This window comes from Pseudomonas sp. GD04058 (genome assembly GCF_029836855.1).
Taxonomy (GTDB): Bacteria; Pseudomonadota; Gammaproteobacteria; order Pseudomonadales; family Pseudomonadaceae; genus Aquipseudomonas; species Aquipseudomonas bharatica.
This window is the reverse complement of sequence record NZ_JAOECN010000011.1, coordinates 1-115343: the sequence shown is the minus strand read 5'-3', so window position 1 is coordinate 115343 and position 115343 is coordinate 1. Positions and strand designations below refer to the sequence as shown.

Here is a 115343-nt window from a genome sequence, read left to right as displayed (position 1 = left end):
GCAGGAACAGCCCGTTCCGCGAGCGCAGCGTCGAAGAGAACCTCGACCTGTTCGCGCGCATGAAGGCCGGCGAGTTCAAGGACGGCGAGCGCGTCCTGCGGGCGAAGATCGACATGGCTTCGCCGAACATGAACCTGCGCGACCCGATCCTCTACCGCATCCGCCATGCCCATCACCACCAGACCGGTGACAAGTGGTGCATCTACCCGAACTACGACTTCACCCACGGCCAGTCGGATGCCATCGAGGGCATCACCCACTCCATCTGCACCCTGGAGTTCGAAGGCCATCGCCCGCTGTACGAGTGGTTCCTGGACCACCTGCCGGTGCCGTGCAAGCCGCGCCAGTACGAATTCAGCCGCCTCAACCTGAACTACACCATCACCAGCAAGCGCAAGCTCAAGCAACTGGTGGACGAGCAGCATGTGAATGGCTGGGACGACCCGCGCATGTCGACCCTGTCCGGTTTCCGTCGCCGTGGCTACACCCCGGCGTCGATCCGCAATTTCTGCGAAATGATCGGCACCAACCGTTCCGACGGTGTGGTCGACATGTCCATGCTCGAGTTCAGCATCCGTGACGACCTCGACCGCAATGCGCCGCGTGCCATGTGCGTGTTGCGTCCGCTGAAGGTGGTGATCACCAACTACCCGGAAGGCCAGGTCGAGCAGCTCGAACTGCCGCGCCATCCGAAGGAAGACATGGGCGTGCGCGTCCTGCCGTTCGCCCGCGAGCTGTACATCGACCGCGACGACTTCATGGAAGAGCCGCCCAAGGGCTACAAGCGCCTGGAGCCTGCCGGTGAAGTGCGCCTGCGCGGCAGCTACGTGATCCGCGCCGACGAGGCGATCAAGGATGCCGAGGGCACTATCGTCGAACTGCGCTGCTCCTACGATCCGGACACCCTGGGCAAGAACCCGGAAGGCCGCAAGGTCAAGGGCGTGATCCATTGGGTCCCGGCCGAAGGCAGCGTCGAGTGCGAAGTGCGTCTGTACGATCGCCTGTTCCGTGCTGCGAACCCGGAGAAGGCCGAAGAGGGCGGCAGCTTCCTCGACAACATCAACCCGGATTCGCTGCAGGTGCTGCGTGGTTGTCGTGCCGAGCCATCGCTGGGTAACGCCCAGCCAGAGGACCGCTTCCAGTTCGAACGCGAAGGCTACTTCTGCGCCGACCTGAAAGATTCCCGTCCAGGCCAACCGGTATTCAACCGCACCGTGTCCCTGCGTGACTCCTGGGGCAGCTGAGGAAATTTCGTGCTTACCATCTACAACACCCTGAGCAAGACCAAGGAAGTATTCAAACCGCTGGAAGGCAACAAGGTGCGGATGTACGTCTGCGGCATGACCGTGTACGACTTCTGCCACCTGGGCCACGGCCGCAGCATGGTCGCCTTCGACCTGGTCACCCGCTGGCTGCGCTATAGCGGCTACGACCTGACCTACGTGCGCAACATCACCGACATCGACGACAAGATCATCAACCGCGCCAACGAGAACGGCGAGTCGTTCGACGCCCTGACCGCGCGCATGATCGATGCGATGCACGAGGACGAGCGCCGCCTGAACATCCTCAAGCCGGACCTGGAACCCCGTGCCACCGACCATATCCCGGGCATGCACGCGATGATCCAGACCCTGATCGACAAGGGTTACGCCTACGCCCCGGGCAACGGCGACGTGTACTACCGGGTCGGCAAGTTCGTCGGCTACGGCAAGCTGTCGCGCAAGAAGATCGAAGACCTGCGCATCGGCGCGCGGATCGAGGTGGACGAGGCCAAGCAGGACCCGCTGGACTTCGTCCTGTGGAAAGGCGTCAAGCCGGGCGAGCCGAGCTGGGAATCGCCGTGGGGCCCGGGACGTCCGGGCTGGCACATCGAGTGCTCGGTGATGTCCACCTGCTGCCTGGGCGAGAGCTTCGACATCCATGGTGGCGGCAGCGACCTGGAGTTCCCGCACCACGAGAACGAGATCGCCCAGAGCGAAGCGGCCACCGGCAAGCCTTACGCTGCGTCGTGGATGCACTGCGGGATGATCCGGATCAATGGCGAGAAGATGTCGAAGTCGCTGAACAACTTCTTCACCATCCGCGATGTGCTCGACAAGTATCACCCGGAGGTGGTCCGCTACCTGCTGGTGTCCAGCCACTACCGCAGCGCGATCAACTACTCCGAGGACAGCCTGCGCGACGCCAAGGGTGCCCTGGAACGCTTCTACCACGCGCTGCGCGGCCTGCCGCTGGTGGCGCCGCAGGGTGGCGAGGAATTCGTCGAGCGTTTCGCCGCGGCGATGAACGACGACTTCGGCACCCCCGAAGCCTGTGCCGTGCTGTTCGACCTGGTGCGCGAGATCAACCGTCTGCGCGACAGCGACGCACAGGCTGCGGCTGGCCTGGCAGGGCGTCTGCGCGAGCTGGGTGGTTTGCTGGGCGTGCTGCAGCTGGATGCCGACGAGTTCCTGCGTGCGGGGGCCGAGGGCAAGGTCGATGCAGCTGAAGTCGAGGCGCTGATCCAGGCCCGCCTGCAGGCCCGTGCCGACAAGAACTGGGCCGAGTCCGACCGCATCCGCGACCAGATCACTGCAATGGGCGTGGTGCTGGAAGACGGCAAGGGCGGGACCACCTGGCGTCTGGCTGACTGAAGCCTTGTGTTGCCAGCGATGGCCCCATCGCTGGCAAGCCAGCTCCCACAGGTATCAATCGCGTAAACCGCCGACCTTGTGGGAGCCGGCGTTGCCGGCGATGAGGCCATCAGCCTTTCACACCTGCCCCCGGCAGTGCATCACCAGCCGGGCCCCGCCGAGGTCGCTTTCCCCTACCTCCAGCCCGAACCCATGCAGATCGACGATCGCCGCGACGATCGACAGCCCCAGCCCGAACCCCGCATGCTTGTGGCCTTCCTCGCTGCGATAGAAGCGCTTCAGCACCGTCTCCCGCTCCTCCGCCGGAATCCCCGGCCCGCTGTCTTCCACCGCGATATGCACGCCGTCGTCATCGCTGCTGGCGCTGATTCGCACCTGGCCGCCGGCGGGGGTGAACTTCATCGCGTTACCCACCAGGTTGGCCAGGGCCTCGAACAGCAATTCGTGGTCGCCGAACAGCGGCGGCAGCGCCTCCGGCATCTTCAGCGCAAGGGCAATTTCGCCGTCTTCGGCAAGCGGCAGATAGAAGTCATGCAGTTCTGCCAGTAACGCCCCGGTCTCCAGTTCGACGAAGCCTGCGCGGCGCTGGCGGTCTTCCAGCTCGCTGATGCGCAGCAAGCCGCGGAAGCGCGCCATCAGGGTGTCGGTCTCGGCGATCGCCTGCTCCATCGCTTCGGCCTGGGGCGCATCATCCCCGGCCTGCTGGCGGATGCGGTACAACTGGGCGCGCAGGCGGGTCAGCGGCGTGCGCAGGTCGTGGGCGATGTTGTCGCAGACCCCCTTGACCTCATGCATCAGGCGCTCGATGCGGTCGAGCATGGCGTTGACGATGGCTGCCAGCATGTCCAGCTCGTCACGCCGCTGCGACAGCGGCAGGCGCCGGGTCAGGTCGCCGGCGACGATCTGCTCGGCGGTGGCCTGGATCGCGCGGATGCGCTTGAGTGGCCGACGCCGCAGCCAGTACCAGCCGGCGATGCCGGGAATGATGGTCAGTGAAAGTCCCCAGAGCAGGGCATGCAGGATGATCCGGGTGACCACGAACAGCGATCCGTTGTCGCGCACCAGTACCAGCCAGCGCCCGTCCGGTACCTTCAGCGCCACGCCGTCGCAACTGTCGGCCGGCAGGCGCGGGTCGTCGGCGTCGAGACAGCGCTTGAGCTCATGGATCCGCCCGTCGAGGCCGAGCCCTGCGGGCATCTGGCGGATCTGGCCGCCAAGCGGGTTGAATTGCGCGTCGAACAGGCCGTAGGCGTCGAAACTGCGTTCCTCGAAGGCCTGGCTGGCGATCAGCGCATCGTCCAGTTGCTTGCCGCTCATATGGGCGAACAGGTGCTGGCGCTGGGTCAGGGAATGCCGGGTCAGCTTGTTCAGGTAGCTGGACACTTCGAAGTACAGCACCCCCATGAGGATGCTGCTCCAGGCCACGAACAGGAAGCTGTACAGCGCCAGCAAACGGCTGGTGGACGAACTCCAGCCCTTATGCGGGTTCGGCAATGGCATAGCCGGAGCCTCGCACGGTGCGAATCAGCGGCGTCTGGCCGGGCGCATCGATCTTCTTGCGCAGGCGGCCGATATGCACATCGATCAGGTTGGTCCCGGGGTCGAAGTGATACCCCCAGACTTCCTCGAAGATCATCATCCGGGTAATCACCTGCCCGGCATGACGCATGAGGAATTCCAGCAGCTTGTACTCGGTGGGCAGCAGGTTCAGGGCCTGCTCGCCGCGTCGGGCCTCATGGCTGATAAGGTCCAGCTCCAGGTCAGCGACCTGCAGGCGGGTCTGGGTCATGGGCACGCTGTTGCGCCGCAGCAGTACCTCGACCCGGGCGGCCATTTCGTCGGAGGCGAAGGGCTTGGTCAGGTAGTCGTCACCCCCTGCGCGCAGGCCGCGCACCCGTTCGTCCACATCGGAGAGGGCACTGATCATCAGGATCGGCGTGGTGATCTTGAGGTTGCGCAGGGTGGTGACGATGGTCAGGCCATCGACTTCCGGCAGCATGCGGTCGACCGTGATCAGGTCGTAGCCGCCGGCGATGGCGCGGGCCAGGCCTTCGCGGCCGTTGTCGACCCACTCGACCTCGAGGCCATGGCTGGAAAGTTCGGCGACGATCTCCTGGCCGGTGACGGCATCGTCTTCGATAGTCAGTACGCGGGGCATGCTTTTACCTGGGCGGCGGTTGGAAACTGGATTGTGCCAAAGAATAGGCAAGGCCCGGGTTAAAGGAAATTTATGTTTGGAAGGGATTCAAGCTCCAAGCTGTAAGAGAAAAGCGGACGCGGGGCACCGGTTTTTCTTGCAGCTTGGAGCTTGTGGCTTGCAGCTTTAGAGAGCGACCTTGACGATCCAGCCAGCCGGGCCTTCCACGTCACCGCTCTGGATGCCGGTCAGTTCGGCATAGAGCTTCTTGGTGATCGGGCCGACTTCGGTCTCGCTGTGGAACACATGCAGCTTGCCGTTGTACTGGATGCCGCCGATCGGGGTGATCACGGCAGCGGTACCGCAGGCGCCGGCTTCCTTGAACTTGCCGATCTCGTCGATCAGCACGTCGCCTTCGATCACTTTCAGGCCCAGGCGCGAGGCGGCCAGCTCCATCAGCGACAGGCGGGTGATACCCGGCAGCACGGAGGCGGATTTAGGGGTGATGAATTCGTTGTCGGCAGTGATGCCGAAGAAGTTGGCCGAACCCACTTCCTCGATCTTGCTGTGGGTCAGCGGGTCGAGGTAGATGGCGTCGGCGAAGCCTTGTTTCTTGGCTTCGGCGCCCGGCATCAGGCTGGCCGCGTAGTTGCCGCCGACCTTGGCCGCGCCGGTGCCTTGCGGGGCGGCACGGTCGTAGCCGGAGATGATGAAGTTGTGCGGGGTCATGCCGCCCTTGAAGTAGGAACCGACCGGGATGGCGAACACCGAGAAGATGAACTCCGGCGCGGTGCGCACGCCAACGTTGTCACCCACGCCGATCACGAACGGACGCAGGTACAGGGCACCCTTGCCATATGGCGGGACAAAGCGTTCGTTGGCCTTGACCACCTGCTTGCAGGCCTCGATGAAAACGTCGGTCGGCACTTGCGGCATCAGCAGGCGGGCGCAGCTGCGGGCCATGCGCGCGGCGTTCTGGTCTGGGCGGAACAGGTTGATCGAACCGTCCTGGCAACGGTAGGCCTTGAGGCCTTCGAAGCATTGCTGGCCGTAGTGCAGGGCAGTGGAGCCTTCGCTGATGTGCAGGACGTTGTCTTCGGTCAGGGTGCCCGCGTCCCACGCGCCGTCGCGCCATACGGAGAGGTAGCGCTTGTCGGTCTTGATGTAGTCGAAGCCCAGCTTGTCCCAGTTAATGCTTTCGTTGCTCATGGCACCCTCGATCTGTTGGCAAAGGCCTGTACGTCAGGCCGCGCTTCGCGCGCAAGGCGGTCACGATAATACATCCCGTGCAGATCGGAAACGCCTGTCGGCAGATTCGCCGGGACAATTCGTCGTCCATCCGGATCAGCCGACCTGCGGTCGGATTTTCCCGCCGGGGTGGTAGATAGGCGTTTTTCAGGTTCGAAGTTCTGATCGGAGTCGCGTCTGTCCCATAAGTAATTTGCCGTTTTTAAAAGCCCGGCCCGCCTTTAGCCTGAACGCCCCATTCAAGGACGAGAGGGCTCGACATGAGCGAGAAACCCGAACCCGATATTCACTACCGGACCGTCAGCCAGCGTGTCGCCCCCGATCTGCTCGCGCGCAGCACGCAGGAGCGCCAGGCCCTGCGTGCCCGTCCGCCGCAGCCCATGCCGTGGCTGGCAGCGGCCGGCGCGACCCGCCCCGACCTCCTGGACGCCTTGCGCAGGGAATACCCCCGGCATCGGCAGTTGGCCGAAGCGGTCGACGGCTGGCTCAAGCCGCTTCCAGACGCTCAAACCTTCGCCGAACCGCTGTTGCGCGACGCGCTGCAAAAGACCTTCGGCATGGACCTGGACGTGCGTCATACCTTTCTGTTCAACGCAGCCAGGGCGCGGGTCGCCGAAGCGCATCTGAAAGGCAGCGATCCTGTGGTCAAGGCATTCCAGGTGGTCAAGGCCGCGACCCGGACCCTGCTGCAGGCGGCGCTGCAGAATTTCGAAGCCTACGAGGCCGAGGCAGGCGGCATGCAGGACGAGCGTCGCCCGTCGATGATATTCACCAGCGAAACCGGGCAACCCCTGGAGCCGGGCCGCCAGCTCGATCTGGTGCCCGAGCGCTTTGCCGCCCTGTGTCGCACCCTGGACCTGGGTGGACGCTACCAGCGCCTGATCGCCGCCACCTTCGAGCCCTCCGCGCAACCCTGGGAGACTGCCGAAGTGGCGAAGATCCGGCGTCGGTCCGGGTTCAAGGCCCTCGAACAATCGGCTTTCCGCCTTAACCTGCACCTGGCGTACCTGCAGGGCTGGATCGGCCAGGGTCTGTATGACGACCTGCTGGAAGTGGCGAAGAACGGCAAGGCCGGGTCGACCCTGGGCCGCGCGATGCTGCGGCTGTGGGAGGTGGAGCTCAATGGCATCGTGGTGTTCTTCCGGCCGCGGCCACCCGAGGAATCGATACGGGAGTTGCTGGTGTACCTGCCCGACGAGCCGAACCAGCCGCTGCGGGAGTTCCGGTCCATCCCCGCGTTCAACCGCTGGCTGGGCGGGCAGTTGCGCGATACGCAATGGCGCAAATACTTCCTGCGCTTCATCCCGGCCCGACAGCGTGAATCGCTGCAGCAACGGATCCACCGTACCCTGAACCCGAAGGTCTGGAACCCGGGCGGCTGGTACGAAGAGCGCGCGGACCCCAAGGCCGTGCTCCACCTGGGCAAGCGCGACTTTTCCGCACCGCTGTTCAATGCTTTGTTGCAGCGCAAGATCGCCGTGCTCAAGGATGACGGGTTGTTCCATGCCGTGCCCACCGCCGTCGAAAATCACAAGTCGGCGCAGGCGAAGATCGATTACTGGCTGGGCCTGGGCTTCGATGCGCTGAACCTGGCGGCCTTCGTCGTTCCCGGGCTGGGGGAGGTGATGCTTGCGGTCAACGTGGCCATGCTCGGCTATGAGGTCTATGAAGGCTTCGACAGCCTGACCAAGGGCGAGCGCGAGCAGGCCTGGAACTACTTTCTGGATGTTGCGGAAAACCTCGCGGTGATGGCTGCACTGGGAGCGGCCGGAGCGGCGGCGCATCGCTTCACCGGCAACCTGCCGCTGGCGGTGCGCAGCATGCGCCCGGTTCGTCTGGCCGACGGCAGCGTGCGCCTGTGGAAGCCGGACCTGGCGCCGTTCGCCTACGATATCGAGTTGCCCGCAGGACTCGAGCCTGACGAAAACGGACTGTATGCCTACCAGGGCCGCGAATGGCTGGCGCTGGACGGACGCTACTATTCGGTCCGCACGCTGCTGGGCACGGAGCAGGGTTTTCGCCTGGAGCACCCGGACCGGCCCTGGGCCTACGAGCCGACGCTGCGCCACAACGGCAATGGCGGTTGGTTGCACGAGTTGGATACACCGGAACAATGGCGGGGCATGGAGCTGTTCGGTCGCCAGGGACACCGTGAAGCCCGGGTCAGCGAGGCCATGGCGCAGCGCGCGATGCGCATCAGCAGCATCTCCGAGGCGCAGTTGCGCCATACCCTGGTGAACAGCCACCGCCCTCCGGCCCTGTTGACCGACACCCTGCGTCGCCTGTCCCTGGCCGAGACCCTGGAGCAGGCAGGCAACCTGGACGCCAACGCCTTCAAGGCCGGCTACATAGCGCAGTTGCCGCGCCTGTCCGTGCAAGGGCAGGTGTTGCAGCGCCAGTTCCCCGGGCTGCCCAATGGCCTGGTCGAGGAAATTCTCGCTTCGGCGAATGAACACGAGCTCAGCGAAATGGCCGCAGGCGGCCGCGTGTCCCTGCGCGTTGCCGAGGAAGCGCGGCGTTATCTGGAGCAGGTGCGCATTGCCCGGGCCTGTGAAGGGCTGTATCTCGATTACCCGGTCAGTGTCGATGCTGCCCGCCTGATGTTCCATGGCCTGGAAGGCTTGCCGAACTGGCCCAAGGGGGGGCGCATGGCCCTGGTCGAGGCTTCGCCTGGTAGCGAGCCGATCGCCACGATCGGTAGCGGCGACGAAGGAGTTGTCACGGTGGTCTTGCGCAGAGGTTCACCCTTGGCGTTTTGCCAGGCCCTGTTCGATGCCATCCCGCCCGTGCAGCGCACCGGCCTGGCACTCGACGACGCCGCCGCGCTGCGGCGCATGTTTCAGGAGCAACCGCTCGCGCCTCGCCAGCGACTACGTCAATGGCTCGGCATGCAGGTGCTGCGGCCAGGCTTCCGCTCGCCCCTGCGCCTGGCAGACGGACGTCTCGGTTATCCGCTCAGTGGCCGCGGCCAGGGCTTCTTCACCGAGGATGAGCTGCTCGACAAACTGCGCCTGCTGGAGCTGGACGACCTCTATCCGGAGGACGCGCTGTGGGCTCTGTATCGCAGCGGTCTCGACCGCAATGCGATCGACCTGCGCCTGAATCGCGCACTCGATGAGATGCAGGCCTTGCGTCAGCACCTGGATCGCTGGGTAATGGATTCGGCCCGCGAAGTCCTCAGCCACACCCGTCAGCGCAGCCGTGAGCGGATCGGCAACGGTTTATGGGACCATTGGCGGCGCAACACCCTGCCCGAACTCGGTCGTCCCGCCGCGCCGCTGGTGTTTTGGCAGGTCCAGCTGGCGGACCTGCCGGTGGGATTGCCGTCGTTCTTCCGCGAGCGGGTCGGCGCGGTGCTTCTGGACGAAGTGATCCTGCGCGAGGGCGAGGGCTTCCAGCAGGTCATCGGCGCGGACGCCTTGCTGGCGTTCGCCGAAGAGTTTCCCCGGCTGCGTTCTCTCGATATCCGTGCCGGGGCCTGGGAGCCGGGGTTGGCACAAACGGTGGCCCGCGCCTGGCCGGAGCTCGGCGCGCTGGCCCTGCGGGAGATCAGCCATTTACTCAGTCACCCGGACATCCGCGCCCTGGCCGGCCTGCCGCGCCTGCGCTGGCTGGAGCTGCGTGGCAGTCGTCTACTGGACCTGCCGGTCTCGGCGCTCAATGGCATGCAGCTCGATTACCTCGGCCTCGACTGGCTCGACCTGGGGACCTGGCCGCATTGGCTGGATACCCTGGCGCTGGAACGGATCGGCTCGCTGTCGCTGGTCGGTAACCGCCTGACCGAGGTGCCGCGGCTGATCCTCGAGGACCCCGAGCCGGCCGTGCGTACCCTGCGTATTGCCGCCCGGGGCAACCAGTTCGGCTACCAGGCCTGCTTCGACATGGTCATGGCCGAGCGTTTCCACGGCCGCTACAGCTTCGACCTAGGCCTGTCCCCGGCGATGGCCGACGAGCTTAACCGTCGAGTCCAGGAGCGCGCCCAGTTGCAGGACCTGCTGGAGGCCTGGGTCAATGCGGACCAGGCCGATGTGCCGCTGACCCCGGAGCACCGGGCTTATCGCCACCGCATCGCCGGCGTTCTGCTCGAATACTGGCGCGACACCTTGCGTGGCCTGGGGGCGGCGCGCCTGAATCTGGTGGACGTGGTGCTGACGGACTTCCCGGAGGCGCTTCCAGCATTTCTGACCGCGCGCATCGATCGACTCGACCTGACCCGCTTCGATGCCGAGCCGGCGGTACTGGAGCGCTTCGTCATGCAGTTCCCGCAGTTGGCCGAACTGTCCTTGGTGGGCGGTTCGCCGGCGATGGTGGCGGTGCCCGGGTTTCTGACCCGGCTGCCCCAACTGCGCGAGCTGGCACTGGTACGGGTGGGCATGACCATCGACCAGGCGGCCATGGAGGTGTTCGCCCGCATGCCGGTGCTGTCATCGCTGCAGCTGGATGGCAACCGCCTCGGCCAGATCAATGATGTGTCGATGTTCGACCAGCGCTTCTTCGGCTATCTCGGGTTGGCCCAGATGGACATCGCGGTCTGGCCCGCCTGGCTCAATTCCCTTCTGCCCCATGGCATCGAACTGCTGGGGCTGGATGACAACCTGCTGACCGAGCTGCCCGAGCAACTGCTGGAGAACCGTCGCACCGAGGCCGGGGTGGTGGAAATCTCGCTGCATAACAACCCGCTGACCCGCGCCACCTTGATCCGCGCCCACACATCGCAACATTTCAGCCGCCCATACACCTTCACCCTGGACCTGCCCGAAGACATCGCGGCGATGCCGCGGGAGGTACATGAGTCCGATTCCGACGATTCGGGTTCTCCGGGCACCGAGGACACCTGGATGTCGGACGACGACCCTGCCGCCACCTGGGAGACCGGTGATGTCGCCGACGACGCCCGGCATGAACTGCTCTGGGCCGGTTTGTCCGCCCGGGGCGATGCCGGCGCGCTGCTGGCCCTGGTGTCGCGTTTGCGCCATAGCGCCGACTACCGGACCGCCAGCACGCGCATGGAACTGGTGGAGCGCGTCTGGACCGTGCTCGAGGCTGCCAACGACGATGCCGAATTGCGCCTGACCCTCAATGGCATGGCCGAGGAACCGGTGGCGCAGGTGCACAACCATGACACTTGCCCCGATGGCATTCGCATGGAGTTCAACCAGATGGAACTGTTGGTGCATACCCGCCAGGCACTGCGCCAGATCCCTGCGCAGAACCGGGGGCCGGCGCTGTTTCGCCTGATGCGCGGGAATTTCCGTGCGCAGCGGCTGGACAGCATCGCCCGCGAGCGCGCCAACGGCCGCGACGAAGCCGAGGTGCGCCTGGCCTATCGCCTGCGCTGGGCCGAGCAGCTCGAACTGCCGCTGCCGCCCCGCGGCATGCTGTATCGACGGGTGGCCGATATTGCCCCGGGCGAGCTTGACCAGGCACTGATCCAGTTGCAACTGGAAGAAGCCGGAGCCGGATTGCAGCGCTTCGCGGCGCAGTGCGATTTCTGGGTGGCCTATCTGCGAGAGGCTTTCGCCGAACGCTTCAAGGCGCTCAAGGACGCCTACGAGGCGGCGGTGCTCGGTACCATCGACGTCTACCCCAATGACACCGCGGAACAGTCGGCCGAGCGCATCAGGGCGCTGGAGGACAAGTTCAAGCGTGATGAGCGGGAGTTGTTGGAGCGGCTGACCCTGGAGCAGTCGCTTTCCACGAGCTAAGGCTCGTTTCCGGGCGGGCCCCTGCCGGTCTTTCCGCGGACAGGAGCCTGCCTGGCAACCGACCCGGTCGCCCACCGGGAACCCCGACCCTTTTCAAATTCTCTCGCCCCCTCTTTAGCCTGAACGCCCCATTCAAGGACGAGAGGGCCTGACCATGGCCGCTGTACCCGAAACCGAAACACCCGATGCTCACTACCGGATCGTCAGCCAGCGCATCCCCAAGCGCCTGCTAGACACTCCCGCCGACGTACGCCAGGCCCTGCGCACCAGCGTGCCGCCGCCCATGCCCTGGCTGCAGGACGCCAGTGCCAACCAGCCCGAAGTCACCGCCGCCCTGGTCGAGGAGTATGCGCGGTTCCCGGTGCACGCCAAGGCGGTGCAGGCATTGCTTGCGCAAGTCCCGAGCGCCGAGGCTTTCGCCGAACCGCTGCTGCGCGATGCGCTGAAGACGACCTTCGGGCTGGACCTCGACGTGCACCATACGTTCCTGTTCAACGCCGTGCGGGCGCGCACCGCCGAGACCCACCTGGCCACTGCCGATCCGGTGGTCAGGGCCTTCCAGTCGGTGAAGGCGGCAACCCAGTCGCTACTGGCGTCTGCCCTGCAGAACTTCGAAGCGTTCGAGGCAGAGGAGGGCGGTATGCAGGTCGATCGGCGGCCCGCCCGTGTGTTCATCAGCGACAGTGGCCAGGTCGCCGAACCGAGCCGCGATGTAGACCTGGTCCCCGAACGCTTCGCCGCCCTGTGCCGCACCCTGGACCTGGGGGCCCGCTACCAGCGTCTGCTGGAGAAGCTGTTCGCCCCTGATCCGGTCCAGGATGAAAGCGCCGAAGCGGCCGCCAGCAATCGCCAGGCCCGCTTCAAGCTGTTCGAACAGTCGGCGTTGCGCCTCAACCTTCATCTGGCCCGCCTGCAGGGGCACATCGACCAGTCCAGCCATGACGCGCTGCTGGAGGTGGCAGGCAACGGCAAGGCCGACAACGGAATCGAGCGCAGCGTGCTGCGCCTCTGGGATGTGGAACTGAGCGGCATCGTGCTGTTCTACCGGCCGGGCTGCCTGGTGGTGTACATGCCGGACGAGCCCCGGCAACCCGTCCAGGCCTTCGTCAACCTCCAGGCTTTCCATGCCTCGCTTCGCGAGCGTTTGAAAGAGCCCGCCTGGCGCAACTACTTCCTGCGTTTCGTCCCGGCCAGGCAACGCGACGCGTTGATGCAGCGCATTCAACGCACCCTGTATCCGAAGGTGTGGAACCCTGGTGGCTGGTACGAACAGCGGTTCGACGGCGAGGCCAAGCTTCACCTCGAACAGCAGGTCTTCAGCGCGCCGCTGCTCAACGTCCTGCTCCAGCGCAAGATGGCGGCCCTCAAGGACGATGGCCTGTTCCACGCGGTCCCCACCGCCGTCGAGGATCATAAGTCGACCCAGGCCAAGATCGATTACTTCCTTTCGGTCGGCTTCAACGTGCTCAACGTCGCGGCTTTCGTGGTGCCGGGGCTGGGCGAGGTGATGTTGGGTGTCAATGCGGCGCTGCTCGGCTACGAGGTCTACGAAGGCTTCGACAGCCTGGCCAAGGGCGAGCGGGAAGAGGCCTGGGGCTACTTCATGGATGTCGGGGAAAACCTGGCACTGATCGCCGCGCTGGGGGCCGCAGGTGCCGTGGCCCATCGATTCAACGGCAGCCTGCCGCTGGCAGTACGCAGCATGCGTCCGGTCACCCTGGCAGATGGCAGCGTGCGCCTGTGGAAGCCCGACCTGGCGCCCTTCGCCTATGAGATCCGCTTGCCGGACGGGCTGCAGCCCGACGCCAATGGCCTGTACAGCTTCCAGGGCCGCCAGTGGCTGACCCTGGAGGGCCGGCATTACTCGGTGCGCACCTTGCTCGGCGAGGAGGGTTACCGGCTGGAACACCCGACCCGCAGTGGCGCCTATGCACCCTCCCTGGACCACAACGGCAACGGCGGCTGGCTGCATGAGCTGGACACACCCGAACAATGGCGTGGCAGCCAGCTGTTCCATCGTCAGGGGCCGCTGGAGGCAAGCGTCTCCGAGGAGATGGGGCGCAATGCCCTGCGCATCAGCGGGGTCAGCGAATCCCAATTGCGCCAGACCCTTGTCGAGCGCCAGCGCCCACCGGCGCTGCTGACCGACACCCTGCGCCGCCTGGTGCTGGCGCAAACCGCCGATGCCGCGACCTTCGCAGCCGATTACCAGGCCTCGCAAGCGCCTCTTTCACTGGCCGGACAAGCCTTGCAGCGCCAGTTCCGCAGCCTGCCGCATCGGGTCATCGAGGAGATCGTCGGGGCCGCGACGGAAACCGAGACCGGCGAAATGACCCGCTCCGGTCGTATTCCCCTGCGCGTCGCCGACGAAGCGCGGATTTTCCAGCAGCAGGTACGTATTGCCCGTGCCTGCGAGGGCCTGTACCTGGACCGGGAAATCAGCCTGGATAGCGCCCGGCTGATGCTGCACAGCCTGGAAACCCTGGCGGGCTGGCCGGAAAAACTGCGCATGGGCCTGTACGACGGCTGGATAGAGGGCCCGCGCCTGACCGGCATCGGCAGTGGCGACGAGCGGGAACTGGCGGTGGTCTGGGACCGGCAGTTGCCCGGGGAATTCTGCCAGGCCCTGTTCGACGCCATTCCTGGTGCCTACCGCGAGCGCCTGGAACTGACCGACGCCGGGTCGCTGTGGCGCCGATTGCAGGCCCAGCGACCGGCGTCGCGCCAACGCCTTCGCCAGTGGCTGGGGCTGCCGGAGGTCAAGCCGGCATTCCGCTCGCCCATGCGTCTGGCGGACGGCCGCGTCGGCCACCCGCTCAGTGGTAATGGCCAGGCGTTCTTCACCGAGGATGAGTTGCTCGACAAGCTGCGCTTGCTGGAACTGGATTACATTCATGCCGAGGATGCCTTGCAGGCCCTGTACCGCAGCGGGCTGGACCGGGCCGCGATCAATACCCGCCTCAACCGCTTGCTGGGCGAGTTGCTGGAACTGCGTCATGCCCTGGACCGCTGGGCCCAGGAGACAGCCCAGGAAAACCTGACCCTGCGGCGTCAACGCAGTCGCGAACGTATCGGCCTGGCCCTATGGGAACACTGGCGCCGCAGCATCCTTCCGGAGTTGGGGCAACCGGCCTCGCGGCTGATCCTGTTCCAGGTGCAACTGGCGGACTTCCCAAGGGAATTGCCTGGGTTCTTCCGTGAGCGGGTGCGTTCGATCCTGCTGGATGAAACGATCTGGCAGGAGGGCGCCAGCTACGCGCGGATCATCAGCGAGCACCAGTTGCAGGGCCTCGCCCGGCACTTTCCCGAACTCACTACCCTTGACATCCGCCGCGGCGAATGGAGTGTCGGCCTGCCGCAAATGCTGGGGCGTGCCTGGCCGCGCCTGGCCTCCCTGGGCCTGCGCGAGACGGGCGTACCCATCGGCCACCAGGATCTCCAGGCAATGGCCGCGCTGCCGCAGTTGCGCTGGCTGGACCTGCGCGGCATGAGCCTGCTGGATATGCCCGATACCGCGCTGGACGGCCTGACCCTGGATTACCTGGGGCTCGACTGGATGAGTCTGCAACGCTGGCCGAACTGGCTGAACAACGCTGCGCTCAGGCGGATCGGCGACCTGTCGCTGCTCGGCAACCGCCTGACCGAACTGCCGTCGGAAATCCTGCGCAATACCGAGACGGTGGAGCGACCGCTGCGCATTGTCCTGCTTGGTAATCGCTTCGGTTTCCAGGCCCTGCTCGACCTGCGCCTGGCCCAGCGCTTCCTTGGTCGCTTCACCTTCGACCTGGGGCTGTCCATGAGCACGGAGTATGAGCTCAACTGGCGTATCCAGGAACGCACCCAACTGTGCGATGCCTTGGAAAGCTGGGCCAACGCCGCCGTCGAGGACAGCGGATCGCGCGCCTCCGCGCAGGCCACCTACCGTCACCGCATCGCCACGGAGCTGCTTAACTATTGGCGCGACAGCCTGAGGACGGACGGCGTGGCCTTGCTGGACCTTGAAGACCTGGACCTCGACGAATTCCCCGAACAGTTGCCCGGCTTCTTCCCGGAGCGTGTCAGGCGCCTGGACCTGACGCGCTTCAGGGGCGAGGCCGCGAGCCTGGAGCGTTTCGTCAGGCGCTTTCCCCAACTGACCGAGCTGTCGCTGATCGATGGCCACACGGCGCTAGGTAGCGTGCCCGAGTTTCTCACCGGCCTCATCCACCTGCGCGAACTGGCCCTGGTGCGCATGGGGCTGGTGGTCGACCAGGCGGCCATGGCAGTGCTGGCGCGCATGCAGGTACTGTCATCGCTGCAGCTCGATGGCAACCTTCTGGGCCCCATCACCGACGTTTCGATGTTCGACCTGCGCTACCTGAACTTCCTTGGGCTGGGCCAGATGGGCATCAGCCAATGGCCCGAATGGCTGACCAGCCTGCTGCCCCATTGCGTGGAACATGTCAACCTGGATGACAACCTGCTTACCGAATTGCCGGACGTGCTGCTGGATAACCACCGCATTAACGACGGAGCAGTGGAAATCACGCTGCACAACAATCCCTTGAGCCGGGAAACCATGATTCGTGCCCATACTTCGCAGCGCTACAACCGGCCGTACTCCTTCACCATGGACCTGCCCGAGGACATCGCCGCGATGCCTACCGATTCCCATTCCTCCGATTCCGAGGATTCTTTCTCGCCGGACGATTCCAGTCATTCAGAGGAAAGCCCCGCCACCATCTGGCAGACCGGTGATGAGGAGCAGGATGGGCGTAACCAAGCGATCTGGGCAGGATTGCAGGCCGAAGGCGATGCCGGCTCGCTGCTGGGGCTGATCTCGCGGCTGCGCCACAGCGCCGATTATCGAACCCTCGCCACCCGTGGCGAACTGGTGGAGCGGGTGTGGAGGGTGCTGGCCGCGGCGCAGGCCGACAGCGAATTGCGCTTGACCCTCAATGGCATGGCCGAAGAGCCGCTGGTGCAATTGCACCAGCATGACACCTGTCCCGATGGCATCCGCCTGGAGTTCAACCAGATGGAGTTCCAGGTCCATACCCGCCAGGCCCTGCGCGACATACCCGAGAACAACCGGGGGCCGGCCCTGTTCCGCCTGATGCTCAGCATTTTCCGCATGCAGACCCTCGACCGCCTGGCCCGCGAGTGGGCAGGGACGCGGGATGAGGCGGAAGTGCGCCTGGCCTATCGTCTGCGCTGGGCAACGCAACTGGACCTGCCCCTGCCGCCCCGGGGCATGCTTTACCGCAGCGCGGCGGAGATTGCACCCGGGGAGCTCAACCAGGTGTATACCCGGGTAATTCTGGGGGAAATGGGCCCTGAGTTGCTCCGCTTCGCAGCCCAGTGCGACTTCTGGGTGGCGTACCTGCGCGAAGCCTTCGCCGATCGCTTCACGGCACTCAAGGAAGCCTACGAGGCGTCGGTGCTGGAGGTGACCGACGCCTATCCCGATGAACCCGCCGAGCAGTCGGCGTTACGGATCAAGGCCCTGGAAGACAAGTACAAGGCCGATGAAAAGGCGCTGCTGGAAACCCTGACCTTCGAGCGCTCGTTCCCCCGCACCTGAGTCCAAGCCCAGGGCTGCGGCCCTCACGCCAGCACAAAGCAGTGCCGGCGTGAGGGCCCGCGGCAACGCCACGTCACCGGGAACACCGACCCTTTTCCACGCCATTCGCCCCGCCCTTAGCCTGAACGCCCGATTTCACGGACGAAAAGGCCCGCCATGACCGAACTGACCGCCGCTGCATCCCCCGAAGTCCCCGATATTCATTACCAGACCGTCAGCCAGCGGGTGCCTGGATGGCTGCTGGACAGCACCACGCCACAGCGCGAGGCCCTGCGCGCTGCGCTACCCCGGCCAATGCCCTGGCTGCAGACGGCCAGACGCGAACAACCGCAGGTGATCGCGGCCCTGCACGAGGAGTACCAACGCCATCGATCCCTCGCCACGAAGGTTGAGGGCTTTCTTGCCCAGTTGCCTACGGCCGAGGCATTCGCCGAACCGCTGCTGCGCGAGGCGCTAGGGAAAACCTTCGGCCTCGACCTGGATGTGCATCGCACCTTCCTGTTCAACGCCGTCCGTGCACGGGTCGATGCGCAGCGCCTGAGCAGCGGAGATCCTGTGGCCAATGCGTTTCAGATCGTCAAGGTCGCGACCCAGCCCCTGCTTCTGGCGGCGCTGCAGAATTTCGAAGCCTTCGAGGCCGAGACCGACGGCATGCGCGACGAGCGTCGCCGTTCGGCGATCTTCGCCAGCGAGACCGGCAAGGTGCTGGAGCCGACCCGCGACATCGACCTGCTGCCCGAGCGTTTCGCCGCGATGTGCCGCACCCTGGACCTGGGGGGGCGATACCAGCAATTGATCGACTCGATTTTCCGCCCTGTGCCCAGGGCTGGCGAGACCGTGGAAAGCGCAGCGACGGATCGCCAGCTGTGTTTCCGGCAGTTCGAGCAATCGAGCCTGCGCCTGACCCTGCACCTGGCGCGCTTGCGCGCATGGATCGACCAGGCACTCTACGAGGACCTGCTCAAGGTCGCCGACAACGCTCCGGCCAAGGGCGCCAGCGCCCTGTATATCTGGGAGGTGCAGCTCAACGGTATCGTTCTGTTCTCCCGGCCCCAGGGCCTGGTGGTGTACATGCCGGACGAGCCGCGCCAGCCCTTGCAACTGTTCGAGTCGCTGGAGGCATTCCAGGCCTCGCTGCGCGAGCGCTTGAAGGAGCCCGCCTGGCGCCGCTACTTCCTGCGTTTCGTGCCGGCCCGGCAGCGCGGGCACCTGCTGCGGCGAGTCCAGGAGCACCTGTTCCCGAAAGTGTGGAATGCCGGAGGCTGGTACGAGGAGCGCTACGACAGCAGCGCCTCCCTGGGCTTGAGCACGCTGCAGATCACTGCTCCGCTGTTCGATTTCGTCCTGCGCGGCAAGGTCGCCATGCTCAAGGACGACGGTCTGTATCACGCGGTGCCCAGCGCCGCCGAAGACCACAAGTCGCTGGAGGACAAGGTCGCCTACTACCTCGGGCTTGGCCTGGATGTGCTCAATGTCGCCGCGTTCGTGGTCCCTGGCCTGGGCCTGGTGATGCTGGGCGTGAATGCGGCTCTGCTGGCCTACGAGGTGTACGAAGGCTTCGACAGCCTGGCCAAGGGCGATCGCGAGGCGGCCTGGGGGTACTTCATGGATGTCGGTGAGAACCTGGCGATCATGGCCGCGCTCGGGGCCGCCGGCGCTGCGGCGCAACGCTTCACCGGCAATCTGCCGCTGGCGGTACGCAGCATGCGTCCGGTGACCCTTGCCGACGGCAGCCTGCGCTTATGGAAACCGGACCTGGCGCCCTTCGCCTACGACGTCGAGTTGCCCGCCGGCCTGAAGCCCGGGGAGAACGGCCTGTACAACTGGGAAGGGCGGCAATGGCTGAAGCTGGACGGGCGCTATTATTCGGTACGGACCCTGCTGGATAGCGAGACCGGGTTCGTCCTCGAACACCCCGAGCACGCCGATGCCTACCAGCCGCCCGTGCGGCATAACGGCAATGGCGGCTGGCTGCACGAGCTGGACACCCCGGAACAGTGGCGGGGCGAGGAACTGTTCCGTCGAGCCGGGGCGCTCGAGGCCCAGGTATCGACTGAAATGGCCCAGCGCGCCCTGCGCATCAGCGGCGTCAGCGAGGCGCAACTGCGCCAGGCGCTGGTGGAGTGCCGACGCCCCCCGGCGCTGCTCAGCGACACCCTGTATCGCCTGGCCATGGCTGACGCGGTGGGGCGCTTTTCCCTGGGGGATGTCCCCGGCCTGCCCGGGACGATCGAGTCCGAGGTCTTCGTCCAGGGCTATGCCCGCCGGCAAGCCGACCTGTCGCCGGCGGGCAAGGTGCTCGGGCAGCAGTTCGACAGCCTGCCCAAGCGCATCGTCGAGGAAATCGTCGGTGCCGCGACGGCGCAGGAAACCGCACAGATGACCGAGCAGGCCAAGGTGCCCCTGCGCCTTGCCGAAGAGGCACGTCTCTACCAGCAGCAGGTGCGCATCGCCCGGGCCTGCGAGGCGTTCTACCTTGACGTGGAGGCCAATCCCGACGGTGCCAGTTTGCTGCTCCACGGACTCGCCGGGCTGCCGGGATGGCCGGCAGCGCTGCGCATAGAACTGTACGAAGGTAGCCTGGACGGCCCGCTGCTGGCCTCAATCGGCACGGGAGAAACGCCGCCGATCAAGGTGGTCTGGCAGCGGCAACTGCCCCGCGAGTTCTGCGCAGTGTTGTACGAGGCCCTGCCGGAAACGGCCCGTAGCGGGCTCGACCTGGCCGATGCCGCCGCTCTGCGCAGCAAGCTCCAGGCCCAGCCCCTGGCGCCACGCCAGCGCCTGCGTGAATGGCTTGGCATGCAGCCGATCAAGCCGGGCTTCCGCTCGCCGCTGCGCCTGGCGGACGGGCGCCTCGGCTACCCCCTCAGCGGCCGCGGCACGCCGTTCTTCACCGAGGACGAGCTGCTGGACAAGCTGCGCCTGCTGGAGCTGGACGACCTTTATCCGGAGGACGCGCTCCAGGCCCTGTACCGGGCCGGTCTCGACCGCAGCGCCGTGGCCCGGCGCCTGGACACCTTGCTGGACGAGATGCAGGCATTGCGCGAACACCTGGACCATTGGGTCATGGAGTCTGCCGCGCAAGTCATGAGCGAGGCGCGCCAGCGCAGCCGCGAGCGTATCGGCAATGCCCTGTGGGACCATTGGCGGCGCAACATCCTGCCCGAGCTCGGCCGGCCCGCCACTGCGCTGACGCTGTACCAGGTGCAACTGGCGGACCTTCCGGCGCAACTGCCGGCCTTCATGCGTGAACGGGTCACGGCCTTGCTCCTGAGCGAGGTGGTGCAGGGCGAAGGCAGCCCCCAGGCGCCGCTGATCGGCGAGCCGATGCTGCGGAGCCTGGCCCGGCGCTTGCCCAACCTGACCACCCTGGATATTCGCGGAGGCGCATGGCGCGATGGCATGGTGCGAAGCGTGGTTCGCGCCTGGCCACGCCTGCGCGCCCTGGGCTTGCGTGACCAATTGACGATGCTTGGCTACAACGACCTACGCACCCTGGCCAGCCTGCCACAACTGCGCTGGCTTGAACTACGTGGCAGCCGCCTGATCCATACCTCTGTGCCGCTGTTCGAAGGGTTGACACTCGACTACCTGGGGCTGGGCTGGTTGGAGTTGCATGAGTGGCCGCGCTGGCTGAACCGCGAGATGCTGGCCCGTATCGGCGAGGTGTCGCTGGCGGGCAACCACTTGATCGAGGTGCCAGCGGAGATCCTGGAGGAGGTCGGTGCGGCAGGCAGGCCGACGCGAATCCAGTTGCGCGATAACTCACTTGGTTGCCAGGCCCTGCTTGACCTGCGGGTTGCCGAATACTTCCGCGGCCGCTTCACCTTCGATCTGGGGATCTCCCCGGCCCTGACCGAAGAACTGAACCGACGCATCGTCGAGCGCGTGCAGTTGCAGACGGTACTGCAGGCCTGGAGCAACGATCCGGCCCGGACTTCGGCGGCGGATTACCGGCCACGCATCACCCGCCTACTGCTCGGCTACTGGCGCGAAAACCTTTATTCACCCAATGCTGCGTTGCTTTACCTGGAGGACGTGGCGCTGGGTGATTTTCCCGACAACCTGCCCCCCTTCATCACCGAACGGGTGCGCCGCCTCGAACTGACCCGCTTCGATGCCAGCGGGCGCAGCCTCGAACAGTTTCTCGGGCAGTTCCCGCAACTGACCGAGCTTTCGCTGGTGGATGGGCGGCCGGCTTTGGCCAGCGTGCCGGAGTTCCTTGCCACCTTGCCCCGGCTGCGCGAGCTGGCGTTGGTGCGCATGGGCCTGACCATCGACCAGACGGCCATCGACACCTTTGCCCGCATGCCTCATCTGTCCTCGCTGCAGCTCGACGGCAACCGCCTCGGTGCGATCCACGATGTCTCGCCGTTCACCGAGCGCTTCTTCGACTACCTCGGCCTGGCAAATATGGGCATCGAGACCTGGCCAGCCTGGCTAAGCGAACTGCTGCCGCGCAATATCGAATTGCTCGGCCTGGATGACAACCAGCTCACCGAACTGCCCCGTCAGATCCTGGAAAACCGCTACGTTGCCGATGGTTCCGTGGATATCTCGCTGCGCAACAACCCCCTGACCCGGGAAACCCTGATCCAGGCCTACACCTCGCAGCATGCCAACCGTCCCTACGCCCTGACCCTGGACCTGCCGGAGGATATTGCGGCACTGGATGCACGCCTGCACTCCTCGGATTCGGAGGGGGGCGGCGTGGAATCGGACGAGCCAATGTCGTCGGAAGACGACCCCGGCATCACCTGGCAGACCGGCGATGCCGAAGCGGACTCGCGCAACCAGTCGACCTGGGCTCGGCTCGCCAGCCAGGGCGATGCCGATGCCTTGCTGCAGTTTGTTGCGCGCCTGCGTCACAGTGCCGATTACCGGGCAGCCATCACCCGTGGCGAGATGATCGCGCGGGTTTGGACGGTACTGGCGGCGGCCGGCGAGGATACCGAGTTGCGCCAGGCCCTCAATGGCATGGCCGAGGAGCCCCTGCGCCAGTTGCATAACCATGACACCTGCCCGGACGGCATCCGCCTGGAGTTCAACCAGATGGAGTTGATGGTCCATGTCCGCCAGGCCGTGCGCGAGGTGCCCGAGGCCAATCGTGGCATGGCGCTGTTTCGCCTGATGCGCGGGATCTTCCGCGCCCAGTCCCTGGATCGCATCGCTCGGGAGCGAGCTGGAACGCGGGACGAAGCAGAGGTACGGCTGGCCTATCGACTGCGTTGGGGCGAGGTGCTCGAGCTACCGCTGCCGCCGCGGGCGATGCTCTACCGCAGTGAAGCCGAGCTGGTCCCCGGTGAGCTGGAACAGGCCTTGAACCAGGTACTCCAGGAGGAGCGCGGCGCGCAATTGTCGGGTTTCGCGGCGGACTGCGAGTTCTGGACAACCTACTTGCGCGAGACCTATGCCGATCGTTTCAAGGCGCTCAAGACGGCCTACGAGCAGGCGGTGCTGGACGCCACCGACCTCTATCCCGATGACAGCCCCGAGCAATCGGCGGCACGGATTCGTGCCCTGGAGGACAAGTTCAAGCGCGATGAGCGGTCGCTGCTGGAGCGCCTGACCGTCGAGCAGGCCGTGGCCGCCGCATCACAGGGGCAAGCCCTCCCATCCGATCAAGGCGCAAGGTGATCACCATGTCTACAACCGAACGATCCCGGAATCGGCAAGGCTATGCCGCGATAGAAAAACACAGTCAGCAATGGCTGCTCGATGCTGGCACCAAGGCCCGCCACACCGCCCGTCAGCAAGGGGCAGCGGCCCTCGACTGGTTTGCCAGCGCCGCTGCCGAAATGCCCGGGCGGGTCGCCAGCCTGCAGGACGACTACCGCGAGCACCTGGCCTTGAGCCGGCAGGTGGACGCCTGGCTCGATACCCTTGCCAACCCTGAAGCTTATGTCGAACCGCTGCTCAAGGCCGCCCTGCAAGGCGCCTTCGGACTCGACCTGGATGTACGCAATACCTGGCTGTTCCAACCTCGCCGGATACAACACGCCGATTCCTTCCTGACCGCATCCAGGGATTGGGCGGTGGAAAATTTCAAATCCTTCCGCCTGGCCTGCCAACCCCTGCTCAGTGTGGCGCTGCAAAACTTTGAAGCCTGGGAGTGCGAACCCGGTGGCATGGACTTGCCGGTAGCCAAGGCGCGCATCTTCACCGTCACCCCCGGACAGGCGCTGTGGGACGGCAAGACCCTTGACATCGTCCCGGAACGCTTCGCTGCACTCTGTCGCAACCTTGATTTCGGCAAGCTGTTCCAGCAACGCATCACCCGGACCTTCGAACCCCATGCCGCCGACGATCCGACCGTCCGGGTCCGGCGCCAGGAAGCCTTCAAGCGCCACGAGCAGTCCGGCCTGCTGTTGCAACTGCACTTGGCGCAGATGGCCGGCCGCATCGACCTGCCGCTGTACCAGGCCATATCGCGGGTACTGCACAACCGCGACGCGCACATCGAGGGGGTGGCACTGACCTGCTCCTGCCTGACCCTATGGAACGTCGAGCTCAACGGCATCCTGCTGTTCGGCGCGGACCGCGCCCTGCGTCACGGGCCGGACCGGATCGTCGTGCATATCCCCGATGATCCCGACGAGCCTTTGCGCCAGTACCCCTCGTTTCTCGACTTCACTCGCCACTTGCGCGACCGCCTGGTACAGCCGCAATACCTGAAGTTTTTCCAGCGCTTCATTCCCCTTCGCCAGCGCGGCCATTTGCTCGGGCAACTGCACCAGGCCTTCCATCCCAAGGTATGGAATCCGGGGGGCTGGTACGAAGATGGCCTGGACCCCAAGGCCAGCCTGCCGTTTCGCGAGCGCACCCTGGAGGGCCTGCTGATGCCGACCCTGCTGCGCCGGCGCATTGCCGCGCTCAGGGATGACGGACTGTTCCTGGTAGTGCCCACGGCCAGCGAGGATCACAAGAGCCTGGCCGGCAAACTCGAGTATTTTGCCCAGGCGGCGCTGGTGGGCCTCAATACCCTGGCTTTTGCCGTGCCGGTGGTGGGTGCCGCGATGATGGTGTTCGGCGCCGCGCAACTGGCACATGAAGTGTATGAAGGCATCGGTGAATGGAGCCGGGACGATCGCCAGCAGGCCTGGAGCTATCTGTTCGACGTACTCGAGAACCTGGCCCTGTTCGCCGCCCTTGGTGCCGCCGCCGGTTCCCGGCCCGGAACTGCCGCGCGCGAATTGCCGAACCTGCCCGATACCCTGCATCCGGTGGAGCTGGCTGACGGCAGCACGCGTCTGTGGAACCGCGACCTGCAGCCGTTCGCCCACGACATCGTGCTTCCGCCCGGGCTGGCCCCTAACGCCAGGGGGCTCTATGAATACCAGGGCAAACAATGGCTGGCTCGCGACGGACGTCATTATTCGGTGGTGCATCGCGAGGACGGCAGTGCGTTTCTTGAGCATCCCCGAAGGGCCGACGCTTATCAGCCGCGCCTGTGGTCGCACCCGGGAGGCGCGTGGCTGCATGAGCTGGACCGGCCACAGGAATGGTCCGGAGCAAGCCTGTTCCAGGGGCTGGGTGCCGTGGCTGCGGGGCTCGATGCCGAGCAGACCGGGCAGTCGCTGTTGATCAGTGGTTGTCACGAGTCCGAACTGCGCCAGGCGCTGGTAGAAGGGCAACGACTACCTGCACTGCTGGAGGAAACCCTCCTGCGCCAACGGCTTTACGTCGAGGTGGCGCAGGGCGAGGGCAACCTCGACCCGGCGCGGCACGCACTGCAGTTCGATTCGCGCTACCAGGCCGCCTTCGCTGCACCGACGGCGGCCCAGCAGCTTGTACTGCGTGACTTCGGCGGGCTGCCGCGTCGAGTGGTGGACGAGTTGCTCGAGCACGCCAGCGCCGAGGAACTGGAGCAGTTGGAGCGCCAGCGCAAGGTACCTTCGCGCCTTGCCGAAGAAGCCCGGGTGTACCTGCAGAAGGTGCGCCTGATGCGTGCCTACGAAGGGCTCTGCCTGCAGGCCCTTGGCAATGACGACAGCGCCCGGCTGGCGCTCCACAGCCTGACGGGATTGCCCGGCTGGCCAGAACAGCTCGCCTTGGAGGTCCGAGCCCTGCGCGGGGACGGCCCTCTGCTCGACCGCGTCGGTCCGTCGTCGGCCGCGGACCCACGGGTGCTGGTAAAGAGTGCCGACGGCTATCGCCTCGCCGGGACGCCGAAAGGGCAGGCTGGCGACCTGTTCAAGGTGCTTCTGGAAGCGTTCACCGCGGAACAGCGCCAGGCGCTTGGCCTGAGCGTGAGCGACCTCGGCCAGGCCCTGCGCCTCCAGGTCCTGCAGCGTCCGCTGCCACGGCCGGCGTTGCGCAAGGTTCTGCACATGCAGCCGATCCGTCCGGCCATGCGTTCTCCCATGCGCCTGGCCAGTGGCCGGCCAGGCTATCCCTTGAGCGGGCACGGGCAATTGCCGCCGGAAGTGTCCGAGAACACCTTGCTCGACCGTATCCGCCTGCTGGAGTTGCCAGACCTCTTCGCCGCCGATCTGCTCCAGCAACTGCGTGCCGGTGGTCTGGACGACGCGGTCATCGACGCGCGACTGGTCGCCCTGCTCGAAGAGCGTGGGCACATGCAACGCCTGCTGCCGATGGGTGAGGTGCCGCAGCAGATGGGCGACAGCGAAGCGATCATCAGCGACCGGCAACAGATCGAACTGGCCCTATGGCAACACTGGCGTGACAACCTGCTACCGGAGATCGGCCGCAGCAACGTACCGCTGCGCCTGTTCGCGGTATCGCTGGAGGCGTTTCCGGAAGAGTTGCCGGCCTTCTTCCGTACCCGAGTCCAGGCCCTGGAGCTTTCCGGGGTCGCCGTGCCGCCGCCGGTGATGACCCCTGATGCAGCGGGCATCCTGCGCTTCGAGGACCGTTTGCAACGACTGTTGCGCGATTTGCCACGGGTCACCCGGCTGGAGATCGACGGGATCCATGGCCGCGGCATACACGACCTGCCGCGCACGGTGGTTGGCGCCTACCCCCAACTGGCCGAGCTGCGCCTGGTCAATCTGCAACTGCCACTCGGTCAGGAGATGCTGGATGAACTCTGCCGTCTCGGCGAACTGCGCCACCTCGACCTTAGCGGAAACCGGCCCAGCCACTTGCCGGTACGCCTGGGCAGCAGCCTGCAACTGGAGTTCCTCGGCCTTGATCGCCTGGGGCTGGAGGAGTGGCCGGACTGGCTGGACAGCGAGGCGCTTGATGGCATAGAGCGCTTGTCCCTGCGCGATAACCGGCTTACCAGCCTGCCGCCCTACCTGCGCGACAATCCTGCCCAGGCCGAACGATCTACCTGGATCTCGCTGCGCGGCAATTTGTTTTCCCACCAGAGCCTGATCGGAATCCGCACCAGTGCCTGGAACGGGCGGCGCTTTCGCTTCGATCTCGTCATCCCGCAGAGCGTGGAGAACATCGTCGCCAACCTGATGCGCGAGCGTGAGCAACTGGCCACAGCCATCGACCAATGGGTACAGGCCTCGCAGCGCGACCTTGCATTGGACGGCTCGCGCATCATTGCGCGGCGCTCCCTCGGCGCAGCGCTGCTGGCCGAGTGGTCGCTACAGGCCCAGGGCTCGACCCTGCGCTCGCTGGTGCTGGAAGATATACGGCTGGACGATTTTCCAGTCCCGCTGCCGGCTTTCTTCCTCGACCGCATCAGTCGCCTGGAACTGATCCGCCCGGTCGGCAGCGCGCAGCAACTCGATGGGCTATTGCGCCGCTTGCGCAATCTCCAGCATCTGATCATCAGCGCTACCGTGCTGGAACGCCTGCCTGCCGTTCTTGGCGAACTCGGGCAACTGCACCACCTGGCTTTGATCGACGCCGGGCTGCAGGTCGACCAGGCCCTGCTCGATGAGCTGGTCCGCCTGCCCGGGCTGACCTCGCTGGAGTTGGGCGGCAACCGTCTCGGCGAGATCAGCGATACCTCGCGAATCAGCCAGCGGTCCTTCAATCTACTGGCGCTGGATCGTATGGACATCAGCCAATGGCCGGCCTGGCTGGACAGCTTGCTGCCCGAACGCGTCCAGTGGCTGAATCTCAACCACAACCGCCTGGAGGCGCTGCCGTCCTACCTGCTGGAAAATCAGGAGCGTGCCAGTGGCAGCACGGAAATCTCCTTGGAAGGCAACCCGCTGAGCGAGGAGATCATGTATTCCGCGCACCTCTCCGAGGGCCTTGCCAGGCCCTACACCTTCCATCTGGACCTGCCCGATTCCATCCGCCGCCTGGGCAGCAGCTGGCGTGGATCCAGCTCGGGCGGTGGCAGTTCCAGCGGGACCTCGCAGATGGACGTGATCAGCGTGGATGCCTGGCTGGACCGGGCCGACGCGGTCAGCGATGCCCGCCGCCAGTTGTGGCAGCAGCTGGAAACCGGCGATGACGCCGACGACCTGCTGCGCCTGATCAACCGCCTGCGCTATACCGCCGAGTACCGCAACGCCGCGACCCGGCCCGACCTGCTGGAGCGGGTGTGGCAGGTGCTGACCATCAGTGCCCACGATGCCGAGGTGCGCCTGATCCTCAATGGTATGGCCGAAGAGCCCGTGCGTCAGTTGCGAGACTACGACACTTGCCCGGACGGTATTCGCCTGGAGTTCAACCAGATGGAAGTGCTGGTCTACACCGGACAGGCGTTGCGCTCGGCCAGCGCCGGGCAGCGCGGGCCGGTGCTTTATCGGCTGATGCGTCGCCTGTATCGCCTGCACGAGCTGGACAATATCGCTCGCCAGGAGGCCGGGGCCCGGGACGAGGCCGAGGTGCGCCTGGCCTATCGTTTGAACCTGGCCGGCCAGCTGGATTTGCCGCTGGCGCCGGAGCAGATGCTCTATGCCGCCTCCGCAAGCCTGCGGCCCGATGAGCTCGAACGCGTGGCGACGCGGGTGCGCCAGGGTGAGAACGGCCAGGGCATGCTCGACTATGCGGCGCAGCGGGATTTCTGGCTGAGCTACCTGCAGGAGACGTACGCCTCGCGCTTCACCGCCATCCGTGAAGCTTTCGAGGCCCAGGTGCTGGGCCTGGACGATCTGTATCCGGATGACACCCCGGTGCAGAGCAGTGCCCGTATCCAGTCGCTGATCGACCAGCGCAAGGCGGATGAAGCCGCCCTGGTCGGAGAGCTGACCCACCGCGAAGGGTTGCAGTCGGAGCGGTAGGTAACGGATCCGGCATTCAGTTTTTCGCCAGGTACGCCCGGACCTTGTCCTGCTGCGCCTGTGGCAGCCACGGCTGCCACACCTGCGGATATTCCTTGAGGAAGGCCCGTGCCGCTACGGCCGGGTCCTGGCGTTGTTCGCTCATCTGCGCCAGCAGCGTGTTGAGGGTCTCGATGGGCAGGTCGACCTTGTTGAAAAACTCCACCAGGTCCGGATATTGCTCATGGAAGGCCTTCGATACGCCGATGGACAGTCTGGCCGGTAGCGACCGGCTGCCCTTGGGCGCAGGGTTGGCCGGGTTGGTCAGGGTGGCCCAGGCTTGCTCGTCGAACGGTGGTTCTTCAAGACGTACGAGCTTGAAGCGCCCCATCAGCGGGGTGGGCGACCAGTAGTAGAACAGCACCGGCTTGCCGCGGCGGATCGATGAGGTGACCTCCGCATCCAGCGCGGCACCTGAGCCGCTGCGGAAATTGTTGTACAGGCTGTCCAGGCCATAGGCCTTGAGCTTCTGGCTGTTGACGATTTCCGAGGTCCAGCCGCTGGGACTGTTGAGGAAGCGGCCTTTTCCCGGGGCCTCCGGATCGGCGAAGACCTTGGCGTAGCGTTGCAGGTCGGTGACCGCGCGTAACTCCGGCGCCAGGGCTTCGATACCCTTGGCCGGGTCGCCCTTGATCACGAATTCCGGTACATACCAGCCTTCATCGGCGTGCTTGACCGTATCGCCCAGGGCGAACACCTGGCCGGCCTGCTCGGCCTTGACCCAGGCCGGGCTACGGCCAGCCCACTCCTCGGCGATCACCTGGATATCGTTGCGCGCCAACGCCACCTCCATGCTCACTGTGCTACCGGGCAATGTGTCGGTGGGGTAGCCGTAGCCGTGCTCGACGATCAGGCGCAGCACCTCGGTGGTGAAGCTGCCGCTTTCCCAGGTGATCTCGCCGAAGTGGATCGGCGTCTTCGGCGCGGCCAGCGCGCCAAGGGAGAGCAGGGCGGAGCAGAACAGCAGGGCCAGGCGTTTCATAGGCATGGGGCTCGAATGACGGTGGGCTGAGTGTAGACAGCGGCGCGGGCGCGGCGACTCACTTGGAACCACGGGACCGGCAGCGGGCCCCAATCGGCTCGCTGCGGAGCCTCTTCCCGAGTGTCGGCGGGCAGGCTGCCGACTGACCGAAGGCTGTGCGGCTGGTGCAATGGCGGAACCTACAATCCTCCAGGATTCACGACATGCACAAATTATGGGCCAGCGTCAGCCCCCACGGGATTCTCGACAACACCTACGCCACCTCGGCGCTCACCGACGGCTCGTGCCGGATGGTCAGCCATCAGGGCACCCTGTATTGCGTTTATGTCGATGGGCCGGGCAGTTCGGGGCCCATTAAGTGCATCACCCGCACGTCTATCGCGGACTGGGGCGAACCGAAGACCATCGGCGAGGTACATAGCAAGTTCACGCCGTCCCTCTTCGTATTCAACGAGCGTGTCCACCTGCTGATTACTGGAGTGCTCGGCAAATCCTTGCTGATGACCCTGAACCCGGGCAGCGGGCAATTCGAGCTGGACCACTGGACCGATATGAACATCTCCGAGACCGCTTCGGCGGCGGTGCTTGCCGGACGCCTGCATCTGTTCTACCAGACCCCGGACGGCAGCAACCTCCTGCACCGCTCGACCACCGACCTCAAGGAGTGGACCAAGCCTGCCTATGTGAAAACCGACGGCCAGAACACCGCGCGCAGCTGGCTCAGCCCCCTGGCGATCACGTATCAGGGACTGATCCATCTGATCTACAAGGAAGTCGATGGTGACTTCCGCCTGATCAGGTTCGATGGCGATACGCACTGGACCCGCAGTCGTCTCCTGCTTGCCGATAACTTCCACCATTCACCGGCGGGGGTCGTGCACAACGGACTGCTCAAGCTGCTGTTCAGCGACAAGGTGGGCTACCCCGCCTACGACATCCACCAGTACGCCTACGACGGCAACGTTCTTGGCCCGGCGACCGTCAGCACCGAGCTGGGGGCGGCGAAAAGCCCCGGCGCGGCTGTGCTCGACGGTGTCCTCCACGTGCTGTATCGCGGCCAGCCCTGACTGCGGAGGTTCGTTTCATGTCAGTTGATAATCCGATCCGCCGTTATATCGACAGCCACCTGATCGTCGGTCTAGCCGACGACCTGTTCTTCAACGAGCTGGAGGTCATCCTCGGCGATATCGTCGAACTGCTGCCCACGGCGCCGGCCAATGCCCGGGACAGCGCGTCCTACCTGGCCTACGTGATTTCCCGGCAGTACATGCGCAGCGGCAATCATGACCAGCAGAGCCGTTTCGCCCAGCGCATGGGCGAGCTGTTGCGTCGCCTGTACCACGAGCCGGCGTTTATCGCGCCACTGGGCCGGGCTTCGGCGCAGGACGGTTTTGCCCTGTTGCTGGTGGTGTACCGGGTGCACTACGTGCTGACCATGAACGGCCTGCTGGCGGAGGGCGCGCCGTTGCTGCTGGATGCTGGCGAGCCGTTGCGCGTTCTGCAGATCATCGTCGGTTCGGTCTATGGCCCTTGGCATGCGCATATCCGCCTGCAGGGCGGCCTGCGTGACTATTACCACTGCCGGATTCGCGATCATGCCGGCTCGCCGCAGATTGAGATCGGCCGCTTGCGCGGGGCGGCGGCAGGCCTGGAATTGCGCCTGGCCACCTGGAACATGCAAGGTACCTCGGCCACAGCCGAAAGCAAGTGGCGCACGCGCCTGCTGCAACTGGCCCGGGTCAATGACCTGGTGGCGGTACAGGAGGCGGGCACGCCGCCAGCCTCGGCGCAACTGGTGACGCGCCTGGATGTGCCGGACCAGTTCGGCACTGTGCAGGTGGTAGAGCAATACCTGTGGCAGGCCGGCACCCTGGCGCGGCCGGAGGCATACCAGGTGTATTTCCTCGATGTGCAGCGCCTGCGGGTCAACCTGGCGCTGGTGCTGCGTGCCGATGTGCGCGTGGACGTGCGTGAAGTGCTGCTGATCGCCGATGGCGTGGTCGAGTCCGGCAGCCTGCCGGTGGCCCGCCCGGCCCTGGGCGTGCGCTTGCGCCGGCGCGCAGCGGGGGCGACGGCGTTCAGCGAGGAGGTCACGGTGTACAACTTCCACGCCCTGTCCGGCGGCGGCTCGAATGCCCCGCGGATGCTGCGCGAAGTCAGCTGGCACACCGACACGCCCTATGTACTGCTGGGAGACTTCAATCGCGACCCGACGCAGGGCAACTGGGTCTCGCCGCAGGACCTGGCGCGGATCGAGCCGGCCAGCGACAACACCCACCCGAGCACCGGGGCGGTGACCATGCTCGATTATGCGGTGGTCAATGGCAGTACCGAGCCGATCGAGCCCGGGGTGGTGGATGTGCCGGGGCCTTCGGATCATTTGCCGGTGAGTTATGTGATCCGCTTCAGTTAAGAGTCTCTGTGTTGCTACCGGCCGCACCGCAGCGATGAGGCCAGTAGCAACCACATCAATCCCCGAGCAATCCGCCTGCGGTTGCCATAACCCACCCGCCGTCGCATAGTCGAACCCATTTCCCCCTGCAAGGAACCCCACATATGCTGATCGACGCTTCCCGCGCCACGCTGCTGGTCATCGATGTCCAGGAAAAACTCATCGGCGCGGTGAGCGATCCCGCCGGAACCCTGGCGCGGACCCGCTGGCTGCTCGCTGCCACCGCCGAACTGGGTCTGCCCACGGTGATCTCCGAGCAGTATCCGAAGGGCCTTGGCCCGACCGTGGCCAGCCTGCTGGAAGCGGCACCGCAGGCGCAGGTGGTGGAAAAGCTGCACTTCTCCTGCGTCGCCGGCGAGTGCCTGCCGGCCTCGCTGCTGGCCCGCGAGCAGGTGATCGTCTGTGGCATGGAGACCCATGTCTGCGTGCTGCAGACCGTATTCGAGCTGCTGGAAAGCGGCAAGCAGGTGTTCGTCGTCGCCGATGCCTGCGACAGCCGTACCGTTGAAAGCAAGGTCGCAGGCCTGGAACGCATGCGCGGGGCCGGGGCGCAGATCGTCACCCGCGAGATGGTGCTGTTCGAACTGATGCGCAGCTCCAGCCACGAGAAATTCCGCATCCTCAGCAAGACCTTCCTGGTCGGGGAGCAACCCTGAAAGGCCCGGCGCGCTGGCTGCCGTTTGCACTCCTGGCACTGCTGGCCGGTTGCGTCGGTACGCGCACCAGCCAGGAGCCCAGGCTGTCGGACGCACAGGTTCGCGACAAGGTCGCCGCGCTCCTGCCGGCCAATGTCAGTGACCGCCAGGGCTGGGCGCGGGATATCCAGGTCGCCCTGACCAGCCAGAAGCTCGATCCCAGCCAGTCGAATATCTGTGCCGTTCTGGCCGTGACCGAGCAGGAATCCACCTTCAGCGCCGACCCGCAGGTGCCCAACCTCGGCCGTATCGCCCGCGAGGAAATCGATCGTCGTGCGGCCAAGGCATTCGTTCCAAAAGCATTGGTCAATGCCGCCCTGGATACCCGCTCGCCCAACGGCAAGACCTGGAACCAGCGGCTTGCCGCCGTGCGCAGCGAGCGTGAACTGAGCGGCCTGTACGACGAACTGACCGGGTCGCTACCCCTGGGCCGCACCCTGCTTGGCGGTTTCAACCCGGTGCGTACCGGCGGGCCGATGCAGGTCAGCATCGACTTCGCCGAGCGCCATGCCCGCGACTACCCCTACGACCATGACGGCAGCGTGCGCCAGGAAGTCTTTACCCGGCGCGGCGGCATGTACTTCGGTACCGCCCATTTGCTTGGCTATCCGGCCAATTACCCGCGACCGTTGTACCGCTTCGCCGATTTCAACGCGGGCTGGTATGCGAGCCGCAACGCGGCGTTCCAGGCGGCGCTGAGCCGGGTGACCGGGGTGAAGCTGGCGCTGGATGGCGACCTCATCGCCCACGGCTCGCTGCTGCCGGGGAGCACCGAGAAGGCGGCGCGCATGCTGGGCGAGCGCTTCGGCATGCGCAACCCGACCATTCGCGCGCAACTGGAAAAGGCTGATAGCCAGGACTTCGAGGCGACCCGCCTGTACCAGCAGGTGTTCGCCCTGGCGGACAAGGCGGCGGGCAAGCGGGTAGCCCGGGAAGTGTTGCCGGGGATCAGGCTGGAAAGTCCGAAGATCACCCGGCAACTGACCACGGCATGGTTCGCCAATCGGGTGGATGAGCGATATCAGCGCTGCATGAAGCGGTGATCTTTCGGGCCTCATCGCTGGCAAGCCAGCTCCCACAGGGTCAGAGTACTGTGGGAGCTGGCTTGCCAGCGATGAGGCACTCAAGGTCCTACTCAGGATTTGCCTGCAGCCAAGGCCCCCACCACCTGCTCCACCCCGGCCTTCAACCCGGACACGCTGTCGGGCGCATCGGTATCCACCACCACCAGCCTCGCCCCCGACGCGGCAATTACCTCCACCACCGCCTGCACCGGCTGCTTGTGATGCAGCACCAGTGCCACATCCTGCCCTTTCAACTCGTCACCCAGTTGCTTGAGCTGCTCCGCCGTCCATTGGTCATCGGCCACTTGCGGGTGATCGATCAGGTCAAGGTTCAAGCCACCCACCAGATACCCCAGTCGATCCGACAGGTTGACCACGCTCAGGTTGTCCGCCTCGGCCAGCTTCGCCTCGCTGGCGGCAGAGAGGTCGAGCAGCTGGCGCTTGAGCCCGGCCAGGTTGGCCTGGATCTTCTCGTGGTCGGCCGGCGACAGGCGCCCGAGATCGTTGGCCAGCACATCGGCCATGCGCCCCAGGTTGGTCGGGTTCAGCCAGGGGTAGCCGGCAAACACGTTGTCGCCCTGTACCGCGATGCCTGGCAGGGCGCCGTCCACCGGGTGCGCGGCGTCGATCTCGACGATGCGGATATTGCTGCGGCGTGCCACCGGGTACAGCGGATCGTCACTCCATATCGAGCGCAGGCCGATCACGGCATCGGCCTTGGTCGCTGCCTTTTGCAGGCTGGTCGCGCCACGACCACTGAAGTACGACGGCTGGCGCGTGGCCGGGAGGTTTTCCGGCGCGGCGCGCACCAGCTTCACCGAGGTGCCATCGAGCAGCAGGCTGCCGAGGCCGTAGGTCACCGGCAGCGAGGCCAGCACGGTGACGGCGGCCTGTTGCTGCACGGCAGGTTTCGCCGTGTCCCGGGCCTGGACGTCGAGGGGAAGGGCGGCGAAGGGCAGGCCGGCCAGCAGCACGGCCAGGCTCAGGTGCTTGAGGTTTGCAGTCATGCCGGGTTTCCTTGCAGGCGTGGAACCAGGCCGCGCGCCAGCGCGGCGAGGGCGAAGAAGCTGCCGGCGACCAGGATGATCGCTGCGCCCGAAGGTACCGGCAGGTCGAAGACGATAGGCAGGAGAATGCCGATCAGGGTGCTGAAGGTGGCGATCAGTACCGAGGCGAAGAAGAAGCCTTTTAGCGACTGGCTGACCAGCCGCGCCGCTGCCGCCGGAATCACCAGCAGGGCACCGACCAGGATGGCGCCGATGACTTTCACCGCCGCCACCGTGACCAGGGTCACCAGCACCACGAACAGGTAGTCCAGGCGCTTCACCGCCACTCCGCGTACTGCCGCCAGTTGCGGGTTGAAGCTGGCCAGCATGATGCGGTTGTACAGCGGCAGGGCCAGGGCCAGCACCAGGCCGGCGACGATGCCGAGCACCACCAGGTCCTGCCCGCTGACCGTCAGCACCGAGCCGAACAGCACGTTCTCCAGGATGTGCACGTTGATCTTGCCCGCCAGCATCAGCAGCAGGCTCGCCCCCAGGGCCAGGGATACCGAGAGGAATACGCCGATCAGGGTGTCCGGCGACAGTCCGGTGCGGTTGCGCAGGTAGTTGAGCAGGATGCCGAACAGCAGGCAGTAGCCGAACAGGCTGCCATAGGGGCCGGTGTAGGGCTCGCCGAGCAGGATGCCGATGGCCACGCCGGTCAGCGCCGCATGGCCAACGGCCTCGGAGAAGAAGGCGAAGCGCTTGACCACCACCAGGGTGCCGAGGCCGCCCAGCACCGGGCCGATCATCAGCCCGGCGAGCAGAGCATTGACCACGAAGCCATAGGCCAGGGCTTCGGGCAGGTAGCCGGCGCTGGCCCAGCCCTGGATCAGCAGGCGGAATTCTTCGTAGTTCATCAGGTGGTGCTCTCGCTGCGCGGGTGGATGGAGAACAGGCCGAGCAGGCGCTCGGGGGTCAGGGCTTCCCTGGGCGGTGCGTCGAACAGCACCCGGCGGCTCAGGCCGGTGACGCGGTCGGCCAGGCGGGACACGGCTTGCAGGTCGTGCTCGATCCATAGCACCGTGGTCCCGGCCTGGCGCCATTCGCCGAGCAGGCGCTCGAACACCTGGATACCGGCTTCGTCCAGCGCCGACATGGGTTCATCCAGTACCAGCAATTGCGGCGCCGGGATCAGACCCTGGGCCAGCAGCACGCGCTGGCGCTCGCCGCCGGACAGGGCGCCCATGCGCCGCTTGCGCTTGTCCTGCATGCCGACCCGGGCCAGAGCCGCGTCGATGGCCGGCGACACGCGTCTGGACAGGCCGAGGAACGCCGGGGTGCGCTGGCACATCGCGGCCATGAAGTCATCCACGGTCATCGGCAGGCCACGGTCGAATTCCAGGGCCTGGGGCACATAGCCGATCACCCGGGCTGCGTCCGGCCAGGTCAGGGCCAGGCGGCCCTGGTGCGGCATCTGCCCGAGCAGGGTCTTGATCAGCGAGCTCTTGCCGCCTCCGTTGGGGCCGACGATAGCGTGCACGCTGCCGGCCGCGACCTGGAATCGCACCTGGTCGAGGATCCGCGTGCGGCCAAGGGTCAGGTCGATGCCGTCGAACTCGATGGACGGCCCGCAGGGCGCGGCGAGGACGGGTTCGGCCACGGTCATGCCTGGTTCTCCTTGATCGCGCGGACCACGGTGTCGAGGTTGCGCTTCATTTCCACTTCGTATTTCTCCTTGGTGTATTCGCCGTAGGAGATATGGGTCAACGGGTAGAGCTTGACCCCTGCTTCGCGCTGGATGGTCTCGACATAGGCGGACGGGAAATCCATCTCGGAGAAGATCACCTTGACGTCCAGGGCATGCAACTGGTCGATGGTCTTCTTCAGTTGCGCCGGGCTCGGTTCGATACCGTGGGCAGGTTCCACCACCGCAGTGACTTCCAGGCCGAACTCGCGCACCAGGTAGTCGTAGGCGGCATGGATGGTGGCGACGCGGAACGACGGGTTCGGCGCTTCGGTCAGTTGCGCCAGGGCATCGGCGCGCAGCTTGCGCAGGCGCTTGGCGTAGTCGCGGGCGTTCTGGGTGTAGAACCTGGCGTTGTCCGGGTCCAGCTTGCCCAGCTCGCGGGCGATATTGTTGACCTGGGCGATGCTGGCGCTGATCGACAGGAAGGTGTGCGGGTTGACCACCTTGCCGGCGCCACGGGCAGCGATGCCGGTGGCGGCCAGCAGTGGCACGTTGGCGTTGGATTCGATGGTCGCGATGCCGGGCCTTTCGCTGGCGGCGATCATGCGGTCGGCGAAATCGTCGTGGCCGACACCGTTGAGCACGATCACATCAAGCGTGCCGATGCGCTTGATATCGTCGGCCCGCGGTTCGTAGGCATGGGGATTGAAACCGGCCGGAATCAGCGGCACTACTTCAGCGCGGTCGCCAACGATATTGCTGACGTAGCTGTAGTAGGGATGCAGGGTGATGCCGATGCGCAGCGGCTTGCCGTTTTCGGCGAAGGCCAGGGTGGGCAGGGCCACGGCGACGAACAGGCTGAGGACTCGGAGGACAACGGAACGGAGCATGGGCATTCCTTGCGGGTCAGTGCTGATGCTGGCGGGTGACACCGGCGTCGTAATGGGTGGCGATCTGTTTCCAGCCGGCGGCCTGCAGGGCGCTGGCGGTCAGTTCGGCGGGCAGGGTGGGCGCGGCCTCGCGGCTCAGCCAGACATCGGCTGCGCCGTCGTGGGCCTCGGGCACCAGCAGGACGAAGCTGCCGGCGGTGTCCGGTTTCGCGGTCAGGCCGACATAAGCGGCGTTGAGCTGGCGCCACTGGTGGGCACCGCGGGTAACACTGCTGGCATCGGCGACGAAGGGCGCGAAGCCTTCCTCGGCCAGCAGTTCGACGCTGGCCAGGCCGGGCTCTTCATCGCGGCGCGCCTGGATCTCGTCGAAGGCCACCCGCAAATCGGTGTAGATGCCTTGCTCGGCAGCATTGAGATCAAGCCGGGCATCCAGTTGGTGGGCCTCGACCCGGGTCTCGTCCTCGCGCTCGCCGCGCAGGCCGACCACGGCGGCGGCCAGCGCCAGGATCAACAGGGCGACCAGCGCCACATAGAGGGTTTCATGTCCGGCACCGGCCGGTCGTACCACCTGGACCTGGCTCATGGTTCACCAATGTCGGCATGGTCGATTTCCACCACATGGCCGGGGCCGGCATCGAACAGCACGTAGAACTCACCGTCCGGGCGCTTGAAAGTCAGGGTCGAGTCGTCGCCGAGCTTGCCGGGTACCAGCACCGTCTCGTCGTAGCCGATCACATCCAGGGTCACCCCCGGCGCGCCGCTGCCGTCGGAGAAGCCGCCGGTGCATTTGATCCGTTCGCCATCGACCGGCTCGCACTGGCACATCGGGTTGTGCGCCAGGGCAGGGCCGGCGCAGGCCAGCAGCAACAGGGGCAGGACGCGCCTGCCGGCTTTGAAGATCATGGTTTGCCTCCTTGTTTGTTCAGCCAGGCGAGGGTGGCAGGTGATGCCTTGGCCAGGGGGACCGAGGTCTGGTGCAGGCTGCCGTCCCAGCCTTCGAGGGTGATCCACAGTTCGGCGTCGGCGCGGGTGCGCGCGGGTACCGGCAGGCTGGTGCTCATGCGGTGCGGGTTGCCGAAGAAGATGGTGCCGGCGGCGCGCAGGCTGCGCGGCTTGCCGATGCGCAGGTAGGCGGCCTTGACCTCGCTGCCGCAGGAGCTGCACAGCGAGGCGTTGAAGGCCTTGAAGTAACCGGCCGGGCCGTCCTGGCGCGGGGCTTCGGCGAGCAGTTCGGAAAGGCTGATGCTCCATGGGCCGACGGCGATGTTTTCGATCGGGTTAGCGCCGAGGCCGCTTTCGCCGCGGAACATTTTCGCGTCGGCGAAGTACTTGGGCATGAAGCCGAGGGGAATCAGCAACAGCAGGATGTTCAGGTGGAAGCGCCATTTCAGCCACCACCGTTTCAGCGGGCTCGGTGTGGCGACAGCGTCGCGGGCCTGGCTCATGGCTGCATCTCCGTGGCGGCTTCGCCGGTGACCTTGGTTGCCCTCGGCGTCCTGTCGGCACGCTTGAGGGCGGCGGCGGTGGCCTGGGCGGTGCGCTTGGTCCAGATCAGCAGGCCGCTGAGCACCATCATCGACAGCAGCAGGCCGAAGAAGGCCCAGATCAGCTTGATGGCGAGCCCGCCGAAGTCACCGGTATGCAGCGGGCGCATGGATTCGGTGACGAACTCCAGGGCCGAGCGGTCGCCGACCAGGAACGAGGCGTCGACCTTGCGTGTGTAGGGGTTGACGCTGGCGGTCTGGAACATCAGCGGATACCAGCCGCGGCCGCCCAGGTAGATGTGGCCGTAGGCATTGGACGGCAGTTGGGCGAAGGTCACGTCCAGGCCGGGGACCTGCGTGGTGGCGATGCGCGTGGCTTCGTCGAGGTCGATGCGCGGTACCGGGGCCTTGCTGTCCGACAGCGGCACGTCTTCGCGAGCGATCACCGGAGTGATCGGCTCGGTGGAAAGGGTGATGTGGTTGTCGGCGAGGAGTGCCTGGATCAGGAACCAGGTGCCGGTGATGGAAATCACCGCGATGAACCAGATCGACCAGATGCCGCTCAAGCGATGGAAGTCGCCCCAGAAGATCCGCGCGCCGTGGTTGAAACGCAGGGTCGGTTTGAAAAAGCCCTTCCAGAAACGCTTGTAGACCACCAGCCCGGTGACCAGCGACGCCAGCATCGGCAGGCCGAGCAGCGACACCAGGTACCAGCCCCAGCTGTAGCCATTGGTGAAGGGCACCAGCCACCAGCCGTGCAGGGCACGGGTAAAGCCTTCGAAGTTGAAGTCCGGGCTCTTGCCCTGGATCGCCCCGGTATAGGGGTTCACATAGAGGATCGGCGCGGTGCCGTCGGGGAAGGTCACGGCGGCGTTCAGGGCGAAGTGCGAACCGTCCGGCTGGCTGATGTAGCGCACGGCCATGTCCGGCTCGGCCTGCTTCAAGGCATCGAGGACCTGCTGGAAGCTCAGGCGCTCGGCATCGTCGTTCGGTTTGCTGGCGCGCACATCGGGGTTGGCCAGCCAGACGATTTCCTGGCTGACCACGGCCAGGGTGCCGGTGACGCAGACGATCAGCACGAAGAACCAGATGGGCAGGGCAAGCCAGCTGTGGACCAGGAACCACAACCTGGATTTGGACTTTTTCGATTGTTGGGCCATTGCATCAGTCTTGTTCGTAAAAAGTGGGGTCGAGCCGATGCTCAACCGAGGGCTGCACTTGTAAGGACGAATGAGAATCGAAAACCTGCGCAGGAATATGTAAGTAAATAATTCATGGGCAGGTTTCGGGCAGCTCCCGATGGACTGATGTGCTGACTGTGGACCTCCCGATAGTGGTGGGACAACACAGACCCTGTGGGAGCTGGCTTGTCGGACCGCCGCACCGCAGCGATAGGGCCCGATCAGACAGCTTCATTGCCCGAACTGGCCTCATCGCTGGCAAGCCAGCTCCCACAGGGGACGGTGCAGACCTTAGAGCTCGCGGATCACCCGGAACCCGAGCCAGTCCCCACGGGTAGTGATGTACACGTTATTGCGGTTCCCCGAGCGCGAGAAGATCGGCGCTTCGCCCCAGTCATTGCCGCGGATCTGCACCACCTTGCAGCCCGGCTCCTTCCACGCGCTGCCATCGCTCGGCGCGCCGACGTAGCTGTCGTGATGGCAGTCGGCAACGAACTCATAGACATTGCCGTGCATGTCGTACACGCCGAAATCGTTGGGCGGATAGCTGCCTGCCGGCGATGTGTAGCTGTAGCCGTCCTTCGGCCCGTACACGTTGGCGTGCTGGCTGATCTCGTACTCGGCGTCCGGGTCCAGCGGGAACGGGAAGGGCCCGGTGCTGCCGCCGCGCGCGGCATATTCGCGCTCGGCTTCGCTGACCATGCGGTAGTGCTTGCCGGTCTTCTTCGACAGCCAGGCCACATAGGCTTCGATATCGTGATAGTCCATGCACACCGCCGGCTGTTTCGGGCCTTGCTTGTAGCGCGGCTTGCTGGCCTTGCACTCGCGACCCGGGCGGGTGTCGCCATCGGCGATCTTCACCCCGGACTCACGGATATACGCATCCCATTCCCCGGCCGTGACCTGGAAACGGCTAATGGCGAAGGGCCTGGCGAAGGTCACCTGGTGCAGCGGGCCTTCATCCGGCTGGCGTCCCAGCTCGTCGTCCGGGGTGCCCATCATGTAGCTGCCGGCGGGCAGCACGACCATTTCCGGGCAAGCGGTCTTGCAGTCGCGAAACACCGTACCGGGCTGGTCGCCGGCCGCCAGGGCGGGCAGGCTGGCGGAGCCGAGCAGGGCGGTCAGGGTGAGGCGGAACAGGACAGGAGTCATCGCAAGGCTTTCCTTCAGAGTTTCTTGATCAGCAGGGCCATGGCCCGGTCGATTTCCTGCTCGTCGTTGAGCAGGCCCGGGGCCAGGCGGATCACCGGGCCGACATCGCGGTTCACCGCGTCGGACATCACCTTGTTGTCCGCCAGGTACGCGGCGATGGCGTCCGGGTCGCGGTCCTTGATACGGAAGAAGGTGAAACCGGCGGAAAACTCGCTGCTGCGCGGAGTTACCAGCTGGATCTGCCGGTGCTCCAGCAAACGTGCCTTGAGGCGGTCGTTGAGCTGGTGGATGCGCGCCTGGACCTCGGCCTTGCCCAGTTGCAGGTGCAGTTCGAAGGCCTTGCCCATGGCCCAGCGATGTTCGAAGGCGTGGTAGCCGCCCGGGGTCATGGTGGTGGCGAAGTCCTCGTCCTGGGAGAAGGTGGCGAAGGTCGGCACCAACGGCCCCATCTGTTCCGAGGCGGCGCAGATCAGCCCGGTGCCGCGCGGGCCGAACATCCATTTATGCACGCCGGAGATGAAGTAGTCGCAATTGAAGTCGGCGAAGCGCTGGTTGTCCACGCCGAAGCCGTGCACACCGTCCACCACGTAGATGATCCGGTTGTGCTCGTCACGGTCGCGGTTGTGCCGGCGGACGATCTCGCCGATTTCGCCCACCGGCAGCTTCACGCCGCTGCCGGAATGCACCCAGGTCATGCCGAGGACGCGGGTTTGCGGGCGGATGGCCTGGTCGATGGTGGTGAGCACCTGGTCCTTGGAAATCTCCCACGGGTTCCTGAACAGGCGCAGCTTGCGTACCTGGGTGCCCTGGCGGCGGGCGCGAAAGGCCAGGGTCCTGTGGGTGGAATAATGCTCGTGCTCGGTGGTGAGGATTTCCTGGTCGGCGCCCACCTGCAGGCCGCCGTAGATCATGCCCAGGCCCTCGGTGGTGCTGCCGGTCAGGGCGATCTGCCGCGGCCGCACTTCCAGGTAGCGCGCGGCCCAGTCACGGACCTCGCCCTCGCGCTGCCATTCGTACTGGCTCTCCCAGTCCATCAGCGCCGCCGGGTTGCGGTCGATCTCGCGGCGGTAATGGTCGATGGCCTCCTGCACCGGGCGCGGATGGGCGGTGATCAGGAAGTTGGCGAAGTGTGCGGTGTCCGGGTCCAGGGGAAACAGCTCGCGCAGGCGCCGCCATTTGTCCGGCCCCTGCAACAGCGGCATGCCGGCAGGTTTTTCGGCAGCCTTGGCCAGCGAACTGGCCAGCGGCAGGCCGGCACCCAGGATGGCGGCCTGCTTGAGAAAGGTGCGGCGATCGTTCATGTCGGGGGCGGTCCGGTTCAAGGGGTAACGGCAGCCACGGGGCGGGCGCTTTTCTGCACCTGTTCCCAGACCCGCAGGAAGTTGCCGCCCCATAGCTTGGCGATGTCCGCCTCGCTGTAGCCGCGGGTCAGCAGCTCGGCGGTGATGTTGCGGATCTCGCTGACGTCCTTCCAGCCGTCCAGGCCGCCGCCGTCGTTGAAGTCGGAGGCGATGCCGACATGGTCGATGCCGATCTTCTTCACCGCATAGTCGATGGCGTCGCCGAACTCTTTCAGCCCGGCCTTGGGTTCCTTGTCGACGATGCCGTAAAGATTGCTGGCGTAGTCGCCGAAGCGCGCTTCGGGCCAGATGGCGATCACCGCGTCGCCGGGCATCAGCGCGTTGGCCAGGCCGTCGAGCGGCTGCAGGTCGAAGCGCGCGCGCAATGCCTCGAGCTTGTCCAGGGTCGGCTTGCTCAGGGGCTTGAGGTAGGTCGGGAAGCCGACGATCTGCACTACGCCGCCGCTGTCCTTGATCAGTTGCAGTTCCTTGTCGCTGAGGTTGCGCGGGATATCCACCAGCGCCCGCGGTGCCGAGTGCGAGGCCACCAGCGGCGCGCGGCTGAGGCGGGCGACCTGTTCCAGGGCGAGGGTGGACATCTGCGACACGTCGATGATGACCCCGAGGTCGTTGAGCCGGGTCACCGCCTGCTTGCCGATAGGCGCCAGGCCGCCGAGGGCGTCGGCGGTGTCGTTGAAGAACGGCAGTGGCCGCGACGAGTCGGACCAGTCGTTGTTGCCCACGTAGTTGAAGCCGAACATGCGCATGCCGCGGGCGGTCCACAGGTCCAGCTGGTCCAGGTCATCGCCCAGCGGGTAGGCGTTGAGCATGCTGATGAAAATGGCGAACTTGCCTTCGCCGTGCAGGCGGCGGAAGTCGTCGGGGGTATAGGCGATGCCGACCTGGTTGGGGAAATCGCGGACCATGCCGGTGATGATCCTGTAGCGCACTTCCTGCTGGTGCCGGGCCTCGTCGACGAAGCCCGGGGTCGGTCGGTGCGGAGCATTGGGGCCGTTCCACAGTTCCGGCCAGCCGAAGATGGTCAGCGCCGCGCCGGACAGCCGGCCGCGCCCGGCCTTGACCAGGTCGAACTGGCCCGGTCCGTCCTTGTCCGCCTCGCGCCCGGCGCTGCCGAAGTCCAGGGGCACGGTGATATGGCTGTCGAAGGAAATCATGTGCTCGTGCAGGGCGTTGGCCTGCTCGACGATCTTGCGCGGGTAGCCGGCGTCGTTCTTCCAGTACAGCCAGCCGGCGGCAGCGGCGCCGAGGCCGAGCGCCAGGACCAGCGGCAGGCCGATGAACAGGGCTTTGCGGGAGCGGGGTTTGGTCATTGCCATCTCGGTCGCGATTGAGGTGTCAGGGGAAGAACGAAGAAGCGGCGAGGAAATTTACGCAGGGAGAACGGGTTAAAGGTTTATGTGCAACGGCCGATGCCCTGTTCGGATCTCTTATTTCAGGACGTTAATTTTCATGGCCGATTACCTCAAAGCCCTGGCATCGAACCTGTCGATCAACGGCAACCTCAGCAGCGTGACCAACAAGACCAACGTCGCTTCCGATCCATCGGCGGTGCCGGAGGGCAGTGTGCGAGGCGATCTGTCGGCAGTACGCAGCGGCGGCGCGGCAGCGCCCACGGCGTCGGAAAAGACGGCGCAGACCACCAGCGAGTCAAATGAAGTCAAGCTGCTGCGCGAACGGGTGAAGGAATTGCAGAAGCAACTGGCCCAGCAGCAGAAAGAACTGCAGGAAGCCATGGCCAGCGATCAGGAAGACACCATCAAGCAGACCCGCATCGCCTCAGCCCAGGCGGCGGTGGCGGCGACTACCGGCCAGTTGTTGCAGGCCAATGCCGCACTGCTGGCGGCGCTGACCGAGTCGGGGAGCAGTACTTCGGGGAATAGCGTCGATACCACTGCCTGAAGCCAGCAGTCAGGGCTGACACAAAACCCTGTGGGAGCTGGCTTGCCAGCGATGAGGCGGCTTGGGCAATGATGGTGTCAGGTCGGGCCAAATCGCTGGCAAGCCAGCTCCCACAGGGGCCAAGGTGTTCTTAAGGTTAGAAACTCAATCCACCTGCGGCCGATTCTGGCTGCGCTCTGCCTTGTAGCGCACCGCTACCGCCGGTGCCGGCTTGGTCGCGCCGGTTTCCAGCCATTGGCGCATGCGGCTGGCATCGGCGAAGTGGGTGTACTTGCCGAAGGCATCGAGGATCACCATCGCCACCGGACGGTTGTCCATCTTCGTCAGCAGCACCAGGCAGTGGCCGGCATCGTTGGTGAAACCGGTCTTGGTCAGCTTGATATCCCAGTTCGGCTTGTTCACCAGATGATCGGTATTGCGGAATCCCAGGGTGTAGTTGGGCTTGCGGAAGGCCACGGTTTTCTCGCGGGTGGTGCTCAGTTCGCTCAGCAGCGGGTAGTTGCGCGCGGCCATGAGCAGCTTGGTCAGGTCGCGGGCAGTGGAGACGTTGCTCGGCGACAGGCCGGTCGGCTCGACATAACGGGTACTGGTCATGCCCAGGGCCTTGGCCTTGGCGTTCATCGCCTTGATGAAGGCGCCATAGCCGCCCGGGTAATGGTGGGCCAGGGTCGCGGCAGCGCGGTTTTCCGAAGACATCAAGGTGATCAGCAGGGTCTCGCGGCGGCTCAGTTCGCTACCCAGGCGAACCCGCGAGTAGACACCCTTCATTTCCTTGGTCTGGGCGATGGTCATGGTCAGCATCTCGTCCATCGGCTGCTTGGCATCGAGTACGACCATGGCGGTCATCAGCTTGGTCACCGAAGCGATCGGGCGCACCATGTCGGGATGGCTGGAATACAGCACCTTGTTGGTCTGCAGATCGACCAGCATGGCGCTGCCGGAAGCCAGGTGCAGCTTGGACGGGTCGCGCTGTTCGAGGGCGGAAGCGGGTTGGGCGACGGCGTTGGCGGTGACGCCGACGGTACCAGTGAGCATTAGCAGCAGACTGAAGATCGAGAGAGAGGTTTTCACGTAGGTGCTCACTAAAAGAAGGTATGTCGTTGGCAAGGCAAGGTTTTTTATTTTTCTAAGCGTGACATTGTGGAGTATGGCTTGGAGCCTGTCGATTGCCGCCCGTTGCTTAGTCCGAATATGAATAAACTTTAATCAGCTGGTACCAACTGGCAGCTAAAAGCCCCGTGCAACTCATCCTGCCCTGGCGCAAAGAATCTGAACTAGTCAGCGCCCGGGATCCTCCCTTGCATAGATAGCCAACAGAGTTTGCGCAGGGGATTCAATCATGGGACGCATGCCCGAGCTGGACGACGTGAAGGCCAGCCCCGCGGTGCACGGGGGTGGTGTTGAAAACCTGTATCTTGAGCTGTTGCGCGGTGGCGTGACGGGCAGTGAGGAATGGCTGGCGGCCCAACTGCGCCGTGCCGATGCCCTGGGCGACGATCTGCCGGCGTCTGCTGGGCAGCTGGGCGCCTGGATCGAGCAGCGCAATGCGCAGGTCGCCCAGCGCTATGCCGATTACCTTGAGCAGCGCCGCGCTGGAGCACCGCGCCGCATGTTCAGCAACCGGGCCCACGCCTTGTATTTCCTTCAGCAGGTCACCCCGACCAAGGCTGTCGATGGTGCCTGGTTGCATGGGGTGCTGGCCCATTGGGACGACCCGCGTTACCACGGGCTCATTCGCATCTACCTTGAGGAACTGGGCGATGGCGACCCGGCCTGCAACCATGTGGTGATCTGGCGCCGCCTGCTCACCGAGCAAGGCTGCCACGAGCCGGTGCCGCTGGCCGATGAGCGTTATCTGCAAGGCGCGCTGCAACTGGCCCTGGGCTGCAACAGCGAAGCATTCTTCCCGGAGGTGCTTGGCTACAACCTGGGCTACGAGCAACTGCCGTTGCACCTGCTGATCAGCAGTCATGAACTGGACGAACTGGGCATCGACCCGCATTACTTCCGCCTGCACGTGACCATCGACAATGCCAGCACCGGCCACGCCAACAAGGCCCTGGAGGCGGTGCGGCAGTTCTGGCCGGAGCAGGGCGGCGATGAGTTCTATAGGCGCCTGGCCCGGGGCTATCGCCTGAACGACCTGGGCGCAGGCTCGATGGACGTGGCTGCGGGCTTCGACCTGGAAAGCGAGCTGTTGGCCGCCCTTGAGCGCAAACGGGTTTTCGCCCAGCACCTGCATTCGGACCGCTGCCGGTTCGACGGGCGCACGGTCAACGAATGGCTCTCCGCGCCCGGCAGCTTTCCGGCCTTTCTCGATGCGTTGCAGCGCCAGCGCTGGATCCTGCGTGATCGCGATCCCGCCGAGAGCCGTTTCTGGCAATTGGTGGAAGGCCCGCAGGCAGCGATGTTCGGGGTGTTCAGCCCTTATGAAAAGCAGTTGCTGCATGACTGGATCGCCGGTGACTGGCAGGCGCCGAAGACCCGTTCGGTGCCGGTGCTGTTCCCGGAGGTCGAGCGGCCTCGGCCGGAACGGGAGCTGTCGATTGCCGAACTGATCGAGCAGATGGCCGGTGACCGCCATGCCACGCCGCTGGGCCTGGCCGCCACCCGTCGCTACATTCAACTGACCGGCCTCAAGGGAGGGCATTGCCATGCAATTGACCGATGAGCAACGCCTGAGCGACGAGGCCCTGTTGCACCTGGGGCGGCGCCTGCATGCCGATGGCTACCGCTTCACCTGCGTTACCCCGCTGACCCAGCAGCGCTACCAGCAGCAGAACGCGTCGCGACCGGCGCTGACCTTGCGCGATGTATTCGGCTGGAACCTGGGGTTCGATGAGTCGTTGTTGTCGCCGGACGAATTGCAGCACATGCGCCAGGCCGGCATCGTCCGGCCACACGACGGGCTGCTGCGTAGCCAGGTGCGCTGGTCCAGCGTGCATGACCTGTTGCTGGTGCATTCGGGCTTCCCCACCGACACGGCGGATGCGGTGTTCTTCGGGCCGGACAGTTATCGCTTCGCACGGGTGATCGAGGCGCACTTGCAACATGCAACGGCGCCGATCGAGCATGCTGTCGAGATCGGCTGCGGCACCGGGATCGGCGCGCTGCTGATCGCCCGGGCGCGGCCCCATGCCCAGGTCAGCGCGCTGGATATCAATCCCCTGGCGCTGCGCTATTCGGCGGTGAACGTGGCGCTGGCCGAACTGGCCAATGTCACGGTGGAGTACAGCGATGTGCTCGAAGGCATCACGGGCCGGTTCGACCTGATCGTCGCCAATCCGCCGTACATGCTCGATGCCCGGCAGCGCACCTACCGGCACGGCGGCGGCCGGCTTGGTGAAGGGCTGTCGCTGCGCATGGTCCGTGAGTCGCTGGAGCGCCTGGCCCCGGGCGGCAGCCTGCTGCTGTACACCGGCGTGGCCATGATAGACGGGCAGGACCCGTTCCTCGAGGCCCTGCGCGACGTGCTCGACCAGCCGCAGTGGGCCTGGTTCTACGAGGAACTGGACCCGGACGTGTTCGGCGAACAATTGCTCGAGCCGGGTTATGAACGGGTGGAGCGCATCGCCGCCGTGGCGCTGACCGTGACGCGACGGAGCTGAGCCATGGGCTGCACCTTCGGCATCGAGGAGGAATACCTGCTGTTGGACCTGGCCAGCGGACGCCTGCTCTACGACCCACCGCCGCAGGTGCTGGCAGCCTGTCGCGAGGTCTTCGGGGAGCATTTCGCTCCCGAGATGTTCCGCAGCCAGGTCGAGCTGGTATCTCCGGTCTTCGACAGCATGGCCCAGGCGCGGGATTTCCTGGCTTCACGCCGGGAGCGGCTGGCGCTGCAGCTATCGGCGGACGGCGTCGGGCTGCTCAGCGCCGGCAGTCATCCCTTGGGTGGCTGGAGCCAGCAGCGACCGACGGCAGAGGCGCACTACCGCCAGTTGTTCGAGGATTATCGCCAGGTGGCCCGGCGCAGCGTGGTATGTGGGCTGCATGTGCATGTCGGCGTACCCGCTGGGGTCGACCGGATTGCCGTGAGCAACCGGGTGCGGCGCTGGCTGCCGCTGTTGCTGCTGCTCAGCGCGTCGTCACCCTTCTGGGAGGGGCAGGACAGCGGTTATTGCAGCTATCGGCGGGTGCTGTGCGGGGAATGGCCGCGCATGGGCCTGCCGGAACCGCTGGACGACTGGGCGCATTACCAGGATTACCTGGCGTGGTTGCGCAGTACGGGTTCGTTGCGTACGGATGGCGACTGCTGGTGGGCGCTGCGGCCGTCGTCACGTTTCCCGACCCTGGAATTGCGCATCAGCGATGCCTGTCCGCGCCTGGAAGACGGTTTGTGCATCGCCGGGTTGTTCCGGCAGATGGTCGAATGGGCCATCAGGCAACCGGTACCAGGCAGGGCGCCTGACCAGCAGGCCCTTTGGCGCGAGCAGGAAAACTATTGGCGAGCCATGCGCCTCGGACGGCGCGGGCAATTCATTGGCGAGGACGGCAGCTCGCTGACCGCGCAGCAGTGGCTGACCGAGACCATGGATATCCTCCAGCCTGGCTGCGCTGAAGCGCGGGACGCTTTCAGCCGGGCCGGTGCCATCCTGTTGTTCGGCAGCAGTGCCGATCATCAGCTCACTGCCTTCGCCCTGGCCCGGCAAAGCGGGGCCAGCGAGGCGCAGGCGCTGCGCCTGGTGGTGAAAGGGTTGCTGGACGAAACCGCAGGGCAATAAAAAGCCCCGCCATGAAGGCGGGGCAAGGGGAGGTGTGCGGAGCAACGCACAAGGGAAAGACGGTTTCGCGGAGCTATGTTTCATGGATCTATGTTTCATGGAGCTACGTTTCGCGGAGCTATGTTTCGTTGAGCTATGCCTCGAAGGACCTGGCTGCTATATCACGGGCCTTTGCTTCGGCATCGGGTAGCGAGAGGATCGGGCCACCGATCTTCTCGCCGTCACGGACCAGGTACCAGCAAACCAGCAATCCGACATCCCTCAGTGGAGATGGAACGGCGCTGCCGACGACGGACATGATGCTGATGGTGGCCATGGCGAGTACTCCCTCTGGGTCATGCCGCCAACCTTACGTGTCACGCGGGCTGTGGTGAAATCAGTGTTCTCAATAGTGTTCATTGATGAAATCCACTACCAGCGCGGCGGGCCGTAATAGACCGGCGGCGGGCCATAGTAGCGGTGGTAGTGCGGTGGTGGCGCCGGCACATAGCGCTCCACGACCGGGTAGGGCTGGTAGTACACCACCGGTGGCGGCGGGGGTGGCGGCTGGTAATAGACCGGCGCAGGCGGTGGCGGCGGGTAATACGCCGGGGCCCGTTCCACTACCACGGTCCGTTCCGGGCCACCGGACACGGCAGCACCGACCACGGCACCCACTACGGCTGCACCGATGACCGGACCTGCACCCCAGCCACCGCCGTGGGCGGAGGCTTGTCCAGACAGGGCCAGGGCACCGATCAGCAAGGCAATACCGGGTATATGACGCTTCATGATGATTCCTCGCAGAGCATAACGCCGCCCGATACAGCGGGTCGGGTTACCACTATGACCGCTATTTCGAAAGCTTTCGCCGGGGCCCTTGGTAAAGGTTTTGTAAGGGCCGATCAGCGGTAGGGCGCGGGCTTGGGCATACTGTCGGCTTTCGTGGTTTTCCGGAGTTCGTCATGACCCCCAGCAAAGACACCGTCCTGTGCATTTCCCTGGCCGGCCGCCCCGGCACCTTCGGCGTACGCTTCCACAACCACCTGTACGCGCAACTGGGGCTGGATTACTACTACAAGGCAATGACCACGCGCGACCTGCCGGGGGCGATCGCCGGGATCCGTGCCTTGGGGATCCGTGGCTGCGGGGTTTCGATGCCTTACAAGGAGGCCAGCATCGCCTTGGTGGACGAACTGGATCCGTCGGTGGCGGCGATCGACTCGCTCAATACCATCGTCAATAGCGACGGGCATCTGAAGGCCTACAACACCGACTACATCGCGGTGCGGCACTTGATCGAGGCGCATGGGCTCGATCGTCAGTGGTCGCTGGCGTTGCGCGGCAGCGGCGGGATGGCCAAGGCGGTGGCCTGTGCGTTCCGGGATGCCGGGTTCAGCAATGGCACCATCATCGCTCGCAATGAAGAGGCAGGGCGACGCCTGGCGGGGAATTGTGGTTATGAGTGGCGGGCGGAGGTCGGGGATCTGCGTCCGGCGTTGCTGGTGAACGTGACGCCGATCGGCATGGCCGGTGGTGTGGAGGCGCAGGAGCTGGCGTTTTCCGAAGCGCTGATCGATGCCGCCCGGGTGGTCTTCGATGTCGTGGCGATGCCGGCGCGCACGCCCTTGATCCTGGCCGCCGAGGCGCGCGGCAAGCGGGTGATCACCGGGCTGGAGGTGATTGCCTTGCAGGCGCTGGAGCAGTTCGTGCTGTATACCGGCGTGCGGCCGACGCGGGAACAGGTGCAACTGGCGGTGGCTTTCGCCCGGATTTAGAGGGTGCTCTTTCGGGCCTCATCGCTGGCAAGCCAGCTCCCACAGGTACTGCACAGGTCTTGAAGTTTGTGCTGACCTGTGGGAGCTGGCTTGCCAGCGATGAGGCCGGTCGGATCAAATCATTGCTCTAGCCGTGCCAGGCGTTCTTCCAGCGCCGCAATCCGCGCTTCCAGGGCTTCGATGCGCTCCGCCGAAACCCCGCTGGCGACCCGCTCCGGCCCTTGCTGGCGTGCGGCCAGGATCGCCTCGATCTCCTCCGGATCCCCCAGCGCGTGGGTATAACGATCTTCCCGCTGCCCCGCCTGCTTCGGCAGGTGCAGGGCCAGGTCCCTGGCAACCAGGCGCTCCAGTTGGTGCTGCACTTCCTCGGTGTCGGCGAACTCATGCATGCGCTGGCTACGGGTCAGCAGTTCGTTCAGGGTCTGTGGCCCACGCAGGAACATCAGCCCCATCAGGATCAACTGCGCCGGCACCAGCTCCAGTGCCTTGTCCACCCGCTGTTCCCAGCGGTCGGCGCGGCTGCCCATCTGCAGGCGCACCAGGCCTTGGCCCTCAAGGCTGCGCAGGCTCTGGCCGATCTGGCCTTGGGTCAGGTTCATCACCGGCTCGCGGCTGGTTTTCTGGTTGCAGGCCAGCATCAGCGCGTTAAGGGTCAGGGGATAGGTTTCCGGGCTGCTCGCCTGTTTCTCGATCAGCGAGCCAAGGATGCGCACTTCGGCGGGGGTGAATCGGGCAGTGGCGGAAGAATCGTGCTCGTCGGACATGGCCCTGTCTCTTTGCATGAAAAGGGTCATAGCCTAGGGGCGCAGGCGGGTAAAACACAAGCGACCGATGGCGTGAGGCCATCGGTCGCGAACGGTATCAGGCGCGCCGGGCTTCGGCTTCGCAGGCCGCGGCGGTGAACAGCACGTCGGTGGAGGAGTTCAGCGCGGTCTCCGCCGAATCCTGGAGCACGCCGATGATGAAGCCCACGGCCACCACCTGCATGGCGACTTCGCTGGGAATGCCGAACAGGCTGCAGGCCAGCGGGATCAACAGCAGCGAACCGCCGGCCACACCCGAGGCCCCGCAGGCGCAGACTGCCGCGACCACGCTGAGCAGCACGGCGGTCGGCAGGTCGACGTTGATGCCCAGGGTATGCACGGCCGCCAGGGTCAGCACCGTGATGGTGATCGCCGCACCGGCCATGTTGATGGTGGCGCCGAGGGGAATGGACACCGAGTAGGTGTCTTCATGCAGGCCGAGCTTCTCGCTGAGGGCCAGGTTGACCGGGATGTTCGCCGCCGAACTGCGGGTAAAGAAGGCGGTAATGCCGCTTTCGCGCAGGCACAGCAGGGTCAGCGGGAACGGATTGCGGCGGATCTTCCACCAGACGATCAGCGGGTTCATCACCAAGGCCACGAACAGCATGCAGCCGATCAGTACGGTCAGCAGGTGCAGGTAGCCGAGCAGCGCGTCGAGGCCCGACTGCGCCAGGGTCGAGGCCACCAGGCCGAAGATCCCCAGCGGGGCGAAGCGGATCACCACGCGCACGATCATGGTCACGCCGTTGGACAGGTCATCCAGCACGCTGCGGGTGGTGTCGCCCGAGTGACGCACGGCGATGCCCAGGCCGATGGCCCACACCAGGATGCCGATGAAGTTGCCGTTGACCAGGGCGTTGACCGGGTTGTCCACGGCACTGAGCAGCAGTCCCTGAAGCACTTCGGCAATGCCGCCGGGGGCGCTCATCTGCGCTTCGCCGGTGTTCAGCACCAGGGTCGAGGGGAACAGCATGCTCGCCACCACCGCGACAACCGCCGCGCCGAAGGTGCCCCACAGGTACAGGGCGAGAATCGGCCGGATGTGGGTTTGCTGGCCCTGCTTGTGATTGGCGATGGAGGCCATGACCAGCACGAACACCAGGATCGGCGCCACCGCCTTCAGGGCACTGACGAAAACCTTGCCGACGAAGGCCAGGTTGGCCGCGACCCCTGGCGCGATCAACGCCAGGGCGATGCCGGCGATCAGGCCGATGACGATTTGCAGCACCAGGCTGGTGCGGTTGAGCAGAGTGAGGACGGGCAGCATAAGGGTTGTTTCTCGGTCTTGGCAGACGCCGGCAAGGCCGGCCGGAAAAAGGGCGGAACTCTAGCATAGAGTGCCTGCCCCAACCCAAGGTGCCGTCCGGCGGTAGGTCTGCCGGCGCTGTCGCTGTTACCATGCGCGGCCGTTTCGAGCCGACGCGCTCACCGTTGGAGCCTGGATGTTCTTGCCCATTCTGTTGCTGGCCGCGGCCGGCTTCACCGTATTGACCACCGAATTCCTTATTGTCGGCCTGTTGCCGGGGATCGCGCGCGACCTGGGGGTCAGCGTGCCCCGTGCCGGGTTGCTGGTGACCCTGTTCGCCTTCACCGTGGCCGCTTGCGGCCCCTTCCTGACCGCCTGGTGCGCGCGTTTCCAGCGCAAGCGCCTGTTCGTCGGGGTGTTGCTGCTGTTCGCTGCGTCCAACCTGCTGGCAGCGCTGGCGCCGAACTATTGGGTAATGGCGCTGGCGCGGCTGGTTCCGGCCCTGGGGTTGCCGGTGTTCTGGTCGCTGGCCAGCGAAACGGCGGTGGATATCGTCGGCCCGGCCTATGCCGGTCGGGCGATCAGCAAGATCAGCTTCGGCGTGGTCTGCGCCATGGTCTTCGGCATTCCCCTTGGCACCCTGCTGGGCGATGCCTGGGGCTGGCGCGCCGCTTTCGGCGTGCTGGCCCTGCTGGCATTGGCCAAGGCCCTGTTACTATGGCGCTTTCTGCCGCATACCCCGCGCAAGAGCGAGGCCACCTCGCTGCGCAGCCAGTTTGGCGTGCTGCGCGGGCGCCTGCTGCAAGGGCATGTGCTGTTGTCGGTGCTGGTGTTCAGCGGCATGTTCACCGCCTACACCTACCTGGCAGACCTGCTGGAGCGCCTGGCCGGCTTCGACGGCAAGCTGGTCGGCTGGTACCTGATGGGCTTCGGTGCGGTGGGCCTGATTGGCAACAGCCTGGGGGGCCGGGCGGTTGATCGTCATCCGTTGCTGGCGTCGGCAGGCTTCAGCGCGCTGCTGGTGATCGCCTTGCTGGTGGTGGTACCGGCGATCGGCTCGCCGGTCGGCCTGATCCTGGCCCTGGCCTTGTGGGGCTCGACCCAGGCGGCGCTGTTCCTGGTCAGTCATGTCCGGGTGATCAAGGCTTCACCCTCGGCACCGGCTTTCGGCGCCTCGTTGAATATCGCCGGGGGCAACCTTGGCATTGGCCTGGGCGCAGTGATCGGCGGCCTGGTGATCGATCATCTGGGCCTGGGCAGTGTCGGTCAGGTCGCTGCGCTGCTGATCGGCCTGTCGGTGGCCCTGGCCCTGTGGCTGAGCCGCTTCAAGCCAGTGGCCAGTTGAACAGCTCGCGGCGCGCACCCTCGGTGATGGCGACGATGCCCGGATGCTTGACCTTGCGCTCCACCGAGATGGCATAGAACGACTCGGTCACGGCGTCGGTCTGGCCGATCAGTTCGACACCGTATTGCCGGCACACCTCCTCGGCAATCACGCTGGGCGCGATGAATATGCCGCTGCCGGACTTGCCGAAGGCCTGCATGAGCGCGCTGTCGTCGAATTCACCGACGATCCGCGGCTGCAATTGCTGCTCGGCGAACCAGCGCAGCAGGCGGTTGCGCACCATGGTCTCCTGGCCGGGAATCAGCAACGGCGCGTGCTGCAGGCAGGCGGGGAAGGGCAGCGGCTGGCGCCCGGCCAGTTCCGGGGTGGCGAGGAAGCTGATGCCGCATTCGCCCAGTTTCTGGCTATAGCCTTTGATGTCCAGGTGGCCGGGCATCGGGCTGTCGGAAATCACCAGGTCCAGGCGCTGGATCGCCAGGTCGGCGAGCAGGCGCTCCAGCTTGTCTTCGCGGCAACTGATGCGCAGCGGTTCGGCTAGTTCCATGGTCGGGGCGATCAACCGGTAGACAATGGACTTGGGCACCACATCGGCTACTCCGACGCGGAACAGCACCTGCTGCTCGTTGGGTTGCGCGCGCAGCATGGCTTCCAGCTCGCCTCCGATCTGGAACATCTGCTCGGCGTAGGACAACGCCTGGCGCCCGGTTTCCGTCAGCTCCAGCTGGCGCCCGACCCGCTGGAACAGCTCGATGCCATAGGTCTGCTCGAGCAGGCTGATCTGCCCGCTGATGGTCTGTGGCGTCAGGTTCAGCTGTTCGCAGGCGCGCACGATACTGCCGGTGCGGGCCACGACCCAGAAGTAATGGAGCTGGCGGTAATTGAGCATGTGAGGTGCCGATTCGGAAAAACCGAAGTATAACCGCTGAAAATACGAATTTTTCTGAAGTTTTCCGCTCTCTAGAATGCCTCCCATTGCGGCGCCACGTTTCGCGCGCCGACGCCATTGCAGTGAGGACGACATGCTCTATCTCAAATCCATTGGTACACCGCTGGTGCTGGTCATGGCCCTGTTCGCCCTGGGTGGCTGCGAGCAGGCTGAAAAATCCGCCCAGCAGATGCTCAACCAGGCGGCCGAATCGGCCAAGCAGGCCATCGACAAGACCAACGAAGCGGCCCAGCAGGCGCTGAGCGAAGCCACCGGTTCGGAAAAAACCGACAAGGAAGACAGCAAGGACGCCGACGGCCAGAAAATCTGATCTATTTTTTCAATAACCCCCTCTCAGGACCTGATACATGGAATACCTGCTGGAACTCGCTGCAAGCCCGACCGCCTGGGTCGCCCTGGCCACCCTGGTGGCGATGGAGATCGTCCTTGGTATCGACAACCTCATCTTCATTTCCATCCTGACCAACAAGCTGCCAGTGGAGTACCGCTCCAAGGCCCGCCGCATCGGCATCTCCATGGCCCTGGTGATGCGTCTGGCGCTGCTGAGCACCGTGGCCTGGATCGTGCAGCTCACCGAGCCGGTGATCGACATCCTCGGCAAGAGCTTCTCGTGGAAGGACATGATCCTGATCGCCGGCGGCCTGTTCCTGCTGTGGAAAGCCACCAAGGAAATCCATGAAAGCGTGGATCCCCGGGCCAAGGAAGAATCGGCAGCCTCGTCTACCATTACCCTGGGCTTTGCAGCGGCCATCGGTCAGATCCTGTTGCTGGACATCGTCTTCTCCATCGACAGCATCATCACGGCCGTGGGCATGACCGAACACCTGCCGATCATGATCATCGCGGTAATCAGTGCCGTAATCGTGATGCTGGTAGCCGCCGACCCGCTGGCCAAGTTCATCAACGACAACCCGACCGTGGTGATGCTGGCACTGGGCTTCCTGATCATGATCGGCATGACCCTGATCGCCGAAGGTTTCGGTGCCCATGTGCCGAAAGGCTACGTGTATGCAGCGATGGCGTTCTCTACCGCGATCGAGGTGCTCAACATCATGTCGCGCAGGGCTCGTCAGCGCCGTGAGGCCAGCGAGGTTTGATCAACCGGATCTGTTGCGTGCTGTAGTTTGGGGGCTCCTTCGGGAGCCCCTTTTTTATGGCAGGCGGCTGGCGGATCAGTGCGCGTTGGCGTGACGACGGCCAGCCCGGCGATGGGCTGGTGCGGCCGGCCTGGTCGCTGCATGCGGATCCTGGTGGTGCAAATGGTGGCGGCGGGCGATGCGCAGTACACCCCACAACATGGCAGCGGCTACGCTCAGCCAGGCTGCGATCAACATGAAGATAGCCATGGTCAGGCTCATGGGTGCCTCCTTCTTCAGTACAGGCGGGACCTGTAACTCAGACACCTGATAAGTCTAGACGGTCAGTTATTTCAGGCTATTGACCGAAGGTCCAAGTGCTAGACCGCTTTGTTCCAAGCCCGGCGCGGGCTATACCGTTGCCGTCCGTCGGCCTATGATCGGCCCTTTGACCCTGTCGAGCGAGGACCCATGCCGATCCTTTCCATTGCCCCGCGCCGCCTGATGCTGGCCTTTCTCCTGGCCGCCGGCCTGGCCGGGTGTGCCAGCCAGCCGTCTTCCGAGCTCAAGCAATTGCCCCAGCGGGTCGAGCTCAGCTCCGTACCGTTCTTCCGTGGCAACGCCGACCAGAGTGCCCCGATGGCGCTGGCTGCGTTGCTGTCGCAGCAGGGCGTGCGGGTGACGCCGGGGCTGCTGGGCCTGCCGAAACAAGCCGAAAAGCTCCAGGCCGGGGTTGAGACCACGGCGCGTCAGTACGGCATGCTGGTCTATCCGCTGGATCACAGCCTGGCCGCGCTGCTGAGCCAGGTCGCCGCGGGCTATCCGGTGCTGGTGCGTTTCCAGGAGGGCTCGGCCTTCTGGAGCGAGCCGCGCTACGGGCTGCTGGTGGGCTTCGATCGGTATAAGCAACGGGTATTGCTGCGTGCGGGCAATAGCCGCCGGCTGTTGATGGACTTCGATGCGTTCGAGTCGGCGTGGAAGAAAGAGGGCAGTTGGGCGGTGCTGGTGCAGCAGCCAAGGCAGTTGCCGGCCGCGGTGGATCGGCAGCGCTGGTTGAAGGCGGCCAATGACCTGGCCCAGGCGGGGCAGGAGCAGGCGGCGCGGCAGGCGGTCGAGGCGATCGGGCGCTGAGCCTTGTGTTGCTCTTGAAGGCCCTATCGCTGGCAAGCCAGCTCCCACAGTGTGGGAGCTGGCTTGCCAGCGATAGGGCCGGGACTGACAGCAGGGATAAACCTGCTGCCAGCAGCAATTAAACCCCCAGGCGATCCCGCAGGCTGTAGTACCAGGCGCCGATCGCACTGAACGGCACGCGGAACATCTGGCCACCCGGGAACGGGTAGTGCGGCAGCTCGGCAAAGGCATCGAAACGCTCGGCCTGGCCACGCAGCGCCTCGGCCAGTACCTTGCCGGCCAGGTGGGTGTAGGTCACGCCGTGGCCGCTGCAGCCTTGCGAGTAGTAGATGTTGTCGCCAATCCGGCCAACCTGCGGCAGGCGCGACAGGGTCAGGAGGAAGTTGCCGGTCCAGGCGAAGTCGATCTTCACGTCCTTCAACTGCGGGAAGGCCTTGAGCATCTTCGGCCGGATGATCGCTTCGATGTTCGCCGGGTCACGCGCGCCGTAGACCACGCCGCCGCCGAAGATCAGGCGCTTGTCGCTGGTCAGGCGGTAGTAGTCGAGCAGGTAGTTGCAGTCCTCGACGCAGTAGTCCTGCGGCAGCAGGGTACGCGCCAGTTCGTCGCTCAGCGGTTCGGTGGTGATCACCTGGGTGCCGCAGGGCATGGACTTGGCCGCCAGCTCCGGAACCAGGCCACCGAGGTAGGCGTTGCCGGCGACGATGATGAACTTGGCCCGCACGCGGCCGTTTGGCGTATGCACCACCGGGTTGGCGCCGCGCTCGATGCGCACGGCTGGGGATTGTTCGTAGATCTTGCCGCCCAGGGATTCCACGGCGGCGGCTTCGCCCAGCGCCAGGTTCAGCGGGTGGATATGACCGCCGCTCATGTCCAGCATGCCGCCGACATAGTTATCGCAGGCCACCACTTCGCGGATGCGCTTCTGGTCCATCAGTTCCAGCTGGGTATGGCCGAAGCGTTCCCACAGGCGCTTCTGCGATTCCAGATGGCCCATCTGCTTGCTGGTCAGGGCGGCGAATACGCCACCGTCCTTCAGGTCGCATTGGATGTTGTACTTGGCGACGCGCTCGCGAATGATGCGCCCGCCTTCGAAGGCCATCTGCCCCAGCAGTTGCGCCTGGCGCGGGCCAACGGTGCGTTCGATGACATCGATGTCGCGGCTGTAGCTGTTGACGATCTGCCCGCCGTTGCGGCCAGACGCACCGAAGCCGACCTTGGCGGCTTCCAGTACGGTGACGCTGAACCCGTTCTCCAGCAGGAACAGGGCGCTGGACAGGCCGGTGTAGCCGGCACCGATCACGCAGACATCGGTCTGCACTTCTTCCTGCAGGGCGGGGCGCTGGGGTACCGGATTGGCCGAGGCGGCGTAATAGGATTGTGGGTAGGCGATGGTGGCCATGCGCGGTGAACCTCTAAACGATGACTTCGTAGTTGTGTGTTTTGTATTTTTTACGGATGCGCCAATCCTATCAACAATAATAAACACCCGCCAGCCGGGCTGACGAAATCCCCTAAAGCCGGCCCCAAGCCTCAAGCGTAAGTAAAAAATTTCTATTATTCAGTGGTTTAGGCGAAAAAAACGTTGACACACCTTGTCGAAAGCGTAGAATGCCGCCTCACAGCAGGCACATAGCTCAGTTGGTTAGAGCACCACCTTGACATGGTGGGGGTCGTTGGTTCGAGTCCAATTGTGCCTACCAAACATCACCGCTCCTGTTGGCGGTCAAGCAGAAAGGGCAATCCGAGAGGGTCGCCCTTTCTGTTTTCGCTGTGTCTGCCCGAACCGTCCCGGCTTTACGCGGCCCGCTCAACCCACGCGTGATCGCTCCACTCGAAGACTGCGGATTCGTCAGCCTTCGCGTCTGGCTCGACGACCACCGGCCCGAAGCGGACCTGAACAGAGGCGCAGTAACAGGCGCGCATCGCTACATCCGCCGGCCCGGGCACAGCCTCCAGGCCCTTCTTCTCCCAGTTGGCGACCGTCTGCACATCGACGCGCAGCAGGGCTGCCAGTTCGCTCTGGACCAGGCCCTGCTCCTTTCTCAGGAAGCGAAACTGATGCCCGGACATCGGCGTGGTCTGGCCGAGAATGTCTACTGCAATGGCCCGGTGCAGGCCATCGATGTCTTCGATGACCACACCACCCCCATACGAGGTTTCCACCATCTTGTAGCCATTCTTCAGGAAGATCCCGTTCAGGCCGCAGCCGGTATATTCGTACATCTCAAATCTCCCAGACGGTAATGGCGAAAAGCTCGCCAGGGATTGCGACCGGCTTTACAGCCGCTACGACGCAGACGATATCCCGTGGCGCCGGTTCGCTCATGCGGAACTCGAAGCTCTGGTGTCCTGCGTTGTAGAACGGTCCGCGGACGATGGATCCACGACGCAGGCAGGACAGTACCTCGACCGTCGACACCCCGCGCTGCTCCATTCGCTGCAGGCAATGCCCCGTGAACACGACCCTGGCCGAATCCCTGGCCAATGCGTGAACGAATTCCTCGAGCTGTTGCTTCGTCCATAAAGGCTGACGGCTCATTTCGGTTACCTATAATTTTTATAGGTTACTCTATGGTAATGCGCAACCTGGGTTCGTCAATTGGTAGCTGATTGATGGCCAATGTTCTTCGCAGAAGGGATGAGCATCGACCGCCGACGAGACTCAGGCGAAACGATTTCCCTGGGCAAGCGCTGTGCTGGATCAAAAAGTAACCAGGGACCGGGCGGCCTGTGTTGAGTTTTCCTTGTCTGCCGCCACGCGCTTTTTGAAGTCGCTGATTCTTTTGCAGATTTTCTTCAATCTTGCAGTTGACAGCCTCAGCCAAGTGCGTAGAATGCCGCCCCACAGCAGGCACATAGCTCAGTTGGTTAGAGCACCACCTTGACATGGTGGGGGTCGTTGGTTCGAGTCCAATTGTGCCTACCAAACATCACCGCTCCTGTTGGCGGTACAGCGAAAAGGGCGATCCGAAAGGGTCGCCCTTTTTGCTTTTCGCGTTTCGGACGCGACGCGAATCGTCGTCGGCCATTTCGATAATCTGTCTGACGAAGCGTGAAGCAAGGAGAGAAGGATGACGGGGTTCGACCTGCGAATACTGCGCGACGCACGCCATGTACTGGTTTTTACCGGCGCCGGCGTTTCGGCGCGCAGTGGCATTCCGACCTTTCGCGATGCCCTGGGCGGCTTGTGGAGCCGCTACGACCCGGCCAGCCTGGCCACCGCCGACGCCTTTCGCCAGGATCCGGCGCTGGTCTGGGGCTGGTATCAATGGCGGCGGGCCCAGGTGTTGGCCGCCAGGCCCAATCCGGCGCATCTTGCAATCGCCGAACTGGCTCGCCGGGTCCCGCGCCTGACCCTGGTGACCCAGAATGTCGATGACCTGCACGAGCGTGCAGGGTCCCAGGAGGTAATCCATCTGCACGGCAGCCTGCATGCGCCGCGCTGTTTTGCCTGTGCCCGGGCCTACGCCGGCAGCGATGCCGAGCCGGCACGGGTCGAGGAGGGCGAGCGCATCGAGCCGCCTCGTTGCCTGCGTTGCAATGGCAGGATCCGTCCCGGCGTGGTCTGGTTCGGCGAGGCATTGCCTGAGCGGCCCTGGCGCGAGGCGCTGGCCGCCGCGAGGGCGTGCGATCTGCTGCTGGTGGTCGGCACTTCCGGCTTGGTGATGCCTGCTGCGCAGCTTCCCCAGGTGGCCCGACAGAACGGTGCCAGGGTGGTGCATGTCAATCTCGACGCGGAGCCGGCGGACGGGGCAACGACCTTCACCCTGGCAGGTGACGCGGCAGAGATCCTGCCGCGCCTGCTTCTGCAAATGGCTGATGATCAGGCCGGCCCGTAGGCCGCCGCTGCTCGTTGCAGGGTCCCGGCAATCTGCTGGCGCAGGGCGGGTGGCTCGTGCACCACCAAGGCATCGCCCAGCGACAGGATCCACCAGTGCAGTTGCCAGGTATTGGTCACCGTAGCGCTCAGGTGGAAACCGTCCTCGACTTCCTCCAACTGCATGTCGCTGCTCAGTGGCGTTTCGCGGATCAGCCGGGCCTGGTGCTCGCTGACCCATGCCTGCAAGCGGATCTTCTCTGGTTTGCCGAACTGCAGGGCATCGCTGTCGAGGTAGGCCTGCAGTTCGAAGGAATCCAGGCCCCGGCAGGATGAATCGAGCAAGACGGCGTTGCGGAACCGGTGCACGGCGAACTGGCGGACATCGGTATAGGGCTCGGCGGTGGCGATCAGGTAGGTGATCAGGCCGCGCTGCACGATTGCCAGTGGATTGAGGGTCAGTTCGCTGAGCTTGTCGTTGTGCGCTGAATAATACTGGCACTGCACCTGCCGTTCGCTGATCAATGCCTGCTGCAGCGGCTCGAGGATCCGTGCCTGGACCTGGGGTGCCTGCAGATTGAAATCCGGTCGCACGCTGGCGACCTTGTCCGGCCAGCGTGCGGCCGGATTACCGTCGCCCAGGCCCTTGAGCTTGGCCCGGGCGTGTTCGAAGCGTGGTTCCAGCACGCTCAGCATGCTTCCCGGCAAGAGTGGGCGAACCGCATCCTCGACCAGGGCGAGGCTGACCGCTTCGGTCAGGGTGATGCCTTGCAACTCCACATTAACGCCCGGCTTCCAGTACCAGCCGAAGGGCGTACCGCCATCGTTGCATTGCAAGGGAAAGACTACCGAGAGGTCGCGCAGGTCTCGTTCGATACTGCGCCGGCTGATGCTGTAGCCGGCGGCGGTGAGGCGCGCCAGCAATTCGCTGACGGTGATGCCGGGCGGGCGTTTGGGCAGTTGCTGCAGCAGTTCCCATTGTCGATTGAGGGCGCTGTGGGTCTTGGCGGAAGGCACCTGGATCATCCTTGTGGGGTCGGGGCTGGCCTTTGGCTAGCAATCAAGCGGGCGAGTTTCTGCCGATCCGCAGCCCCTCGCAAGCATTAGTTGGTCCAGGCGGCGAAGCCGATCGGGCGTTGCCGGGCCGCGGGCTTCAGCTGGCATTCGGCAAGCAGTGCACTGGCCAGCCCGGCGGCGCTGGCAAAGGGTTTGAAGCGCGCACGGCGGGCGACCAGGGCGAAATCCCCCGGCGTCAGGCAGGTTTCGTCGAGCAGGCCCTGCACGGCGCGGCCACCGGCATCCTTCAGGCCAAGGGCTTTCAGGTGTGCAGCGAACAGGTTGCGGATCTGCGTCGGGTTCAGATAGCCGAAATGTACCTTGAGATCGAAGCGGCGCAGCGAGGCTTCATCGAGGTCGGACATCAGGTTGGTCGAGGCGATGAACAGCCCGCTGTAGCTTTCCATTTGCGTGAGCATTTCGTTCACTGCGGTGAGTTCCCAACTCTGCCGGGCCTTGCGTCGGTCCCTGAGAAAACTGTCGACCTCGTCCAGCAGCAACACTGCCTCTTCCTGGCGGGCCCGTTCAAAGGCATCGGCCAGGTTCTTCTCGGTGCTGCCGACGTAGGGCGAGACCAGGTCGGATACGCGCTTGACCATCAGCGGCTTGCCCAGCTCGCGGGCCAGCCAGTGGCCGAGTGCGGTCTTGCCGGTGCCCGGTGGCCCGTAGAAGCACAGGCGGGCCTGGGAGTGGGCCTGCAGGCCGCTGACCAGGCCGTCGAGTGCCAGGTCGGTGTTGATCCACTGTGGCGAATAGAAGGGCGGCAAGCCTTGCTCGTCGGGCTGCAGCCGCTCGAAACCCTGGGCCTTCAGGGTGTTGTCGACGATGCTGCGAACGGCGTTGTCCAGCGGTTTTCCGGCGCGTTGGGCGAGGCTGCGTCCCACCCGTATCGCCCGCTCTAGCACGGCCGGGGTCATCTGTTCATGGCTGCAAAGGTGCTCGACCAATTCATCGCCCAGCTTGCCGCCGCTGCATTCACGCAACAGCTTGCGACGTTGCGCCAAAGGCGGGTTGGGCACTTCGATGACCAGGTCGAAACGGCGGATATGCGCGGCGTCCATCGCTTCGATGCTGTTGCTCAGCCAGAAGCAGGGCAGGGCGTTTTCTTCCAGCATGCGGTTGATCCAGCCCTTCTGCGAGCGGCTGCCGGCTTCGGGGCTGGCGTGGTGGAAGATGTCCTCGATTTCGTCGAGTACCAGCAGCGCCCTCTGCGAACGCAGTACGCTGTCGGCCGCCCGCAGCGAGCACAGGCGCTGACGGGCCTGGACCGGGTCGCCGTGCTTGTCGGTGCAGGCCACCTCGTACAGGACGCAGCCGAGGTTCCTTGAGATCAGCCGGCTCAATTGGGTCTTGCCGGTGCCGGGAGGGCCGTAGAGCAGGATGTTGACCCCCGGGCGCCGCTGGGCGAGGGACTTTTCCAGATAGCGTTCGGCAATGCCCAGCGAGTGCTTCAGATGGCTGTAGTGCTCGGCGCTCAGGTTCCCCGGCGGGCTCGGACGGAAGGCGTAGGCGAACAATTCCAGGGGCCGGCCCTGGCTGAAACGCAGCAGGCTGGGCAGCTCGGTATTGCTGATCGACAGCATCGAACTCAGGGCCATGGCCGCGCGGTTGACGGTGCCCAGTTCGAGCAGGCCGCTGCGCATCAGGGTGCTCCCACGTGCCAGGCAGGCTTCCACGGTGGGCAGATCAAGCCCGAGCAGGACCGACAGCACTTTCATGGTCCGATTGATACCCAGCAGGCCCAATTGGTCGGTAGCATCGCTCAGGGTCGGGTCGCAGAACATCAGTACGCAGAAGCCAAGGATGCGCAACTCGGCCTCGTTCAGCCCCAGCAACTCGGCCAACGCCGCCAGGTTGTTGCCCAGTCGGTCCGGGTAGGCTGGTTGCGGGTGCTGCGCGTGGAAGGTGCGCGCGCTCCTGCGCAGGGCGGCCAGTACCCGTGCCATATCGAAGGTGTCGTCCTCGGCCCATTTCTGCAGGCCCAGTTCATGAGCCAGCTCATAGTCGTTGAAACCGTGGCGGGTGATGAAGTTGCGGTGTCCGCCCAGTTCCAGCAGCAGTTGGTAGCTCCATCTCAGGGACAACGGACAGGTATCGGCGACGCGCAGGCTGGTGCGGCCGAGGGGGCTGAAACAGATCGCCATGTTGACTTCTCCTGGGGCTGTGGGCGCGCAGGATGGGCCAGGGGTTGGTCACAATGTGTCGTCAGGGAGATGGAGGGGATGAGGCGGGGTATGACCGGCGCAGATTGCTCTTCGGAAGGAAAAGAGGAACGGCCCACGATCGAGCCGCTCGCAAAGGGAAATCAGGGGACGCGGATCAACTCAACGCCACTCTGCACCAGCTCGAAACGATCTTCGCCCAGGTGATTGACCCGATCGCCGATAGCCAGGCGATAGGTGGTAATCGGTAACGAGGCGGCACTTCCATCGGCCTGCAGGGTGGCTTCCTGAAACTCATGCACGGGATAGATGCGTCCTTCGGCGTCCCTGGCATGAAATTGCCCGACCAGTACTGCTGTCATTTCGGTTATGACCTCTGAAAAAAAATGATCTGCGTGGTTCATAGACCTTACCGGTCCGTAGGAAGTTTTGTAGGACCAGGAAAAAAACCTCCCGCCACTTCTCCATCATCTATAACTGTCTATTCCCTAATTCACGCAGATGGTGGTGCTCATGAGTCAGGTTTATACGGTCGCGGTGCTGGTCGGCAGCCTGCGCAAGGCGTCCTTGAATCGCAAAGTGGCCCAGGCCCTGGGTGAGCTTGCGCCGTCGAGCCTGAAGCTTAAGATCGTCGAGATCGGCGAGCTGCCGTTGTACAACGAAGATATCGACGTTGATCCGCCGGCGGCGTACAAGGCTTTCCGCGAGCAGATCAAGGACACCCAAGGGCTGCTGTTCGTCACCCCGGAGTACAACCGCTCGGTGCCGGGGGCCTTGAAGAACGCCATCGACGTGGGTTCGCGGCCTTACGGGCAGAGCGTGTTCAGCGGCAAGCCGGGAGCGGTGATCAGCGTGTCGCCGGGGGCGGTGGGCGGGTTCGGTGCCAACCATCATCTGCGCCAGTCCCTGGTGTTCCTCGATGTGCCGTGCATGCAGCAACCGGAGGCCTATGTGGGCGGCGCGGGGAGCCTGTTCGACGAGCAGGGGAAACTGTCGGAGAAGTCGCGGCCGTTCCTGCAGGGGTTCATCGACAGTTATGCCAAGTGGGTGGCCAGACACCAGGGCTGAGTGTTCGGGGCCGCCAGGCTGGCACTGCACGCTTGAATCTGGCGTAAGATGCCGGTACCGGCATGACCCAAGGCGAACCCCTGTTGAACACGGCGAAAGACACCATCTCCATGCAATTGGTGCGCGAAGCACTGCTGCAAAGCTGCCCGCCGGGGGTTGCCACCGCCGAGGTGCTGGGCCGGGTCGGTATCGACCCGGCCCGGCTCGATCAGCCCGATGCCCGCGTCCCGGCCAGCGCCTATGCCCGGCTCTGGCGCTTGCTGGCGCGACGCTGCAACGACGAATTCTTCTGCATGGACCCGCGCGGACTGCGCAGCGGCAGCCTGGCCTTCATCTGTCGCTCGTCCATGGCCCAGCCCACGGTGGGCGCCGCGCTGGCCTCGGCCCTGGAATTCCTGACCCTGACATTCGAACACCTGCAGCCGGTTCTGGTGCGCCAGCAGAGCCTGGCCGAGATCGTGATCGGCGAGCCGCAGCAGGAGGCGCGCCGGCCCTTCACCTATTTCACCTTCTGGATGATCGTGCACGGCGTGGCCTGCTGGCTGGCCGGGCGGCGCATCCCGATCCTGGCCATCGAGCTGCGCTGCGCCGAACCGGATTTCTGCGATGACTACCGGGTGATGTTCTCGCAGAACCTGCAGTTTTCGCGACCGCGCACGCGAATGATCTTCGCCGCCGATTGCCTCGACCTGCCGGTCAAGCGCAGTGCCGAGGAATTGCAGCGGTTCCTGGCCCAGGCGCCCGGCAATATCCTGGTCAAGTACCGCGATCCGGAAAGCCTGGCGCGGCGCATCAAGGACGATCTGCGCCAGCGCCCGGCTGCGCAGTGGCCGGAAACCGAAACACTGGCCCGGCACCTGTGCATCTCCGCCTCGACACTGCGCCGCCGGCTGGCCGAAGAAGGTCAGACCTACCAGGCACTCAAGGACAGTGTGCGCAAGGAACTGGCGATCGGCTGGCTGGCGCAACCGGACCTAGGCTTTGCCGAGATTGCCGAACGCCTGGGCTTTGCCGATGTGAGCTCTTTCCACAAGGCCTTCCGCAAGTGGTCCGGGAGCAGTCCCGGGCATTACCGGACGCTGGTACTGGCCAGTTCCTGAAGGGGCCTGCTTCCTTTTGCGATCAGCCGGCGTCCAGGGCCTGTTCGGTGAAAGTCCGTGCCTGCTCGTGCAGGGCGTTTTCACGCTCCATGCCGAGCTGGTTCATGCGCTGCAGATAATCGCCTTCCGGCATCTGCGTCCGGGCTTCGCACAGGCGTTCGAGGCTGTCCCAGAAACGTGCCTCTATACGTCGGAAGTCCGACCCGTGTCGTTCGCGCAGATGCTCGAGCCAGAAATCCTGGCGGGCGATGAAGTCGGCCAGCGCGGGACTGGCCTCGGCAGTCTCCACCGCCGTCCTGGCTTGGGCGAGATCAAGGCCGGACAATGCGGCCATGTCGCCGAACTGCATGTGCCGGGGCTGTCCGGGCAATTGCAGGACCTCGGCCAGGCGCACGCGCAAGGCCAGGCTGATTTCCACTTCGTCCACCAGTTCGCCCGCCAGGTGCCGCTGCGCAATCAACTGCAAGGCGTGCTTTTCCAGGCGATCCAGGCGGAACAGGCGGCGGGCGAAGGCGAGCAGCGCCGTCCCATGCTCGGTCTCGGGCACCCTGGCGGCAGCCAGGCTGACCTGCAGACGTACATCGAGCACGCTAAAGCTCGATGACACACTGTCCACGCACGTGGTCGGTGCATTGGCCAGCTCGAACAACGACTCGCGCAAGGCGGTGTTTTCCACCGCGGCGGCGATCATCTGCCATACGCGCTGTTGTAGATGCTCCGGCGCCAGGCGGTACTCGGCGGTGTCCAGCAGGTCGCCGATCAAGCTGAAGAATGCTGTCGAACCCGGCTCGGCGCGCAGGCTCTGCCATTGTCCGGCACGCTCGCGCATGAGGTCATCGTGCATGCCGGCCAGCCACTGTTCGCAGACCTCATCGCTGGTGCTCTGTTCCAGGCCCGCCCTGTCCATCTCGCCAAGCCCCCACAAGCGCTCGCGCACCTCGGGATGCAACGGATTGTCGAACAGCACGGTAGCGCTGCGGATGCGCGCGGATGCAGAGAAGAACGCCTCCGGCAACTGCTCCAGCTGGTTGCCGCGCAGATCTGCAAGTTCCAGGAAGGCCCGGTTGACCAGGCCCCCTGGCAGGGCCGCGATACCCGTACCGCGCAGGCTCAGGCGTCGCAGGCGTAGCAGGGGACTAACGTCGGGGCTGCGACCGAGTGGATTGCGATCCAGGCTCAGCACCTCCAGGCGGTTCAGTCCGGACAGCGTAGCCTGGCTGGAGTCGTCCATGCAGATCTGGTTGCCGTCCAGATACAGCTCCTGCAACTCGGTCATGCTCGCCAGCGCCGGCGGGATCCGCTCACAGGTGTTGTGTCCGAGGTCAAGCCAGCGCAATCGGGTGAAGCTACGCAGGAAGCCGTTTACCGCGATACCCTGCCTGGCGCCGGAGAGGTTGAGCTCCAGCACATGGGAGAAGTCCACTGCTTCCGGCAGTTCCGGCAGGTCGCCGCCGAGGGAGCGTGCCAGGTCCAGTCGATAACCGATGATGCGGCCTTCCATATCCGTTACCGATGAGGTTTGCCGGCACCAGCCGCGGCGAATTTCGTCGGCCACCCGGCGCCGCGCGCCGCGGGCCAGCAACGGGGCGCCCTGCGTCCAGCGGGCCAGTGCCTGGTCGAGGTTGCGCAGGTTTTCCTGACCGCGCAACAGAGCGCCCATGGGATCGCCGTCCAGTTGCTGGATCTGCTCCAGCCAGACTCTGGCCTCCAGTTCGCTGAACCCGGGATACAGGCTGCGCACCATGCTGGTGAGAGTGGTACTGCCGGGACGTCCCCGACCGCTGAGTGGGTAGCCGCGGCGCCCGTCTGCCAGGCGTTGCGGCGCGCGGAAGTAAACCGGTGGTCGACTGATGCCGAGCAGGCCGGGCAAGCGCTCGCGGTCGATGTCGGCTTGCTGCCGCAGGAGGATGAGCATGGCCGTGGCATCGTTGCACCCCAGGGCTGCGCGTTGCTGGGCCCCAAGCCCGTCCACCAGGGCCTGGAACAGGCTGCCGCTGGCCTGGCCCAATGCCGCTCCGCCGGTTTCGTAGGCGCGGAATTGCCCGTCCCTGCCCACCAGAACCCGGACCTCATAAGCCTCGGCCAGGGGCAGGACCCGTTCTATGACAGGACCATCGAAGCTGTTTTCGCGCAGTTCGAAGCTCAGCCCGCGGGGCCACTGCGGCAAGCTGCGGAACAGGGAAAACACCATGCGCACCGTATCGCTGCCACAACGGCTGTCCAGATACAGTCCTTCCAGCGCCTGCAGAACGCGTACCTCGCGCATGGCCTGGCGGGCTTTTTCCTGAAGCTCCAGGGGCAGGCGCTGCTCGGCATGCAACTCGCCGGTATCCGCCAGCAAGGCTTCTATGAAACGCTCGGGCAGCCCGGGGAACAGTTGCTGCACGCGCAGGCCTGTGGCGTCCAGGGTAGGAGCGGTCTGCCGCGCCAGCTGTTCGAACAGTGCTGGCCGCAACGCCTGTGCATCGGCTGTCCAGGCCAGGCGCTCGTCGTCGACGGTGGGGGAGGCGGGCTGCAGCTCCCGGGCGGCGGCACAAAGGCCGGCATCCAGCCGGTCAATCGGGGTGCCGTCGTCGAGCTGTTCGAAGAAGTCGGCGATGCGCGCATCCAGGCTGAAGTCGGCCAGGACCTGGACCAGTTCCACCGGCATGGGCCGACGCTCTACAAGCAACCCGCGCAGGCTTGCCTCGTCATGGCCGCAGATCGCCGCAACCTGTTCGCAGGCCACTGGGCTCAGGCCGTCGGTACGTGGCCCGAAGCGACGCAACAGTGCAGCGCGGCCCTGCCATTGCAACGGGTCCTCGCCGCTCTGCCACCAGGCGCCGTCGCCGTTGCCGGTCAGTTCCGGGGTCCAGGCCCCGCGGCGCGATGGGTGGACGATGCGCCAGCGTGCCTCGGCCGTGGGCCGTCGCACTTCGAGCAGTTGCTCGCCGTTGCGCCACCAATGGCGTCCCTGCACCCGCACCAGGCCATCGGCATCGGCGGGTTGCTGCAGGGCCAGAGGTGCCTGGTGGTTGGAGCGCTGCGCCGACCAAAGCACCCGCCTGCCATCGCTACGGACCACAGGCAGCAGAACATCGACGAACGCGCTGCGCTTGAGCTGGCGCGCGACCATGCCCACTCCTGCACCGACCAGCGCGGTGATCGCCAGATTGCCGACCACGCCGAACAAATGGTCTAGCGCCTCCTGGCGTTGGCCGTGGCTCCAGTCGACCACGCCCTCGTAGGTTTCCGAAAGCACGTCCTTGATCAGCCCCGCCAGCATCAGTTCGCCGATCCCCGGGATAAACGAGGCGAGCAGGCTGCCCACATTCGCGCCGACGGACTTGAGCGCTTCCATGCGCTGGCGATGCAGTGCCTGGTCGATCGCAGCGGTAGGTACCAGCAGTTGCGCGGCATCCGAGCGGATTCTGGCGATCTGTTGTCGCGCCAGCCATTCGAAAGGCGCAGGTCCGGTCGCCAGGCTTCGCACCTGCAACGTCGGTAATGCTGCCAACAGGCTGGACTGCAGCATGCCGAGGAAGCTCAGACGGTCGTCCCGTTGCAGTTGTCGACTGATGAACTCGGCGTAATCCGCATTGCGCAGACAGGAAGCCAGGTCGTCATTGAGCGCGGCCAGCGATACGCACTGGCGTATTGCCCGGTCGGGGTCGTTGGCCAGGTACAGCAGTACCTGACCGGCGAGCTTCGGATGGCTGGCGGATGCCTGCAACAACAGTGCGCCGTGCACGTCGAAGCCGAGCAGTTGCAGATGCCCGATGCTGGCGTCACTGGCCGGGCGATCATTGGCCAGCTCCAGCAGCAATTGCTCGGCGTCGGCATCGATCTCGCCCTTGAGCAAGGCACAGCGGGCATGGGCAGCCAGGGCCGCGCGCTTGTCGTCGCTCAGCAGCTTGATGATCTGCTGGCGCTGCAGCGGATCTTCGGGCTCCAGGACCTCACGCAAATGCTGTTGGTATTGCCCGCCCAGGTCCAGCTTGCGGCATCGCGCCGCGACTTCGGCTGGCGCGCAAGCCAGCAGCCTGCCGTCCTCAACGATGCCGGTGCCCGGGTAATGGGCCCCGGGCTGCGCCTCATCCTGCTCGAAATTGCCCAGCAGACGGCTCCACAGGTCTCTGTCCACCGGGTAGTAGTGGAATGATGGCAAATCCACATCGGTGATGCGGAACACCGGCATCTTCACGCTCAGGCGGATATCGCGCCACACCGACCTGGCCGGCTGCGGTGTGCAACCAAGCCCGCGCAGCATCTCGAGCAACCGTGGCTCGGCGAAGTGCTTCGGGGCCTGGATGCGCCCGAGCAATTCGCCGACCCGGGCCTGAAGGTGGTGGTGGCTGGACAGGCTTTCGCGCAAGGCGTCGAGCTGTTCGATGGAGGCGCGTTTCAGCCATTCGGGACTGTTGGCGGCGATGAAGCGGTCGAGGGCGTGGGCATCGGTGAGCGGGGGCGTGTCGTTCATGGGAGGCTCCTGGGTTTCAAAGCCGGGAGCCTAGAGGGATGAGGTCAGTCGCTGTCAGCGGGAACACGCCCCTCCGGGAAAAGCCTGCAGGCACGCCGTGATGCATTTCCATCTATTCGCTGGCAAGCGTCCGTTCCTAGCCTGCGGCTCTTCAACCCGAGGAGCCTTGCCCATGAGTGAACTTACGCCGCCCCCGCCAATTGCAGCCGTCCAGCCCGACCTGGATGACGGTACGGAAATCAATCGGTTCATTTGTACTATTGCACCGCACTGGATCAAGTCCGCCACAGCGGAGCAACTTGATCATTTGCATGCGAGTCTTTCCCGATACCACTCCAGCCATGTGGCAATCGAGCAGTTGTTGTCTGCAATCGAACCGGCGGACACATTTGCAGTGTCACACTACGGCGCTCTTTTCAACGAGTTGCTCGGTCGGGATATCGATATTGCAAAGAGCGAATGGCTGGAGTTCGGGCTGCATGTGGAACAGCCACCAGTACGAATTAATGATGTCGATCTTCCAGGGTTTCGCCGGTATTCGAAATCGCAGGACCTCTTGCGTCGCCTGCTACGGGGTTTTGAAACTGCACAATGTGATGATTCGTTCTATTACCCGGGCTCCGGCGTGGTCGAGAACGGCGAACTCTTGCCGCTCGAACCGGAGCGGGTCGCTGCTCGCTGTCGTCAGGCAGATATCGGAAAACGCTATCTGGAGCACATAGACGGTGTCATTTATCCCGTCGATCCCGATTCGCGACATCAGCGGCTGGCGCTGTTATCCGGTGCTCAGCGCGACCTGTTCTTCGCCAACGCCTATTGCAGTTACCTGCAAGGCGAGCTGGATGAACACGCATTGAAGATGTGCCTGGACGTTGACTCGGGGTCACTGGGTTACGGGGAACTCCCCGTGCGCTGTGTTTCTGTCGATGTCTTCGGCGTCCTGTTGGCCAATGCGCTGGTGTTCGAGGCCATAGGGGAACCCTTGTCTGGCGCTGTGCGCTGGTACAAGTCAGGCCTGGTACGGCAGGTGATTCTTTACTTGCCAGGGGATCGGCTACGGCCCTTCCGTCAATATGCATCGTGGTATGCACTGAGACATGCCTTGGGCGAGCAGTTGGCCGAGCCGGAATACCGACGGTGGTTCATTGGCCAGTTCCAGCGCGATCGTCAGTTGGATATAGCTGAAAGATTATCGGCGCAGGGCGCCACGCCCGAATTGGAAATCACTACCCGGGGCGTCGGCAGCAAGCTCTTCGATATTTTGGCGACGAGGCAAATATGGCGCATCAAGGCCGACGCCGCCGCCCTCATCGTCCCCGTTGCACTGCTAGACGACGCGGCCTATCGAAAAAAGGCAGAGCAACTGGAAAGTGCGGGCCTGGGGGCGTTGCAGCTATTGGGCTCGTTCATTCCTGGTGTGGGGGAGTTGATGCTGGTCGCGACGGTGAAAGACTTGCTGAGCCAAGTGTATGAAGGTGTGGAAGACTGGACCCATGGTGAGTGCACGCAAGCGCTGGATCATTTCATGGGGGCGCTGCGCACTGTTGCGGTTTCTGCGATCACCGGGGCGGCCGTTCATATCGTTGCCAGGCAACTTCCGGTCGGGCATTTGCAACATCTGATTCCTGTCATACGCCGGGATAATGTTCGGCGTCTATGGGCCAATCAAGCCGAACGGGCCGGTTCATCCACTTTCTTGCTCAATAGCAATGAACAAGAGGGTTGGTGGCGTTCCGAGGTGCATCCGCTGGAGTGGACCGGTGCCGCTCGAATGCTGTCGCGAGAGGACACTGACACCCAGGATCTGGGTGATGATCAGCTCAACGATCTGTTGAGGATTTCCGGGATTGACGAGTCCTATCTACGAGGTTGTCTCGTCGAGGAGCATTCGATCCCGGTGGAGTTGAGAGACTCGCTGGAGCGTTTTCAGGCCGACCGGCGAATAGACCGGTTACTGGACAACATTGCAGTGAGTGCAGAGCGGGCCCGTGAGTCCGATTCCGAGTTGTTCGAACGTGCTCGTCAGCTTTTAGAGCCATTGCCGGTTACGGTTGATGCCGTGTTTCAGAAGCGGCACCCGCTTTTCCAATCCCTGGTGAGCGAAACCAAGGGCGCCGCGGGCATGGGCCACGATGTTATGCGACGCGACTTTCCTGGTCTGCCGGATCGTTACGCCGACGTGCTCCTTGAACATATGAACGCTGCCGAACTGGAGCAACTGGAGTCGGGCTCGCGGATACCCTTGTCGACTGGGCAGCGTATTGTCCGGATGCTTCGCGGATTACGAGTGAAGCGGGCGCTCGAAGGTATCTACTTCAACAACTTTCATAATCCCGACAGTGTCCGGGTGATCTTTGCTGCCTGCAGCAATCTAGCCGAGTGGCCAAGAGAGTTGAGCCTGCACGTGAAGAGCGCGCCGGCGGCGAGCGGGGTGCTTTATTCCCAGTCGGGACAGTCGCCTGTGATTTCGATTCTCGTCCCGGAAGCAGGGCGAGTGCAGGTTGACAGAGGCACGCGCCTGGAGGCGTTCGACGATATTTACAAGGCGATCATCGATGTGTTGGGTACTGAACCTTGCAGCCGTCTGGGATGGAAAGACGGGAAACAGGCAAGACAACGTGTCACTGCAAAGGTGCTGGAGAAGCGGGAACTTGTATCAGGCTGGTTGAACCTCGCGCAGCAAACACCCGCTTTCCGGCCGGTTCTGCGGCTTGCCGACGGGCGCTTGGGGTATCCGCTCAGTGGAAGAGCACCGGCACGGATATCCCTGTTGGCGAGGATGGCGCGGTCTTTGTATCCGGGTTTCGATAATGACCAGATCCAGGCATTTCTTGATCAGACGGCTGCGCAGGGAGGAGACGTTTTCAGCCGGTTGCTGGATTACCAGGAGGACTATCGCCGGCTGGAGCAAGCGTTGCATGCCTGGCGAGAACAGGGGCAAGGTCTTGGAAAGCTGAAGCGCTCATGGATCATCAGGAAAATAAAGCGTTGCTGGCGAAGGCAAACCACGGCGATCCGTGATCATGGGGGGCGGATCCTTGGCTATTCCTTGAAGATCGACTCTCGGGAGTTCGATGGGCTGGGTGAGTTTCCCGAGGTCGACTTTTCCCATGTCACCGACCTGCGGATTCACAATGCACGGCTTTCCGATAACGCGGATCGGTTCCTCTCGTGTTTCAAATCGCTCAAGGTCCTCGTACTGGAGAGATGTGGCCTTGAACGAGTCCCGGCGGCCTTGCGTACCATGCGCAAATTGAAAGTGTTGAGCATGAGGCGCAACACGTTCGTATTGCAACCGGAGGAAAAGCAGATCATAGGTTCACTGAATGGACTGCAGACGCTAGACCTGACCGGGATCGATCTGAGCGTGGGGCTGGACTTGCATGGGCTGACGGCGTTGGGGGTGATCCGGCTGCGTGATTGCAAATTGGGTGTGGTGCCGGAAAGCCTGATTAGCTTGCCGTTCCTAGAGTTTGCCGATCTGCGCGGAAATGGTATCCGGAGGATGCCGGGAGGTGAGAGTGGACTGTTGCCGAGAATCCAGAATGCCTTGTTGCTGAGTGATCAGGATAACGTGGGCCTGGATCATTGGTTCTATGCCGCCCAGGATCAATTCCTGCGTTCTCTGGATGACACCCTTCGAGCATGCCTGAAGCCGTTCAAGGGGCAGGAAAGGTCGGATCGGGTCACGCTATGGAACAGCGTCGCGATGGAAGAGGGCGCGCGCGATTTCTTCGAAATTATCGCCAGGTTGAAGGACACGACTGACTTCAAGAATGCGCATTCCGATCTGTGCGGCCGTATCTGGTCCATGCTCACGAGCATGCACGAAGATACAGGTTTGCGCGAAGCCCTGTTCAACGTCGCCGCCCAGCCCGTCAGGTGCATTGACAGTGTTGCGAACGTATTCAGTGACCTCGAAGTAAGATGTCTGGTCTATCAAATCGGTTCTGCCGGAGGCGGGATACCCAAGCGTTTGGACATCACCCGACTCGTCCGTGGACTGTTTCGACTCGAGCAGCTTCAGAACATCGCCCGTGCCGATATGGTTGAACGATCACGTAGCGGCAAGGAGGTCGATGAAATCGAAATCAGCCTCGCCTATCGGATGGCGTTGAAAGAGCAGTTGCACCTGCCTGGCCAACCCGTGACTACAAAGTTCTCGGACCTGGTCAAATTGACCCCGGTGCAGGTGCAGCATGCCATCGAGCAAGTAACGCAGGCTGAAGCGAGCAATCGGTTTCCCGCCTTCGTCAATAATCTTGATTTCTGGCGGGAGTATTTGCGTAAAGAGTTCCCCGCACGATTCGAGCAGGTGGAGGATATCTACTGGCGAGAGCTGGAGCAGCTCGGCGCGCAGCAGTCGGTTCTGGCTGAAGGTGTTTACCTGCAAAAAATGAAAGAGCTGGGAAACCGGCGAGAAGAGCATTTGCGCAGGCTGGAAAGCGAGTTGACGGATAACGTGCTCTATTGAGGTCGATGTACCCGGTGGTTGCCACCGGGTACGCTGCGGTCGGTTCCTGTCACGCTGGCGGACTAACAAGTTCAATAGTTCGTCGTGGGCCGCGGGTTCGTCATCTTCGTGCAAACGCGTGACGGACTTGCCACTGGTCAGCACTTTCGAGGCTAACGATCCGGGGAGAAGGGACTGGGATTTCACCAGGACATTGCTCATGACGCCCGCCGCATCATAGACGCTTTTCCTTTCCAGTAATGGGCCGTAGGCCGCAAGGGTTGCAGGGTCTACCAGATAACAGCCGGAACCGGAGCCGGTCGACCTGACCATCAACTGGTATAACGAACGGTTTTCGGTCCCGCCGGCGGAGGGTGCGAGTAATGAGACGAATCGTTGTCTTAGAAGAGCAACTCCGCTTTGGCAGTACCAACCGGCGGATGACGACCTGAACCGTCGATACTGCTTGAGCAACTCTCGCTGGGAAATTTTGTAGCCTTTGGAGGATGCCAGGCTGACAAGCTTGATGCTGCTGATGAATCCCGAGGCTGGGTTCAAGGCTTCCAGCGTGGATCTCAAGGACAGTTCGGCGAGCGTGGAGGGCTTTATGCTTCTGGAGCCGGTGAGCAGCTTCGAGAGGTTTTTCGAAAAGGGAATGGCCAGTAGTATGGCCTCGGCATAAAGCCAGAAGGCGGCCGATGAAAAGTTATTGGGATCAAAGGCGGGTTTGGAGTTGATCAGTGATCGGATGTTCTCGACGAAAGGAACGAGGATATCCACGGTATTGCTCAAGAGACCTTTTTTCCGGTCTTTTTCAAGCGAGGTTTCTCCCCAGGATAGTTGTTTCAATGTCTCTTTATCGCCCAGCAGCAGGTTATTGACCAGGGCATCAGTGATCGGGATGAACGGGGAACTGTCGTCGCCAGGTCCTTGCTGTGCGAGCGATGTGTGAACCAGGGGCTCGACAATCAGCGAAGACGAAGCGCCGGCATTGGGGCTGGTGCCCATAAGATACGCATGCCAGTCCACGGGAAGTGGTGTCCCTTCCCTGACCCAGATAGTAGCTGCACCCTTGGCGGTTCGGACCCTTCGTTCGACGAGCCTGCCGCCCACGGGGATCTGGACTTCTGCGGGCAAGGCCAGGCAAAGTCCTTGCAACGGGAGAAGCTGGAAATAAGCCGTGGTTTTATGCTCCTTGATTTTCAACAGCACTCCGAATCGCCCCCTGAGGCAATTGGTCAGTCTGGGAGACTCCTGCTGGGCTTCAAGTTCCGGTACAGCGGTGCGCAGTGTGAAAATCTCGAAGTCACGCCGTTTGATAGCATTGATCATACGTTCCGGGAGTTGAAATAGCGCTTCCTCGGTTAGAACGCTGTACGCAGTCGATAGCGTTCTTGTGTAGTCATCGAACTGTTGTTCGAAAAGAGCATTCACATCTGCCAGCTCTGCGGCGCGTTTCTTGATTTGGTTATAGGCATCTTTTCGCAGGTTGTTGGCCTGCTTCAGCTCGGCGGAGTATTGACCAAGCGGCGGTTCGGCAACTGCCAGGGACCAGTCCTCAATGATTTCAGTTAGCGCTTCCGAGGCATAGACTTCATGAAACGGGTAGGCATGAATGGTTTCATGGCTCTGGTAGAGGCAGATGTTGGAAGTGTTCCATTCCTCCGTAGCGAAGACCCCGGGGTATCGAGGGAACACTCTTTGAATTTCCGCTCTGACAATCGACATGCGGTCGGGAATTTGACGTTTGACATCCACGAGTGCCTGCTTGACTTGAATTTTGCGCTCTTCGAATGCTGTGAGGGCATCCTTGGCCAACTGCTCGTCCAGGCTCGATTCTGAAAAAGAGACCTTTCCCTTCCGGAACTTTGTCCAGAGCAGGGCAGGCAGCCATTGTTGCTGGATAATAAATTTTTCGGTCTCGCTGTCGGCAGGCTCCATGCGTAGTTCATCGGCGAGTGACAGAAGCTCGTTCGTGGTTTTATCTTGCGATGAGCCAGCTGCCAATGCTTCCGCCAGATAGACAGAGCCTACGTACTCTGCTGTGATCAAGAGGCCGCCGTGCTTGATGGAGCTGTCGCAGGTCAACAGTTCGGGCGCAATTCGGTTGGCCACGAACAGGCATATCATGTCGACGGCTTCAGCCGAAAGGTGGCCGAGGCTACGCACATGGTTTTTGAAATCGATATAAATATCTGAATAGGATTTGCCGTTATTTTGCTCTTTGTTCATATAGTAGCCAAGGAGCTTTTTGTTGACCTTGCTGGAAGGAGGGTCAAGATCAAGCAAAAGCGCATGGATGAGCAGGCTTGCATTTGCTACAACGGAGCCGGGGCGTCTGGAACTGCTGTACCAGTGCAGTGACTTGAGTATTCGCTCCGTCAATGTGTATGCCGCGGTGCTCGAAATCATCTTGTACAGAAAATAGAGCCATCTGTCGGTGTCTCTCCATGACAGGTTGTCTTCTCCAAGTATCTGGTTGCCGAGAAACTCAAAAAGCGTAGTGGCGCAATTGTTTTTTTTTAGGAAACTGGATACCACATTCCTGAGGGTGACATTTTCATCCTGATTCAAGAGTTTACTGGCGTCGATGAAGTCGCGTCTGAGGCCACAACCCACTCGTCCAATTTGCGTTTCAATAGCCTTGAGCAAGGCATCGGGCGGCGTGCTTGGAAGTGTTTGTAAGTAATACCCAGCAGCTTCCTGTAAGCCAATCTTCCCGTCACTGCACAGGGAGAGGCTGGATGAGGAAGCGGACTTCAAGCTTTCCAACGCGTCCTTCTGCATATTGTCGTTCAATGATGAACCGTCGAATGACCAGTCGAGATCATGGGAATGCTTTATTGTAAACGCCCCGGATTCATCATCTACACTGCAGTAAAAGAACGATGCGCCAGGCGCATTGGCCGGCGATAGTTTCGGGAGCAGGGTAAGGAAATCCTTCAGTGCTTGTGAGGTCTTCTTTGCCAGCAGCGTACCGGTGGACGGGCGGTAACGATAACTTGCAGTGTCCTTGACGGTCGGCAAAAGAGTACGGATTTCTTCCAGGTCGCGCTTTTCACCGAGGTAATAAGACGAGGCAGAAAGTTCGTCATGTTGCTGTAGCAAAGCGTTGATGATAGCCAGTGTTTCCCATTTCGTTAACCTGCTTTGCTCAAGTGAAAACGGCGATGTTCCCGTGTGAGGCTGTCTGTAGTGAAATACAAGCGCTGAGTAAAGGGATGGGCGTGGACGGAGGGTTACAGTATGCATCCTGTTCGCTAGGCGGATCAGAAGTTTTAGCTACTTTTTCAATGATTCGTCATTGAAGTCTTTCGGAAGAAAGGTCGTTCTTCTGCTCTTGTTATCGATTTCCGACAGGGAGATTGAGCCTTTCGTAATCAACAGGCTGTTGATCGACAGGTTCCAGCGTCTTGTCAGGCGCCAGAAGTCGGGGCTGCGGTACAGGCCGAACAGTATAAGCTGAGCGCGTTCCCATTCCTTCTGAAGTTGCGAATTCGAGGGGCCGTCGAAGTCAAGTTTCATCAGATCGGCCCGGGTGGCCTGGTTGTTGTCATAGACGGACCACAGGGCATCGACAAGGTGCTTGGATATCTCCGGTGGCAGGGTCCGATGGACAGGCGAGTTGAGGCGGTAAGTGTTTTTAGTTTTTTTTCTCCCCCGCGTGAGCTGCTGCTTCAGCTGTGTTTCCAGCTGCTCCAGGGATTCATCGGTCCCCCAACCTGGAAGATGTATGGGATGAGCGATCGAATAGTAGTCTAGGAGACTGGAAAGTCGCATCGTGCCATCCGAAGAAAGGTCCGTATGGAGTTGCCTCGATAGCGTTCTGAGTGTGCCGATAATTTCCGATAGCGAGTGACTCGATAGCTGGGCGCCAGGTATCTCCAGTGGCGGGTTGTTATCAACGCGGGCTGCCTGCAAATTACCGTCGCTTGAGAATGACAGACGCCACGGGTCCAGGTCGGAGCGTTGGCAAAAATCCTGGAGTTCCTGGCGGCCTGAGAGCTTCAACAATGCTTGTCGTGCGAGCCTCAGGCTGTGTCCCAACTGCGAGCATGGTGAGGGCCTGAGCCGGGGGTCAAGCTCAGCAACATAGCGGATGGTCTTTTTTTTCAGATCATCGATCGAGTGAAGCGCAATCATCAGGTCAGGCTTTTCTCGGACCGGGTCTACAGGGTCGCTGGCGTCGACGACAAGTTCTGCCACTTTCTCCTCGAGTGACACTATCGCTCGGGATAGGTCAGCACGGGTGCGTAGTGCGATAACGGTGCCGCCCAAATAGCAGGTAATGGCGTTGGCGAGCGCAAGCTCGGAGTGGTAAGGATGAAGATCCTGAAGCGTTCTGGTTGCCTCTATCAGGGCGCTAATACATTGCTTGGTTGTCTGGCTCTCTAGAAGGCTGTGTTGTGCGTCCTGAAGCATTCTGATGTCTTTGGTAGAAGAAACACCAGACAGTGCGCCTTTCGTTATATACAGTTTGCCAGGGGGTATGTCTTCCTTGTAGAGCACCTGCAGAAAGTCATCACGCCTCAAAAGCTCAAGGGCCATTGTATTGAGGGATCTGATTCTATGATGCAGTAACGAATTTTCTGTTGGTTGAAAAGGAGTGTCTGCGAGTTCGTGTGCTGGTGCCTGGCCCTTCATGGTCCATGCTCGCCATAGACAATCTATTATGGCGATCAGGTCTTTTATATCGCTAGCGTTGGTGTTTTTTCTGGTGTCGTTGAAGGTAATATTCGGCATCGTTCAGACCTCTTTATCCGAAAGTTTGAATACGATGCGGGATCTTATGCATAGGGCCACGCTCCGCTAGTTGGAAAATCTTCCGGCGCTGGTTTGAATATCCTCTGTAGATCCTGTTGTTAGGCTCTGTACGAAAAGCCCAGGCAAGGCAGGCCAGCGCACGAGTGGCCAAACCAGTCATTCACATTGACAGCTTTGACCATTGCCGCGCTGTGGCACCGGGGCGACTATTTCCAGACCTTCGAATTCCTTCCAAAAACAACAATGGGGAGTCTGGCGAATGCGTGAGTACAGCGCGGCAGTACGTTCTTTCAATTACCAGCAGACAGCCCGGGCGGCACTGGCAGGCAGTCTCGAGGCGCTCAACGCCTGCGTCGAGTGCTGCGACCGGCACGCCGATGGCGAGGCCGTCGCGCTGTACTGGGAGGGCCGCGACGGCCAGAGCGCCAGCTACCGTTTCGATGAATTGCGCGACCAGGCGGCGCGCTTCGCCAGCGTCCTCCAGGCCCAGGGCGTCGGCCCTGGCGATCGGGTCGCCGGGCTGCTGCCGCGCACCGTCGAATTGCTGGTTACGGTGCTGGCCACCTGGCGCCTGGGTGCGGTCTACCAGCCCCTGTTCACCGCGTTCGGACCCAAGGCGGTCGAACACCGCCTGCATGCGTCGGGGGCCAGGGTGGTGGTCACCGATGCGAACAACCGGGCCAAGCTGGACGAAGTCGAGCAGTGTCCGGCCATCATCTGCGTCAATGCCGCCCAGGGCAGTGGCGATGTGGATTTCCACGCTGCGCTGAATGCCGCCACCCAGGCTTGTGACCCGGTATTGCTGCCCGGCGAAGCGCCGTTCCTGCTGATGTTCACCTCCGGCACCACCGGGCCGGCCAAGCCGCTGGAAGTGCCGCTGCGCGCCATCGTTGCCTTTCAGGGTTATATGCGCGATGCCATCGACCTGCGTCCCGAGGACGCCTTCTGGAACCTTGCCGATCCGGGCTGGGCCTATGGCCTGTACTACGCGGTCACCGGGCCGTTGTCCCTGGGCCATGCCACGACATTCTTCGACGGGCCGTTCAGCGTCGAGAGCACCTGCCGGGTGATCGACAAATACCGCATTACCAACCTCGCCGGTTCGCCCACCGCCTATCGCATGCTGATCGCCGCCGGCGCGGCCTTCTCCGCGCCGATCAAGGGGCGCCTGCGGGTGGTCAGCAGCGCCGGCGAGCCGCTCAATCCGGAGGTGATCCGCTGGTTCCGCGACGAGTTGGAGGTAACCATTCATGACCACTACGGCCAGACCGAACTGGGCATGGTGCTGTGCAACCACCACGGCCTGGAACACAACGTTCATCCGGGATCGGCCGGTTATGCCGTGCCCGGCCATCGCATCGTCGTGCTTGGCGAGCAGCACGAGGAACTGCCGGCCGGCCAGCCGGGCATCCTCGCCGTGGATCGCGAGCAGTCGCCGCTGTGCTGGTTCGCTGGCTACCACGGCTTGCCGACCAAGGCCTTCGTCGGCAAGTACTACCTCAGCGGCGACACCGTCGAGCTGAACCCGGATGGCAGCATCAGCTTTGTCGGGCGCAGCGACGACGTGATCACCACCTCGGGCTATCGGGTCGGCCCCTTCGACGTCGAGAGCGCCTTGATCGAGCATCCGGCGGTGATCGAAGCGGCGGTGATCGGCAAGCCCGATCCGGAGCGCACCGAACTGATCAAGGCCTTCGTCGTACTCGGCGCCGGCCAGCAGGGTAGCGAAGAACTGGCCGAAGCCCTGCGCCAGCACGTACGCAAGCGCCTCTACGCCCACGCCTATCCCCGTGAAATCGAATTCGTCAGCGAGCTGCCCAAGACCCCGAGCGGCAAGCTGCAGCGTTTCATCCTGCGCAACCAGGAAATCGCCCTTCAACAAGCGGCGCAACAAGCCCACAAGGCCAGCGCCTGAGGAAAGCCAAGCATGCAAATCGCCAATCACAACTTCATCGTCACCGGCGCCGCCTCCGGGCTGGGTGCGGCCACCGCTGAAATGCTCATCCAGGCCGGCGCCCGGGTAATGCTGGTGGACCTCAATGCCGAGGCCGTCGCCGCCAGGGCCGCCAGCCTTGGCGAGCAGGCCCGGCATGCGGTAGCCGATATCAGCCAGGAAGGCGCGGCCAAGGCCGCCGTGGATGCTGCGCTCGCCGCCTTCGGCAGCCTGCACGGGCTGGTCAACTGCGCCGGGATCGTCGGTGCCGAGAAAGTCCTGGGCCGCAACGGTCCCCATGGCCTGGACAGCTTCGCCCGGGTCATCAACGTCAACCTGATCGGCAGCTTCAACATGCTGCGCCTGGCAGCGGCGGCCATGGCCGAAGGCGCGCCGTCGGAGGAGGGCGAGCGCGGGGTGATCATCAACACTGCATCCATCGCCGCCTTCGACGGCCAGATCGGCCAGGCCGCCTATGCCGCCTCCAAAGGCGCCGTCGCCAGCCTGACCCTGCCTGCCGCGCGCGAACTGGCGCGCTTCGGCATCCGTGTGATGACCATTGCCCCGGGCATCTTCGAAACCCCGATGATGGCCGGGATGACCGAGGAGGTCCGTGCCTCGCTGTCCGCCGGGGTACCGTTCCCGCCCCGCCTGGGCCGCCCGGCCGAGTACGCTGCGCTGGCCCGCCACATCATTGAAAACAGCATGCTCAATGGCGAGACCATCCGTCTCGACGGCGCTCTGCGCATGGCTGCGAAATAAGGAGTCGAACATGAACCAGGATCCGATCGTCATCGTCAGCGCCGTGCGCACCCCGATGGGTGGCCTGCAGGGCGACCTCAAGAGCCTGACCGCGCCGCAATTGGGCGCCGCGGCGATCCGCGCCGCCGTCGAGCGTGCCGGCATCCAGCCCGGCAGCGTCGAGCAGGTGCTGTTCGGCTGCGTACTGCCTGCCGGCCTTGGCCAGGCCCCGGCGCGTCAAGCGGCACTGGGTGCCGGGCTGGAAAAGGGCACCACCTGCACCACCTTGAACAAGATGTGCGGCTCCGGCATGCAGGCGGCGATCATGGCCCACGACCTGCTGCTGGCCGGCAGCGCCGAGGTGGTTGTCGCCGGCGGCATGGAAAGCATGTCCAACGCCCCGTACCTGCTGGACAAGGCCCGCAGCGGTTATCGCATGGGCCACGGCAGGATCATCGACCATATGTTCCTCGACGGTCTCGAAGATGCCTACGACAAGGGTCGCCTGATGGGCACCTTCGCCGAGGACTGTGCCGAGGCCAACGACTTCAGCCGCCAGGCACAGGACGATTTCGCCATCGCCTCCCTGACCCGCGCCCAGCAGGCGATCAAGGACGGCAGTTTCGCCGCGGAGATCGTTCCGGTAGAGGTCACGGTGGGCAAGGACAAGGTGCTGATCAGCGATGACGAGCAGCCGCCCAAGGCGCGCCTGGACAAGATCGCGCAACTCAAGCCGGCGTTCCGCGACGGGGGCACCGTGACCGCGGCCAACTCCAGCTCGATCTCCGACGGCGCCGCGGCGCTGGTGCTGATGCGCCGTTCCCGCGCCGAGGCGCTGGGCCTCAAGCCGCTGGCGGTCATCCATGGTCACGCCGCCTTCGCCGACACGCCGTCGCTTTACCCCACCGCGCCGATCGGTGCTATCGAGAAGCTGCTCGCACGCACCGGCTGGGACGTGGGCGATGTCGATCTGTTCGAGATCAACGAAGCCTTTGCCGTGGTGACCCTGGTTGCGATGAAGACGCTCGGGCTGCCACACGAGAAGGTCAACGTCCACGGCGGTGCCTGCGCCCTTGGCCATCCGATCGGCGCGTCCGGCGCGCGGATCCTGGTGACCTTGCTGTCCGCCCTGCGCCAGAAAGGCAAGCGCCGCGGTGTGGCGGCGATCTGCATCGGTGGTGGCGAGGCCACGGCCATGGCTGTCGAGATCCTGGACTGAGGTGCGCCATGCTGGTTAACGACGAGCAACAACAGATCGCCGATGCTGCCCGGCAGTTCGCCCAGGAGCGCCTGCGGCCATTCGCCGAGCAATGGAGCCGCGAGCATCGTTTTCCGAAGGAGGCGATGGCCGAGATGGCCGACATGGGCTTCTTCGGCATGCTGGTGCCGGAGCAGTGGGGCGGTTGCGATACCGGCTACCTGTCCTACGCCATGGCCCTGGAGGAAGTCGCCGCCGGTGACGGCGCCTGCTCCACCATCATGAGCGTGCACAACTCGGTGGGCTGCGTGCCGATCCTCAAGTTCGGCAACGAGCAGCAGAAGCAGCGGTTCCTCACTCCGCTGGCGAGCGGTGCCATGCTCGGCGCCTTCGCCCTTACCGAACCCCAGGCCGGCTCGGATGCCAGCAGCCTGAAGACCCGCGCCCGTCGCGACGGCGACCACTACGTGATCAACGGCTGCAAGCAGTTCATCACCTCCGGCAGCAATGCCGGGCTGGTGATCGTCTTTGCCGTTACCGATCCGGCCGCGGGCAAGCGCGGGATCACCGCCTTCCTGGTTCCCACCGACAGCCCCGGCTACCAGGTCGCGAGGGTCGAGGACAAGCTCGGCCAGCACGCGTCGGACACCTGCCAGATTGTCTTCGACGAGGTGCGGGTGCCGTTGGCCAATCGCCTGGGCGAGGAGGGCGAAGGCTACAAGATCGCCCTGGCCAACCTGGAGGGCGGTCGCATCGGCATTGCCGCGCAGTCGGTGGGCATGGCCCGCGCCGCTTTCGAGGTGGCCCGGGACTATGCCCGCGAGCGCGAGAGCTTCGGCAAGCCGCTGATCGAGCACCAGGCCGTGGCCTTCCGCCTGGCCGACATGGCCACCCGGATTGCCGTGGCGCGGCAGATGGTGCATCACGCGGCCGCCCTGCGCGATGCCGGTCGGGCGGCGCTGGTCGAAGCGTCCATGGCCAAGCTTTTCGCCTCGGAAATGGCCGAAAAGGTCTGTTCGGATGCCTTGCAGACCCTCGGCGGATATGGCTATCTGAGCGACTTTCCGCTGGAGCGGATCTACCGCGATGTGCGGGTCTGCCAGATCTACGAAGGCACCAGCGACATTCAGCGCATGGTGATTGCGCGCAATCTTTGAAGGGAGCAGCTCATGACATTCGAAACCATCCTCGTCGAAACCCGTGGCAAGGTCGGCCTGATTACCCTGAACCGGCCCCAGGCGCTGAACGCCCTGAACCGCCAGATCATCGGCGAGCTGAACCAGGCGCTGGACGCCTACGAGGCCGATGCCAATATCGGTTGCATCGTCCTCACCGGCTCGGCCAAGGCCTTTGCCGCCGGCGCCGACATCAAGGAAATGGCCGAGCTGACCTACCCGCAGATCTACCTCGACGACCTGTTCAGCGACAGTGACCGCGTGGCCAACCGGCGCAAGCCGATCATCGCGGCGGTGTCCGGCTTTGCCCTGGGTGGCGGCTGCGAACTGGCGCTGATGTGCGACTTCATCCTTGCCGCCGACAACGCCAAGTTCGGCCAACCGGAGATCAACCTCGGCGTGCTGCCGGGCATGGGCGGCACCCAGCGCCTGACCCGCGCAGTAGGCAAGGCCAAGGCCATGGAACTGTGCCTGACCGGCCGCCTGATGGGCGCCGAGGAAGCCGAGCGGGCTGGCGTGGTGGCGCGGATCGTGCCCCAGGCCGAGCTGCTGGACGAAGCGCTGAAAGTGGCGGCGGTGATTGCCAGCAAGTCGGTACCGGTGTCGATGATGGTCAAGGAGTCGGTGAACCGCGCCTTCGAAGTAAGCCTGTCGGAAGGCGTGCGCTTCGAGCGCCGGGTATTCCACGCGGCGTTCGCCACCGAGGACCAGAAGGAAGGCATGGCGGCGTTCATTGCCAAGCGTGAGGCGCAGTTCAAGGACCGTTGATTTCCGCTGAAAGTACCGGCGATGAGGTCGGCACTGCCAACGTTGTTGTCAGATAGGGCCTCATCGCTGGCAAGCCAGCTCCCAGGGATAGCGCATGTGGGAGCTGGCTTGCCAGCGATGAGGCCATCAGCCGCAACCACCCAAGCAAGATCTACCACCGTCATGCCAATGCATACGATTGAAATGCTGCTTCCCTCCAGCCCAAGGAAGCGCACCCATGACCCCAACCCCATCACCCCTCGGCCAACTAGCCCTGAACTCCCCCCTCTGCGGCCCCATCGCCCAGCGTTTCGCCCGGCGTCCCTCGCTGCGTGACGTGGCCTGGTGCCTGATCTTCGAGCAGGCCTACCTGCGCGGATTCGCCGAGCCCGACCCCTCGGCGCTGTTGTTGTACCGGACAGATGCCAAGGGCAGCGAACAGGTCGAGGACCTGGCCGATGTTCTGATCGAGTGCTTCTGCACTGGCGCCTTGCTCAGCCTCGACGCCGACAGCGATTACCTGAGCTTCTACAAGGGCGCGGAAACCCCGTTCCGCAGCAAGGTCGAAGTTGCCGATATCCAGGCGCTGATCAACGAAAGCGCGCGGTACCTGCTGTCCACTTACCAACAGGCGCTGTACGAGTACTGGAACTTCAGCCGCGACGGCGAGGGGAGTCCGTTGTTGTGGATGGCTGGCCATCTGCAGCAGCAATGCCAGGAAGTCGTAGAGGAACTGTTCCGCAATGGTGGCCTGGACAGCCTTGAGGCAGCGACCGCAAGGACCATCGTCAACTTCCCGCGAGCGCAGGACCGGGCGCTATTGCACAACCTGGTCGAAGTGAAAATCAGCCTGCTCGCGCAGGTTCTGTGCGTCGAACAGGGCCTGGATCCGGAACTGGCCAGTGCGATCCTGCTGGAGCGCGAAGTCAGCCAGTTGCAGCGCAAGATGGCCCTGGTTTTCAGCCTGAGCGGATCCATCTATCGCTTCGAGTCGCGTACGGCCCTGCGTGGCTCGCTGGTCAATCGCTGTCCTGACAGAAAAGGGCCGCAGGTTTTGCACCAGTACACGGCACCTGGCTCGGTGTTCGTGTCCCAGGCCCTTCTGTTGCGCGAGCAGCAGCAGGATCTTGTCGCCGCATTGGCACACCTGCCGGCGCTGCCGGGCATGAGTGCCGGCCAGTCGCTGCAACTGCGTCTGGATGAAGCCAGCTCGCTGCTCGGCATCTGCCAGGCCAACCAGCGCGAGATGCGCCAGCGCTTGCGCCTGCAATTGCCGGACTGGCTGGCCAAGGCCAGCGAGGATCAGCGCCGTGATTACGCCGGGCGCCTGCTGCGCATGGCATGGCTGCGGCAGGATGAGGAGGAAAAATCCTTCCTCGACGGCGTGCCCGACGCTTTCGATTTCGCCCGCCAGCAGTTGCATGACGCCATGCTCACTGACCATCCCCATGATCCGTTACCGGATCTGGATGACCTGGAACTGGTCAACAGGCAGGTGACCGGGGCCGCTGGCGGCAGTGGTGGCAGCGTGGTGCCCCAGGGCGAGGAAAAGATCGTGCGGCTGACGCCGATGCAGTTCGCCCTGGCCAACCTGGCGGTGTTGCAGGCCGGCACCGTGAGCCTGCACAGCCTCAGTGGGGCGAAGTTGCCGCAGTGGCTGACGGTGGATTATCTCAAGGGCCTGGTGACGCGCCTGGATGTGGGAGGACACTATCCCGAGCTGCTGCAGCGTGTCTTGCTCGACGATGCCGACGAGCGCAGGCCGCGCCAGCAACGCTTTATCCAGCAGATCTGCGAGCAAATGCCACTGCTGGCGCTGGAAACCCGTCTGCGTGATCCGGCATCGCTCAGCGCGCAGAGCGTCAAGCGGGTGGACAGCCTGTTCCGGCCCGAACTGCCGTCCGCGGCCCAGGTGGCGCTGCGGCCGCTGTCGTTCATCGCTCGTTCCGGTGCCACGCCTGATGTCGCTGCCAATGCCTGGCTGATCGAGGCGCCGACCATCGGCGAAGGCCCTTGCCTGTTGTATCGCCCCTTGCACCGTGAGCCGTTGCGCGAGTACGCCAGCCGCGCGGAGTTCTTCAAGGCCCTGTGCGCAGCGGGAGCCCTGCAGGACGACATTCTCGAGCGTCTGGCGCCGGCGCGCCGAGCGGTCTACGCCCATGGCGGTTTTGCCGAACCGCACATCGTGCGCTTCTTCCCTGGTGACGAGTTCTCCATCATCAGCGTGCCGGCGCTGGCCAAGCTGGGCGAGGCGGCGCTGCACGGCAATGTCCCTGAGCAGCTGTATCAATCCTGCGCCCAGGAACTGATTGCCCGGGCGCAGCGGGAAACCCTGTCTACCAGCGAAAGTCGCTGGCTGGGCTACCAGGAGCTGGGCTGGCTGATGCTGAACACCATTTTGCCGTTCTTCAATGGGCCACTGGTCAAGGCGGCCTGGATGCTGCCGCTGTTTTCCAGCCTGCGTGGGGTACTGGCGCAGGACAAGAGCGCCGGCCAGCCCGGTGACCTGCAGCAATTGCTCCTGAGCCTGGCGTTGCTGCTGCTGCCGGAAAGCGAACCCGGCCTGCCAGGCGACACCACGACAGCCCCGGACCGGGACAGCGAGGCGGTGAGCATCGAGCCGAGCAAGACCGAGCTGCCGCAGGCGCCCCGCTGGTCGCGTTTCGGCTGGGGAAGCACCGACCTGACCGTGGCCCAGCGCGAGGCACTGTCCGGTTTTCGCAGCGAGGTCAGTGTGGACGAGCTCGGTACGCCGATGGGGCCGGGACCCCATCATGGGCTTTATCAATACCAGCAGCAGTGGCTGGGCCTGATCGACGGGATGATCTATCGGTTGTCCTTCACCGAGGATGGGCCGCGCCTGATCGATGCCGCCGGCAAGCTCGGCCCCTGGGTTCGCAGCGACGCCGGTGGGAACTGGCGGCTGGACTTCGGCCTGCGCCTGCGCGGCGGCATGCCGGTCAACCGGCGCATCGCGCAACTGCGTGAGAGCAACCGCCAGCGCGCTGTCCAGCTCGAAGAGAACCACGCCCGCCTGCTCGGACAGCGGGTCAGCCTTTCCGAGCAGGTCCAGGCAGACCTGGACGAAGCGGCGCGCCAACAGTATCCGGCCAAGGAGCATCTGCAGGTCTATCACGACCATCTTGTCCAGCTTGACGCTGTGCTGGTGTCGTTCGACGACAATCTGCGCCAGTTGCAGCAGTTGAAGCCGCAGCCGGAATTCAAGCGCATGCATGCGCGCAACCTCTACGATCGTGCCGGCACCCAGGCGCAACTGGCCTATGTCCTGCACGCCCGGTTCAGCGACAACCACGCGATCATGCGGCAGATGCGCCCGGCAAGCTCGCCACAGGAAGAGCAATCGCCAGAACACGTGGAACAGCTCAAGCGCATGATGGAAGCGTGTCGCAAGTCCCAGGAGGAAGTCGATGGCATTCTTGCCTGTCATGCCGTGATCGTCGACATGCGCAAGCAACTGCGCGACATCCTGCCCGGCGGACCGCAATTGGCGGACAAAACCCACGATCTTCTGACCAGCGAGCCAAGCCTGCGGGCATGGACGTCGGTAGACCTGAGCCTGCGTGCCGCGACCATTCTCGATATCGAAAAAAGCAGCGACTACAAGGTGCTCTACCGTGGCCTGCTGGCGGCGCGGACCGGTCTGAGCATGCGCGATGAGCTGGATGTGAAAGGCGCCTTCAGCGAGTCCGAGGAGGTGGAGGTGCTCGATAGCGTGGTCAGTCGCCTCGGCCACGCCCTCGATACTTCCCGTCTGTATCAGACTTTGCCGCGAGGCGCCGGCGCAGCGCAATTACTCCAGGCATTCATCGACAGTCTGGAAAGACTGCATCGCGAGGCCCAGGCGGAACTGGCCGCGCGCCTGCAACTGCTGCCTGGTCGAAGTGAGGCCATGCCCAGGCCAACGCCAGTCAAGCGCAAACAGGTGCTGATCCGCACCCGCAACCGTGGCGTCGTGGTGGGATCGCGGCGCAAGGCCCAAGGCGACCGTCCGGAAACCGTGGTGGTGGTCGATCCTATCGACAACAGCGAGCTGGCCAGCTATGAGGAGAGTTCCGAGCCAGGTGTCTGGCAGCCTGTGGTGGAAACCCACAGCGAGCCGCCGGCACCGACCCCGGCCGGCCTGGCTACGCTGATCAAGCGCTCCACGCCGTTGCTCAACAATGCCGAGCGTTGTATCGCCAAGGTGCGCAGCCAGGCGAAGACTGCGGCCGTCGGTGTCGATATCGAGGACATCCTGATCCAGGAAGCGCGCCCGCTGGATGCCCTGGTCCAGCAGATACAGGATGCGCTTACCCGGGAAAACGCCACGGATGACTCTAGCAACGGCCTCGACGCCGCGCGCCAGTCCGCGGCGCTGACCGCCAAGGCGCAACTGATGCGTGACGAGGGCCGGCGCCTGCGGGTGGAGATCCTCAAGAAGCAGGCACCGACGGTGGGGCAGGTGGCCTGGCTGCTGGAGCAGCAGGAAATCAGCATTGCCCGGGAAGGCGAGCGGATCGCGCTGGCCAGGCGCAAGGGCTTTCGCCAAGACTACCTGCAGGAATTCGTGGTCAATGACAAGGACGGAAAGCCGCTGTGGTACGCGCATTTCCACTACGCCAGCGCCGATGCCCAGGTCGGTGACTTCACCGCGGCGCACCTGAAGACCCGCGAGCAGCGTTATGACCGTGGACCGCAGGTGGTGGCATCGCAGAGCAACCAGGCGATCATCGAGGTGTATCGCAGCCGGATCGACAAGAGCAGTGCGCAGAAGTTGTTCCTGAGCCTCTGAGCTTGACTCATCGCTGTCCCCGTAGGAGCGTGGCTTGTCGGGTCGCCGAACCGCCACGCTCCTACGACCAAATGACTAGCCCATCCCTGCCAAGTGCTGATTCGTTGCTCCGCCGCGACTGACTAAGATCCAGTCACTGCCCGTCATCCACGGCGGGCGCCGCTCAGCAGAGGCCCTGAACCATGATCTACGCAGCTCCCGGCAGCCCGGATGCCATCGTTTCCTTCAAACCCCGCTACGGCAACTACATCGGCGGCGAGTTCGTCCAGCCGCTGAGCGGCCAATACTTCAGCAACACCTCGCCGGTCAACGGCCAACTGATTGCCGAATTCCCCCGCTCCAACGCCCAGGACATCGACAAGGCACTGGACGCTGCCCATGCCGCTGCCGACGCGTGGGGCCGCACCTCCGTACAGGACCGTTCCAACATCCTGTTGAAGATCGCCGACCGCATCGAACAGAACCTCGAAGTCCTGGCCCTGGCCGAGACCTGGGACAACGGCAAGGCCATCCGCGAAACCCTCAACGCCGATGTGCCCCTGGCTGCCGATCATTTCCGCTATTTCGCCGGTTGCATCCGCGCCCAGGAAGGCAGCGCCGCCGAGATCAACGACAACACCGCTGCCTATCACTTCCATGAGCCGCTGGGCGTGGTCGGGCAGATCATCCCGTGGAACTTCCCGCTGCTGATGGCTGCGTGGAAACTCGCCCCGGCCCTGGCCGCCGGCAACTGCATCGTGCTCAAGCCGGCCGAACAGACGCCGCTGTCGATCACCGTGTTCATCGAGCTGGTCGGCGACCTGTTGCCGCCAGGCGTGCTGAACATCGTCCAGGGCTTCGGTCGTGAAGCCGGCGAGGCCCTGGCCACCAGCAAGCGCATCGCCAAGATCGCCTTCACCGGTTCCACTCCGGTGGGCTCGCACATCATGAAATGCGCAGCGGAGAACATCATCCCGTCCACCGTCGAGCTGGGCGGCAAGTCGCCGAACATCTTCTTCGAAGACATCATGCAGGCCGAGCCGTCGTTCATCGAAAAGGCCGCCGAAGGCCTGGTCCTGGCCTTCTTCAACCAGGGCGAAGTGTGCACCTGCCCGTCCCGTGCGCTGGTCCAGGAATCCATCTACCCGCAGTTCATGCAGGAGGTGTTGAAGAAGGTGAAGCAGATCAAGCGCGGCAACCCGCTGGACACCGAAACCATGGTCGGCGCCCAGGCGTCCGAGCAGCAGTACGACAAGATCCTGTCCTACCTGCAGATCGCCCGCGACGAAGGCGCCGAGATCCTCACCGGCGGCAACGCCGAGCAGCTGGCCGGCGACCTGTCCAGCGGCTACTACATCCAGCCGACCCTGCTCAAGGGCCACAACGGCATGCGTGTGTTCCAGGAAGAGATCTTCGGCCCTGTGGTCGGCGTCACCACCTTCAAGGACGAAGCCGAAGCCCTGGCCATCGCCAACGATACCGAGTTCGGCCTCGGTGCCGGCGTCTGGACCCGCGACATCAACCGTGCCTACCGCATGGGCCGCGCAATCAAGGCCGGTCGCGTCTGGACCAACTGCTACCACCTGTACCCGGCCCATGCCGCGTTCGGTGGCTACAAGAAATCCGGTGTCGGTCGCGAGACCCATAAGATGATGCTCGACCACTACCAGCAGACCAAGAACCTGCTGGTCAGCTACGACGTCAACCCGCTGGGCTTCTTCTAAGCCCGACAAGCCAGGCTCCAAGCCACTGCGGTTGTGGCAAGACTGTTCCAAAGTAGTATTCGACCCGCACCGGAAACGGTGTATCACTAGACGCACCGCCAGCCTGCGGTGCCAGAAGAGGATGGACCTATGTGGAAAAAGCCTGCGTTCACTGATCTGCGTATCGGTTTCGAAGTGACCATGTACTTCGCCAACCGTTGATCCTCCTGGCGCCGGCCGGCTCTCGAGACGGCCGGCGCCGCCTTTGCCTTACCCTCTCTTTGCTTTAGGCTGGCGCTAACTTAAAAAAACAAGAAGGCGTTGCATGAGCCCGAATCTGAGCCAGTTGCGCAAGTTCGTCTCCCCCGAAATCATCTTTGGTGCCGGCTGCCGCCATCACGTCGCCAATTACGCCCGGACCTTCGGCGCGCGCAAGGTGCTGCTGGTCAGCGACCCCGGCGTCATCGCCGCCGGCTGGGTCGCGGATGTCGAGGCCAGTCTGCAGGCCCAGGGCATCGATTACGTGCTGTATAGCCAGGTGTCGCCCAACCCGCGGGTGGAAGAGGTGATGGACGGCGCCGAGCGCTACCGCGCCGAGCAGTGCGACGTGATCGTCGCCGTTGGCGGCGGCAGCCCCATGGACTGCGCCAAGGGCATCGGTATCGTGGTCGCCCATGGCCGGCACATCCTCGAGTTCGAAGGGGTCGACACCATCCGCGTGCCCAGCCCGCCGTTGATCCTGATCCCGACCACAGCCGGCACGTCGGCGGACGTTTCGCAGTTCGTGATCATTTCCAACCAGCAGGAACGCATGAAGTTCTCCATCGTCAGCAAGGCGGTGGTGCCCGATGTGTCGCTGATCGACCCGGAAACCACCCTGAGCATGGACCCGTTCCTCTCCGCCTGTACCGGCATCGATGCGCTGGTGCACGCCATCGAGGCGTTCGTCTCCACCGGCCACGGGCCGTTGACCGATACCCACGCCCTGGAAGCCATGCGCCTGATAGACGGCAACCTGGTGCAGATGATCGCCAACCCTTCGGACATCGCCCTGCGCGAGTCGATCATGCTCGGCAGCATGCAGGCCGGGCTGGCGTTCTCCAATGCGATCCTCGGCGCGGTGCATGCGATGTCCCACAGCCTCGGCGGCTTCCTCGACCTGCCCCATGGATTGTGCAATGCGGTGCTGGTGGAGCACGTGGTGGCGTTCAACTACAGTGCGGCGCCGGAGCGCTTCAAGGTGATCGCCGAAACCTTTGGCATCGATTGCCGCGGCCTCACCCATAACCAGATCCGCCAGCGCCTGGTCGAGCACCTGATCGCCCTGAAGCGGGCCGTGGGCTTCCATGAAACCCTGGGCCTGCATGGCGTCAGCGGCAGCGACATTCCATTCCTCTCGCAACACGCCATGGACGACCCGTGCATCCTCACCAACCCTCGTGCCTCGAGCCAGCGTGATGTCGAGGTGGTCTATGGCGAGGCCCTCTGAGCCGGGCTCCGACGCCCTGGCCGGATTGCTCGGGCTGAGCAACCACACGGTCCGCAAGAGCCACTACCCGGAGCTGGCGGCGCGCCTCGACGAGCTGGAAACCGAGCGCAACCGCTACACCTGGCTGTTCGAGCATGCCGTGCACGGGATTTTCCAGGCCAGCCTGGAAGACGGCCTGCGCGCGGCCAACCCGGCCATGGCGCGGATGCTGGGCTACGCCGATCCGCAGCAGTTGCTGCTGGCGCGCACCGACCTGGCCGGGCATCTGTTCATTGGCGGCCAGCAGGAACTGATGCACATCGCCGAGCAACTGCAGCGCGAGCGGGCGCTGCTGGGGTACGAGACCCGCTTGCAGCGCAAGGACGGCAGCGCCATCGATGTGCTGATGAACCTGCTCCTGCGTCCGGACGAAGAGGGCGTAGTCGAGGGTTTCGTCGCCGATATCACCGAGCGCAAGCTCAGCCAGGAACGCCTGCAACAGCTCAATGACGAACTGGAGCAGCGCGTTGCCGAGCGCACCAACCAGTTGATCGAGGCCCGGGATGCTGCCCAGGCCGCCAACCGCAGCAAGGACAAGTATCTGGCTGCGGCCAGTCACGACCTGCTGCAGCCATTGAACGCGGCGCGGCTGCTGATTTCCACGTTGCGCGAGCGCAGCCTGCCGGCTGCCGAGCACGTGCTGGTGGAACGCGCGCACCAGGCGCTGGAGGGCGCGGAAGACCTGCTGACCGATCTGTTGGATATTTCCCGTCTCGACCAGGCGGCGATCAAGCCTGACCTGGATCTGTACCACCTCGACGAACTGCTCGGCCCCCTCGCTTCCGAGTTCCAGCCGGTGGCCGAAGCGGCCGGGCTGGGCCTGAGGGTACGCAGTGGTGCCTGGATGATCCGCAGTGACATCCGCCTGCTGACGCGGATCCTGCGCAACTTCCTTAGCAATGCCTGCCGCTATACCGAACAGGGCGGCATCCTCCTTGGCGCCCGGCGGCGTGGCCAGGTGCTGCGCCTGGAAGTGTGGGACAGCGGCCGGGGCATCGCCGCTGACCGCCTGGAGTCGATCTTTCTCGAATTCAACCAGCTCGACGTCGGCCGTGCCGCCGACCGCAAGGGCGTCGGCCTGGGGCTGGCGATCGTCGAGCGCATCGCACGCATCCTCGACTGCCAGGTACGGGTGCGTTCCTGGCCGGGGCGCGGTTCGGTGTTCAGCATCGATGTGCCGTTATCGCGGGAAGCCCCGCGTCCCGTGGTCGCACCCGGGGTGCCATCGCCCGCCCTGGGCGATCCGCTGCCGGGTCGCCGCCTGCTGGTACTGGACAACGAGACCGCCATCCTCGAGAGCATGGCCGCGCTGCTCGGCCAATGGGGCTGCGAAGTGCTCACCGCCACCGACCGTGAGACAGCCTTGCAGGTGTTGCAGGGCAGGGCGCCGGAGCTGGTCCTGGCAGACTTCCACCTGGATCATGGTGTAACCGGATGTGAAGTCGTACGTGACTTGCGCAAGCACTTCGGCGTGGCGATCGCCGCGGTGATGATCACCGCCGACCGCAGCGACCAGAGCCGTCGGGCCATGCAGCGGCTTGGCGCGCCGCTGCTGAACAAACCGGTGAAACCGGGCAAGCTGCGCGCGGTGCTCAGCCAATTGCTCGGATAAGCGGGCGTTGCCGTGCTTCACGCACGCCCGGATTTTTTGCTATAAACGCTGCCCCCGCACCATGCTTGCGAGGGATAAGGGGCTTTTCGGACAAAACCGCAGTCATTTCTGTTGCCCGGCATGAGGCTCGGCCTTAGACTGCCGCCCCCCATGAACTGAGTGCCGACTGGTGCTTGAAGAATTCCGCTGCTGGCGATGCGTTCGCCGCGGCACCCGATTCGTCTAAATGCACGTACATTTTTATTAGAGATATCAATGACAAAGGAAAAGTTGCTGGCCATGCCGGCCGATGACTACATGAACGCCGAGCAATTGGCCTTCTTCGCCGATCTGCTCAAGCAGATGAAAGTGGAGACCCAGGAGCGCATCGAGCAAAGCCGTGTAACCATCGAAAGCCTGGACTCGCCTGCCGATCCTGCCGATGCCGCCTCGGTCGAAGAAGAGCGTCACTGGCTGGTCAACGCCATCGAGCGTGACCAGCGCCTGCTGCCGCAGCTGGAAATGGCCCTGGGCCGTATCGCCGACGACAGCTTCGGCTGGTGCGACGACAGCGGCGAGCCGATCGGCCTCAAGCGCCTGCTGATCAGCCCGACCACCAAGTACTGCATCGAGGCGCAGGAGCGTCACGAGCAACTGGACAAGCATCTGCGCCAGATCTGATCGACACGTCTGGTCGACCTTGCATACCAAAGCCCCGGGCCACGCACCCGGGGCTTTCGTTTTCGCGCGGGCGAAAAGCGGCGGGCAGTTGTCCTGTATCAAGGCCGGATCGGGTTACGCCCAAGGAAGCATGGCTAATGGCGTTGTAGTGGCGTTTAATGACGCAACAATAACAACGGGGAGCCATAGTCATGATGCGAGAAGGATCTCTACCCGCCGCGCTGGCACCAGCAGAACCCTCGGCCCGGGGTGCCCGTGGCTGGTCCGGTTTGGTGCTGCAAAGCCTGGTATTGGTGGTGGTGCTGGCGGCCATGGCATTCGCCGGCATTTCGTTCTGGTTCTGCCTGCCGCTGGCCTTGCTGGTGTTGTGGCTGCCGCACCTGCGCAGCCGGCCGCAGCCGGCTCAGGTGGCCGTGCACGACCCGCTCACCGAACTGACCCGCGACCTGGCCCAGGTCACCAGTCATAACGCGCTGTCGGCGGCCGGCGTGTCCTATTCGGTCAGGCAACTGGCGGACAGGCTGCAATCGCAGTTGTCTTCCGCGGCACAGATCGTCAATAGCGCCGAAGTCATGATCGGCACCGAGAAAGTCACTTCCCAGCTCAGTCGCGAGGCGCTGGTGGCCGCCCAGCAAGCCCATGAAAGCAGCGCCGCGGGGCGCCTGGTGCTGGCCGATTCGATCCAGCTCATGCACCTGCTCAGTTCCCGCGCCAATGCCAGCCGCGAACTGATCGAAGCGCTGCACCAGCGCAGCGAGGATATCGCCCGGGTCACCCTGGTGATCCAGGCCATCGCCAGCCAGACCAACCTGCTTGCGCTCAATGCCGCCATCGAGGCCGCCCGTGCCGGCGAGCACGGACGCGGTTTCGCCGTGGTCGCCGATGAGGTTCGCGGCCTCGCCGGACGTACGGCCAGCGCTACCGAGGAGGTTGGGGTAATGGTCGCCGATATCCAGCAGCGCACCGCCCAGGTGGTGGAGCAGATTCGCGGGTTGTCGGATGACCTGCACAGCGGTGTTGCCCAGGTCGAGCACACCGGCGAGCAACTGGATGCCATTGCCGGGCTGGCGGCGGGTGTCGAGCAGCAGATTACCGAGATCGCCGGTGGCACCGAAACCACCCGTACCCAGCTCGACAGCCTGTTCCAGGCGGTGGAGCAGATGCGCGGCGACCTGGCCATCAGCGACCAGCAGACCCAGCGCCTGGCCCAGGCCGCCGTGCAGATGGAAGGGCAGGCGGAGAACATCAGCGAGCGCCTGGCCGAGGTCGGGCTGGATGACTATCACCAGCGGGTCTTCGACCTGGCCCTGCGTGGCGCCCGGCAGATCGCCGAGCGCTTCGAGGCGGATATCCGCGAGGGCCGGATCAGTCATGATGATCTGTTCGACCGTCAGTACCAGGTGTTGCCCGGCACCCGGCCGGCGCGTTATCGCACCCGTTTCGACCAGTACACCGACCAGGTCCTGCCGGCTATCCAGGAGCCATTGCTGCGCGAACACGAGGGCTTGATCTATGCGATCGCCTGTACCCAGCAGGGCTACGTGCCGACCCACAACAATGCCTTCAACCAGCCCCTGACCGGGGACGAGGCCACCGACACTGCGCACAACCGCAGCAAGCGCAAGTTCGACGACCGCACCGGTATTCGTTGCGGGAGCCATCAGCAGCGCCTGCTGTTGCAAACCTACACCCGGGACACCGGCGAGCTGATGCACGACCTGTCGGTACCGATCAAGGTCGATGGCCGGCATTGGGGCGGGCTGCGGCTGGGGTATCGACCGGAGAAGATGCCGGGAACTCGTTAGTCTTGAGGGCCCTATCGCTGGCAAGCCAGCTCCCACAGTGTCTGCGGCGACACTGAACCCTGTGGGAGCTGGCTTGCCAGCGATGAGGCCCTCAAGAACACCACATTAATCCGCTCCTGTAACAACCCCAATAACAGAAATTTCTCACCTGCAAACAGCACACACCCCTCGACGGGTTTCCGTGTTTTCGTGCATATTCGCTTCCCTGTGCGGTAAGCCATTCGCTTTCCGACGCTACGAGGCGATCTTCAATCGATCGCCTTGCACCGCGAAGGAGCGGTGAAACACGGAATTTTCACCGCGCGATGTCGGTCAGACGTTCGCTATCAAGCCGTATCCGGCATGGGAAAGTGTGATTTCCCACAAGGTGCGACGCCTCCGGGCCGCTACTTATTGGCGCCAACTCATTAGTCTTTCGAACTTCGAATTAATGAAGTACGGCATGCCCGTGGGAGCTTTTCTTCACGGGTGTCAGTGTGATCTCGGTTTTGAGGAATTTTCTTTGGCAGTCACCAATCTGGATATGCACGCCCTGTTCGTGCTGGGAGATCTTCGCGGCAAACTGGTCAAGCAATTCCAGTCGCCGTTCGTTTACATCACCGAGCAAAGCCCCGATGGCCTGTACATGGCCGAGGTCGAGACCGCCGACGCGCTGGTGGTCGATGACAAGCAGCGCCTGGAGCTGAAGGTCGGTGACCACTTCCGCGCCGCCGTCCTGCCAAGCCGCGAAGGCGGCAAGCTGGAAATCCGCTTCCGCGACATCAAGCAGACCATCTATGGCCTGGGCGAATATGCCTTCGTCAGCGTTCCGGAGGGCGAGGGTATCGTCTTCCGTGAAGGGCGTGCGGTCATGATGGTATTCGCGGCCCACGCGCGCATCAGCGAAGGGCTGTCCAAGACCCTCAAGGCGGCCACGGCCAAGGTTGCCAAGTGGCGTAAGGGCGAGCTGACCTTCAAGGCCAGCGAGTGAGTCGCCGCGAGTTCCATGAGCGCCATCAGGCTCGCGCCGAAGATCAGGCGCGGCAGTGGCTGGCGCGGCGTGAGGAATTGCAGGGGCAGTGGCTGACCTGGGTCGCCGGGCAGCTTTACCAGCTCGAGCCCGCGCAATACGCGTCGATGGTCAGGCGCGAGCTGCAGCGCCTGAGCGACGAACAGTGACGGGCTTCACTCCTGCTCGCGGCTGCTGACCTCGCCGGGTACGTCCTCGCCGGCCATGCGCTTGCGAAACAGCGCGGTGCGGGCCAGCAGGAGCGTGGTCACCGGCACGGTGATCGATAGCAGGATCGGAATCAGCCAGGCATGCAGCACCGGCGTTTCCTTCAGCGCGGAAAAATACAGGATCGAGGCCAGCGCTACGCACCAGGCACCGAGGGTCGAAGCCAGGGCAGGCGGGTGCATGCGCTGGAAGAAATCCTTCAGGCGCAGGATGCCGATGGCCCCGGTCAGAGCAAACAGGCTGCTGGTCAGGATCAGTGCGGCTACCACGATTTCCAGCCAGAACGGCAATACCGGAGCGGTCATTCGATCACCTCGCCGCGCAGAAGGAACTTGGCCAGGGCGAACGAGCCGACGAAGCCGAACAGGGCGATCAGCAGCGCACCCTCGAAATAGGTATCGCTGGCGTAGCGGATACCCAGCACCAGCATCATCAGCATCCCCAGCATGTACAGATAGTCCAGGGCCAGCACCCGGTCCTGGGCCGACGGGCCGCGGAACACCCGGACCAAGGTCACGGCCATGGCGATGGTGAAGATGAACAGGCTGGCGATGATGGCATTGGCGAGCAGGCCGGTCATTCGAAGATCTCCATCAACGGGCGTTCATAGGTGTGCTTGAAGTGCTCGATGAAGCGGGCCTCGTCGTCCAGGTCGAACACATGCAGCAGCAGTACGCTGCGATCCAGCGCCAGTTCGGACCACACCGTACCGGGGATCACCGTGGTGATCATCGACAGTGCTGCCAGGCCATGGGCATCGCGCAGGTCCAGGGGAATATGCACGAAGCGCGAGCGCGGTGGCTTGCGACCCATGCGCCAGACGCTGCGGAACACGTCAAGATTGGACACCAGCACATCCAGGCCCACCCGCAAGACCAGGCGGATCACCGCCCCCGGATTGCGGATATGCGCGCTCAACGGGCGCAAGGGCCGCATCAGCAGCGGTGCGAGGATGCCCAGGAGCAGGCCGAGGATGATGTTGCCCGGGCTGATCGAAAGGTTCAGCACCAGCCACAGGACGAACAGGGCCAGGGACAGAAGCGGGGCGGGGAGCAATCGTTTCATGGTTGAACCTGCCCGAGGCTTTCAAGGGTGGTGGGGCCTGGAATCGGCCGCGTACCGAGCACCGCTTCCACGTATACACCCGGATCCTTGAGGCTTGCGGCGGTATCCTGGGCATAGCGCATCAAGGGTTCGGCCCACAGGCTGAGCACTACGCAGAGGCTGAGCAGGGCGACGATCGGCACGCATTCGTACAGGCGCAGCAACGGCGAGGGGCGCTCCTCTGGCTTCCAGAAGCGCTGCACGCCCAGGCGTACCAGGGCGATCAGCGAGGCCATGCCGGAAAGGATCAGCAAGGCCAGCAGCGCCCAGCCGCTGGCCGGCAGCAGTGCTTCGGCCGGCACGCCCATGCCCGAGGGGTTGAACAGGGCGGTGATCAGGCTGAACTTGCCGACGAAGCCGGACAGCGGCGGCATGCCGATGATCAGCAGAGCGCAGGCGATGAAGCTGAAACCGAGGAAGGCCATGGTCCAGGGGATCACCTGGCCGACCACGGCCTTCTGCTCGTCATCGAGGTTGGTGCCCTTGGGTGGCTGCAGGGATTCCAGCGGCGACGGCATGGCGTCGGCATCGTCATCCAGCGGCAGCTCATTGGCCGAACGCGAGCGTTCGATCAGCTCGGCCAGGAGGAATAGCGCGCACAGGGCCAGGGTCGAGCTGACCAGGTAGAACAGCGCCGCCGAGATCAGCGCGGTCTGGCCAAAACCGATTGCCGCCAGCAGGGTGCCGGCCGAGACCAGGATGCTCAGGCTGGCCATGCGCTCCAGGCGCTGCGCAGCAAGGATCGACACGGCCGCGCAGGCCAGGGTGGCGAGGCCGCCGTAGACCAGCCACTGTCCGCCGAAGAAGGCCGAGGCGCCGGCTTGCTCGGAGAACAACAGGGTCCACAGGCGCAGGACGGTGTAGAAGCCGACCTTGGTCATGATGGCGAACAACGCCGCCATCGGCGCGCTGGCCGAGGAGTAGGCCGGTACCAGCCAGAAGTTCAGCGGCCAGATACCGGCCTTGGCGAGGAAGGCGATGGCCAGGATCGCCGCGCCGGCATGCAGCAGGCCGCGATCGGCCTCCGGCACCTGGGGAATCTTCATCGCCAGGTCGGCCATGTTCAGGGTGCCGGTGACGCCGTAAAGCATGGCGGCGCCGATCAGGAACAGCGACGAGGCGAACAGGTTGATGGCGATGTAATGCAGGCCGGCCTTGACCCGCGAGCGCCCCGAACCGTGCAGCAGCAGACCGTAGGACGCCGCCAGCAGCACCTCGAAGAACACGAACAGGTTGAACAGGTCGCCGGTGAGGAAGGCGCCGTACAGGCCCATGAGCTGGATCTGGAACAGTGCGTGGAAGCTGGCGCCGGCGCGGTCCCAGCGGGCCAGGGCGAAGAGCAGGGCGCTAGTGCCGACGACGCCGGTGAGCACCAGCATCAGCGCGGCCAGGCGATCCAGCACCAGGACGATGCCGAATGGCGCCGCCCAGTTGCCCGGCAAGTAGACACCGATGGAGGTGGCCTGGCCCTGGTCCCTGACCCACAGCAGCAAAGTGATGGCGATGCCCAGCCCGGTCAGGGTCGAGAGCAGGTTGATCCGCGCCTTCAGTGGCCGGCGTTTTTCCCCGAGCAACAGCAGCAGGGCTGCGGTCAGCAGCGGCAGGAGAATGGGCGCGACTATCAGTTGTTGCATCCCGCTCATTCCTTGGGCTCCCGTCCGTCGACATGGTCGGTACCGGTGAAACCGCGGGACGCCAGCAGTACCACGAGGAACAGCGCGGTCATGGCGAAACTGATGACGATCGCGGTCAGTACCAGGGCCTGGGGCAGCGGGTCGGTGTAGTTGAGCAGGTCCTGGGGCACGCCGTCCTTGATGATCGGCTCCTTGCCGATGAACAGGCTGCCCATGCTGAAGATGAACAGGTTGACCCCGTAGGACAGCAGGCACAGCCCCATGATCACCTGGTAGGTCCGTGGCCGCAGGATCAGCCAGACCCCGGAGGCGGCGAGAACGCCGATGGCGATCGCGATGACTTCTTCCATCAGGCGGCTCCCTCTGCTGTGGTGGATTTCGGTAGCGGCCGGTGCGCACGCACCGACTGGTGGGCGAGGGCGGTGAGGATCAGCAGGGTCGAGCCGACCACCACGGTGAACACCCCGACATCGAAGAACAGCGCACTGGCGATGTGCAGGTCACCCAGCAGCGGCAGGTGCACATGTGCGGTATGGGTAGTAAGGAACGGGTAGCCGAACAGCAGCGCACCGACACCGGTCAGGACTGCGCAGAGCAGCCCGGTGCCCATCCAGCGCAAGGGCCGCAGGCTCATCTGCGCCTCGACCCATTGGGTGCCGGCAACCATGTACTGGAGGATGAACGCCACCGACATCACCAGGCCGGCAACGAAACCGCCGCCCGGCTGGTTGTGGCCGCGCATGAACAGGTACATCGACACCAGCATGGCCATCGGCAGCACCAGGCGGGCGAGTACCGCCGGGACCATCATGAAGCCCAGGGCGGTGTCCTCGGCATGTCGCGGGTTGACCAGGTCGGTGACCATGTCGGGCGCCAGCGAGCGCTGCTGTGCCGGCAACTGGATGCTCTCGCGCGGCGGACGGAAGCGTCGCAGCAGGGCGAAGACCGCCAGGGCCACGGCCACCAGCACGGTGATCTCGCCTAGGGTATCGAAGCCTCGGAAGTCCACCAGCATGACGTTGACCACGTTGGTCCCGCCGCCTTCCGGCAGGGCGCGGCTGAGATAGAAGGAGGAGATGAAGTTGGGTGTCGGACGGGTCAGCATGGCGTACGACAGCACCGCCATGCCGCCGCCCACCAGCACCGCCAGGACCAGGTCGCGCAGACGCCGCAGGCGCGCCCGCTCCTGGGAGCCGGCAAGTGGCGACACGCCCTCGATCCGCCGTGGCAGCCAGCGCAGGCCGAGGAGGATCAGCACGGTGGTGACCACTTCGACTACCAACTGGGTCAGCGCCAGGTCCGGGGCGGAGAACCAGACGAAGGTAATGCAGGTCATCAGGCCGCAGACCCCGACCATGATCAGCGCAGCGAGACGGTGGTACTTGGCCTGCCAGGCGGCACCGATGGCGCAGGCAATGGCGATCAGCCAGAGCATAACGAAAACCCCGGAGCCGGGGATCTTCGGTCGGTTGCCCCAGCTCAGGCCGTGGGCCAGCAGCGGCAGCATACCCGCCACCAGGGCGGCGAGGACCAGCATGAACAGCTGCTTCTGCAGGCGCCGGGTGGTGAAGATCCGTTCGATGCCGCGGGCGGTACGCATCAGCAGGACCTGGCCGCGTTCGAACAGGCGCTTGCCGTTGAAACGCTCGATCAGCGGCGGATAAGTGAAGCGGCCCTGCTGGAACTGGCTGCGCAGGGCTAGATAGAGCAGCACCCCGCCGCACATGGCGATAAGGCTCATGATCAGTGGGGCGTTCCAGCCGTGCCAGACCGCCAGGCTGTACTCCGGCAGTTCACCGCCGACAACCGGCAGGGCGGCGGCGGCCAGCAGCGGACCGACCGACTGCGCCGGGAAGACGCCGACCACCAGGCAGGTCAGTACCAGCAACTCGACCGGCGCGCGCATCCAGCGCGGTGGTTCATGCGGGGTATGCGGCAGGTCGGTGGCGGTGGGGCCGAAGAACACGTCGACGGTGAAGCGCAGCGCGTAGGCGACGCTGAAGGTTCCGGCCAGCGTGGCGATCACCGGCAGGGTGGTCTCGACCCATGCGGTTGAGGAGATGAATACGGTCTCGGCGAAGAACATCTCCTTGGACAGGAATCCGTTCATCAAGGGTACGCCGGCCATCGAGGCGCTGGCCACCATGGCCAGGGTCGCGGTGAACGGAATCAGGCGGAACAGGCCGCTTAGCTTGCGGATATCACGGGTACCGCTTTCGTGGTCGATGATTCCCGCCGCCATGAACAGCGAAGCCTTGAAGGTGGCATGGTTGAGAATGTGGAACACCGCGGCCACCGCCGCTAGCGGGCTGTTCAGGCCCAGCAGCAAGGTGATCAGGCCGAGGTGGCTGATGGTCGAGTAGGCCAGCAGGCCCTTGAGGTCGTTCTGGAACATCGCCGCGTAGGCGCCGAGCAACAGGGTGCAGGCCCCGGCGCCGCCAACGATCCAGAACCACTCGTCGGTGCCGGACAGCACCGGCCACAGCCGCGCCAGAAGGAAGACCCCGGCCTTGACCATGGTCGCAGAGTGCAGGTAGGCGGACACCGGCGTGGGCGCTGCCATCGCGTGGGGCAGCCAGAAATGGAAGGGGAATTGCGCGCTCTTGCTCAGGGCACCGAGCAGGATCAGCGGCAGCAGCACCGGGTACAGGGCGTGGCCACGGATGACATCGCCGGCAGCCAGGACCTTGTCCAGGTCGTAGCTGCCGACCACATGGCCGAGCAGGATCACCCCGGCCAGCAGGCACAGGCCGCCGGCCCCGGTCACCGTCAAGGCCATGTAGGCGCCGCGGCGGGCGTCGGCGCGATGATGCCAGTAGCCGATCAGCAGGAAGGAGAACAGGCTGGTCAGTTCCCAGAAGAACACGATCTGGATCAGGTTGCCGGAAATCACCAGGCCGAGCATGGCGCCCATGAAGGCCAGGAAGAAGGCGAAGAAGCGTGGCACAGGGTCCTGGGGCGACATGTAGTAGCGCGCATACAGCGACACCAGGGTGCCGATGCCCATCACCAGCAACGAGAACAGCCAGGCGAAGCCGTCCATGCGCAGAACGATGTTGAGTCCCATGCTCGGCAGCCAGAGGATCTCCTCGCGGATCACCCCGCCATCGGCGATCTGCGGATACAGCATGGCCACCTGCACCGTGCCGATCAGGGCGACGATGCCGGCCAGCAGCGACTCCGAGTTGCGTGCGTTGTGCGGCAGCACACCGGCCACACAGCTCCCCACGAATGGCAGAAGCAGTAGAACTATCAAGGACATAGATATCTAATCTGCGGAAATTTGCAGGGAATCATACGTGCCGCTCCGGTGATCACCAACCGGCAAGCTGTCGCAGAATCCTACAAGAATTGTAAGAAAAAGCTTTTTTCTTATAACAGTTTCCGCAAGACGAGCGCGCTGTTTCCCTAAATACCGGTATCAGCTTCCTTCCCGTCGGCGGCACTTGTCGCCGGTTTATCTTCCTTGCGTCCGGGCCTGAGTTCGCTCACGATCACCGCAATCACGATCAGCAGGCCGCCCAGCAGTGCGAGGCCGGGCAAACGATCACCGGCGATACGTCCGACAATCCCGGCCCAGACCGGTTCCCCCGCGTAGATCAGCGTAGCGCGGGTCGGCGAAACCGACTTCTGCGCCCAGTTCATCGCGACCTGGATAATCGCGCTCATGGCACCCAGGCCGATGGCGGCGCCCAGCAACAGCCAGGAGAAGTCCGGCAGGCGCTCCTGGGTCGGCACCACCAGCATGAACGACAGGGCGGAGGCGGTAGCCAGCTGCACCACGGTGACACGGCGCACATCGACGCTGCCAGCGTAGTGGCCGATAAGGATGATTTCCGCAGCGATGGCCACGGCGCTGACCAGGGTGGCGACTTCTCCGGGGCTGAAATGCACGGCGCCGCCGCTTGGCCCGGCCAGCAGCATCAACCCGGTAAAGGCCAGGGCGATGCCGATACTTGGCATCAGGCCAGGGCGGCGGCCCAGCACCAGCCATTGTAGGATCGGTACGAAGGGCACGTAAAGCGCGGTGATGAAGGCCGACTGGCTGCTGCTGATGGTTTGCAGGCCCACGGTTTGCAAGCCGTAGCCGAGCATGATCGCGACACCGATGAGCACCCCGGCCTTTAGCTCGCGCAGGGTAAGGCCCGGCAGCGAGCGGAAGCAGAACAGTCCGACGAAGAAGGCGGCAGCAGCAAAACGCAGGCCGACGAAAAACATCGGGCCACTGACCGTCATCACCTTGTGCACGATCAGGAAAGTGCCACCCCAGAGCATGGTGATTAACACCAGCACCAGTTCCGCCTTGCTCAGGCGAAAGGTCGGGGAGGGACGCACGGAGGTAGTGGTAGTCATGGCTTGCACGCGAGAAATGAAGGCGCCGCACAGTGCGCGCGGCAAAAGTGGGCAGTATACTGCGCAAATTCTCTTCGGTGAGTACTTTTGGTGAATGCCTTAGGTGAATAGTTCAGTGGATAAAGATTCCAACCGCACCTCGGTTCTCCAGCACGTCAGCCAGAACGTGCGGCGCCTGCGGCATGTCCGCGGCTTGAGCCAGAGTGCCCTGGCCGAGAACTCCGGCGTCAGCCGACGCATGCTGGTGGCTATCGAGGCCGGAGAAAAGAACGTCAGCCTGTCGACCCTCGACCTGATCGCCGAAGCCCTGGGCGTGGCGTTCGCCGACCTGATCAAGGCCGCGGACAACCGCGACTCCAGCCGTATCAACGAACTGGCCTGGGCCGGCGAGCATGCCGGCAGCAAGGCGGTGCTGCTGGCCAGCACTCCGGCCCGGCGCGAAGTCGAGCTGTGGGAGTGGCGCCTGGAGCCCGGCGAGTTCTACAAGACCAATGCCGACCCGGAAGGCTTCAGCGAGCAGATCTTCGTGTTCGAGGGCTGCCTGACCCTTTTGATCGACGACGAGGCGCGGGCACTGGCTGCCGGCGAGTTTTTCACCTATGCCAGCAACCGCGCCCACGGCTATCGCAACGATGGCGCGGTGGCCACGCGCTTCGTGCGCAACGTGGTGATCTGACTCAGGCCTCGAGCCATTGCGCGGTGGAGATCACCCGGGCGTAGGCGAAAGCCAGCGAAGCCATATAGGCCGCATGGGCCTGTGCTGCAGGGACGGTCACGCCATTGAACTCCAGGTCACGGGTGGCGCAGGCATCGTGCAGGACCGTGACCGTGTAGCCGAAGTCGGCGGCGGCACGCGTGGCGGCGTCGATGCACATATGGCTCATGCTGCCGACCACGGTCAGTTCGCTGATGCGGTGTTCTTCCAGCAGGCCGGGCAACGGGGTGTCGAGAAAAGCATTGACCCTGTGCTTGAGCACTACCGGCTCATTGTCCCGGGGCGTCAGTTTCGCGTGGATCTTCGCGCCTTGCGAACCGGGAGCGAAGAAGGGCGCATCGGCGGATTCGAATTCATGCTTCACATGAATCACCAGGTCGCCCCGCGCCCGTGCCCTTTCCAGGGCTTTCGCCGCATTGTCGGCCGCAAGGTCGGCATTGGCCAGGGGCCATTTGCCACCCGGGAAGTAGTCGTTCTGGATATCGATGATGACCAGGGCTTTGCTGCTCATGTGGTTTCCTCGTGGATGACAGTGGTGGGGCCGTGGCTGATAGTTATAGGCTTGCCCGGCGCCGTTGCGGATTGGCGCGACCGACAATTTCACGGGAAAAACTGACAATGAGCCGGGACGGCGAAATCATCGAGATCGGTATCCTGGTCTATCCCGGGGCGCAGTTGGCGGCTGTGCACGGGCTGACCGATCTGTTCAGCGTGGCCAATCGCCTGGCGGCCGACCTCGGCCTTGCGCAGCGTGCGCCGCTGCGGGTCTGCACTGGCAGGAGGATGCAGAAGGCGCACTGGTGGTGAGCCAGGACAGCCACCTGCTGCCCGATCATCAGTTGCGGGTAATGATCGTGCCGCCCAGCCTGACCCAGGAACCGACCGCTGAACTGCTCGAACGCTACCGTGGGCAGTTGCGCAGCTGGCATGGCGATGGCGCCCTGCTGGCGTCGATCTGCGTCGGGGTATTCTTCATCGCCGCCAGCGGTGTGCTGGACGGACGTTCAGCCACTACGCACTGGAACTTTGCCCAGTCCCTGGCCGAGCGCTTCCCGCGGATAAAGGTCGAGGCCAACCTGCCGCTGCTGGAAGACGGTGACGTGATCACCAGCGCCGGGTTGATGGCCTGGACCGAGGTTGGCTTGAAACTGGTGGAGCGCTACCTCGGGCCAACCCTGGCCGCGGAAACCGCACGTTTTCTCGCGGTGGAACCGGTGCGGATCAAGCCTGCCGGGAGTACTTTCAGCCCGCGCCTGGATCATGGCGACGAAGCGGTGCTCAAGGTCCAGCACTGGTTGCAGAGCACCGGCGCACGGGAAGTCAGCGTGGCGGTCATGGCCAATTGCGCCGGGCTCGAAGAGCGTACGTTCCTGCGCCGCTTTCGCAGCGCCACCGGACTGAAACCCACCGAGTACTGCCAGCAGGTCAGGGTGGGACGGGCCTGCCGGATGCTGGAATTCACCCGGCGCAGCATCGACCAGATCGCCTGGGGCGTGGGCTACCAGGACCCAGGCGCGTTTCGCAAGGTGTTCCATAAGGTCACGGGACTGGCGCCAAGTGATTACCGGCGGCGCGTGACGCAAGCCGGGCGATCTCAGGAATACCAGGGCGAGTGATGCGGATAACGGTCCAGCCGCGCTCCGATTACCATTTCGCTTATCCAGGCCGTCAACAATGCACTGTAGGCCTTCTGGCTCCGGTCACTGGAGAGCGCATGATCGGCCCCGTCGACGATCCGGTGCGTCAGCGAATGGGCGCAGACGAACGCCGAGCGATAGCTCATCAAGGTAGTGTGTGGCACATAGTCATCGGTTTCCGACTCCACCAGCAGAACGTCCCCGGCAAATTCCGCGCAGGCGGCCAGGGCGCGGTTGTCACCAGGGCCCAGGGTCATCAGCCGGTATTGCGACAGGCGTTGCCGATCGAGCGCTTGCTTCGGCAGGCTCCATTCATCGTCCCAGTACAGCGCCGGAACCCGTAGCGCCAGCCATTTCACCGGTCGCTGGCGGGTCAGCAGGGTGGCCAGGTAACCACCGTAGCTGCTGCCGATCACCGCGATCGAGCTGGTATCCACCGCCGGGTGGCTGACCAGCTTGTCGTAGGCTGCCAGAAGGTCTGCCAGGTTTTGCTCGCGGGTTACGCTGCGCCGCTGGCTTTCGGTCTTCTCATGGCCGCGCAGATCGAAAGTCATGCACACGCAGCCCAGCCCGGTGATGTGCTTGGCGCGGGCCAGGTCCCGCTGCTGGCTGCCACCCCAGCCGTGCACGAAGAGAATCCCGGGGACCTTCGGACTCGGGCTGAGCAGGGTGCCGGCGATGGTTTCGCCGTCGACGGGAATGTCCAGGCTTTCGCTATGGATGGTCATAGTCGCGGATCCTCGCGTATTTGCAGATTCGTCCGACTTCACGGTCGTCCCCCTGATAGAAAAGCGTGGCATTGCCCGGCAGCACGGCGTCACCAAACACTTCATGGGTGGAGGCGCGGACGCGCTGTAGCGCCGGGTCATCGGCGAAGGCGCGCAGGGCCAGCAGTTCGGCGCTGCTGGCGCCACCGATGCGCCAGGATTGTTCGAGTACACCACTGCGCAGATGGCCCGCGGCGGTCAGGCCGCGCGCGACGTCATAGTTGCGGCGGGAGGCAAGAAAGCCCGGAAAGCTGGCGATGGCGGCCTGCTCATAGGCCTGCGCCTGGGTGATCGCCAGGCGCAGGGGCTGGTCCAGTTCAAGTTGCAGCAGGCGCTCGTAATCGCCGCGTACCACAACCAGGTCCGATCCGCCGTAGACCGATTCGCCCTGATGATCAAGGGTGCAATGCTGGACGCCGTAATAGCTGCTAACGATCCCGGCGACTTGTACCTGGCCGACACTGAAGGTTTCGACATCCGTCAGGTTTTCTTCGAGCACCAGCCCCCAGAGGGCAAGTTCGTCGCTGTCCATTTGACTCAGTTCGGGTTCCAGTTCGGCTGCACTTGCAATCACTTTCTGTCCGCGGCCGGCCGTTGCGCGGACCGGTTTGAGTCGCAAGGGGCCATCGCGCAGCAGCAGCGTGGCGGCGGCCCTGGCATCGGCGATGCTGAACACCGTGTAGCCCTTGAGCAGCGCCGTGCCTGCCTGACGGGCGAACTCGTCGGTCCAGCCGTTGGGATACTGTGCGCCGGCGGGCAACGGATGGGAGATGGCCTTCGTCGCCATGTACGGATGGGCTACCAGGCCACCGAAGAAATCTTCGGTCGAGCGGATGCCCAGTTGCCTGTAACGGCGAGGGTCGATCAGGGTCGCGGTGGGCAGGTAGTAGAGATCCTCTTCCTCGTCCGAGGGCGATGCAACGACTTCGGTATGCAGGAGGGCGGCCAGATGCTCGGCCAATTTGCGGTGTACGGCACGTTCATGCTCTGGCGTGCGTTCCCGGGTATCGAGCAACAGCACACCGTGCTTGCGATCGGTCCGGCGGGGCATGGTGGATGCTCCAGTCAGCGTAGATATTTGTTCTGAAGCGCTGGACGGTCGAGAAGTTCACTGGATAAAGAGTTATCAATATTCGGTTATATAAATATGAAAACTGATAATTATTGGTTCTATGTGGTTTAAGGCACTATCGCTGGACAGGATTCGGAAAGCACGACGCTTTCCGGGGCGACAACTGCAAGAGAGCCTTGAACCATGGAAAAACTGCCGCTGTATTTCGACTATGCCGCCACGACACCCGTCGACGAGCGAGTCATCGACGTGATGGTCAAGTGCCTGGGTGTGTCCGGTACGTTCGGCAATCCCGCTTCGAGTTCACATCGCTATGGTCAGCAGGCACGCGAAGCTGTGGAACTGGCGCGCTTGCAGGTAGCGACGCTAATTGGCGCACGTCCCGAGCAGATTGTGTGGACCTCCGGCGCGACCGAGTCGAACAATCTCGCCATAAAGGGGTTGGCCCAGGGGCGGCAGGGCGGTCACATTATTACCAGTGGCATCGAGCACAAGGCGGTGCTGGATACCGCGCGCCAGTTGCAGGACGCGGGTTTCGAGGTCACGTACCTGAAGCCGGATGGCAAAGGGCTGATCACGCCGCAGGCGGTAGCCGCTGCCCTGCGCCCTGATACGTTCCTGGTGTCCCTGATGCTGGTGAACAATGAGCTCGGTACGCTCAATGATGTCAAGCGCATCGGTGAGGTGGTACGAGAGCGGGGTGCATTGCTGCATGTCGATTGCGCCCAGGCGGCGGGCAAGGTCGGGATCGATCTGGCGCGGTGGCCGGTGGACCTGGCTTCGTTTTCCGCACACAAGGTCTATGGGCCCAAGGGCATCGGTGCGCTGTATGTCGGCGAGCGGGCTCGTACGCTGCTGCAGGCGCAGATGCATGGCGGCGGTCACGAAGGCGGGTTGCGCTCCGGGACGCTGGCGACCCACCAGATCGCTGCGATGGGGGCGGCCTTTGCCTTGGCCGGTGAAGTGCAGCGAGAAGAGCTGGATCGCATCCGATGTTTGCGTGAGCGGCTTCTTACAAGGCTGCGGGATATTTCCGGCTTACTGGTAAACGGCAGCCTCGAACAGTCCATTCCCCATACCCTCAGCCTGACCTTCGGCGGCGACTCGCTGGATCTTTCCGAGCTGGCGAAAACCCTGGCATTTTCTTCCACGTCGGCTTGCAATTCCGCCAGTTCAGCGCCCTCCCATGTGTTGCTGGCATTGGGGCATGATGCCTGCCTGGCGGGACAGACCATTCGCTTGAGCCTGGGGCGTTTCACCAGCGTGTCGGACGTTGATCAGGCTGTGGCGGCCATCCATTCAGCGCTGCATCCTGCGCCCTTCTGGGGTGTTGCCCGGGGCTAAGCCCTGCTCCATTATCAGCGGCCTGGAATACAGGCCGTAGTGATGAAAGGAGCGAGCATGAACAGTCAACCGACACCGCAGGATGCGGTCAGGGCGCGCGTAGCGCAGATGCGCCAGGTGATGCGCAACGAAGGGGTCGATGCACTGCTGGTGCCTTCTGCCGATCCCCATCTTTCCGAATACCTGCCGGGATACTGGCAAGGGCGCAAATGGCTTTCCGGATTTCAGGGGTCGGTCGGAACCCTGGTGCTGACCGCCGACTTTGCCGGGCTGTGGGCCGATAGCCGCTATTGGGAGCAGGCCACCCAGGAACTGGCGGGTACCGGGATCGAACTGGTCAAGCTGCAACCTGGCCGGCCGGGGCCGCTGGAATGGCTGGCGGACAACACCCCGGCCAACGGTGCGGTGGCCGCAGACGGCGCTGTCATGGCGTTGGCGTCGACTCGGCAGTTGCAAGAGCGCCTGCAGGCGCGCAAGGTTCGCTTGCTGCTGGACAAGGATCTGCTGGGGCAGATCTGGCCGGACCGTCCGGCGTTGCCGGCCAGCCCGGTGTATGCACATTTGCCACCTTATGCCTCGCAGGGGCGTCGCGAGAAGCTGGCCGCCTTGCGCCAGACGCTTGCCGAGCGAGGTGCCGACTGGCATTTCCTCGCCACCCTCGACGATATCGCCTGGTTGTTCAACCTGCGCGGTAGCGATGTTTCCTACAACCCGGTATTCGTTTCCTTCGCCCTGATCGGCCAGGAGGCTGCGATTCTGTTCGTCGCCCAGAGCAAGGTGGATGCGGCGCTGCGCGACACGCTTGCCGCCGATGGGGTCGAACTGCGTGATTACAGCGAAATTGCCGCCGGTCTTGCCGGGATCGCGGCGGACAGCCGTGTGTTGCTGGATCCGGCGAAGGTCACCAGTGGTCTTCTGGCCAATCTGCGTGAGGGCGTGCGGCTGGTCGAAGGCATCAACCCTACGACTCTGGCCAAGTCGCGCAAGAGCGATGCGGACCTCGCGCATATCCGCCGAACCATGGAGCATGACGGCGCTGCGCTGTGCGAATTCTTCGCATGGCTCGAGACGGCCCTGGGACGCGAGGTGGTCACTGAAGTCGATATCGATGTGCAACTGACCGCGGCGCGTGCCCGGCGTCCGGATTTCGTCTGCCTGAGTTTTGCCACCATCGCGGCGTTCAACGCCAATGGCGCGATGCCGCATTACCATGCCACCCCGGAGGCTTTCGCACGGATCGAAGGCGATGGCCTGCTTCTGATCGACTCGGGCGGGCAGTATCTTGGCGGAACCACCGATATCACCCGCATGGTACCGATCGGTACCCCGAGCCACGAGCAGAAACTGGACTGTACCCGTGTGCTCAAGGGCATGATCGCCCTATCGCGGGCCCGGTTTCCCCGAGGCATTCCTTCACCGCTACTGGATGCGATCGCGCGCGCGCCGTTGTGGGCTGAACATATCGATTACGGGCACGGCACCGGGCACGGGGTCGGCTACTTCATGAATGTCCACGAAGGACCGCAGAGCATTGCCTATCAGGCCGCCGTGACGCCTCACACGGCGATGCAGGTCGGGATGATTACCTCGATCGAGCCCGGAACCTATCGTCCCGGGCAGTGGGGCGTGCGCATCGAGAACCTGGTGATAAACCGGGAGTCGGGCAAGAGCGCGTTTGGCGATTTCCTTGAATTCGAAACCTTGACGCTGTGTCCGATCGACACCCGTTGCCTGTTGATCGACCAGCTTGGCAGCGAGGATGCCGCGTGGCTCGACGCCTACCACGCCGAGGTTCGTCGACGTCTGGAACCGCTGCTCGACGGTGCTGCTCTGCAATGGTTGCACGAAAGAACCCGGGCTATCGGTTGATCGAAGCAAAAAGGCAAAGGGCAACCCCCGGGGTTGCCCTTTCTTATTTACAGATGACGATCATGCTGCGGCTGGTATAGCCGGCAGGGTTGATGCCGAATGGATAATCTCCCGGCTCTTCGTCGTTATCCCCGGATCTGGCAATCACCTTGTAGCCTTTCGTTCCGCAGGAGGTTTCCGCCTTGCTGTAGCACTTGTTCCAGGAAGAGGAAAGGCCGGAGCAGTTGATGTGCAGCCCTTTCTTGCCACGCTTGACCTGATCCTTCGCGGTTGCTGCGCAACCTGCGACTGCGAGGATAGCTAGTATGAGCAGAATTCGTTTCATTCCTGTCCTTAACGCTGCGCGGGTCTGTGCCCGTGTTCGTTCCAGTTGCACCTTCCTGATGCTCGTTCGTCCCTGCGTCGAGTAAAAAATTCAAAATATGACACAGGGCACAGTTAAACAGGCCCGATTGGCTCGCACAATCATTTGCGGCCATTCGAATGAAAGTATTTCTCAATCAGTCTGCTGCTACCGGTGGAGGAGCGTCCTTGCGCATCGACAGGGTTGCGCCTACCGATGCCGTAATGATCGCACCGATCGCCAGCCACTGGGACAGACTCAGTACTTCGCTGAGGAAAACCAGGCCGCACAGAGCGCCAATGGCGGGTTCGATGCTCATCAGGGTGCCGAACGTACGCGCCGGCAGGCGAGTCAGTGCGACCATTTCCAGGCTGTAGGGCAGGGCGGTAGAGAGAATCGCGACGCCGAGGGCGACAGGGACCAGCGCCGGATCGAGCAAGGCACTGCCTGCCTTGACGATGCCGATCGGAGCCACGAACAGCGCAGCAATCACCACTCCGAGCGCTGCGGTCTGGATTCCGTTCTCGGCCCCGGCCTTTTGTCCGTAAAGAATGTACAGCGCCCAGCAGAGCCCTGCGCCCAATGCGAATCCGACACCGGTGAGGTCCAGGCTTGCCCCGGTTTCACCAACCGGGATCAATAGCAACAGACCGATGACCGCCAGGCCGATCCAGAGGAAGTCCACAGGACGTCGCGAAGCATACAGCGCCACCGCCAGCGGGCCGGTGAACTCCAGGGCAACGGCAATGCCCAGCGGAACCGTCTGTAGCGACATATAAAAGAGGAAGTTCATCCCGCCCAGGGATGCTCCGTAGATGATCACGCTTTTCAGAGTGCTCGCGCTCAGCTTCGCCCGCCATGGTCGCAGCAACAGCAGCATGATCACGCTGGCGAACAGCAAGCGCAGGGTCGTGGTACCTTCCGGGCCGATCAGAGGAAACATGCTTTTGGCCAGCGATGCACCGGACTGGATCGAAGCCATGGCAATGAGCAGTACGCCGACGGGGAACAAGGTAGCGGCTAGGCTGCGGGTCTGGGTGTTCATCGAGGCAGGGCGTTCCTTAATAGTAGAAGGTACGAACATTCGTACCGGCTGCCTATGATGCTAAACACCCTTGGTTTTGAGCAATATATTGCGCAGTTTTCTTTTTCGCTGTGCGTTTCAAATTAATGCTTGACGCTCGATTCAATG

At 63.9% G+C, this 115343-nt stretch carries 82 protein-coding genes, 2 tRNA genes and 1 pseudogene (1 of these 85 running past the window's edge); 43 read left to right on the top strand and 42 right to left on the bottom strand.

The window, feature by feature from the left end; all coding sequences use genetic code 11:
- A protein-coding gene (locus N7650_RS12340) for a glutamine--tRNA ligase/YqeY domain fusion protein (RefSeq protein WP_009394547.1) crosses the window boundary here: on the top strand, window positions 1-1244 show its 3' portion. 454 nt of this gene lie to the left of the window's left edge; 1244 of the gene's 1698 nt are visible here — the last part of the coding sequence; its start codon lies off the left edge, out of view; it ends in the stop codon at window positions 1242-1244.
- Between the two features lie 9 nt (window positions 1245-1253).
- Window positions 1254-2636 carry a cysteine--tRNA ligase gene (gene cysS / locus N7650_RS12335; RefSeq protein ID WP_009394548.1) on the top strand — a complete coding sequence of 461 codons (1383 nt, stop codon included), beginning with the start codon at window positions 1254-1256 and terminating at the stop codon, window positions 2634-2636.
- 117 nt (window positions 2637-2753) lie between these two features.
- Here the strand turns inward: cysS and N7650_RS12330 are convergent, their stop codons facing one another.
- From N7650_RS12330 to N7650_RS12320, 3 genes are all read right to left on the bottom strand, one after another.
- A complete protein-coding gene (locus N7650_RS12330; protein WP_064304318.1) occupies window positions 2754-4136 on the bottom strand; it encodes a HAMP domain-containing sensor histidine kinase in 1383 nt (460 codons plus the stop codon).
- Window positions 4114-4794 carry a response regulator transcription factor gene (locus N7650_RS12325; RefSeq protein ID WP_009394551.1) on the bottom strand — a complete coding sequence of 227 codons (681 nt, stop codon included), beginning with the start codon at window positions 4792-4794 and terminating at the stop codon, window positions 4114-4116. The genes N7650_RS12330 and N7650_RS12325 overlap by 23 nt, the downstream gene beginning before the upstream one ends.
- Before the next feature lie 165 nt (window positions 4795-4959).
- Window positions 4960-5982 (bottom strand): branched-chain amino acid aminotransferase, encoded by a 1023-nt coding sequence (locus tag N7650_RS12320; RefSeq protein WP_009394554.1) that lies wholly within the window; start codon window positions 5980-5982, stop codon window positions 4960-4962.
- 299 nt (window positions 5983-6281) lie between these two features.
- Here N7650_RS12320 and N7650_RS12315 point away from each other — a divergent pair, with 299 nt between their 5' ends.
- From N7650_RS12315 to N7650_RS12300, 4 genes are all read left to right on the top strand, one after another.
- Complete coding sequence (locus N7650_RS12315) at window positions 6282-11726, top strand: DUF6543 domain-containing protein (protein WP_279898425.1); 5445 nt, start codon at window positions 6282-6284, stop codon at window positions 11724-11726.
- Between the two features lie 154 nt (window positions 11727-11880).
- Window positions 11881-17289, top strand: a complete 5409-nt coding sequence (locus tag N7650_RS12310) for a DUF6543 domain-containing protein (RefSeq protein WP_279898423.1) — start codon at window positions 11881-11883, stop codon at window positions 17287-17289.
- 156 nt (window positions 17290-17445) lie between these two features.
- Window positions 17446-22926, top strand: coding sequence for an NEL-type E3 ubiquitin ligase domain-containing protein (locus N7650_RS12305; RefSeq protein ID WP_279898421.1), 5481 nt, complete (start codon window positions 17446-17448; stop codon window positions 22924-22926).
- 5 nt (window positions 22927-22931) lie between these two features.
- A complete protein-coding gene (locus N7650_RS12300; protein ID WP_279898419.1) occupies window positions 22932-28445 on the top strand; it encodes a DUF6543 domain-containing protein in 5514 nt (1837 codons plus the stop codon).
- Window positions 28446-28461: 16 nt separating this feature from the next.
- Here the strand turns inward: N7650_RS12300 and N7650_RS12295 are convergent, their stop codons facing one another.
- Window positions 28462-29466 carry an ABC transporter substrate-binding protein gene (locus tag N7650_RS12295; protein ID WP_009394566.1) on the bottom strand — a complete coding sequence of 335 codons (1005 nt, stop codon included), beginning with the start codon at window positions 29464-29466 and terminating at the stop codon, window positions 28462-28464.
- A gap of 203 nt (window positions 29467-29669) precedes the next feature.
- Here N7650_RS12295 and N7650_RS12290 point away from each other — a divergent pair, with 203 nt between their 5' ends.
- The 4 genes from N7650_RS12290 to N7650_RS12275 all read left to right on the top strand — a co-directional run bounded on the left by N7650_RS12290 (window position 29670) and on the right by N7650_RS12275 (window position 33656).
- On the top strand, window positions 29670-30533 hold the full coding sequence (locus N7650_RS12290) for a hypothetical protein (protein ID WP_009394568.1): 864 nt from the start codon (window positions 29670-29672) through the stop codon (window positions 30531-30533).
- Between the two features lie 17 nt (window positions 30534-30550).
- Complete coding sequence (locus tag N7650_RS12285; protein WP_279898418.1) at window positions 30551-31879, top strand: endonuclease/exonuclease/phosphatase family protein; 1329 nt, start codon at window positions 30551-30553, stop codon at window positions 31877-31879.
- A 143-nt stretch (window positions 31880-32022) separates the two neighbouring features.
- On the top strand, window positions 32023-32574 hold the full coding sequence (locus N7650_RS12280) for a hydrolase (protein ID WP_009394571.1): 552 nt from the start codon (window positions 32023-32025) through the stop codon (window positions 32572-32574).
- Window positions 32571-33656 (top strand): DUF1615 domain-containing protein, encoded by a 1086-nt coding sequence (locus N7650_RS12275; RefSeq protein ID WP_347815651.1) that lies wholly within the window; start codon window positions 32571-32573, stop codon window positions 33654-33656. The genes N7650_RS12280 and N7650_RS12275 overlap by 4 nt, the downstream gene beginning before the upstream one ends.
- A 92-nt stretch (window positions 33657-33748) precedes the next feature.
- Here N7650_RS12275 and N7650_RS12270 read toward each other — a convergent pair whose 3' ends face one another.
- The 11 genes from N7650_RS12270 to pvdM form a co-directional block, all read right to left on the bottom strand.
- Window positions 33749-34684, bottom strand: coding sequence for a zinc ABC transporter substrate-binding protein (locus tag N7650_RS12270; RefSeq protein WP_279898415.1), 936 nt, complete (start codon window positions 34682-34684; stop codon window positions 33749-33751).
- The gene (locus N7650_RS12265) at window positions 34681-35580 is read right to left on the bottom strand and encodes a metal ABC transporter permease (protein WP_009394575.1); all 900 of its coding nucleotides are present in this window, start codon (window positions 35578-35580) and stop codon (window positions 34681-34683) included. The genes N7650_RS12270 and N7650_RS12265 overlap by 4 nt, the downstream gene beginning before the upstream one ends.
- Window positions 35580-36329, bottom strand: coding sequence for a metal ABC transporter ATP-binding protein (locus N7650_RS12260; RefSeq protein WP_279898412.1), 750 nt, complete (start codon window positions 36327-36329; stop codon window positions 35580-35582). The genes N7650_RS12265 and N7650_RS12260 overlap by 1 nt, the downstream gene beginning before the upstream one ends.
- Entirely contained in the window at window positions 36326-37240 is a 915-nt protein-coding gene (locus N7650_RS12255) for a metal ABC transporter substrate-binding protein (protein ID WP_279898410.1), read from the bottom strand. Before N7650_RS12255 ends, N7650_RS12260 begins: the two co-directional genes overlap by 4 nt.
- A 16-nt stretch (window positions 37241-37256) precedes the next feature.
- Entirely contained in the window at window positions 37257-37823 is a 567-nt protein-coding gene (locus tag N7650_RS12250; RefSeq protein ID WP_279898409.1) for a DUF6162 family protein, read from the bottom strand.
- On the bottom strand, window positions 37820-38143 hold the full coding sequence (locus tag N7650_RS12245; RefSeq protein WP_279898407.1) for a hypothetical protein: 324 nt from the start codon (window positions 38141-38143) through the stop codon (window positions 37820-37822). The genes N7650_RS12250 and N7650_RS12245 overlap by 4 nt, the downstream gene beginning before the upstream one ends.
- Entirely contained in the window at window positions 38140-38685 is a 546-nt protein-coding gene (locus N7650_RS12240) for a thiamine pyrophosphate-binding protein (RefSeq protein ID WP_279898405.1), read from the bottom strand. Before N7650_RS12240 ends, N7650_RS12245 begins: the two co-directional genes overlap by 4 nt.
- On the bottom strand, window positions 38682-39884 hold the full coding sequence (locus N7650_RS12235) for a PepSY domain-containing protein (protein WP_009394589.1): 1203 nt from the start codon (window positions 39882-39884) through the stop codon (window positions 38682-38684). The genes N7650_RS12240 and N7650_RS12235 overlap by 4 nt, the downstream gene beginning before the upstream one ends.
- A 312-nt stretch (window positions 39885-40196) precedes the next feature.
- Complete coding sequence (locus N7650_RS12230) at window positions 40197-41057, bottom strand: formylglycine-generating enzyme family protein (RefSeq protein ID WP_009394597.1); 861 nt, start codon at window positions 41055-41057, stop codon at window positions 40197-40199.
- 14 nt (window positions 41058-41071) lie between these two features.
- The gene (locus N7650_RS12225) at window positions 41072-42358 is read right to left on the bottom strand and encodes an aminotransferase class V-fold PLP-dependent enzyme (RefSeq protein WP_009394599.1); all 1287 of its coding nucleotides are present in this window, start codon (window positions 42356-42358) and stop codon (window positions 41072-41074) included.
- A gap of 17 nt (window positions 42359-42375) precedes the next feature.
- On the bottom strand, window positions 42376-43728 hold the full coding sequence (pvdM, locus tag N7650_RS12220; RefSeq protein ID WP_009394600.1) for a pyoverdine-tailoring dipeptidase-like protein PvdM: 1353 nt from the start codon (window positions 43726-43728) through the stop codon (window positions 42376-42378).
- Window positions 43729-43867: 139 nt separating this feature from the next.
- Here pvdM and N7650_RS12215 point away from each other — a divergent pair, with 139 nt between their 5' ends.
- Window positions 43868-44317, top strand: coding sequence for a hypothetical protein (locus N7650_RS12215; protein ID WP_009394601.1), 450 nt, complete (start codon window positions 43868-43870; stop codon window positions 44315-44317).
- Between the two features lie 144 nt (window positions 44318-44461).
- Here N7650_RS12215 and pbpG read toward each other — a convergent pair whose 3' ends face one another.
- Complete coding sequence (pbpG, locus tag N7650_RS12210; RefSeq protein ID WP_037058468.1) at window positions 44462-45388, bottom strand: D-alanyl-D-alanine endopeptidase; 927 nt, start codon at window positions 45386-45388, stop codon at window positions 44462-44464.
- Between the two features lie 268 nt (window positions 45389-45656).
- Between pbpG and N7650_RS12205 the strand changes: the two genes are divergently transcribed.
- Genes N7650_RS12205 through N7650_RS12195 form a run of 3 tightly spaced genes read left to right on the top strand, consistent with a single transcriptional unit; the run spans window position 45657 to window position 49038 of the window.
- Window positions 45657-46988: an iron-containing redox enzyme family protein gene (locus N7650_RS12205; protein WP_009394604.1), complete on the top strand. Its 1332-nt coding sequence runs from the start codon at window positions 45657-45659 to the stop codon at window positions 46986-46988.
- Window positions 46972-47925 (top strand): class I SAM-dependent methyltransferase, encoded by a 954-nt coding sequence (locus N7650_RS12200; RefSeq protein ID WP_279898398.1) that lies wholly within the window; start codon window positions 46972-46974, stop codon window positions 47923-47925. Before N7650_RS12205 ends, N7650_RS12200 begins: the two co-directional genes overlap by 17 nt.
- Window positions 47926-47928: 3 nt before the next feature.
- The gene (locus N7650_RS12195; RefSeq protein WP_279898396.1) at window positions 47929-49038 is read left to right on the top strand and encodes a carboxylate-amine ligase; all 1110 of its coding nucleotides are present in this window, start codon (window positions 47929-47931) and stop codon (window positions 49036-49038) included.
- A 133-nt stretch (window positions 49039-49171) separates the two neighbouring features.
- Here the strand turns inward: N7650_RS12195 and N7650_RS12190 are convergent, their stop codons facing one another.
- Both N7650_RS12190 and N7650_RS12185 read right to left on the bottom strand, forming a co-directional pair.
- Window positions 49172-49354 carry a hypothetical protein gene (locus N7650_RS12190; RefSeq protein WP_009394607.1) on the bottom strand — a complete coding sequence of 61 codons (183 nt, stop codon included), beginning with the start codon at window positions 49352-49354 and terminating at the stop codon, window positions 49172-49174.
- A 95-nt stretch (window positions 49355-49449) separates the two neighbouring features.
- The gene (locus N7650_RS12185) at window positions 49450-49809 is read right to left on the bottom strand and encodes a hypothetical protein (RefSeq protein WP_009394608.1); all 360 of its coding nucleotides are present in this window, start codon (window positions 49807-49809) and stop codon (window positions 49450-49452) included.
- 173 nt (window positions 49810-49982) lie between these two features.
- Between N7650_RS12185 and N7650_RS12180 the strand changes: the two genes are divergently transcribed.
- A complete protein-coding gene (locus N7650_RS12180) occupies window positions 49983-50795 on the top strand; it encodes a shikimate 5-dehydrogenase (protein WP_009394609.1) in 813 nt (270 codons plus the stop codon).
- A gap of 119 nt (window positions 50796-50914) precedes the next feature.
- Here N7650_RS12180 and N7650_RS12175 read toward each other — a convergent pair whose 3' ends face one another.
- Together N7650_RS12175 and sstT are read right to left on the bottom strand one after the other, a co-directional pair.
- Window positions 50915-51559, bottom strand: a complete 645-nt coding sequence (locus N7650_RS12175; RefSeq protein ID WP_009394612.1) for a DUF480 domain-containing protein — start codon at window positions 51557-51559, stop codon at window positions 50915-50917.
- A gap of 97 nt (window positions 51560-51656) precedes the next feature.
- A complete protein-coding gene (sstT, locus tag N7650_RS12170) occupies window positions 51657-52865 on the bottom strand; it encodes a serine/threonine transporter SstT (protein WP_009394614.1) in 1209 nt (402 codons plus the stop codon).
- 175 nt (window positions 52866-53040) lie between these two features.
- Between sstT and N7650_RS12165 the strand changes: the two genes are divergently transcribed.
- Window positions 53041-54189, top strand: a complete 1149-nt coding sequence (locus tag N7650_RS12165; protein ID WP_064303853.1) for an MFS transporter — start codon at window positions 53041-53043, stop codon at window positions 54187-54189.
- On the opposite strand, the gene nhaR is transcribed toward N7650_RS12165, so the two are convergent.
- Window positions 54170-55075: a transcriptional activator NhaR gene (gene nhaR / locus N7650_RS12160; RefSeq protein ID WP_009394618.1), complete on the bottom strand. Its 906-nt coding sequence runs from the start codon at window positions 55073-55075 to the stop codon at window positions 54170-54172. The genes N7650_RS12165 and nhaR overlap by 20 nt on opposite strands.
- 133 nt (window positions 55076-55208) lie before the next feature.
- Between nhaR and N7650_RS12155 the strand changes: the two genes are divergently transcribed.
- Window positions 55209-55445 (top strand): hypothetical protein, encoded by a 237-nt coding sequence (locus tag N7650_RS12155; protein ID WP_009394620.1) that lies wholly within the window; start codon window positions 55209-55211, stop codon window positions 55443-55445.
- 37 nt (window positions 55446-55482) lie between these two features.
- Entirely contained in the window at window positions 55483-56232 is a 750-nt protein-coding gene (locus N7650_RS12150; protein WP_009394622.1) for a TerC family protein, read from the top strand.
- Window positions 56233-56307: 75 nt separating this feature from the next.
- Here the strand turns inward: N7650_RS12150 and N7650_RS12145 are convergent, their stop codons facing one another.
- Window positions 56308-56493, bottom strand: coding sequence for a hypothetical protein (locus N7650_RS12145; protein WP_009394625.1), 186 nt, complete (start codon window positions 56491-56493; stop codon window positions 56308-56310).
- A 189-nt stretch (window positions 56494-56682) separates the two neighbouring features.
- On the opposite strand from N7650_RS12145, the gene N7650_RS12140 reads away from it, so the two are divergent.
- Window positions 56683-57342 carry a peptidase C39 family protein gene (locus tag N7650_RS12140; protein WP_064303851.1) on the top strand — a complete coding sequence of 220 codons (660 nt, stop codon included), beginning with the start codon at window positions 56683-56685 and terminating at the stop codon, window positions 57340-57342.
- Between the two features lie 118 nt (window positions 57343-57460).
- Here N7650_RS12140 and N7650_RS12135 read toward each other — a convergent pair whose 3' ends face one another.
- Window positions 57461-58744, bottom strand: a complete 1284-nt coding sequence (locus N7650_RS12135; RefSeq protein WP_009394629.1) for an FAD-binding oxidoreductase — start codon at window positions 58742-58744, stop codon at window positions 57461-57463.
- Between the two features lie 224 nt (window positions 58745-58968).
- On the opposite strand from N7650_RS12135, the gene N7650_RS12130 reads away from it, so the two are divergent.
- Window positions 58969-59045: transfer RNA gene (locus tag N7650_RS12130), tRNA-Val, on the top strand.
- A 94-nt stretch (window positions 59046-59139) separates the two neighbouring features.
- Here N7650_RS12130 and N7650_RS12125 read toward each other — a convergent pair.
- Both N7650_RS12125 and N7650_RS12120 read right to left on the bottom strand, forming a co-directional pair.
- Window positions 59140-59568 (bottom strand): helix-turn-helix domain-containing protein, encoded by a 429-nt coding sequence (locus N7650_RS12125; RefSeq protein ID WP_009394630.1) that lies wholly within the window; start codon window positions 59566-59568, stop codon window positions 59140-59142.
- 1 nt (window position 59569) lies between these two features.
- Window positions 59570-59884, bottom strand: coding sequence for a DUF4258 domain-containing protein (locus tag N7650_RS12120; RefSeq protein WP_009394635.1), 315 nt, complete (start codon window positions 59882-59884; stop codon window positions 59570-59572).
- 310 nt (window positions 59885-60194) lie between these two features.
- On the opposite strand from N7650_RS12120, the gene N7650_RS12115 reads away from it, so the two are divergent.
- Both N7650_RS12115 and N7650_RS12110 read left to right on the top strand, forming a co-directional pair.
- Window positions 60195-60271, top strand: a tRNA-Val gene (locus N7650_RS12115).
- 145 nt (window positions 60272-60416) lie between these two features.
- Complete coding sequence (locus tag N7650_RS12110) at window positions 60417-61184, top strand: NAD-dependent deacylase (RefSeq protein WP_279898385.1); 768 nt, start codon at window positions 60417-60419, stop codon at window positions 61182-61184.
- Here the strand turns inward: N7650_RS12110 and N7650_RS12105 are convergent.
- From N7650_RS12105 to N7650_RS12095, 3 genes are all read right to left on the bottom strand, one after another.
- Window positions 61169-62179, bottom strand: coding sequence for a WYL domain-containing protein (locus tag N7650_RS12105; protein ID WP_037058472.1), 1011 nt, complete (start codon window positions 62177-62179; stop codon window positions 61169-61171). The two genes, N7650_RS12110 and N7650_RS12105, sit on opposite strands and share 16 nt — an antisense overlap.
- Window positions 62180-62265: 86 nt before the next feature.
- A complete protein-coding gene (locus tag N7650_RS12100) occupies window positions 62266-64362 on the bottom strand; it encodes an ATP-binding protein (RefSeq protein ID WP_279898372.1) in 2097 nt (698 codons plus the stop codon).
- Between the two features lie 161 nt (window positions 64363-64523).
- Window positions 64524-64742, bottom strand: a complete 219-nt coding sequence (locus tag N7650_RS12095; protein WP_009394644.1) for a hypothetical protein — start codon at window positions 64740-64742, stop codon at window positions 64524-64526.
- A gap of 151 nt (window positions 64743-64893) precedes the next feature.
- Between N7650_RS12095 and N7650_RS12090 the strand changes: the two genes are divergently transcribed.
- A complete protein-coding gene (locus N7650_RS12090) occupies window positions 64894-65448 on the top strand; it encodes an NAD(P)H-dependent oxidoreductase (protein ID WP_009394646.1) in 555 nt (184 codons plus the stop codon).
- A gap of 62 nt (window positions 65449-65510) precedes the next feature.
- Window positions 65511-66548 (top strand): AraC family transcriptional regulator, encoded by a 1038-nt coding sequence (locus N7650_RS12085; protein ID WP_279898370.1) that lies wholly within the window; start codon window positions 65511-65513, stop codon window positions 66546-66548.
- A gap of 22 nt (window positions 66549-66570) precedes the next feature.
- On the opposite strand, the gene N7650_RS12080 is transcribed toward N7650_RS12085, so the two are convergent.
- The gene (locus N7650_RS12080; protein WP_279898368.1) at window positions 66571-71007 is read right to left on the bottom strand and encodes an NEL-type E3 ubiquitin ligase domain-containing protein; all 4437 of its coding nucleotides are present in this window, start codon (window positions 71005-71007) and stop codon (window positions 66571-66573) included.
- A 172-nt stretch (window positions 71008-71179) separates the two neighbouring features.
- Between N7650_RS12080 and N7650_RS12075 the strand changes: the two genes are divergently transcribed.
- Window positions 71180-75481: an NEL-type E3 ubiquitin ligase domain-containing protein gene (locus N7650_RS12075; protein WP_279898365.1), complete on the top strand. Its 4302-nt coding sequence runs from the start codon at window positions 71180-71182 to the stop codon at window positions 75479-75481.
- 3261 nt (window positions 75482-78742) lie between these two features.
- Here the strand turns inward: N7650_RS12075 and N7650_RS12070 are convergent.
- On the bottom strand, window positions 78743-80203 hold the full coding sequence (locus N7650_RS12070; protein WP_279898363.1) for a hypothetical protein: 1461 nt from the start codon (window positions 80201-80203) through the stop codon (window positions 78743-78745).
- 280 nt (window positions 80204-80483) lie between these two features.
- Between N7650_RS12070 and N7650_RS12065 the strand changes: the two genes are divergently transcribed.
- From N7650_RS12065 to N7650_RS12000, 14 genes are all read left to right on the top strand, one after another.
- Window positions 80484-82139, top strand: a complete 1656-nt coding sequence (locus tag N7650_RS12065; protein WP_279898361.1) for an AMP-binding protein — start codon at window positions 80484-80486, stop codon at window positions 82137-82139.
- A gap of 12 nt (window positions 82140-82151) precedes the next feature.
- Complete coding sequence (locus N7650_RS12060) at window positions 82152-82919, top strand: SDR family NAD(P)-dependent oxidoreductase (protein WP_009394654.1); 768 nt, start codon at window positions 82152-82154, stop codon at window positions 82917-82919.
- Between the two features lie 10 nt (window positions 82920-82929).
- Window positions 82930-84117, top strand: a complete 1188-nt coding sequence (locus N7650_RS12055; protein WP_279898358.1) for an acetyl-CoA C-acyltransferase — start codon at window positions 82930-82932, stop codon at window positions 84115-84117.
- An 8-nt stretch (window positions 84118-84125) separates the two neighbouring features.
- Complete coding sequence (locus tag N7650_RS12050; RefSeq protein WP_009394657.1) at window positions 84126-85253, top strand: acyl-CoA dehydrogenase; 1128 nt, start codon at window positions 84126-84128, stop codon at window positions 85251-85253.
- A gap of 12 nt (window positions 85254-85265) precedes the next feature.
- Window positions 85266-86039: an enoyl-CoA hydratase gene (locus N7650_RS12045; protein WP_009394659.1), complete on the top strand. Its 774-nt coding sequence runs from the start codon at window positions 85266-85268 to the stop codon at window positions 86037-86039.
- 217 nt (window positions 86040-86256) lie between these two features.
- A complete protein-coding gene (locus N7650_RS12040) occupies window positions 86257-90810 on the top strand; it encodes a hypothetical protein (RefSeq protein ID WP_279898357.1) in 4554 nt (1517 codons plus the stop codon).
- Window positions 90811-90992: 182 nt separating this feature from the next.
- Window positions 90993-92513 carry an aldehyde dehydrogenase family protein gene (locus N7650_RS12035; protein WP_009394661.1) on the top strand — a complete coding sequence of 507 codons (1521 nt, stop codon included), beginning with the start codon at window positions 90993-90995 and terminating at the stop codon, window positions 92511-92513.
- 129 nt (window positions 92514-92642) lie between these two features.
- On the top strand, window positions 92643-92714 hold the full coding sequence (gene pqqA, locus N7650_RS12030; protein ID WP_009394664.1) for a pyrroloquinoline quinone precursor peptide PqqA: 72 nt from the start codon (window positions 92643-92645) through the stop codon (window positions 92712-92714).
- 103 nt (window positions 92715-92817) lie between these two features.
- The gene (gene ercA, locus N7650_RS12025) at window positions 92818-93981 is read left to right on the top strand and encodes an alcohol dehydrogenase-like regulatory protein ErcA (RefSeq protein ID WP_009394666.1); all 1164 of its coding nucleotides are present in this window, start codon (window positions 92818-92820) and stop codon (window positions 93979-93981) included.
- Window positions 93965-95632, top strand: coding sequence for a NahK/ErcS family hybrid sensor histidine kinase/response regulator (locus N7650_RS12020; protein WP_279898355.1), 1668 nt, complete (start codon window positions 93965-93967; stop codon window positions 95630-95632). The genes ercA and N7650_RS12020 overlap by 17 nt, the downstream gene beginning before the upstream one ends.
- Window positions 95633-95887: 255 nt before the next feature.
- Complete coding sequence (locus tag N7650_RS12015; protein ID WP_009394671.1) at window positions 95888-96292, top strand: TraR/DksA C4-type zinc finger protein; 405 nt, start codon at window positions 95888-95890, stop codon at window positions 96290-96292.
- Between the two features lie 191 nt (window positions 96293-96483).
- Window positions 96484-98097 carry a methyl-accepting chemotaxis protein gene (locus tag N7650_RS12010; RefSeq protein WP_279898354.1) on the top strand — a complete coding sequence of 538 codons (1614 nt, stop codon included), beginning with the start codon at window positions 96484-96486 and terminating at the stop codon, window positions 98095-98097.
- Between the two features lie 502 nt (window positions 98098-98599).
- The gene (locus tag N7650_RS12005; RefSeq protein WP_009394673.1) at window positions 98600-99067 is read left to right on the top strand and encodes a hypothetical protein; all 468 of its coding nucleotides are present in this window, start codon (window positions 98600-98602) and stop codon (window positions 99065-99067) included.
- Entirely contained in the window at window positions 99064-99255 is a 192-nt protein-coding gene (locus tag N7650_RS12000) for a hypothetical protein (RefSeq protein ID WP_279898352.1), read from the top strand. The genes N7650_RS12005 and N7650_RS12000 overlap by 4 nt, the downstream gene beginning before the upstream one ends.
- A 6-nt stretch (window positions 99256-99261) precedes the next feature.
- Here N7650_RS12000 and N7650_RS11995 read toward each other — a convergent pair whose 3' ends face one another.
- The 7 genes from N7650_RS11995 to N7650_RS11965 all read right to left on the bottom strand — a co-directional run bounded on the left by N7650_RS11995 (window position 99262) and on the right by N7650_RS11965 (window position 106404).
- Window positions 99262-99618: a Na+/H+ antiporter subunit G gene (locus N7650_RS11995; protein WP_009394675.1), complete on the bottom strand. Its 357-nt coding sequence runs from the start codon at window positions 99616-99618 to the stop codon at window positions 99262-99264.
- Window positions 99615-99893, bottom strand: coding sequence for a K+/H+ antiporter subunit F (locus N7650_RS11990; RefSeq protein WP_009394676.1), 279 nt, complete (start codon window positions 99891-99893; stop codon window positions 99615-99617). The genes N7650_RS11995 and N7650_RS11990 overlap by 4 nt, the downstream gene beginning before the upstream one ends.
- Window positions 99890-100378, bottom strand: a complete 489-nt coding sequence (locus N7650_RS11985) for a Na+/H+ antiporter subunit E (RefSeq protein ID WP_009394678.1) — start codon at window positions 100376-100378, stop codon at window positions 99890-99892. Before N7650_RS11985 ends, N7650_RS11990 begins: the two co-directional genes overlap by 4 nt.
- Complete coding sequence (locus tag N7650_RS11980) at window positions 100375-102060, bottom strand: monovalent cation/H+ antiporter subunit D (protein WP_279898351.1); 1686 nt, start codon at window positions 102058-102060, stop codon at window positions 100375-100377. Before N7650_RS11980 ends, N7650_RS11985 begins: the two co-directional genes overlap by 4 nt.
- Entirely contained in the window at window positions 102057-102401 is a 345-nt protein-coding gene (locus N7650_RS11975; protein WP_009394682.1) for a Na+/H+ antiporter subunit C, read from the bottom strand. Before N7650_RS11975 ends, N7650_RS11980 begins: the two co-directional genes overlap by 4 nt.
- Window positions 102401-105313: a monovalent cation/H+ antiporter subunit A gene (locus N7650_RS11970; RefSeq protein ID WP_279898350.1), complete on the bottom strand. Its 2913-nt coding sequence runs from the start codon at window positions 105311-105313 to the stop codon at window positions 102401-102403. The genes N7650_RS11975 and N7650_RS11970 overlap by 1 nt, the downstream gene beginning before the upstream one ends.
- A 146-nt stretch (window positions 105314-105459) precedes the next feature.
- The gene (locus tag N7650_RS11965) at window positions 105460-106404 is read right to left on the bottom strand and encodes a DMT family transporter (protein ID WP_279898348.1); all 945 of its coding nucleotides are present in this window, start codon (window positions 106402-106404) and stop codon (window positions 105460-105462) included.
- Between the two features lie 115 nt (window positions 106405-106519).
- Here N7650_RS11965 and N7650_RS11960 point away from each other — a divergent pair, with 115 nt between their 5' ends.
- A complete protein-coding gene (locus tag N7650_RS11960; protein WP_279898347.1) occupies window positions 106520-107080 on the top strand; it encodes a helix-turn-helix domain-containing protein in 561 nt (186 codons plus the stop codon).
- A gap of 1 nt (window position 107081) precedes the next feature.
- Here N7650_RS11960 and N7650_RS11955 read toward each other — a convergent pair whose 3' ends face one another.
- On the bottom strand, window positions 107082-107630 hold the full coding sequence (locus N7650_RS11955) for a cysteine hydrolase family protein (protein ID WP_279898345.1): 549 nt from the start codon (window positions 107628-107630) through the stop codon (window positions 107082-107084).
- A gap of 107 nt (window positions 107631-107737) precedes the next feature.
- Between N7650_RS11955 and N7650_RS11950 the strand changes: the two are divergent.
- Window positions 107738-108735 (top strand): annotated as a pseudogene (locus tag N7650_RS11950) (GlxA family transcriptional regulator).
- Here N7650_RS11950 and N7650_RS11945 read toward each other — a convergent pair.
- Together N7650_RS11945 and N7650_RS11940 are read right to left on the bottom strand one after the other, a co-directional pair.
- A complete protein-coding gene (locus N7650_RS11945) occupies window positions 108714-109484 on the bottom strand; it encodes an alpha/beta fold hydrolase (protein WP_009394690.1) in 771 nt (256 codons plus the stop codon). The pseudogene N7650_RS11950 and the gene N7650_RS11945 overlap by 22 nt on opposite strands.
- A complete protein-coding gene (locus N7650_RS11940) occupies window positions 109471-110574 on the bottom strand; it encodes a DUF3182 family protein (RefSeq protein WP_279898344.1) in 1104 nt (367 codons plus the stop codon). The genes N7650_RS11945 and N7650_RS11940 overlap by 14 nt, the downstream gene beginning before the upstream one ends.
- 204 nt (window positions 110575-110778) lie before the next feature.
- Here N7650_RS11940 and N7650_RS11935 point away from each other — a divergent pair, with 204 nt between their 5' ends.
- Together N7650_RS11935 and N7650_RS11930 are read left to right on the top strand one after the other, a co-directional pair.
- Window positions 110779-111939 (top strand): aminotransferase class V-fold PLP-dependent enzyme, encoded by a 1161-nt coding sequence (locus N7650_RS11935; RefSeq protein ID WP_279898343.1) that lies wholly within the window; start codon window positions 110779-110781, stop codon window positions 111937-111939.
- A gap of 57 nt (window positions 111940-111996) precedes the next feature.
- Window positions 111997-113808, top strand: a complete 1812-nt coding sequence (locus tag N7650_RS11930) for an aminopeptidase family protein P (protein WP_279898342.1) — start codon at window positions 111997-111999, stop codon at window positions 113806-113808.
- A gap of 43 nt (window positions 113809-113851) precedes the next feature.
- Here the strand turns inward: N7650_RS11930 and N7650_RS11925 are convergent, their stop codons facing one another.
- Entirely contained in the window at window positions 113852-114133 is a 282-nt protein-coding gene (locus N7650_RS11925) for a hypothetical protein (protein WP_064303826.1), read from the bottom strand.
- A 175-nt stretch (window positions 114134-114308) separates the two neighbouring features.
- A complete protein-coding gene (gene rhtA, locus N7650_RS11920; RefSeq protein ID WP_009394359.1) occupies window positions 114309-115196 on the bottom strand; it encodes a threonine/homoserine exporter RhtA in 888 nt (295 codons plus the stop codon).
- Between the last annotated feature and the right edge of the window lie 147 nt (window positions 115197-115343).

Excerpts from the sequence above, each read along its gene's own strand:
- N7650_RS12330 (WP_064304318.1), bottom strand. The coding sequence starts at position 4,136 with ATGCCATTGCCGAACCCGCATAAGGGCTGGAGTTCGTCCACCAGCCGT.
- N7650_RS12325 (WP_009394551.1), bottom strand. The coding sequence starts at position 4,794 with ATGCCCCGCGTACTGACTATCGAAGACGATGCCGTCACCGGCCAGGAG.
- N7650_RS12320 (WP_009394554.1), bottom strand. The coding sequence starts at position 5,982 with ATGAGCAACGAAAGCATTAACTGGGACAAGCTGGGCTTCGACTACATC.
- N7650_RS12315 (WP_279898425.1), top strand. The coding sequence starts at position 6,282 with ATGAGCGAGAAACCCGAACCCGATATTCACTACCGGACCGTCAGCCAG.
- N7650_RS12310 (WP_279898423.1), top strand. The coding sequence starts at position 11,881 with ATGGCCGCTGTACCCGAAACCGAAACACCCGATGCTCACTACCGGATC.
- N7650_RS12305 (WP_279898421.1), top strand. The coding sequence starts at position 17,446 with ATGACCGAACTGACCGCCGCTGCATCCCCCGAAGTCCCCGATATTCAT.
- N7650_RS12300 (WP_279898419.1), top strand. The coding sequence starts at position 22,932 with ATGTCTACAACCGAACGATCCCGGAATCGGCAAGGCTATGCCGCGATA.
- N7650_RS12295 (WP_009394566.1), bottom strand. The coding sequence starts at position 29,466 with ATGAAACGCCTGGCCCTGCTGTTCTGCTCCGCCCTGCTCTCCCTTGGC.
- N7650_RS12290 (WP_009394568.1), top strand. The coding sequence starts at position 29,670 with ATGCACAAATTATGGGCCAGCGTCAGCCCCCACGGGATTCTCGACAAC.
- N7650_RS12285 (WP_279898418.1), top strand. The coding sequence starts at position 30,551 with ATGTCAGTTGATAATCCGATCCGCCGTTATATCGACAGCCACCTGATC.
- N7650_RS12280 (WP_009394571.1), top strand. The coding sequence starts at position 32,023 with ATGCTGATCGACGCTTCCCGCGCCACGCTGCTGGTCATCGATGTCCAG.
- N7650_RS12270 (WP_279898415.1), bottom strand. The coding sequence starts at position 34,684 with ATGACTGCAAACCTCAAGCACCTGAGCCTGGCCGTGCTGCTGGCCGGC.
- N7650_RS12265 (WP_009394575.1), bottom strand. The coding sequence starts at position 35,580 with ATGAACTACGAAGAATTCCGCCTGCTGATCCAGGGCTGGGCCAGCGCC.
- N7650_RS12260 (WP_279898412.1), bottom strand. The coding sequence starts at position 36,329 with ATGACCGTGGCCGAACCCGTCCTCGCCGCGCCCTGCGGGCCGTCCATC.
- N7650_RS12255 (WP_279898410.1), bottom strand. The coding sequence starts at position 37,240 with ATGCTCCGTTCCGTTGTCCTCCGAGTCCTCAGCCTGTTCGTCGCCGTG.
- N7650_RS12250 (WP_279898409.1), bottom strand. The coding sequence starts at position 37,823 with ATGAGCCAGGTCCAGGTGGTACGACCGGCCGGTGCCGGACATGAAACC.
- N7650_RS12245 (WP_279898407.1), bottom strand. The coding sequence starts at position 38,143 with ATGATCTTCAAAGCCGGCAGGCGCGTCCTGCCCCTGTTGCTGCTGGCC.
- N7650_RS12240 (WP_279898405.1), bottom strand. The coding sequence starts at position 38,685 with ATGAGCCAGGCCCGCGACGCTGTCGCCACACCGAGCCCGCTGAAACGG.
- N7650_RS12235 (WP_009394589.1), bottom strand. The coding sequence starts at position 39,884 with ATGGCCCAACAATCGAAAAAGTCCAAATCCAGGTTGTGGTTCCTGGTC.
- N7650_RS12230 (WP_009394597.1), bottom strand. The coding sequence starts at position 41,057 with ATGACTCCTGTCCTGTTCCGCCTCACCCTGACCGCCCTGCTCGGCTCC.
- N7650_RS12225 (WP_009394599.1), bottom strand. The coding sequence starts at position 42,358 with ATGAACGATCGCCGCACCTTTCTCAAGCAGGCCGCCATCCTGGGTGCC.
- pvdM (WP_009394600.1), bottom strand. The coding sequence starts at position 43,728 with ATGACCAAACCCCGCTCCCGCAAAGCCCTGTTCATCGGCCTGCCGCTG.
- N7650_RS12215 (WP_009394601.1), top strand. The coding sequence starts at position 43,868 with ATGGCCGATTACCTCAAAGCCCTGGCATCGAACCTGTCGATCAACGGC.
- N7650_RS12205 (WP_009394604.1), top strand. The coding sequence starts at position 45,657 with ATGGGACGCATGCCCGAGCTGGACGACGTGAAGGCCAGCCCCGCGGTG.
- N7650_RS12200 (WP_279898398.1), top strand. The coding sequence starts at position 46,972 with ATGCAATTGACCGATGAGCAACGCCTGAGCGACGAGGCCCTGTTGCAC.
- N7650_RS12195 (WP_279898396.1), top strand. The coding sequence starts at position 47,929 with ATGGGCTGCACCTTCGGCATCGAGGAGGAATACCTGCTGTTGGACCTG.
- N7650_RS12190 (WP_009394607.1), bottom strand. The coding sequence starts at position 49,354 with ATGGCCACCATCAGCATCATGTCCGTCGTCGGCAGCGCCGTTCCATCT.
- N7650_RS12185 (WP_009394608.1), bottom strand. The coding sequence starts at position 49,809 with ATGAAGCGTCATATACCCGGTATTGCCTTGCTGATCGGTGCCCTGGCC.
- N7650_RS12180 (WP_009394609.1), top strand. The coding sequence starts at position 49,983 with ATGACCCCCAGCAAAGACACCGTCCTGTGCATTTCCCTGGCCGGCCGC.
- N7650_RS12175 (WP_009394612.1), bottom strand. The coding sequence starts at position 51,559 with ATGTCCGACGAGCACGATTCTTCCGCCACTGCCCGATTCACCCCCGCC.
- sstT (WP_009394614.1), bottom strand. The coding sequence starts at position 52,865 with ATGCTGCCCGTCCTCACTCTGCTCAACCGCACCAGCCTGGTGCTGCAA.
- N7650_RS12165 (WP_064303853.1), top strand. The coding sequence starts at position 53,041 with ATGTTCTTGCCCATTCTGTTGCTGGCCGCGGCCGGCTTCACCGTATTG.
- nhaR (WP_009394618.1), bottom strand. The coding sequence starts at position 55,075 with ATGCTCAATTACCGCCAGCTCCATTACTTCTGGGTCGTGGCCCGCACC.
- N7650_RS12155 (WP_009394620.1), top strand. The coding sequence starts at position 55,209 with ATGCTCTATCTCAAATCCATTGGTACACCGCTGGTGCTGGTCATGGCC.
- N7650_RS12150 (WP_009394622.1), top strand. The coding sequence starts at position 55,483 with ATGGAATACCTGCTGGAACTCGCTGCAAGCCCGACCGCCTGGGTCGCC.
- N7650_RS12145 (WP_009394625.1), bottom strand. The coding sequence starts at position 56,493 with ATGAGCCTGACCATGGCTATCTTCATGTTGATCGCAGCCTGGCTGAGC.
- N7650_RS12140 (WP_064303851.1), top strand. The coding sequence starts at position 56,683 with ATGCCGATCCTTTCCATTGCCCCGCGCCGCCTGATGCTGGCCTTTCTC.
- N7650_RS12135 (WP_009394629.1), bottom strand. The coding sequence starts at position 58,744 with ATGGCCACCATCGCCTACCCACAATCCTATTACGCCGCCTCGGCCAAT.
- N7650_RS12125 (WP_009394630.1), bottom strand. The coding sequence starts at position 59,568 with ATGTACGAATATACCGGCTGCGGCCTGAACGGGATCTTCCTGAAGAAT.
- N7650_RS12120 (WP_009394635.1), bottom strand. The coding sequence starts at position 59,884 with ATGAGCCGTCAGCCTTTATGGACGAAGCAACAGCTCGAGGAATTCGTT.
- N7650_RS12110 (WP_279898385.1), top strand. The coding sequence starts at position 60,417 with ATGACGGGGTTCGACCTGCGAATACTGCGCGACGCACGCCATGTACTG.
- N7650_RS12100 (WP_279898372.1), bottom strand. The coding sequence starts at position 64,362 with ATGGCGATCTGTTTCAGCCCCCTCGGCCGCACCAGCCTGCGCGTCGCC.
- N7650_RS12095 (WP_009394644.1), bottom strand. The coding sequence starts at position 64,742 with ATGACAGCAGTACTGGTCGGGCAATTTCATGCCAGGGACGCCGAAGGA.
- N7650_RS12090 (WP_009394646.1), top strand. The coding sequence starts at position 64,894 with ATGAGTCAGGTTTATACGGTCGCGGTGCTGGTCGGCAGCCTGCGCAAG.
- N7650_RS12085 (WP_279898370.1), top strand. The coding sequence starts at position 65,511 with ATGACCCAAGGCGAACCCCTGTTGAACACGGCGAAAGACACCATCTCC.
- N7650_RS12080 (WP_279898368.1), bottom strand. The coding sequence starts at position 71,007 with ATGAACGACACGCCCCCGCTCACCGATGCCCACGCCCTCGACCGCTTC.
- N7650_RS12075 (WP_279898365.1), top strand. The coding sequence starts at position 71,180 with ATGAGTGAACTTACGCCGCCCCCGCCAATTGCAGCCGTCCAGCCCGAC.
- N7650_RS12070 (WP_279898363.1), bottom strand. The coding sequence starts at position 80,203 with ATGCCGAATATTACCTTCAACGACACCAGAAAAAACACCAACGCTAGC.
- N7650_RS12065 (WP_279898361.1), top strand. The coding sequence starts at position 80,484 with ATGCGTGAGTACAGCGCGGCAGTACGTTCTTTCAATTACCAGCAGACA.
- N7650_RS12060 (WP_009394654.1), top strand. The coding sequence starts at position 82,152 with ATGCAAATCGCCAATCACAACTTCATCGTCACCGGCGCCGCCTCCGGG.
- N7650_RS12055 (WP_279898358.1), top strand. The coding sequence starts at position 82,930 with ATGAACCAGGATCCGATCGTCATCGTCAGCGCCGTGCGCACCCCGATG.
- N7650_RS12050 (WP_009394657.1), top strand. The coding sequence starts at position 84,126 with ATGCTGGTTAACGACGAGCAACAACAGATCGCCGATGCTGCCCGGCAG.
- N7650_RS12045 (WP_009394659.1), top strand. The coding sequence starts at position 85,266 with ATGACATTCGAAACCATCCTCGTCGAAACCCGTGGCAAGGTCGGCCTG.
- N7650_RS12040 (WP_279898357.1), top strand. The coding sequence starts at position 86,257 with ATGACCCCAACCCCATCACCCCTCGGCCAACTAGCCCTGAACTCCCCC.
- N7650_RS12035 (WP_009394661.1), top strand. The coding sequence starts at position 90,993 with ATGATCTACGCAGCTCCCGGCAGCCCGGATGCCATCGTTTCCTTCAAA.
- ercA (WP_009394666.1), top strand. The coding sequence starts at position 92,818 with ATGAGCCCGAATCTGAGCCAGTTGCGCAAGTTCGTCTCCCCCGAAATC.
- N7650_RS12020 (WP_279898355.1), top strand. The coding sequence starts at position 93,965 with ATGGCGAGGCCCTCTGAGCCGGGCTCCGACGCCCTGGCCGGATTGCTC.
- N7650_RS12015 (WP_009394671.1), top strand. The coding sequence starts at position 95,888 with ATGACAAAGGAAAAGTTGCTGGCCATGCCGGCCGATGACTACATGAAC.
- N7650_RS12010 (WP_279898354.1), top strand. The coding sequence starts at position 96,484 with ATGATGCGAGAAGGATCTCTACCCGCCGCGCTGGCACCAGCAGAACCC.
- N7650_RS11995 (WP_009394675.1), bottom strand. The coding sequence starts at position 99,618 with ATGACCGCTCCGGTATTGCCGTTCTGGCTGGAAATCGTGGTAGCCGCA.
- N7650_RS11990 (WP_009394676.1), bottom strand. The coding sequence starts at position 99,893 with ATGACCGGCCTGCTCGCCAATGCCATCATCGCCAGCCTGTTCATCTTC.
- N7650_RS11985 (WP_009394678.1), bottom strand. The coding sequence starts at position 100,378 with ATGAAACGATTGCTCCCCGCCCCGCTTCTGTCCCTGGCCCTGTTCGTC.
- N7650_RS11980 (WP_279898351.1), bottom strand. The coding sequence starts at position 102,060 with ATGAGCGGGATGCAACAACTGATAGTCGCGCCCATTCTCCTGCCGCTG.
- N7650_RS11975 (WP_009394682.1), bottom strand. The coding sequence starts at position 102,401 with ATGGAAGAAGTCATCGCGATCGCCATCGGCGTTCTCGCCGCCTCCGGG.
- N7650_RS11970 (WP_279898350.1), bottom strand. The coding sequence starts at position 105,313 with ATGTCCTTGATAGTTCTACTGCTTCTGCCATTCGTGGGGAGCTGTGTG.
- N7650_RS11965 (WP_279898348.1), bottom strand. The coding sequence starts at position 106,404 with ATGACTACCACTACCTCCGTGCGTCCCTCCCCGACCTTTCGCCTGAGC.
- N7650_RS11955 (WP_279898345.1), bottom strand. The coding sequence starts at position 107,630 with ATGAGCAGCAAAGCCCTGGTCATCATCGATATCCAGAACGACTACTTC.
- N7650_RS11945 (WP_009394690.1), bottom strand. The coding sequence starts at position 109,484 with ATGACCATCCATAGCGAAAGCCTGGACATTCCCGTCGACGGCGAAACC.
- N7650_RS11940 (WP_279898344.1), bottom strand. The coding sequence starts at position 110,574 with ATGCCCCGCCGGACCGATCGCAAGCACGGTGTGCTGTTGCTCGATACC.
- N7650_RS11935 (WP_279898343.1), top strand. The coding sequence starts at position 110,779 with ATGGAAAAACTGCCGCTGTATTTCGACTATGCCGCCACGACACCCGTC.
- N7650_RS11930 (WP_279898342.1), top strand. The coding sequence starts at position 111,997 with ATGAACAGTCAACCGACACCGCAGGATGCGGTCAGGGCGCGCGTAGCG.
- N7650_RS11925 (WP_064303826.1), bottom strand. The coding sequence starts at position 114,133 with ATGAAACGAATTCTGCTCATACTAGCTATCCTCGCAGTCGCAGGTTGC.
- rhtA (WP_009394359.1), bottom strand. The coding sequence starts at position 115,196 with ATGAACACCCAGACCCGCAGCCTAGCCGCTACCTTGTTCCCCGTCGGC.